The sequence below is a fragment of the Leptospira saintgironsiae genome (assembly GCF_002811765.1).
Taxonomy (GTDB): domain Bacteria; phylum Spirochaetota; class Leptospiria; order Leptospirales; family Leptospiraceae; genus Leptospira_B; species Leptospira_B saintgironsiae.
The window spans coordinates 1-115343 of record NZ_NPDR01000004.1 but is presented as its reverse complement, the minus strand read 5'-3'; the positions used below and the strand labels follow the sequence as shown (position 1 = coordinate 115343).

The window sequence follows — 115343 nt, the reverse complement described above, 5'->3', positions numbered from 1 at the left end:
CACTTGAGATCTCTTTTCCGATCTCAGGACTTTGCATTTTGATATATTTGCCCGTATCAAATTTCTGTTTGAATTCAGAAGGGATCGGAACCACTTTTCTAAGTTTATAATCAAAGAATAAAACTCTGATCTTTACGACGGAGACCTTCTCCGCTCGATTCCTTTTAGAGAGTCTAAAGTATAGATCGAAAGACTTCTCCCCGATATTATTCAAGGAAACGTCTATAATCACTTTATCTTTATATAATAATTCTCCCTGATATTGTATGGAAGCATTTGCAAATATAATGCTGTTCCCATGTATATCAGTTACTGAATAACCTAAGTATTGGAAAAATTGAAGGTGAGCTTCCATCACAAGGTCCAGAACGCTTGCGAAAGAAACATGTATGTCCAAACTTAGATCGATCTTACGGATCGGTATCTCCGTCGAAAAATAATATTCCGCAGGAAATTCAGCTTCCGTTTGAGTAGTTTGGACCTTGGAATTCATACTTCGAATTTCGCCCTGAATGCGGACGGGATCTCCAAAGTTTTTTTAGAAACATAGTCAAAGAATACTAGAGAAATTTTGGCAAGTCCCACTTCTTCTTTAGAAACTTTTTGAGAAGCCGAAATATGTAACTCGCAGGACTTCTTCCCTAAATTAAAAACTCCAGCGGAAAATTCTAAAACATCTCCTGCTTTTGCTTCTGACTTATATTCCACATCCATTTTAGGAATGATGATGTTTGCTCCTGCAATATTTGCCTTGGACCAAGAGTTGGATTCTAAGAATGCATCGAATACTTCGTTTACGAGAGGGATAAATGTTTCGTATGTTAGGTGAGAAACAAAAAGTCCACCTACTACAGTGGCGCTTCTAGTATCCGATCTACGGACAACTAGGTCTGTCTTGAAGTTAAAAGACTCTTTGGGGGCTTCTGACATTTCAGCTTCTCTTTCTCGAAGGGTTCCATCTTAGTATCGGAGCCTGGAAATCCGATCTTAAAGCCCTGAGTCCCTTGTATAAGTTAGAATGGAGGGAAGATCTGGATTTTTATACCTGAGTCTGGTAAAAAAGAGAGGCCTAATCCCTCTTATTTAGTAAACATTCGCATTATACGATGTTAGTCTTTAAATGCGAAATGTCACTGGATTTAAACTCACGATTTGGCGGTATTTTCACATTGATTTCGTATGAATTCGGGCTTTTTTCCGTCAAAAATTTAACCTTTGGTAAAAACGCCTTTTGTCCGGGCTTTTTTGCAAAATAAACGAATGCCACAAGAATCGAATCATAAAACTACTAAGATTCTTTCTGATCCTGATTCCCTTGTACGGGAATTCGTTAATCCCGGCATGTACTTACACTTGGCCACTACCATGTCTAGGCCAAATGCACTTATCTATTCTCTCTCCAGAGTTTTTGAAGGAACAAATCCTGAGTTCACAATTAGCGTTGCAGGAATTCACTCTAGCGCTCACTGTCTTGCTCTTTCTGGCATAGTGAAAAAGATGATCACTGGTTTTGCTGGTGATAATTATCCTAAACCAAGTCCAAACGGTTTGTATAAAGACTTGATGAAAGGAAAACCTTTTGAGTTGGAACTTTGGTCTCTTCTCTCCTTGGTGCAAAGATTGATGGCGGGCGCCATGAAACTTCCAGGATTTGTTTCAAATTCTTTGGTTGGGTCTGATCTGATTACGGACAAATTAGGAAAGACTGCTTTCTTATATCATAAACCTACTGAAGGAAATCCTTACGGAGAAGCAGCAAGCCCACATCTAGTTTCTGAAAGTAGAGGAACAAAAGAGAAGGACATGGTAGTTCTGCTTCCACTCTGTCCTGAGATCACATTGGTTCACGGAGTAGTAGCGGACGAAGATGGGAACATCGTACTTTCTCAACCAGGTGGAGAAGGAGCCTGGGGTGCACTTGCCGCGACTAAAGGTGTGATCGCTACTGTGGAGAAGATTGTACCAAGAGGAACAGTTCCTCCTGAACTAGTACATATACCTAGCACAAAAGTTTTAGGAATAGCTCCAGCAAGATACGGAGCACATCCTCAATCTTTAAGAGTACAAGGTTTTCCTGAAATCCCAGCATTCGAAGGTGTAGAATCTTATCTGGATGATTACGAATTCCAAATGGAAGCCAATAAGGCGGCAGGAATTCCCGCTAAGGCTGAAAAATGGTATAAAGAAAATGTAATATTATCTGGTGGCCACGAAGAATATTTGGATCTGATCGGAGAAGTTAGGCTCAGACGTTTGAAGATGACTCCTCCGGAACATTCTCTTTCTTCTCCTGAAAATCCTAAAACTGTAAATGATTCAGAACAGATGATCATTCTTGCCGCAAGAGCGATCATAGAGAAGGTTAAGACAAAAGGATACAAAACAATTCTAGCAGGAATTGGAGCCGCGCATATGGCTGCCTGGACAGCGGCCAAACTTCTGGAAAAAGAAGGGATCCATATCAAGATCGTTGCAGAACTTGGATTTTACGGAATGAAACCTTTTGTAGGAGATGTTTTTCTTTTCAGCCAACTTCACACTCAACAATGTTCCATGTTATCTGATATAGTGAGTATATTAGGAACAGTTGTACCGGATGATTGTTTAGGAGTGATCGGCGCTGCAGAAGTGGACTGGTTTGGAAATATCAACTCAGTATTAGATGGAAAAGGAAACTTCTTAGTTGGATCAGGAGGAGCAAATGATATCGTCTCCACTGCCGACACAATCGTAGTAGCAAAAGCAAACCGTTTTAGATTCGTAAGAAAAGTAAAACATATCACTTCACCTGGAGACAGGGTGGTAGAAGCAGTATGCCAGTTCGGAAGATTCCAAAGATCTTCTTTTTCTGATCATCCTTTCGAATTGAGTTCCTGGCTTGCACCTGCATCCGACGACGAAATGGAATCGGAAGAAGCAGTCCTCAGATATACACTTTGGCTTCCTCCTGATGAGGACCTTCCAATCGCACAAGAGCCGGAAATCAATTCGGACGAATTGACCGCACTCAGAGAATTAGATCCGGAAAGAATTTACACCGAACAATTTATGGTGTATACCCGTTTGCCTTAAGTATGATAAAGATGCAGCAAAAGATTGGAATTATGACTGGAAATTTATTATGGACCAAAGGAGTATTGATCCATGGCGAATTCTAAAAACCTAGTTTCGAACGGGGTTCGAATTACCGGGATTGGACATTATCTCCCGGAAAGGATCGTCACTAACGACGAAATTCGCCCTAGATTAAAATATCCTGAAATGCATCCTGCCGAAAAAGCAGTTATCGGCAATATAGGCGTAACTGAAAGAAGAAGGGCAAACGAAAAGGAAACCGCTCAATTCATGGCTGCGGAAACCTCTAAAATGATCCTGAAAGATGCAGGAAAAAAAGCTGAGGATATAGACTTATTTATTCTGGCTAACTGGACAGATCGCCTTTATCTTCCCGATTTGGCGCCTCAGGCTTCTAAACTTGCGGGAACTTCTAACTCATTAGCATTCGATATTTGTACTGCTTGCACCGGATTTGTTCACGGAGTCCAAATGGCATCAGCATTCTTAAGTAGCGGTAAATTTAAGAACGCACTTGTGATCGGTAGCGAAAGATTTTCTGTCAGAACAAGAATGAACGGTTACGGAGAATTCACAGCAGGTGATGCAGCAGCCGGTGTTCTATTAGAGCAGACCGAAAATAAAGAATTCGGAATCATAGATTCCTTTTTGAGGGATGACGGAGATCTTGCGAATATCATAGAATTAGGACCAGGACCGAATTTTTATATAAAAAGTTATCCAGAACTTGTAACTAATGCTGCGGATCTCACACTTTCTGCAATGGATGATCTATTAAAAAAGAATAATGTCTCATTAGAAGATATCGATTGGGTCATTCCTCATCCAGGCACTGATGTGGTAGTACAAGATGTTCTAAAAAGAACAAAATTCCCGAAAGAAAAAATACTTTTGAATTTTGAAAGAGTAGGAAATACTTCCGCTGCATCCATTCCAATCGCATTATCCGAATATTATTATAAAGGGATCGTTAAAAAAGGCGACCTAATCCTTTCTCCTGCGGTTGGAGCCGGATTTTATTGGGGCGGACTTTTGTATCGCCTCTGAGAATTCGATATTTAGAATAAAAAAAATAAAGGTGAAGTAGAAGGATGATCGTAACAGGGTTCGAACTAAAAGAAAGGCTGAATGCCGAATCTGCGTCCGAAGTTTATAAAGCTGTTCGTAAAGAAGATAATAGATCCGTCATCATCAAATTTCTTCCCGTTTTGGACGAATTACATCCTTCAGTGGTCAATCTTAGGAACGAATTCGAGATCCTAAATTTACTTTCTTCCGGTTATTTTGTTAAACCTATCAAGTTCGAAAAGTTGCAGGATGGATTCGCACTTTTTATGGACTTCGTGCCCGGAGGTTCCTTAAAGGACTTTATCTCCAAAAAGCCGATGACTCTTTCGGACTTCTTTCCTATTTCTATTCAACTTGCAGAAAGATTAGCTGAGATCCATTCCAAAAAGATCATACACAAAGACTTAAAACCAGAAAACATAATATTTAATAGGGACGAAAAACAGATCCGGATCATAGACTTCGGAATTTCGACTAAACTGAATAAAGAAGAAACTTCTTGGTCAGCTCCCAATATTTTAGAAGGTTCCATCCATTATGTTTCTCCAGAACAAACCGGGAGAATGAATCGTTCGGTAGATTATAGAAGTGATTTTTATTCTTTGGGAATCACTTACTACGAGATGTTACTCGGAAAACTTCCATTCGATGGTGAGGATCTTTTACAATTAGTACATGCTCATTTAGCAAAAATACCGGCTTCTCCGAAAGAAGCAAGATCAGAGATCCCTACAGTACTTTCTGAAATCGTAATGAAACTTCTGGCAAAAAATGCAGAAGACAGATACCAAACTGCAAGAGGACTCCAAGGAGATTTGGAGAAGGCTTACGCTCTCTGGAAAGAAAAAACTGACTTCCCTTCTTTCCCTCTGGCCCAAACTGACTTTTCTACTGAATTCAAGATCCCTCAGAAACTTTATGGAAGGGACGAGTATATCAAAACACTTTTGGAAGAATTCAAATCCGTTGCTACAAACGGAAGATCCAGAATGGTTTTGATTGGCGGATATTCCGGTGTGGGAAAATCCTCACTTGTAAAAGAAATCAATAAACCTCTCACCGAATCCAAAGGTTATTTCATTTCTGGAAAGTTTGACCAGTACAATCGAAACCTTCCGTTCTCCGCTATCATCCAAGTATTTTCTAGCTTAGTGGAATTGATCTTAACAGAATCTCCAGAAAGGATCGAAGCTTGGAAAAGTAAGATCAAAAAAGCAGTTGGTGCCAACGGGAAAGTGGTTACGGATGTAATCCCTGAACTTGAGATCATCATAGGAAAACAAGATCCTGTTCCAGAACTTGGTCCGCAAGAGAACGCCAACCGTTTTTATATAGTATTCCAAAACTTCATTAAGGTTTTCGCAAGTCCCGAACATCCACTTGCGATCTTCCTAGATGATATGCAATGGGCGGATACCGCTTCCTTAGAACTTCTCAAAAATTTGATGGAAGACGTAACCGTAAATTACCTTTTCATCATATTAGCATATAGAGATAACGAAGTAGATTCTTCCCACCCTTTTCAAGTATTGCTGGATACTCTGGAAAAAGAAGGATTGGATCCGTACAAGATCGTTCTCCAACCTCTCGCTTTAAAAGATGTAAGACAATTACTCTCAGACAGCCTTTATATTTCGGAAGATAAAACCACTGAGCTGGCGGAAATCATCCATTCTAAAACCGGAGGAAACCCATTCTTTATCGGGGAACTTCTGAAACAACTCGCCAAAGAAGATTCGGTCTATTTCGATCAAGGTTCCGGGAAACCGGGAGAAGGTGTCTGGAAATGGGATATCGCCAAGATCCGTAACACTAAAATTTCGGATAACGTAGTTGAACTTTTAGTAAACAGGATCCGTAAACTTTCTCCTAAGATCCAAGAAACACTTGAAATGGCCGCATGTATCGGAAGTAGTTTCGATCTGGCACTTCTAACAAGAATTTTAGAAACAGATTATAAAACAGCTCTCAGTTCTTTGCAGGAAACAATCGCAGAAGAATTGATCGTTCCGATTGGAGAGAATTATCGTCTTGCTGAATCTTTCGAAGATACAGCTGCGAATAAGGATAAAAATTACCAGACTGCAAAAACAGTTACCTTCCGATTCCAACACGATAGAGTCCAACAAGCCGCTTACGAAATTATAGAAGAAGAAAAGAAAAAGAAGATCCGCCTACAATTAGGAAGATTCCTGATCGAAGGAGCTGATCCTAAACAGATCGAAGACAATATCTTTGATATCGCAAATCATATGAATATCGGCTCTGGGCTGATTACAGAGCCTGCTGAGAAATTAAAACTGGCTCAGTTGGATCTTATCGCAGGAAAAAAGGCCAAAAATTCTACAGCTTACAAGCCTGCTCTTTCTTATATCGCGAAAGCGAGAGAATTACTTTTCCTTCTGCCTGAAGCGTCTCAAGGAGATGATGTTCTTTGGAATGCTAAGTATGAACTTTGTTATTCTATCTTTAGAGAGTTAGGAGAGACCCAGTATCTCACGGGAAACTTTGATGATTCTCAAAAAACAATAGATACACTTTTAAAATACGCAAGATCTCCGATCGAAAAAGCAGATGCTTGTAACCTTCTAATTATCCAATATTCTGCTCTTGGAAAATTTGATTTAGCTCTTCCAATGATCATAAAGGCACTCCAACCTTTAGGTGTGGATATTCCTGAAACAGATCATGAAAAAGTAACAGGAGAAGAGATAGAGATCGTAAACAAGGCTCTGGAAGAAAAAACAGTAGACTCCTTGTTGGACCTCCCACTGATCCAAAAACAAGAACAGATCATGGCAGTGAATCTTTTGATCAGCGCCATTCCTACTGTTTATAATTTTGCATTATCACTTTTCCCAATCGTTTCCTTGAAGATGGTAAACCTATTCTTGAAGTATGGAAACCTTTCCGATCCATACGGATATTCTATGTATGCAATCCTTCTCACTTCAGGATTCCAACAATATAGAAAAGGTTATGAATTCGCTGAACTTGCGATCAAGGTGAGTGAAAAGTACAAGAACCCGAGCGGGATCACCAAAGCTGCGAACATTCTTGCAAACTATACTACTCCTTTCGTAAGACATTTAAAATATTCGGAAGAGATCAACCATAGAGGGATCCAGGCAAGTTTAGAATCTGGGGAATTCCTACATGGTGGTTACTGCGCAATGAACGACGCAGTGAATGTGGTCCTTCAATCTAAAAATCTAGAATTAGTAAAACCTAAAATAGATGGTCTTCTCAAATTCACTCGTAAGGTAAAAAACAATTTAGCAATCGATACTGTTCTCGCATCAGCGCTGGTAGTTTCTAACCTAAGAGGAAAAACTTCTTCTCATTTAGAATTCTCCATCGATGATATGAGTGAAGAGAATTATATTGAATTATGTAATTCTCACCAAAGTCCTTTCCCCGTTTGTCTTTTCAAGATCATGAAAGCAAGAACACTTCTCAGTTATGGAGAAGCAGAAAGTGCATTAAAAGAATTAGAAGAATCCGAAAGTATGCTTGGATTCATCTCCGGCCAGATCGCCGTAGAAGAACATGCTTATCTATATTCTTTAGCGATGGCTGCGAATTACAAACTTTCTACCCAAGAACAAAAGGCTAAGTTCTTAGAAAGGATCAAAAAAAACCAAGAGAAGCTTAAACTTCTTTCCACAAATGCTCCAGAAAACTTTGAGCATAAATTCCTTTTGGTAGAAGCTGAACTTGCAAGATTAGAATACAAAAACTGGAAAGCTGCTAAAACATATGAACAAGCGGTTCAACTTGCTGGTAAAAACGAATATTATAATGACGAGGCTTTAGCTGCCGAACTTGCATCCAAATTCTGGTTCTCCAAAGGAAGTATCAAGATAGGATCCCAATATATCGCAGAAGCTTACCAAAAATATGGAAGATGGGGAGCTATTAAAAAGCAGGAACTTCTCAAAGCCAAATTCCCAGAATTCATCCGAGAAAAAGGAGGAAGGGATACCTTCCGCACTACCCGCACAATCGGGACTTTAAGCACAAGAACCGCTTCTGCAACAGAAGTATATTCTGGGCAGACTCTGGACTTCCAATCCATTCTGAAAAGTTCTACCGCAATCTCTGGAGAGATCAAACTAGAATCCTTATTGGATACCTTAATGCAAATCTCTATCGAGAACGTAGGTGCTGAAAAAGGAGTCATGATCTTAAGAAGGGACGGAAAACTTTTCGTAGAAGCGGAAGGTAGCACAACCGACGATGAGATCAGAGTTCTCCAAGGGATTCCGATCCAAGAGAGTAAAAATATACCGATCAGCGTTATCTACTATGTAGAGAGAACCAAAGAAGACCTGGTACTTCGTAACGCGTTCGCAGATGAGAAGTTCAACAAAGATCCGTATATTCGAGAAAGGAAAACAAAATCCGTTCTATGTTCTCCGATCATCAAGCAGGGAGAACTGATTGGTATATTATATTTAGAGAATAATCTTTCCGAGGCGGCATTCACTTCGGATAGACTACAGACTATCTCTATTCTGTCCTCTCAGGCTGCCATCTCCATCGATAACGCATTACTTTATGCGAATTTGGAAAGCAAAGTCACAGAGAGAACAAAAGAATTGGCGCAAGCTAACGACGATCTGGCATTAAAAAACCAGCATATTACGGACAGTATTACATATTCATTGAATATCCAGCAGGCCATTTTACCTTCTTCTGAAGTATTAGGAAGCGCACTTTCTGATTATTTTGTGGTATTCCGTCCGAAAGATATAGTATCGGGAGATTTTTACTGGTTTTCAAAACAGGAAGATACAATATATATCGCATCCGTCGATTGTACAGGCCACGGAGTTCCGGGAGCTCTTATGTCCATGATTGGAAATACTTTGCTCAATCAGATTGTGAATGAAATTGGTATCACCGATCCGGGTTCTATTTTAGAACAACTGCATAAAAAAGTAAGACAAGCCCTTAAACAGGACATGGACCAAACAAATTCCAGAGATGGAATGGATCTTTGTCTATTAAAGATTGAGGGAAATAATTTATACTTTGCGGGAGCAAAACGGCCTATTTTTATAGGAAAAGGCGGAGTCTTGACCGAAATTAAAGGTGATAGATTCTCGATCGGCGGCAGGCAAAAAGAAGAAACGCGAAAATTTACAACACACTCCATTCCCTTGGAAAAAGGAATTCGTACGAGTGTTTACTTAACCACGGACGGCTTTATGGACCAGCCGAATCCGGACCGACAAAAAATTGGTACTAAAGGGTTGTTAAACTTCTTAAGCGGGATAGAACATCTTTCCTGCGAAGAACAAAAAGAACGTTTAGAATCCTTTCTGTTAGCCCACCAAAATGGAGAGGCTCAACGGGACGACATAACACTAGTCGGTGTGATACTGGGGGGAAGATAAGGAGATGTTTCTGAAAAAGGAAGATGCTGAAGATGGAAAATGAAGTCATAAATCTATTTAAGACTTATCAGGAAACCAGCGAATACAATCTGCTCGTATCCTTTAAGGGCAGACTGTCCCAGGAAGTTCTAACTGAGTTAGGATCTATGATCCGGACTTCTTTGAGCACGGAATCGAAAATAAAGAAAATTTTCGCGGTATTTATTGAACTAGCGCAAAATATGCTGCACTACTCCGCTGAACGAAAAATTAACGAAGAGCAGAAAGAAGCAGGCGTAGGGATCCTCATAGTTAGGGAAAATTCGGTTGGCTACCATGTTGCTTCGGGAAATTTGGTACTAAACGAGAAGATCGAATTTTTGACCGAAAGGATCCAAAAAATCAACTCCATGAGTAAGGACGAATTAAAGTCCTTCTACCAACAGCAACTTAGATCGGAGAGGCCGGAAGATAGCAAAGGAGCAGGTGTGGGATTAATCGATATCGCCAGGAAGTCAGACGGACCTCTGGTGTTTCGTTTCGACAAATTGGATAACAAACTGTCCTTTTTTACAATCTCCGCATTCTTTACGAAGGAAAACTAATCATGGAATCCTTACATATACAACAGACTAAAACTTCACCGGAAATCATCTTAGAATCAGATAAGGGGCTCGCAGAAATTATCGGAGAATCTTATCCGGAAAACGCAATGGCGTTTTATAAACCAGTCTTTGATTGGTTGTCTGCAATCCAAACTGCAAACAAACAGATCCAGTTCCGTTTTCAAATGGATTATTTTAATACCAGTTCTTCCAAAGTGATCATGGATATTTTGGACAACCTCCAGAAATATCATGACAAAGGTGGAAAGGTAGAAGTCGAGTGGCTTTATAAAGAAGACGACGAAGACATGCAGGAAACCGGAGAAGAATTCTCTTCCGATTTGTCCCTGCCTTTCAAAATGAAATCTTATAAATAAGATTTCTTTCGTGCGGAACAAGTGGAAAAGAACGAAACTTCGAAAGAACAAAATACTTTTTTCGAGCAGGAATTTAAACTTCTCTCGGACGCTCAGTCTTTTTTAGAAGATTCGAATACCAAAGAGGATCCTAAACTAAAATTAAAAACCATAGTAGGATCCTACGAGTCCCTTCTTAAACAATCTTCAAAGATTATGAAGATCGGGGACTCCACCCAGCATAGACTTCTCAAAACCCAAGAAGCATTAACTGATTCTAATATAATGTTAGAGGCCGCTTATATGGACCTCAAACTTGTAACAGAGATCGGAAAGATCATCACTTCTTCCCTTGAACCCAAAGTTATTATACAATCAGTTTATGAAAATACTAAGTCTATCGTTCCTATGGATGTTCTAGCATTCGGAACTTACGACGAAGAAAAGAAAGAGATCAAATATAAGTTTTGCGTAATAGACGGAAGATACGTCCCGGCTCCTTCCGTAGATTCTTTAGAAGAAGATAACCCTTCTTCTTATTGTGTAAAACAACAAAAAGAACTGATCACTCTGGATATCGAAAAGGATTATCCGAATTATTTATCTGATATCAGAAAACATTTCGGCGAAAATTCCCAATCAGCATTATACTTTCCTCTTAAAGTAGAAGAACGTCTGATCGGAATTCTTACAGTTCACAGTTATTCTAAAAATGCATTCCAGCCTAATCAGCTGAATATTCTTAGGACTTTGGCTAACTATGTGGCAATCGGTGTGGATAACGCGGATGCCTATAGAACTCTTTCCAAAAGGAACAAAGAATTAAAAGACTCTTTGGAAAAGATCGAAGTCTTGAACAAGAGTATAGAAGAAGAAAGACAGAAGTCCGAAAATTTACTCTTAAACATTCTACCTAGAAGTATTGCGGATCGTTTAAAAGGAGGAGAAGGTGTTATCGCAGATTATTTTCCTTCTTCCACCGTACTCTTTGCTGATATAGTTGGATTTTCAAAACTCACCACTAAGATCCAAACTCCCACAAGACTAGTGGAGATCTTAAATCGTATTTTTACAGAATTCGATGTGATCGCCGATAAATATAAATTAGAAAAAATTAAAACAATAGGCGATTGTTATATGTTGGCAGGCGGGATTCCAGTCCCAACAGAAGATCATGCACATAAAGCGGCCCAGGCAGCCCTCGACATGATACATCGTTTGGATGAATTAAAACCTGAGTTAGAATTCGAATTTAATGTTCGTATCGGTCTTCATACTGGAGAGGTTGTTGCCGGAGTGATCGGAAAAAACAAATTCGTATACGATCTCTGGGGTGATTCAGTAAACACTGCTTCTCGTATGGAATCTCATGGAGCCACAGGAAGGATCCATGTTTCTGAATCAGTTTATCTTTCCTTAAAAGATAAATATAATTTCGAAGATAGGAATGTGATCGAGGTAAAAGGAAAAGGCCCGATGCACACTTACTTCCTACAAGGTGTTAAATAATTATAATATAAAAAAGGATCTCCGAAGAGATCCTTTTTTTGATCTTTAGCCTAATGCTTCGATCACTTCTTTAGGAGCTTGCACGAGTTCTACAAGAACCCCCTCTCCACTAAGTGGAAATTCTTCATTTCCTTTTGGATGGATAAAAGTCACATCGTGACCACCAGCACCTTTGCGGATCCCACCAGGAGTAAAACGAACTCCTTGAGCGCTTAACCATTCGACTGCTTTGCGAATATCATCTACCCAAAGTCCGATATGATTCAATTTAGGATCATTCACTTTCGGACTTTTACTTGGATCCACAGGCTCCATGATATCTACTTCTACAGCGTAAGGACCCTTGCCCATCTGTAGGATATCCTCATCTACGTTCTCTTTTTCACTTCTAAAAGAACCAATGTTTTGCAATCCGAGAGTATCTACCCAAAACTTTTTAAGTTTATCCTTACTATCTCCGCCGACTGCGATTTGCTGCACTCCCAGAATTTTAAACGGTCTCATAATGCCCTATCTTCGTTTTTTTCCAAATTCTTGCCCTCTAAGAAAAGAGCAAGGATTTGTCCGGCCGGATTAACGAGATTCCAAGGAGAAGGTTCCTTCTAAAGGAAGATGGTCACTGGATTCCAAGGCCTCCCCTTCTTTTAATACTTTATATTCTTTCTTAGTTAAACCTTTAGAATAGAACATATAATCTATGGTTCTATCCGGTTTTGCAATTTGAGGATCGTTAGGCACATGAGTATAAAATTTTTCCTGGTTTGGTCCGTTCAATTCTTCCAAACTTACAGTTGAATTCCATTTTTTGAACAAGGGAGAAATTTCCTCATCGTCGCTATAATAATAAGCTCCGTTAGGATGTAAGTGTTTTCTGGAAAAACCTGGAGGAAGAAGATTAAAATCTCCTGCTAAAACCCATTCCGATTTTTCAGAATCTAATTTTTCCAATAAGTTCTCTATAAATGCAACCTGTCTTTGCATTGTATCAGTTCCCATGGAGAATGCATCCAAATGTGTATTTAAAAGAACCAAAGGTTGTTTATCTTTTACATCTATAGAAGCTTCTAAGATCGCACGTTTTAATTGTAATTGTTTAGTGATAGGATCTGCAGGAGGAGTAGGAAGCTGATGGCGAGAAGCAGAAAGAATTTTATATTTACTGAATATAGTCAGCTTCATTCCAACAGGGCCCATGATCTTCGGATGAGGAACAAAACCTGCCTTCCAATAAAACGCTTCTGTCTGGCATGGGTATTTATCAGAGAGCAAAGGGAGAATTCTTTCTGATTGATTTTCGGAGTAAGTTTTTTTAGCTCCATCATCCACTTCTTGGAATAAAACAAAATCAGGATCTCTTTCTAAGATGACATTCGCTACTTTTTTGAGAGTAGATTCGATCTCTTCTCTGGATGGACCGGTATCTGGTCCAGTTTCGTTAGGAACATCATACCAAAATACACGATTTCTTCCTGCGAAATATTGTACGTTCCAAGAGAATACTTTGATCTGTTCTGAGGACTCCAGGCTTGGAGCACCTTCTTCACATTTTACTTGTACTGATTCCAAGTCTGATGGATGGAATGTGGAAAAATAAACTAACAGAAGTAATAACGCGAAAACACTTAGCAAAACCAGAAGGATTCTTTTGAATAATTTCAAGGCGGCCTCTTTCTATTTATATCACTCTTGGCCTTCCTTTCTAACGAAATTCCTCACATTCGTCCACAATTTTAGAGTTTTCGGATACAAGAATCAGAACGGAAAGACTTTCCCTTTTTCAGGGGATAAGAAACATTGGAATCGTCCATGAAGAAGAAATTTCTAATCCTATTCTTTTCTCTTTTTATATGTTTTAGCCTATCTCCCTTGTTTGGGGAGGAATTAGAACTACAGATTGTCCTTAAAAATGGAAGTACAGGCGGACCAGGGTCCGCAGAAGGTATCCGCCTCTTCGCTTTAGAAAGACAGATGATGCCTTTGCCTCTTCCTGACCAAGGTCCAGTAAGAGGAAGTTTCAAACTTCCTAAGATCGATGCTCCTGATGGACTTCCAATTCTGCTTCAAGTGACTTACAACGGAGTAAATTATAATAAGATGATCCCTCCGGTACCAATGATGAGGTCCCGACCACAAGAGGTCACAGTTTATGATAAAACTCTGGATCGTTCCGTAGTTAAAACAAAATCACTTCTCCAAGTAGTAAGAGAAAAAGAAGCATTAGTAATTTCTAAAGTATCTATTCTAACAAATAATACGATCCCACCTAAAAGTTTCCAAAATCCTAATGATCCACTAGAAGTTTATGTGCCTGAAGGAGCTTTAGAGGTAAGCGCTCAACTAACCCAGAGCACAAATAAAATGGCGATCCCAATCCAATTGACTAAAGGTAAAAATGGTTGGGTAATTGATAGAGCGATCCTTCCTGGAACTTCTCAGCTATTTGTGAGTTACGTGATCCCTTCTACCAATCTGTCCCCTACTCAATTCAAAGATAGATTACTATTTGAGAACCAAGAAGGAGAGAAGGTGATTTTCTCTAAGCCTAAGGATATGCAGGTTTCTTTTATTGGGCAGAAGGGCACACGTCCCGTTTCTGTGGACGCTCCTCCCGATGTGAATTCGAATATAGTTAGTTATGCGGGGCCTCAGTATGAGATTACTCTTTCTGTAATAGGTGGAGAACCGATCAACGAGACTGCGAACCAGGAAAGAGAAATTAATAATGGAAGTATATTCGTCTCCACCGAGAAAACGATCTATGGTGTAATTGGAATTCTTTCTTTCTTATTTTTCCTATCTTTTACGATCACTTATAGATTGAGAAAGGAATAAAAAAAGCCCGACCTTTGCGGGTCAGGCTTTTTGTGGTATGGCTTTTATTTCCAGCCAGTGTTACTTCTTCTTTGCTACTGCTTTCTTTTTAGGAGAAGGTTTCGATTTTGAGGACTTCTTCGCACTCGGCTTCGCAGAAGAAGACTTTGCTCTTTCTGGAACCAATGAATCCATAAATTCTTTGATATCCTTTAGAACCTTTTCTCTTTCTCCGGCAGGTTCGTTCATAAGTTCATGATAGAAACCCTTATAGGTTTTCATTCTTTTATTCTTATAAACCAAATGATTATAAAATTCCAAACTTCCGGCCGGATCAGCGATCCCATCCGCCAAACCGTGCAGAATTAGGATAGGGCTCCTTAAGATCCCAGCCTTTCTATTCGCAATTGCACCTTGTTGGAACAATTCATAACCCATAGAGAATGAAATTTTACCGTGAACCATAGGATCATCGATATAAGCTTGGACCACTTCTGGATCTCTACTCACCAAATTTGTATCCAGGTTTGCATCCAAGGTAGTAGAAGGTGCGATCTTACGTAAGAAACCAGCCACGGAGATCTGGAATCTTTGGAAAGGAGTAGTAGGGATTTTTAATGCAGAAGAACAGGCCACAACTCCATAGATATAATCCTGGTTGATACCTTCCAAGGCATAGCGGATGACCACCACTCCCCCCATAGAATGTCCTAAAAGTAGTATCTTGTCCTTATGTTCTCTTTTGCGAACCTCATGCACAAAGTCAGCAAGATCATCTACAAATGCTTCGAAACCGGAAGCATGACCTCTTTTACCTTCCGATTTACCATGACCTCTTAGGTCCAAACCGTAAAAGTTAACATCACTATCCTTAAAATATTGGATGAGGTTGGAATACCGACCGCTATGTTCTCCGAATCCATGACAAAAAACAATTACACGATTAGCTCCGGATTTGGTCCATGCTTGACCGTATAATTTGGTATTGTCTCTGGAAGATTGAAAGAAGAACTCTTTATGTTGGTAGGCCATGCTGTTTGGCTCCAGTTAGGTTAGGGCGGTATCCCTTGTAGTCGGACCGAAGCTATAGACAAGTAAACGTCGGGTCAAGTATTTATTCCAAAACAGAAGAAAGAGGATGTTCTAGGACTAAAATCTGACCTTTCTTTCAAAGCTCTCACAGTAAAATCACATTTTCGTTGCCGATTCCTTTTCCCCTCACCAATCTGTCGCTTTACGTGCTTCTTACAGAAGCTGACATCAAACAGAAACACAGTGGAGAGAATTGGATGTCTCAACCGACCTCGGAAAAAAGCCTGCTTCGATATTTCGGATTAGGCGAACTTGCCGCCCATGGAGGAAACGCGATCCTCGCCTTTTGGATGATTATGGGAATGGCCTTCTTTTTATTCGCGGACCAAAACCTGATCGCACCAAACCTCAGAAACATCGCAGGTTCATTCGGGATCACTGATCAAAATGAGATCGATTGGAAATTGGGCGGACTGATCCCAATTTGTTTCTTCGTTTTAGGCGGATTTGTTTCGGTCTATATGGGTTATCTTACTCAAAGATTTCCTAGAAAACCTTTGGTCATCGGAACAGTATTATTGGGAGAGATCCCTTGTCTTCTTTCCGGATTCGCAAGAAATTACGATGAATTTTTAATCCTCAGAACTCTAACAGGTTTCGGCTTGGGAGGAAGTTTCCCTCTTCTATTCTCTCTTGTCGGAGATTATTTTTCTGATAAGTCTCGCTCTACTGCAGCAGGTTATCTTTCTCTTTCTATGGGACTAGGAGTTGGACTCGGACAATTGGTAGGAGGAACCTTAGGAACTGAAGATCCAATCAATGGATGGAGACAAAGTTTTATCTATATGGCTGCTCCTTCTTTCCTATTCATGCTTGTTTACGGATTATTCTGTAAAGAACCAGCTAGAGGCGGAAAGGAAAAGGAACTGGCAAATGTTTCAGCGGACATTAATTCAGAATCCGTTCGTTTAACATGGAAAGATATCCGTACGATTTTCGCTACCAAGAGTAATATCGGTATTTTCATGCAAGGGATCCCAGGATGTGTGCCTTGGGGAGTATTTTTCGTATTCTTAAACGATTATTACGAATTCCAATACGGAATGCCGAAAGATTCGGCCTCAGCCATGGTAATCTTTGCCGCAGTTGGGATCTTTATCGGAACCTTTTTCGGTGGGATTGTAGGCCAAAAAATATACGATACAAATAAGACATTATTGCCTATCTTTTGTGGGAGTATGATCTTGATCGGGATCCTTCCTACAGTCTATTTATTGCATGCAGGTAGTGTAGCAGGAAGCCCTGCATTCATTTTTATTAATATTCTTACAGGTATTATTATTTCTGTAACAGGACCAAATGTAAGAGCATTGATCATGAATGTGAATCCTCCAAAAAGCAGATCTTCTATGTTCGCTCTTTATAATCTTACAGATAATCTTGGAAATGGACTCGGACCTGCAATGGCAGCATTGATCCTTACAGTGTTACCGGACAGAACACAAGCATTTACGATCGCGATCCTTTTCTGGATACCTTGCGGACTCGCATGGCTTTATATCCTGAAAAATTTCAAACATGACGAACAAAAGATGCACGAAGAATTGGCAGCAGAAGCTAGCAGGATCAAAAGGACAGCCTAATTGGAAGAACAAAACACCGAGTTATATTTATTTGATATAGAAGGTACAACCACGCCGATAGAATTCGTGCACAAGGTTTTATTCCCCTACTCGGTCCGAAACTTTAAACCATTCTTCTCTGAAACCTCGGCGGAAACAGGCTTCGCCGAGGAACTCATCCTCGCTTCCAAAAACGAACAAGAATATACTGATCAAGTTTCCAATTCTCCGGAATCTCTTACCAAATTCTGCGAATACCTAGTATCCAAAGATCGTAAATTAGGAATTTTGAAAGAGATCCAAGGAAGGATCTGGAAGAAGGGATATGAATCTGGTGAACTTAAAAGTACGATTTTCTCAGACGTTCCTCTCTTTTTAGAAAGGATCAAAAAATCAGGAAAACGTGCAGCTGTATATTCTTCAGGAAGTGTAGAAGCTCAAGTTCTCATCTATAAATATTGCGAAGCTGGAGACCTTACAGTATATTTCGAAAATTATTTCGATACAGCAGTAGGTGGAAAAAAGGAAGCTTCAAGTTACACTAAAATTGCTGAAAAACTTTCTTTATCTCCAAGCTCTATCGTGTTCTTCACGGACATAAAAGAAGAAGCGGACGCTGCTGTCCAAGCTGGAGTCAGGCCTATCATAGTTTCTCGCCCTGGGAACCATCCTCAGGCGGAACATAAATACCAGGTCATAGAGAACTTTAGTAAGATATTGGTCTAGCGAACCGCGACAGCGATGCGCAGACCTTTAGTCCTGGCTTTGCCGGGATGAGCGCGCATGCGCGAAGTCGTAGCAGCGCGGTCCGAAGGAGTCGCCCAAACCTTAAAATTTCTATTGGCAAAGCGCCAATTCGGCCGAAAATAAAAGTATGGCCCTAACCCGACCTGTAATCATATTATTACTCTGCGCTTTTTCCTCTTCTATCTTCTCCAAAGAATTCGTGTATGCTTTCCGAGACGTGGGGATGCCTAAAAACACAGGCAAAGATGGAATGCCCAGAAAAGAAAAAATGGTCTTAGTCGGGGAGACCATTATGTTCGACAAGGTCAAACCAATCGAATACGAAGGGAAATACAAAAGTTTCGAATTAGGATACGATACAAGACCTGATATAGTCACAGTAAAAGTGCATTATGATCCAGGGATCCGCCCAGGGCAGATACTCTACTTGATCGAAAAAGATTTTGATCATGAAACATTCAAAGACGGAAGTATCGTAGGACAAATAGAAGTTAAATCCATCTTCCAAACTGCATTCACAGGAAAACAATTAAGAGGTGTTGGATATTTAGGAATGGCTAAGGAGAAGGTTCTAACCGTTGCCTATCCAGTCTCCTCCGAACTCAGCGGACCTGCATTAGTAGAACGTAAAACTGGAGATTATCATTTCACAAGAGATGAGATCCCAGAAGCAATCCAATCCTTTCGCAAAGCAATTCGTTTAGATCCAATGTCTCCTGTGCCACATTACAGATTGGGAATGTTGTATTTGAACGAGGCCGGTGTGGATTCCAAAGAGCCAGTATGTTCCGGGATCTTGCCTATGAGCGCAGGTGCAGAATTTTCTTCTGCATGGAAAAAAAGATCCAGATTTGATTCAGACCAAGACTTGATCCGATTTTCCAGAGAGTATGTTTCCTTTTTAAATTGTAAAGCTGATCAGGCCCCAAGCTTTTCTAAAAACAGTTTTGTTCCGGAAGAATTAGAAAGAGCGCAAGAAGTAGCAAGAGAAGGATTCAGACTTTCTAAAACAGATTACGAACTTCTGATCAGAAGCGCTGAGACCTATTATAAATTATACACTTCTTATTCATCGAGCAAAAGACCTAAGGGAAGTATCTCTCCTGAAGAAGAGCCTAAGCTTAGAAATCGCCAAGAAAAGTCCTGGGAAATAGCCCAAAAACTTTTAAAAGAAGCAGGCCTGGATAATATTACTGACTATAGACTTCATAGATTGACTTCACTTTTATACGGAAAGAGATATATGGAACTTTCAGGTGGAGCAAAGTCTACTACGATCAGTGAAGAAGCAAATTTCTTAAGAACAAAGACTGTAGAATCGATTCAATCTTATAAGCTGCATAGACCTAAGAATGTACCTGGAGATAAAGATCTTCTAATATTAGAGAAGGACTTAGGACTTTAATTATAATACGCGTGATGGAACTCCAACACGCGTGATCAAAACAATTTCAATCTTCTATCTTTAATTTGCCGCTCTGGATACTTTCTTCAATCGCTCTAAAAGTATCTCCGTATTTTCCGACGATATTCCAAACGACGAAACCATCGCTATCACTATCCACGCTTGCTTCGATCTGGGCCTTGATATAATCTTTTAAAGATTTACCGGAAGGACCAAGGCTCATTCCAAAACCTTGGATCCATCCGACCACCTTTGTAGTTGATAAAGATCTTTTTCTAGTATTTTTCAAACCATCATAAACAGTTTGGTAAGGATTTGCGATACGACCAGGTTGGCCATAAAAATGAGAAGGATATAACATAGGATAGATCACATCTACAAGTTGAGCAAAGTTTTCCACCTTCTGCCCGATCTGATCGTCTCTATTAAAAGGAATTCTACCAAAAATGTCCGCGCCTAAGTATGGAAGTTTTTCACACTGATTTGCTTCTCCGCGAATACGAGTCACAATCTCGTTGATATTACTGTATTTTTCCTTCAAAGTAAGGTCTATATCGGTAACATCTGCATAACGAATATAATCCAATTGCACTTCTGGAAATCCGGAAAGACATGCTTTTCTCACATAACCCAAAATGGAATTTAATCTTTCGGGACTAGGATATTTAGTTTTGAGACCACCATCGAAATTCACAAGTCTTCCTACAGGATAAAAACCCAAACCCTTGATACGAGAGATCTCTTCTGGAGAAGGAGTTTTAGGTTGAAGATCGATCACTAAAACATTCACACCGTAATCGGAAGCATCTTTTAATAAGGACTCCAATTCATTCTTACGGGACTTATCCGAAACCAAAGAATTATTCACATAAAGACCACGATAGAATTTCGGGCGATCCCCATAAGTCCCCTTGTTAGCTGGCCTTGTAAAAAACTTTTTAAGTTTCTCTTTCGGAGCTTCCTTTTCGCTTTCCTCCTGAGTGTTTCTGGAAGAAAGTCGTATCTCACCTTTCTTCTCCTTTTCTTTGGAAACAGATTGGGGTTTGGTCTTGGTATTTTGAGAAGATTCTAATACAGGAATTTCTTTCTTATTAGAATTCTCAGGGTAAGGAATAGTGAACTCTGCACAGACCGGAAAAGCGGTAAGAACTAAGATAGGAAAAAGTGAAAACGGTTTGCGCACAAATTTACTCCTGGTCTATATTATAATATCGAACCGTAGACCTCGGTACTTGTCCTCTTTGTAGGACTTCCAACAAAAAACGGGAGAAGAAAATGAAACTCGGCTACGCCTATGACGATACATTTTTATTGCATGATACCGGGACATTTCATCCCGAATCCCCTCAAAGATTGGAATCTATACTCAATCGACTACATAAGACATCCTATTTTAAGGACATGCATTGGGTTAAACCAAACAAGCTGCCATTCGAACTGATCGAATCCGTACATAATCATAGTCATAGAGAAAGGTTTTCAGTCATCCAAGGCAAAAGAGGAAGTTTCGACGGGGACACACCCTATTCTGAATCCAGTTTTGATGCTGCACTCTTAGCAGCAGGCAGCGGAGTAGACTTAGTAAATAAGATCAGAGCCAACGAAATAGAATCAGGGATCGCACTCGTAAGACCTCCAGGGCATCATGCAGAAACAGGAAGATCCATGGGTTTTTGTTTACTAAATAATATTGCGATTACCGCAGGTTATCTACTTACACAAGGAATTGAAAAAGTTTATATACTGGATTGGGATGTGCACCACGGAAACGGAACCCAAGAAATATTCTACCACTCAGACAAAGTATTTTTCACATCACTTCACCAATATCCATATTATCCCGGAACAGGTTCAGTCCATGAAAGAGGAGAAGGAAAAGGAGAAAACTTTACATTAAACATTCCATTACCAATGGGTTCGGGAGATAAAGAATACTTCCATTATTTCCAAGAAACAGTAATACCTTCTATGTTGGACTTCCAACCAGAGTATGTATTAATCTCCGCAGGTTTCGACGGACATAGAAGAGATCCGTTAGCAGGCATGAACCTAAGCACGAATGCATTTGCAGAATTCACACGATTAATATTATCCGCAACAAAACAGATCGGCGCCAAAACAGTATCCTTCTTAGAAGGAGGTTACGACCTGGATGCCTTGGCCGAAAGTGTAGAAGCCCATATAGCAGTCCTCGCTGGCTAACGAACCGATTTCTTTATTTCCGGCCGAAAATTCCCAGAAAAAATGCCTATTCCCACCTGCTCAGGCCGATATGAAAATCATGCAGGAACTTTCCTCAAACACCGACCTGGCCCTGCGATTCAGAAACTATGTGATCCTATTGGACCGATTAATGAGAGAGGTCGAAGAGGAACTCCAACAAAACCAATCCGTGCGCAACGAATGGTCCGAATGGCATTCCAACTGGAAAAACGCCTGGCTCTCCCCAACAGGGAGCTCCCCTTCTTCCAATCTAAAAGAAAGATTCTCGGTTAAAAGAAGACTCGGATAATTTAAGGCCTTAAAAATAGGTTGAAATTATGTCTCTTAAGCTATTCTATCGACTAAGAGGATTAGAATGGGGAGACGTACGCAGACAAAACTTCTAGTTTTAGTTCTACTCTTAGGAATTCTCACGCAATCCGGATGGTCCGAACCCCTACCCAATTTCGGACTGAAAGAAAAAGAAGCCAGGACACTTTTCAAAAGAGGTCTGTCCTATTATAACAAGGGAGAATTCGCCGCTGCAAGAGAGAATTTCATCCGCTCCCTTTCCATCAAACCAGATTTCGTTCATCCCAAGTTCTTTCTCTCTGAAGCTTATTATCTAAGTGGAGATTGGCAAGAAAGTCTTTCCGAATTAGAACAATTAGAATCTTCTAATAAACTCAATTTAATAAGTAAAAATCGTTTAGACGCGCTTAGATACAGACTCGGCGGCGGAAATAGAAAAGATAATTTAGAATATTATAAATCAATTTTCGGAGATGACCTAAGAAGATTCCGTTTCAGAAATCCTGCGGATCTAGCAGTAGATGAAGAAGGATATCTTTACGTAGTAAGTTTCGATACAGCTAACGTGGTCAAATTCGATGCGAACGGTTTTCCTGTCGAAAACTTCAAAGGTTCTTTTGGTAGAAATTTAGAAGGACCCGTCGGGATCAGTATACGGGGCAAATCAATCTTCATAGCTGATTATGCTGGAGATAAAATTTATGAATTCGATACCAGAGGCACTTACGTAAACCGTTTTGGTTCTACTGGAAAAGATCCCGGAAATTTTCACGGGCCAGCGGGACTTTATTTTACAAAAGAAGGATTTTTGTATGTTTCCGATATGGGGAATAATCGGATCCAAAAACTTTCCAGAACAGGAGAACCTCTCCAAGAGATAGGTGTTGGAATTTTAAAACAACCTGCAGGGATCAAAGTCAATAATCGCGGAGAAATTTTCGTAGCGGATCGTGGAAACAAAAGACTAGTCGTATTCGATCATGAAGGAAATTTTCTGAAAGAGATCAACAATCCTTCTTTCAAAAGGCCAAGAAATCTTTCTATCAAAGACAATAAGGTAGTAGTCGCGGACGAAACCGCAGGGCTTTTTATCTATGATTCCGTTTCTAAAACTTGGTCAGGTTTTGATAACTTTAAGGACTCTAAAAATACAGTTCGAAATTTCGACCAAGCATTCTCTGTTACTTTTGATTATACAGGTTCTATGTTTGTTGCTGATTTTAATAGACATCGGATCGAATCCTTTTCTCCGAAAGGACAACTTTCTTCCAACTTGGATCTGATTGTGGAAAGAACGATTAGTTCTGATTATCCCGATGTCTCTTTAGTTCTTCATGCAAAAGATAGACATGGAGTTCCTGTGAAAGCAATTCCTCGGGATTCTTTCCGGATCTATGAGATGGATAATCTTTCTCCTTTGATCGGTTTAACCGATATGAAAAAGTATAATAATAGAATAAGCGTTTCTATAGTTGCAGAAAATTCTCAGATTGTATCTGAATCTTATGCAACAATTGAGAAGGCGATTCGTCCGTTCTTGTCGGAGATCAGAGTAGACGATAAAATTCAACTTCTCCGCTCGGGAAGAGATACACAAACCGCCTACCCTTTCGGGAAAAGTATGTATGATATTCTGAAAGCATTACGCTCTTTTGTCCCAGAAGAAGAATCGCAAATTGGAAAATCTCTCCAAAGAGGGATTACGGATCTATTGGATAGTTTAGGTCCAAGAGCGATCGTAGCAATAGTTTCCGGAAAAGATTCCAAGGCAGCATTTACACAATTTTCTCCAACAAAGATCATTCGTTTCGCAGTGGCTCATGATATTCCTATCTACTTCCTATGTTTAGGAGAAAACGGAGAATCGGTTTCCGTGTATAAAGAGATCGCAGAAAAAACCGGAGGAAAGTTTTTAACAATTCCTTCTGGCGGAACAGAGAAAAATCTAAGAAGCTGGATAGATTCCAAAAAAGATAGAAGGTACCTTCTTTCATTCAAAAGTAGAATCAATCCGGCGGGAATGGACGTATACGTTCCAGTGGTAGTAGAAGCAATATTCAGAAACTCTAATGGAAAAGCGGAGACCGGGTTTTTTACACCATGATATTCGGATCCAAAATCTCAAATAGATATCCGAACTTAAAATTTCTTTTCAGGAATTTTACGGTTCTTTTTATTTTATCTTTTTCTTTTTCACTTTCTGCCAAACAAACCATAGATTGGATCAAAGAAGGAGAAGGCGCATTAGCTTCCAGAAATTATCCGGCTGCTTATGATTCTTTCAGAGAAGCGGTAAACTTAAACCCTCTTTCTGTTCGTTCTAGATTGGGACTTGCAGATGCGGCATTAAAGCTTCATAAAGAAAAAGAAGCGTTACAATCTTTAGATAAGGTCTTAGAGTTAGAACCTAAAAATAAAAAAGCAGTCCGCGAAAAAGCGATCACTCTCGCAAAATTAGGACGTTATGAAGAAGCATTTTTAATCCTAAAACCATTCTTGGAAGAAGACAGATATGATTCTGATCTATTTCCGATCTATATAGAAGTTCAACTTGCCTCCGGGAAAACCCAAAAAGCAAGTTTCGAATTTCATTCTGCTTATTCTAGGATCCCCAAAAATAAAGAAGTAAAAACCTTAGAAGCAAAGGTAGAAGCATTTGATGGCAATTTTACGAAAGCTGCCTCTCTCAGAAATCAATTAGAAGCAGAAGTTTCTGATGATCCCGGGATCTTTTTAGAATCTGGGAAATTTTTATTAATTTGGGCAGAAAAATCACAAGGAAGTAAACGAGATTCTAAAATTGCAGAAGCAGCTGAAAAATTCGAAAGATCAGTTTCCTTACACCCAAATGAAGAAGAAGCTCTCAAACTTTTAGCAAAAACTAGGATCTATTTTGGAAGATACCAAGAGGCTGAAGAATATCTAAATCGTTTATTGGGCCTATTTCCAAACTCCACAGAATATTTATACTTACGTTCTTACGCAAGATTGAAAAAAGATCCGGCCTCTAAAGAAGCAAGAACCGATTTGGAAAAATTGATCTCATTGGACGACTTAGATCCAATTGCTAGAAATCGTTCTGAATTATATGCGCTGGAAAATCTACCAGAAGGAAATTCACTTAGAAGGACCTTAGGAGAATATAGACTCCAAAGATACAGAGCGAATAAAAATGCTTTTTTATATGATTTGGCTTGGTATCATTTGATCAGAGCAAAGGAACTTCTTCCTAACCGCCCCGAAATCCTTGTATTAACATTAGAAGAATATAAAAGAAGAGGCCTTTTTCCAAGCTACTTCAACTTACTTCTACTTTTAAGAGATAAATTCCCTGATAATAAAAAGTACGGTTATTCTGTGGAGAATAACTTAGAAGGTTTTAAAACTTCCTTAAGTTATAGGGAAGGTTTGGTAAAAATCGGAGAATTTGGTATCCAAGAAGATTATGGCAGAACTCCTCCTGAAGTTCTTGTATTCGATCCAGATGGAGAAGACTTTTTAGCAAAACATACTGACCTTCCCGCTTTAGCAGGAAAAGTTCTTCGTCATTTCTTAAATTCTGATCCAAGAATCCGCAATATCGATTTAGATAATATTAGAAAATCTGAAAGTTTAGAGTCGGAACCTTATTCCGGGGCCATTCATAAAACGGAACGAAACTATTCTTCTATCAAAAACTCCAGAGGTGAAAATATTCGCTTTGTTGTAAGTGGAAAAATTTCCTTACAGGATGGAAACTTACGCATAGAATGGACCCTCAGGGATCATAAAGAAGAGAAAATTTTAGGAAAATTCAAGATTTACGCGAAAGGTAGAGATGCTCTCGCAGAAGCTACCTTAAGAGCAAGGGATAAGATCTTAGCATTAATCCCTGCAAGTGGGAAAGTACATAGAGTAAAAGAAGATTCATTGATCGTAAATGCAGGGGTAATAGACGGTCTTAAAAAGGGAACTACTGTTTACTTCTTCAATTCAGCTACCCTACTCGGAGAAGGAACCGTAACTGAAGCAGACCTTTATACTGCTAAAGTGGTTCCAAAAAACCAAGATGCTGTTTTAAGAAATATAGCGGTAGGAAATAAAGCTTACTGGAAAAAAACAGAAAGTCCTGCTGCCAATTAAGTATATTCTGATTTTTTAATGCTTTTGGGATTCTTATGATATTCATTTGTCGTTCTGAATTTGATTGCAAGGCTTCCGAATTATTCGAATTTCACGCCGGCCCAGATGGATTTTCTTCTCTCGTCGGTTCTTCTAAAAAAGCCCATGTTATATCTCCTCCTCCTTCCTTGGAGCCTGGAGCAAAAGCAATTGTTCGGGTAAGTATTTTTCCAGGAATTTCTTTCCATTGGATAGCTCTACATACTGAGTTAGATCCAGGCAAACGTTTTGTTGATGTCCAAGAATCAGGACCGTTTGCGAAATTTAAACACGAACATATTTTTATCCAGACCGACAAAAACACTTCAATCTTGGAGGATCGGATTACGTGCGTCCCTCCTTGGTATGCGAATCATTTTTTGTTTGAACTCCTACTCGAGAAAACAATGAAAAGTGAATTCCATGCTCGGCATAAGATCACCGCGAGGCAGATCGGTTGCAATTACAGGACTGAATTCTGTGGGAAAGTAAAAGGGTCCAGGTAGCAGCTCAACCCTTGCTTTGCAAGTAGGCGGCCAAAAAATTACTTGCTTATTAATAACGATTTATCATTATTGAAAAAATGAGATCTTTGGTGGGAAGTCGAGGAAACGGGCTTAGGTCCTTCTTTGCGTTGTTCGCGTTTTGTGGCGGACTTTTACTTACAAGCACCCACTCACATTTGGATATATCCGAAAAGGGAATATTCTCCAAACATTCTTCCAAAATATCCCAAGAAGCTTGTTTTGTTTGTATTCATACCCAGGCTAATTCTAAGGCCGAATTCGCTCAAGGTCCGAGATCAGAACAACCTGTTCTAGAATATAATGAATTTATAATTTTTGATTTTATTCCTGTTCAAATTTCCCAATCGGGAATCTTGAGAGGACGAGCCCCTCCTTATTTTTCCTAATCTATCTGCATCTACTGTTTTCAGCGGCTTTGCCATTTGTAAGCCGCTTTGAATTTTATTTTGTATATGAAGAACCCGACCCCGAGAAACCCGAGGGGTCTGGAGTTTAGGAAGAATGAAAAGTATTTTATATAAATTTAATTTATTACCTGTGTTTATTGGCATATTTTTGCCATTTTCAGAAGTTTTTTCCCTGGATGTGAACGTCAGAGGGATTCTTAAGGATTCGGAAGGACATCCTATTTCGGGAGCTAAATTATTCCTTACTGAAAACAAATACGTAGCAAGATCCGGCAAAGACGGTAGTTTCGAATTTCAGCACGTCTCCCCAGGAAATTACACGTTAGTTGCTTCTGCTCCTAATTATGAATTGAAAACTGAAAGATTCGAAGTGAAGGATCTAGACAAGGTTTTGGATATCGTTTTAAAACCTTCTCTATTAGAAGGTGTGGCGATCAATGTTACTGCCAAAACTTTGGCTTCAGATTTTTTATCCACTCCACAACCTACTACTGTCTTAGAAGGTAGACAATTACAAAGGTTAAGGGGTCAGAACGTTATGTCTGCCCTTGAAAACACTCCAGGAACTGCAACTTTAACCACTGGTGCAGGAACATCTAAACCGGTGATCCGGGGTTTGACAGGCCAAAGAGTATTGGTGATGACTGATGGAGTGAGGCAAGAAGAGCAGCAGTTTGGAGATGACCATACTGTCGACTTAGACGCATTTAACATCGATAAGATGGAAATTGTTAGGGGCCCTGGATCTGTTCTTTATGGTTCAGATGCTTTAGGTGGTGTTATTAATGTGATTCGCTCCAAGGCACCGACTGCAAAAGACGGTGCTCCTCTTTTAGGTGGAACGATTTCTACAAATAGTTTTTCAAATAATAAACAAGATGCAGGTGCTATATCTCTCTTTGGTTATCATAAAGATACTAATTTCGGCTATAGAGTGCAAACGGATACTCGAAAAGCAGGAAGGATCACTACTCCGAAAGGAACACTTCCTAACACTGGCTTTCATGAAAGAAACGTGAATGCTTCTATAGGGACCGATGGGTCTTGGGGGAACTTCTATGTGGATTCTTTTCAGAGATACCAAGAGCAGGATCTATATGATAATCCGAATGAATCTCCTGGTGCCAGCGCTTATCAAACTGTTCTTCATCAAAAAACTCATGTGCATGCTTTTTTCATTCTTCCTTACGTGAATGTAGAATTGGATGCAGCTTACCAAAGAAACAATCGTAGAGAAATTGAAGATAAGAATAGGTATATGCCAATCAAGGATACATTGCTGGATCCTTCTATCGATTCTTTCACCAAGGTAGCTTCTGCTTATCAAGTGAATAAATATGATTATAAACAGGGATTAAATCTCTCCTTAGATACTACTACTGCAGATGCAAAAATCCATCACAAAGAATGGAAAGGCCTGAAAGGTACTGTTGGCATATCAGGTATGCAACAAAGAAGTAATACGATCGGAACTGAACCTTTGATACCAGGTTATGGTTTAAGCAATATTGGATTTTTCTTATTCGAAGAATGGAAACTGGGAGACTTTAGTTTTTCTGCAGGTGCTCGAACTGATAAAAGAAGTATGGACATTAGAGCTAACGCAGACCTGGGTAATTTGGAACAGACCAGAAATTATTCTGCAAGCACTGGAAGTTTAGGGACCGTCTGGAAATTTGCTAAAGATTTTTCTTTGGCATTAAATGCAGGTAGAGGTTTTAGAGCTCCGACCCCTTTTGAATTATTCGCCAATGGAGTTCACGAAGGAAGCGGCCGATTCGAGATCGGTAAAGATAGTTTAAGACCAGAAACTTCTTTGAACTATGATGCTTCTGTCCGTTTTGCAAATGATAAGTTCCAAGCAGAGTTTAGTGTTTTTAGAAATAAAATAGATAATTACATTTATTCTGTAAGCGCTGGTGCTATTGATTCAGATTCTGGGCTCCCTATGTATAGATACAGGCAAGATGCAGCGAAGTTAGAAGGTGGAGAATTTAGCTTCCAAGCTCAGGCTACTTCTTGGCTCGTGCTCACAGGTGGTATTGATATTCTAAGAGCTACCATTCAAAAAAATATTCCTCCGGAAATTGCCCTGAATCCTGGAGGCACAGATCCTAATTCAGTATATTCTGATATTAGAAATAAATATCTTCCTAGGATGACTCCGAATCGAGCTCGCTTAGGCCTTAGATTCACAACAAATAAACTTTTCGGAATTTCCAAACCATATATATCCGTGAACGGCACGTTTGTTCAGTCCCAGTATAAGGTGGATAAATTAGAAACTCCGACACAAGGTTATAATTTATACGATATTGGTTTCGGTGGAGAAATTCCAGGTTTAACAAACGGAACTGAATCCGCGACCTTCGATGTGGCGGTATTGAATATCTTCGACAAAGAATATGTTAATCATCTAAGCCGTTATAAGGAATATGCTTTGAATCCTGGAACAAATGTCACTTTCAAAACGACAATCCCATTTACTCTGATCTCAGAATGAGGAATTTTATGAACCTTAGATACATTTTACTTTATATATTTATAATATTTTTATATTCTTCCTGTTCTTCTGATCCACAAACCAAAAAGGAGAAGGAGGATTATCAAAATCAATCTTTGATTTCCACGGCATTAAACGGAAATCAAAGATCTGACTGTGTTTACTGCTCAGATACTCGGGCTTTCGAAGGAAATTGCTCCTGCTTTAAACAGATCCCTGTTTTTTCCTGTGCAGGTATTCCTTCCGGCAAGGGCAAATCGAACTCTTATAAGGTTTCTTGCGATGAGTTGGTAGAATTAGGGACTTGGAGCCAAGCTTCTTCTGATTCCTATTCCTGTAGTTATCTTACCTGCCCTCCGGAAGCGTATAGGGCAGCGTTTACAGAAGAAGGTAAATAGCTCAGTAAATCGGAAGCCCTGTATTGTAATCGATTGTAGTTTTTTTATAGGATGTGGCAAGAAGGTCAGAAGAGATCAAATAATCAGCTGACCTTCTATTATTAGCAATTGGAATATTATAAAGTACTGCAATTCTCAAAAGAGCCTTAACGTCCGGATCATGAGGTTGAGCTGTGAGCGGATCCCAGAAGAAGATGACAACGTCGATCTCTCCGTCTACGATCTTTGCTCCAATCTGCTGATCTCCGCCGAGTGGTCCGGATAAAAATCTATGAACAGGCAAATCTGTTTTCTCATGGACGATCTTTCCCGTAGTCCCCGTCGCATAAAGGTGATGTTTAGAAAGTATATCCTTGTGAAGTTGCACCCATTCTACTAGATCTTCTTTTTTATTATCATGTGCAATGAGTACGATACGTTTTGTTTTTGGGACTTCGGGGCTTTGCATATTCTGCTCCTAAATCAAAATCATCGGAAGGCTTTCCGAATGAAACCATTTTTATAGTTTATCTCTCGGAGCGGTTTCCCGATCCTAGTGCTAATGAAACTCGTTAAGCTTTCATGCTTAAGATCTTTGCTCTTATTTGTAATGATCATCTCTTCTTCTGATCTATTTACCCAAGAAGACCCACATGATCACCCCAAAAAACTGGAAATCTTGATCCCTGAATCTGCAAAAGATGGCCCCTGGAGTGATGATCCCAACGAATTCAAGGACATTGATTTCTTAGGAGATTTTTCAGAAGGAAATTCCAAACAAGCTTTAGAAAGGACGGAGGGATATTTCTCCGCCGCCTTGGATGGTTTCAGAAAAGTTTCGGATAGTATAAAATCCAAAAGGGAAAAAGAAGAAGGTAAGGTTCTTGATTCCGAAAGATTCCCTTGGCAAAGAAAGACAAGGTTAGAAAACGCTGAAAGAGTTTGGAACAGAGAGCTCACCAGAGCAAGGCTGGATTCAGTTAAAAATCTTTCCCTCGCAATGAAAAATCTGGATAAGATTGCAAATCCGAACATTAGAAAATCTGAATCTTTCTTGGAATTACAAGCAGGAGTTTATAGAGAATTTATCAAACATCAGTATGCTCTTAAAAACTTCAACCAGTCTGCGGAGTTTTTGGAGAAGTATATTTCTCTGGATCCTAAGTTTAACGACGAAGCAGAGCCTCATCGAATTTTATCTCATTGTTATGAAAGACTTTATCTCTCTGCTAAGAAATCTGGCCATCCAGAAGGGATGGATTATTATAAGGATAGAAGAAAGAAACACGGGATCTTATACGCAGAAAAAGCCTACGGTAGGAATTCCTACGAATTCAAAAAAGTTTTAGAATTGTTTGCGAGAGAATAAGTAGCAACTGGCTTGTTGGAATTCCAACAAGAGTTAGTGGTAGAAAATTCTGTTGTAAGTTTTGAGGAAATGTGGTAGGCCGAAAAGGCGCTCCCACGGGCCACTCCCCCCTCCCAAAGCAGGGTGGGGGCGAACTCCTAAACCACGTAGGAGTTCCAACACCTAATTCTAATTAGTCTCAGGAAGTCCTAGTTCTTTCCTAAGGCGTTTATTTTCCTCAACTAGATCTTTGATCTCTTGTTCCGTATATTCGAATAGTTTCGTATGAGCTTCGAGGATATTTTTCATTTCGATCTCTTCTATGCTAGAATATTCCAAGGCTCTTTCAGTAGCTTTTTTAAGCTCGAGCGCATGTTTTAGTTCCATAGTTTTAAGATTGTCTATGATTTCAGAAACTTTCAATCTTTCATGAAGAGTCAAAAGTTCTTGGTTCTTGAGTTCGTTCACTCTTTCGATTGCTTTATTGATATCTTCGTTATTCTTCTTGATCTTTACTTCGAATTCAAGGATCGCATGAAGAGCAGCATTTGCCTTGTGAGTATCTTTATATTCTTTATTAGCGAGTTCAAAAACTCCCTCAAAAAATCCTACGTTAGCTAGGCAGCTATTCCCGATCTCGTTAGCCACCATTTTGAAAAATTCAGTCTGGATCACTCGGTCCAAAATAATCCTTAAAGATCTGGGTTGAACTGGATATTCTAAAACTTCGGTTTTACCTTTAGGAGAAAGTTTATTATAAATTTCTTCCGCTTCAGGAGAAGCTATAATGGTAAGCGCAACAAATGGATGAAGTTCAAAACGTTTTAGGAAATCGTCCTTAATGTCTGTCCATTCTTTCAGGTTGGTATTCACATAGAATACATTGATATCCTGAGCATCCAACTCTATCGATCTATAGTCCTTTAACTGGACCTTGCGAAGTTCGATATTAATTCTCGGATGTTTCCATATATGTACGGGGAATTCAGCTCCGGAAGTTATGTGCCAAATATTCGCGGTTTTCAAAGCCGACTCTCCCCCTTACTCGACATCATAAATAAGACGCCGAAAGCCGATCCCGTCCTTCTAAAAAACGGGAATCAGTATCGATTTTATCGATTTCTCCATAAGGATAATTTTTTGAGTCCCTCTGTCAATTTTGTTTTTAGGGAAGAAAGTGGTCCTTCTATCCGGGCAAAAACGCGGGCAACGGGGGAAAAGAACTTAGCAAGAATCTGAAAGAAATTTACTACAGCCGGCGGAAAACGCATATCGGTTCGTTTTAACATAACAACGGAACCAATGATCGCTATCGCAATGTTTCCACTCCAAGGTCCAAGCCAAACCGGAAACTTGGAATTTTCCGAAACATTTGACCCGAATGTGAAAAGAGCCCAATACACTATGATCAAAACAACTGCCATCGTAAAACTCATCCCTTTTCCGGAACGTTTTACTACGAGACCTAAAGGCAAGGATACTAAGGAAAAAATAATACAGGATACAGGGATCGCGTATCTTCTCTGGATCTCTACATCGAATTGAGAGACTCTTTTTTTAGCCTCTTTTAATAAAGTAGTCAGCTGAAGAACGATAGTAACACTCTGAGATTTCTGAGTATCCGAAATTGTAGGGTCGTTCATGATATTCGGCAATTCAAGTTGAAGCCGCAGAACTCTGTCTTTTAAATTTTCAGATCCGTCTGAAGGAATTCCCATCTCTTGCAAAATTTCAAGGCCAGGGATCTTTTCCAATCTTCCTGCTTTAATATTATTTCTGATATCGATCAGGGTCAAAAGAGTAAAAGAGCCGGGATCCACATTGATAACTAGACTTTTTTTCTCTTCGGTTTTTGGAATATTATAGTCCATCTCCCCTTTTCGAAGATCTCCGACTGAAAATTGCTGTTTGGCTCTGTCCCATTCTAAGATCCAAGCATCTTTCAATCGAATGGATTTTTCGAATTCGCCGTCAGGCCCCTTCTTCTCCACTAACGTTCCTTTTTTAGCGGATATGATTTGTGTAATATAAGATTCTCCTAATTGAACAGGACGGCTCGCAGCTCCCATGGATAGAAGAAATGGATCTTGGTTTTGTGGAATAAATACTGTCCATTCACGGATCTGAACTCCGGAAAGTTCTCCCGTTTTTGCGTTCACACCTTCCGTATACATTGCTATCGCTTTTTCAGAGCCTGCATTCTGCACTTGGTCTCCAGCAAACTGTCCAGGAGTTAACGCAAGAAGAGGATTATAAGCCAAAACCCATTTATTGAACTCAGTCATTTTGCGGGTATTGATTGGAGAAAGATAGAAGCACAAATACGCAACGAGAACAGCTAAGAATATACCGAACCCTACGAACACTACGTAAATCCGTGAGAATCCTATACCTGCAGAACGTATTGCGGTGATCTCCGAATCACCAGAAAGTCTTCCAGCTGCCATAACACCACTCATCAAACAAGCAAGAGGTGCAGTTGTAGGAAGAATATTCCCCAATAGATATCCGAAATAATCCAGGAGCCGGAAAGGATCCACACCCTTCCCCACAAAAAGCCCGATCATACTTTTTAGTGCGATCGCCATATAGATACTTGTGAAAAACAGAAGTGCGACAAAGAAAGAAGGTACAATTTCAGAGAGAATGTACCGGTCCAAAATAGGAAGCCATCTCCAGAACTTTTCTCTATCTGTATGAACAAAAAATCCTGGAGGAAGATCCGAAACGTTATGCACCCTTACAGAACGTAAATCTTTTCCTTCTGCTACTTTTCCGGCGGCTTCCGTTCCAAAACCTGTAGTATCAGTCCGATGTACTGCTTCGGACTTTTTTTTAGGAGAGGAATCGCCTCCCGAAGCACGGGAGTTCTTCTTCACTCTATCACCTCTCCTTTGAGAGTAGCGCTAGTAGCAAAATTGATCTTAACAGAAACAGTTTTTCCGATCAGAGAATCTACATTAACATTCTCCGGTAATTTAAAAACTGTCATTCTTCCGCAAGGAGTACGGCCGCAAGCTTCCTTGGAAGATTTTTTAGAAGCACCTTCTACCAAAATCGGAAATGTTTTACCAATTCTAGCTTTGTTTTGCTCCGCAGAAATAGAAGTTTGAAGATCCACGAGCTTAGTAAGACGTTCTCCCTTTACTTCTTCAGGTACATCGTCCGGATATCTTTTTTGGGCGATAGTACCTTCTCTCTCAGAATACTTAAACATAAATGCCATGTCGAAGCCAACTTTGCGAACCATGTCTAAAGTATCTTCGAATTGTTCTTCTGTTTCCCCAGGAAAACCTACTATAATGTCCGTTGTAATTCCGACATTTGGAACAATCGTTTTGATCTGATCCACTACTTCCAAAAATTCCTCTTTGGAATAAGTTCTTTTCATATTCTCTAACACATCTGTATTTCCAGACTGTAATGGAAGATGAATATTAGGACAAAATCTAGGATTTTCAGCCATAAGTTCCAAAAGATGCATTGGAAAATCTTTAGGGTGAGGAGAAGTAAAACGAATTCTTTCTATATCAGTTTCTTCTAATAGAAGTCGGACAAGCCCTGCAAAGTCGATACCTTCTGACTTATAAGAATTCACATTCTGTCCGAGCAAAGTAAGTTGTTTTACACCTTGAGCCACAAGATCACGAGTTTCTCTTACGATAGAATGAGGATCTCTACTTCTCTCTCTTCCTCTTGTATATGGAACCACGCAGAATGTGCAGAAATTATTACAACCTCTCATGATTGTAACAAATGCCTGGATACCATTTACGACTCTAGGTTCTATCTCATCATAAGTTTCAATTTTAGAAAGACGTGTTAAAGAAACAGGTTGTTTATCAGAACGAATCGTTTGGATCAGTTCAGGAAGAGTTCTATAATTATCAGGGCCAACAACCAAGTCCAAAGGAAGTTCCTGATGAAAAAGATCATCACCCAGATTCTGAGCCATACATCCGAGAACTCCAATTACTAGGTCTGGATTTCTTTTTTTCAGATATCCAAGACCTTGAAGCCTCGCATAAATTTTTGCGTGAGCATTCTCACGGATCGCACATGTATTTAAGAAGATAACGTCAGAAAGTTCCGGATCTGAAACTGTCTCAAACTGAGCGCCTTGCATCAAACTGGACACGATACCGGAATCGTATTCATTCATCTGGCAGCCATAGGTCTCTATATAAACCTTACCGGCCTTTTTTTCTACTTCAAGCACGCTCATAGGTCCAGTTTTGGAGAAGTAAAGGCCCTGTCAACCCGCTCGAAACCTTAAAAAAAAGTTTCCTTTCCTGCAGGGATAGGATCATAATCAGAATTCTTCTAAAGACGAATAACATGAATCGATCCGGAGCAGGACTCAGTCGTAAAACAGACTATTATGTATTATTGGATCTCTCCAGAGATGCCTCTCCCCGAGCCGTGGAAGAGGCTTTTCATCGATATGTACAAAACCTTCATGAACATTCCTGGATACCTTGGAAGGACGCAGAATTGAGAGAAGGCGCAGAAGCATACTATCATCTATCTGATCCCGCTAGACGAAAACGTTATGATTCTTCCTTAGATTATGAATTGGTGCTTCCAGATCCGGAAGGTGTGCCAGAAGAATTCGAACAATATTTTGAAGTCCAAAAAATTTCCACACCTACCGAATACGAGAGGCTATACAAACAATTCCTAATGCTAAAATATGAGAGAGAAGATAAACTTTGGATCTTCAGAGCTACAGTATATTTTATACTGGCTTGCTTCTCCGCATTGGTACTTTCTTCTCTCGTTTTTGTAGTATTCCAGAAAAACGGCTGGCTCTCTACAAGCGCAGACCTTTTCTATCGTAGATGGGGACTCTTGTTTTCCTGCACGTTTATGGGAACAGCATATACTCTGTTCCGAGTATTCTATCTGGAAAGAGTGATCTCAATTAGAGAGAAAAAAAGAGAAATAGAACAGAATGAAGAAGTCTCGGACATCGGACCCTAAAGCCTTAACAGAGGACGAAATACAATATTATTATACACTTCTTCAAGAAGAAGTTACAGAATATAACTGTGGAAGTTTATGTGCTCCTTCCAACGGTGGAATTCCAGTATGCTGCCAAGCAGATAATGCACTCCCAGCATTATACAAAGCAGAATATGAAATGTTATCCAAAAGAACTGACTTATGGAAAGCATATGTCCCGATGACCAGGGAAGAGAAAAAAGAATTCGCGGTATACGATCATAGGAAAATTACATTTTGTGAATGTAAGGGAGTGGCTCATTGCGAAAGAGAGAACCGTTCCATCAGTTGCAGGACTTTTCCGTTAGAACCTTATTTAGACACAAGAGGAGTTTTGGTTGGACTTGTATTCATGCAAGAATTCCAAACCAAATGTCCTCTAACTTCCAGAGCGAAAGATGTGCGGCAAGAATTCATAGATAACCATTTCTTGTTTTGGGAAAAACTTCTGTTCAGGGTTGAATCAGAATATGAAGTTTATACTGACTCGAGTAAAGCATATCGTAGAAAAAGAAAACGTACTGGAGTTGAATTCCCTATCCTATATCCAAGCCATCTAAAAGGGAAAGAATATCTGAAACAGTATATTTGATTCTGCAAACGATGCTGGAATTCCAACGTACGAATCTAATACTCAAACAGAAACCTAAAAGTAAAAAGTTCAAAACTTAGAATCTGGACTTCCAATTGATTCGGGCCTTTTTGAAAACAGGATTCAGGAAACGCTGCTAAAACTTTTTTGGTTTCTTCTTCATATGAATTCTTAGGATTCAATTTTGTTGGAGAAGAAGCCGGTTTAGAATTTTCGAATTTGTGTTTTGTGATCTGGTTCTTACCGTCTCTTCCACCACCCTTCTCCACCGGGAAAAAATAATAAGTATAAGGAAATTCTATCTTATCCTTTCCTTCACATTCTCCTAAACGGATACCAATCTCTCCCAAAATCTCCACAGGACGATATATAGTATTAGGACGAATATCCACTAAAAACACCCGTTTCCCTTTCGGGTCCCATCCCAGATTTGACTCCAATAGGCTTTCTTTAGATTTAGATATAGTCGTATTATTATTAGGATCTTCTAATATATTCTTTAAAATTTCGCCCCTGACTTCCCAAACTCGAATATCATAGGCAACCCTTTCTCTTTCAGAACGCTCAGGTCTTCCTTCTTTTTTATCCCAGGAACTCTCAGGCAAATATTTGCGTTCTAAAGTGGTTTTGCAGGAAGAAGTAAATAATATCAAAATAAGAAGGAAAACTCGCATTTCACTTTGATACTTTAATAGAAATGATCTCTCTGACTGCTTTTTCCATTTCGGATTTTACTTCGGGAGTTTTTTCGATTACATAAGCATCGAATAATGCAGGCAAACATTCCGGATCACCAATAATCCGAACAGTATCTACTGCCTGTAAACGAAGAGGGAGATATTCTTTTTTATTATTAGAAGCAAAAGAGATCAAAGCCGGAACAGAAGTTTTATCTTTCAATTCTGCTAATGCTTTTAAGAGAGAAAGTTTAACTTCATTTACTTTTTCTTTTTCAAAAATACGTTTGAGTTCATTGGTTCCAGGATTAAACCCTAATTTTCCCATCACTTCTGCAGCGCGAGAACGTAAACCTGGATCCTTGTCTCCGTCCAAAACAGTAAGTAATCCCTGCCCACCACCATGAGCTCCAAGATCCAAAAGTAGATCGATCAATCTTGCTTTGAGCCCAGGCACGGTTTCTTTTACTAATTGTTCAGAAACCGATTTAGCTCCTTGTTTATCATTCAGATAAAATAAAGCCTCAGTACAGATCTTTCGGAGATCCGCATTCGGCTCAGTGATCCCCTTATAGAAAAGAGAAATATACTGCCTACTTTTTCTATTTTTCAGGATCTCCAAACCATGAAGACGAACATCTTCGTCCGGGTCTGCGGCTGCCATTCTGGGAATATTTCCACGGTTATCAGGAATATTATTCTTATTTAATACTGTAAAAAATCTTCTGCGAAGAGCAGGGATATCATCTGTAGCGAATTTATTGATTAGATTCTGAACTCTTTCGTCTTTGATCCATATAGCAGATTCTAAAAAATATTCTCGATAGACCGGATTATTGGAAACTGCAAGATCCAAAACATGAGGCATCGCTCTGTCGTCCTTAATCCCTTGCACATATCTATAGGAAGATTGTCTCACTTCAAAATCAGTATGAGTGAGTCCTGCAATCACTGCATAGATGAGTCTTTTTTCCTTTTTACGATCCGCAAGCTCTAAGATCCTAGTTTGAATCTCAGTGTTCCGAGTAGTTTTAAAAACAGTATCAAGTTCGTTTGCCCAATATGGAGCGAGAGAGTCCAAATCCTCTAACTCTGAAAATAATGCTAAGGAAGCGAAGATACTATCTTCTCTCGCATCAGGCTCTGAAATAATTTTAGGAAGTTCTTTCACCAAATCCATACGATTCTTGGATTTGATTTCGGAGATAGCTCTGGCTTGGGATCTTCCTTTGGAAAGAACGGATTCCTTAAATGGATCCTTTTGTTCTTCGGCGAAAATACTTCTGCCGAAAGATAAAGTGAAGAATAGAACCAGACAAAAGAATGGAATTCTTTTCAGAAAAGACCGTCCCTCTTGGAGGAATCCTCCAATGCGGCCGTCGCGGCACGCTTATTATCGTAAGCTTCCGTATTAGACGGATCTAAGTCTATTGCATTTTGGAAGGAACGAACCGCCTTTTTATATTCTCCATTCTTATAAAATGCAACGCCTAGATAATTATAAGCGGTGGATGCTGTCTTGGGTTTTACTTCTGATCTTACGATCGCAGTCAATTCTTCGATCGCCTTTTCTCTATCTAAAACCGAATTGGAATCCAATAGAATTTTTGAAAGAACCAAACGTCCTTCATAATCTTCTGGATCCATATGAGCAGACCGATATGCCTCGTCTTTAGCTCTATTTTTCATATCAGGATCTTTGGATTTATTGTATAGAAGTGCGAGCTTCTTATGAGCCTGTTTGATCTCATTCGAATTTCTGGATCTGTTCAATACTTGTAATAAGATCTTTTCAGCACTAGAAGATTCTCCTGTGCCCATATATGCTTCCGCAAGTTTCAAGGCGACTTTGTAGTAATCTTCTTTTTGTTTAAAGAGCGCAGAGTATTCTTCTATCGCTTCTCTATAAAATTTATTTTCGAGATAATAATCGCCTAAGGCTTCCTTAGGTTTGATATCATCCGGATCCAAATAAGAAGCCTTACGGAAATTCTCAATTGCCTGGGTACCGTTGCCAGTATGTTTATAAACAAGGCCTAAATTATAATATGCCTTTGCATTTTTTGGATTCAGATCTAAGACTCGGTTCAGATAGGTGATCGCTTCTCCATATCTTTCCATTTGGTCCAAGACTACGCCTAAGTTTAATAATGCAGTCTCAGTAAAACTATCACCAGGAGTTGAGTCTACGATCCTTCTGTAAGTTTCTTCAGCAGCGAGAAGGTCACCTTTATTATAATATGTTTCTGCGAGTTGGAATAATAGATCCAAATTATTTGGATTATATTTTAAACCTTTTTGGAGTGCATTGATAGACTGCTCTCCTTGATTTAACTGTTCGAAACCTTCTGCAATAGACCTAAATAATTCCGGATCATTTGAACCTGCTTGGTTAGCAAGTTCCAGATATTTTACGGACTCTTCTAACTTACCATTCTTCTTCAAAACGATAGAAAGATTATACAATGCTTTTGCATCGTTAGGAGTTATAGTTGCCGTTTCTCTAAAATAATGTTCCGCAGAAACGTAATCTCCTCTATTATAGGAGATATTACCCAAATAAGAATTGGAGAGTGCAGCAAGTTTTCCACCTCTCGCTCTCATTACCACAAGTTTGAAATGTTCTTCTGCTTGTGGGATCTCTCCTTTTTTAAAATAACTTAACGCAAGGTTATAAGTCAGATAAGGATCATCTGGAGAAGTAGAAAGTCCCTGCTTATACGCATCTATAGCAGCGTCCGGATCATTGATCTCATTAAAAAGATTTCCCGCCATAAGAGCAATACGCGGATCATTGGGCGCGATCTCTCTTGCTTTTAGAGCAGTGCTTCTTGCTGCAGAATTTTGGCCGCTATGAGCATAAGCTAAAGTTAAATTATAATATGCGTATACGTTATTTCCATCCAGAGTGATTGCCTTCTGCAATGAATCTATTGCCTGAGGAAATCTTCCGTCCTCATCGTAGATCACTCCAAGAACAGTCAAAGCCAAAGACTTTTCCTGACTAGTTGCAGGGCCTGTCAAAAACTCTGTACAATAATCGAATGACTGCTTTCTATAATTCTGTTTATATAAAGTAACACATTTTGTCAGAAGTGGATTATTCGTACCATCTGGAAGATAAGGTCTTTGTAATTCTTGTGCAAGACTACCCTTAGGCATCAAAGGAGATTTGCCATCAGCAACTCCGTTTGCACCAAAGCCAGGTCTACCTTCTCTGAAAAAAGAATACCAAATCGCAAGACCGATCAAAAGAAGAAGGGACGCAGCTAAGGCTCCCCAAGCAAATGTAGTCGGATTATAATGGCGTCTGGGACGAAACTCTTCTGGCTCGTCTCCGTAATAGTAAGACGGCTTAGGTTCTTCCGTCTCCAGGAAGATTCGGTTCTTGCGGATCGGGTTTTCCATATCGGTTCGTCTCATACTGAAGGATGGAATCCAAGATCCCATTAATAAAAGGGACCGAATTCTCGCTTTCAAATTCCTTAGTCAACTCGACTGCTTCATCGATGGTGACCCTTGGCGGAATTTCCTTGGAATGCAATATCCCATAAATGGACAAACGTAGAATACATTTGTTCACCGGGGAAATTCTAGCAAAATCCCAATTCCTCGAGTATTTCTTGATGAGAGTATCGATTGTTTCCGCGTTTTTCACAACACCATTTATAATAGAAACGGCAAAATCCCTTTCTTCCGTTTCTATCTTTTTGTCGTACCAGCGGAACTTTAGGACCTCCGACAATGCGGAATTCACCAGTTCCAACTGGTATAATGCCATTACTGCGATTTCGCGGGACTTCCTTCTGGAAGAAGACATAGATTAGAGAAGCTTGAGCAGATTTGTCATTTCCACAGCAGTCAAAGCAGCCTCGTAGCCCTTATTACCTGCTTTGGTACCTGCTCTTTCGATGGCTTGCTCAATAGTATCTGTGGTCAAAACTCCAAAAATCACAGGCACAGAATGTTGCACTCCGATAGAACCTACTTTTGCAGATTCTCCGGCAACAAAATCAAAATGAGCAGTAGCTCCTCGGATCACCGCGCCTAAACAAATGATGGAATCGTATTTTTTACTTTGTGCAGCTTTAGAGACCACGATCGGAAGTTCGTATGCTCCCGGGATCCTAACCACAGTAATATCTTTATCTTCGACTCCTGTCATGCGGAGCCCTTCGAGTGAACCTTTTAAAAGGCTTTCGACTATGAATTCGTTAAAACGGGAGACAACAATACAATGTTTTTGTCCCTTTCCGTCCAGCTTGGCTTTCAATTCTTGAGGCATCTGTTTCCTGGTTGCTTCTTATATCGAGAAAACACAAGTTACCCTGAGTGGCAACCGGAAAAGAAGCTTCCAAATCCAAATTCTGCATATTCCTGATCCTATTAGGAATCCAGATTTTTACCCTTTCTTCCTGTGAGACCATCCGATCTTTTTGGAAACCTAAAGACGCATTTATAAAAAGTTTAGATCTGCCTGATTGGGTCCTAGATTCCTCAATCAAGTTAAGAATATTCAACGATTCTCCCAATGTAATCAATCCAGAAGACGCAATGCCAGAAGATGATATCGCTTCTTATGGGAACCAACTCAGAGTATTACTCGCAGTTTCGCCTGCAGCTATGAGAGACATATATGAGATGGCAGGATGTTTAGATGGAAGTGATCTAGTCAAAGTCCGCGGAAACAAAATGACGGATAGCGGAGAAGATATCTGGTTCGGAGTATGCAAGAGCGGAGCCCAAGATGCAATCGTGTTCAGAGTATTAGAGATGGGAAACAACCAACTCTATTATTTATATGAAGAAGAGCTGATCAAAACCTGGGACGAATCCAAAAAAAATGCAAAAACAAATCCTGATAAGTCAATGAGGCTCGCTACAAAGATCATAGAGCATGAACCTGCTCATCCAGGTGCCAGAAGATTACTCGGAAGTTTATATTTAAAGACCGGATATTGTGCAGGAGCGGTTCGTAATTATAGGATCTATCTACGGATACTTCCCCACTCTGCTGAAAAATCTAAAATAGATTCTCTACTTAAAAAAAGCTGCGGAGAAACTTTGGTCCCTAAAAAACCAGAACCAAAAGAATTTTCGGATGAACTTCCTACGATTGAGGAATCGGCGCCTTAGTCTTTCACTCTCAAAACGAGAGTGATCTTGCCGTCTGCTTTTTCTACCACTTCGAAACCTTCTTCCCTTAGAGTTTTTTTGATCCGATAAAATCCAAGGTTCACGACTTTAGGTGGGCCTGATTTGCGGGAAGAAGAAGGTAAATGTTTCGCAGAAGCATCCATCACTATTTAGTTTCGGCTTCGAGAAGCTCCGTCTTGACCTTGACAGAAAGAAAACCTTTTCCTAAATGAGAAAGAGATGAGGCGATTTCTTGCTCTCGTATTATTTTTCATCCTGTTGGCCCTAGGGGGCTCAGCCTTTTATTTCCAAGAATGGTTTGATTCTCCCGGATTTCGTTGGGTTATCTCCAAGTTTTCCTTTTGGGTTTTTCTATCCGTTCTGATACTTTCTGGCTTGGCAATGCTCCGGATTTTCAGCCGAGCGAAGAAGGCAATCCACACACAAAGACAGGCTATCGAAAAACACTTAAGTGGAATTTTAGAAGAATTAGTCCAGGATTCCCAAGCCTTAAGCGAATTCCTAAAGATAGACCTTCCGCAAATGGAAGAACGTATCAAAGTTTCCAGGGACAAACTCCCTAAAGAGATTTATTCTTCTTATACTGCAAACTGGACTAAGATCAGAACAGATGCAGAAGCTTCTCTCAGAGATTTGGAAACACTTCCCTTAGAGCCGGATTTCGGAGAAGAAAAAAACCGAGCGGTCCCTGAATACAAAGATCTTCTAAACAAACATACCAAAGCGAAATCAATTTTAGAAAGAGTCAGATCAGACCTTTCTCTATTAAAAGAAAGACTAACGGAGAGAGGATGTTGAGAACTGTCCTTTTATTACTCACTGCGTGTATTATATCGAGTTGTTCTTCCCTTCCGGAGACAAACTTTTCAATCGCTGAATTAGCTTCTCCTATTTATCCGATCTCTCAATTATTACCGAAGGATAAAAATACAATATCCCTTTCTGTTCTTCGCAAAAAAACAAAAGTGAGCGGGATATTACTCCATCATACCAAGGGACTTTCCGCAGAAGACTATATTACAAAAAGTGCAAATTCTGGATGGTTAGTCCATTATATCGTAGATAAAAAAGGCAAAATTTACGGAGTAGAAGATCCCGGGACTTCTCTCATCAAGGCTGCGCCAAAAACTGATACAAGTATGATCCATATCTCTTGGGAAGGAGATAAGGAAGATATACTCAAACGTCCTCTTCAAAAAAAATCCTTACTTTATACAATCGCAAAGACTTCTCAAGAATTTGGGATCCCAGTTACAAACTTCGATGTAGGCTCTCGTTCCGGGATATTTACACATAGTCAGGCCAAGAAAAAATTCGGCGGCTTCTTAAATGGAAGCGATTGTGGAAATGAGAATGTTCTAAAAGCACTTCTGGAAGAATTAAAAGGTTCCTACTTCTCCGAAATGGAATGGAAGGATAGATATGGAGAATGGGTTCTCAGGAAAGAAAAACCATTTGTAGGACAAAACGGCGAAGTTAAAGAGCCAAGCTACGATAAAGGTAGATCTATCACTCCTACTCCCAAGGCAGAACTAGAGAGTATCGAAAAAACCGCAGATGGACTTCTTCCGGAAGAAAAAAGACTTAAATACAATTATAGAGGTGCGATCACAGCTGATTGTGTTGTATTACATTTCACTGCTATCAATGATTATGATGGAACTCTAAGAGTATTAGAAAAACGGAATTTAGCTGCGACCTTCCTTGCAGATAAGGATGGTAAGATCTACCAATTACTGGATTCTCCACTTCATATGGCCGCGGCCGCTACAGGCACAAACCGAAATTGTTTCCAAATTGAGATCGTGGGCAAGGATACTGAGATGTTACTTGCAAATCCAGCACAGACTACCGCGGTTTCAAAACTTGTATATGAGCTTTGCCAAAAATACCAGATCCCTTTGAATAACGAAAGGATAGAATCTTTGAAAGGTGTGTTCTCCCATACTCAGGCAAAGAAAAAATGGGGAGGTTCTATCTTTTTAGATGCACAGGACTTTGATCCAGGCGAACCATATATGAAAAAAGTAATAGAGACTCTAGGCGGGACTTATTATTCGGAAAAAGATTGGTACGATAGAAATGGAGAAGAATGGATCCTACTCTTTACCGATTTTCAGCCTTGATCGGGCGATTTTTCACAGAAATTCGATCTGAATCACCGAGTTCCACCATACCACCCAGCCCTTTTCCTAAAGGGGGAACTCCTGTGCGTGCAGTATGCAGTTTTTGTTTTTCAGGAACATCTGACTTCTTCTGACGAAGTTGTGTAGGAGTTTTTCCTGTTACCTTTCGAAATGCATCATTAAAAGAAGATTTAGAATTAAATCCTACAAAATAACAGATAGAAAGAATGTCCTGATCCAGCTTTTCTTCCAGAAGTTTGACTGCTTCTTCTATCCTAAATCCGTTGATATAATTATGAAATCCGGTTTGTAGATGTTCATTTAAAAATTCAGTCAACTGATATGGTTTGATCCCCAAGTCTTCCGACAAAGAATGAAGAGTCAGCTCAGGATCTCGATATAGTTTATCTTCTCTCATTAATTCTTGGATCCTAAGTTCTAATAAGTTCAGATCCAAACCGATCAGTAGAGATTTTTCATACTTCTTCTTTCTCACTTCTCTAGTTAAAGGAGCAAAAAAATCCGGATATCTAGAAGGAGCCAAGAATAGAAGAGTCACTATCCCAGTTACAAGAAGTCCACCCACTCTAAATATTAGATCCAACCCGAACATGAATCCGAAAACCAAAGAGTACATTGCAAATACTGTAATGGTCGCCAGAATAAAAATGAATCTGATCTGTGACTTTAACTCAGGGATTGAGATCACAGTTATTAACATTCTATATCTAAATCCAAAATAAGCAGTAGTAAGCGCTGTTGTTAGAAAAAATCCCCAAGAAAGATAATGCTTATATCTGATATTTCTAAAGTCGCCCAAGTCCGAGATAATAGAATCCCAAGGCCTTCCAAAAAAAAGTAACTCACCTAAGAAAAAAAGACCAGGCACAAGAAAGTGAAGCCGTATATCCCTATATAAAGTTTGGTTTGGGTATATCAAAGAATGTGTATATAGTAAAGATAAGGGCCCTATAGCAGAAAAAGAAGTGAGTAATAAGAAGATTGCATGCGGATAAGTTCTGTCTATTTCCAAGACAACATTCGCAACTGTAAATAGTATGATCCCCAACGAAAGAAACAGAAGGGCTCCAATCCTGTCTTCTCTGCGTTTTATAGGTGGAATTAACTTTTGGACCACCAATAAAAAGGAAAGGCCACTTCCGAAGTAGAATATAGGAGTTACCACTTCGGGATTTAACATAGGCGGTATATTAAGAAAATCCCTAGGCTTGTCAAGTGTTCTCATTCGAAACAAGCGTTAGAACGATTTGAGATCCAATAAAATAAGTGAAAAATTTTTATTTCGAACACTTGCATTTTTCTTAATTCTCAAGAATCAATTCACCTTCTCCCTTATATCTTACTTATTTTCTAAATTATGATTTTTACACAACTGTTCGAATAATGAAACTCGAACGTTCGAATTCCGTGGTTCGGACGACCTAATTTTTATTATGGAGTATTCTTCTCCGCCAGAACTGATCCGGGATTTTTCTTTCCGGACTAGGGAGCGGAAAAATGGAAATGCAAAGATTACGTGCCGCAAAACGTTATTTGCGGTACGCCTTGTTAGGGATGGCTGTATTAGCTGCGGGTTGCCCCGTAGGAATTTTTACAGAATTCCCAAACCAGGAAGAAGTATGTAAATTTGATCCGATCCGAGAAGGAATTCGCGCAGTGTCCGCATCTTCTTTCCCGGAGCCGGTACTACAATCGGTGTTGGTAAATGGAAATCTTGTGTGGCAAACTGTAACGGATGGACCGGCATACCCGACTCCTTCTTTCAGTCCTGGCCAAACCATCACACTTAAAGGAACAGGTTTCGGAGCCGGACCTGAAATCGACTTTTCTAAGATCATGATCGGGAACACTAGGATTCTGGAAACTGATCTGGTCATGTTCGAACAGAGGTTGGACATCACGAAACAAGTGAACTTCGAAGTGAACGAACAAATGGATAGTTGGAGCAAATATATTCTTGCTTGGACCGATACTCAGATACAATTTAAAGTACCGGAACACGCCACCTCCGGCCCGTTAGTCGTCCAAATCCAGAAAAGGGTCGGATATAATGATTCTTTACTTCATCCGGGACAACCGCATAATGTAATTGATGCCCAAACTCGAAGAGTTACCGACGAAGATTATAAACATAAATGCGACGTGGTTTCTATCTTAAGCGATGCGAAAGGGACTGCTCCTTTACAAGTAAATGTGAACAATCCTGGATTCTCTTCCATCATCGCACTTGGTGAGAAAATTTTCTGGTCTTATGATTTCAATATCGGTGTAGCTCACGCGATCCGAAATTTAGATTGGAAGAAAATTTTCGCATACCAAGCCACGGACCCAGTTACCGGTTATACTGCAGATCCACTTCTTTTGTTCGGTGCTTACCAAACAGTTTCAGGTCAAGTCCCATCTGCAGCGATCGATAACGTATACTTTGATCGTTATCCGCAACCTACTCCGATCCCAGGATTTTTAGGTGGAGATCAAAAATTTAAAGGGAATACCAAGAATAGCGGTTGGGCAGGTTATAGATATGCGGAAGCTTCTCATCCATACACCGGTAACGGAGAATGGATCGGATTCAACTGTGCTTCTTGTCACGGTTACAAGATCACTTACGAGGCTTCTCCTGGAAACAGTGTGACTAAAGTAATCCCTGGACTTCCTAACCCTAAATGGTCCATGAAATGGTCTTTATTAGGAGATTTTAAAGGAATTAAGGAAAGCGAACCTGGACCAAGTTTTGATTCTTCTTCCAAAGATGTGGATAAAACGATGTTGATCTACGCTATGCCTCAGGGAGCGGGAGAACATGCGCTTATCCGGATCAAAGGAGAAGGAAGCGAGACAGATAACGATTATGAGTTCTCTCCAATCGCGATCCCGAACGTAACCAACTATATGGGAGTTAGAAGATCTCTTTCCCATTCCGAATCTTACGTAGGATTCGAAGGTTCTTATATTCATTCTGAAGAACCCGACGGTGCTACAGGTTCGATGTATGCAAAAGAACTACAAGCTCTTACAGCTTATATGACTAAGCTGGACGGGAACGATAAGGCTCTCAGACAAGTGGGAATGTATCGTTGGCTAAAATCCAAAGGTAAACTAATCGCTCAAGCAGGCGCAGATTCAGGAGAAGGTGCTTTTGTCCAGGCAGGATGGGAAAACCAACCGGGAATTGCGGCAGCAGTTGCAAGAGGAAAGACTACTTTCCAAAGAGATTGCGGATCTTGTCATAATGATAAAGTGGGCTTAAACTCTAATGAGAAGATGTTTAAGATAAACGAAGTGGGAAGATTTTTTGCTCCGACTATCTATCAAAAAGCACTGCAGTCCATTCGTGCCACTTTCTTAAGAGACATGTACTGGGTTCAACATAGAGGTCTACTAAGCGACGGACACGTCAGAAATTTGGAAGATTTAGTGAATCCTGCTCGTTGCACGGAAGGATCCCCTCTGTACAACCAGTATTATACTTTGCATGCGCCTGCATCCCCTGCTTTAGGTGGACCTGATTTCCCGGAACCGTATCCGGCTCAAAACAGGAAATCGGATGTATTCAGAGTAGTCAAATCTGCAGCTAACGACACCGGAACCAAGAGAAACAGATTCATCGAAAGACATAAATATTTCGTAACTGTTGCTTGGGATACGAACTATTATTACTGGGACTACCAAAAGATGAGAAGAGAATACGGCCCGCAAGAGTTGGGAACTTCTCAACCAATCGGAATGCCTGCCGCTCCTCACCCATGGTGTTCTGCCTCAGCGGCTGAGGTAGATGATCTAGTGGAGTATATCCTCACTCTCTAAACTCTTTACGGCCCGGGGAGAAAGATCGAATACCAGATCGATCTCTCCGGGTTCTTATTTCGGGGAATTCTCCCCGAAATATTTGTTTTTCAGAATATTCTAATTCTACTCCAACATACTTCTAAGCATCCAAGCAGTTTTTTCATGGATCTCTAATCTTTGGGTAAGAAGGTCTGTAGTTACCTCATCCCCTCCCGAATCCGCAGAAGGAAGGATCGCTCTTGCAGTTCGGATCACTGCTTCATGTCCTTCTACAAGATTTTTAAGCATATCTTCTGCTTTTGGAACTCCATCTTCTTCTTTTAAAGAAGTTAAAGAAGAGAATGCCTTATAGGTTCCTGGTGCCGGATAACCAAGAGAACGAATTCTTTCTGCAACCAGATCCAATGCATTCCAAAGTTCAGTGTACTGAGTCATGAACATCAGATGTAATGTATTAAATAAGGGTCCAGTAACGTTCCAATGGTAATTGTGAGTTTTTAAATATAAAAAGTACGTATCTGCTAAAAGCTTTTGCAGGCCTTGATTAATGGCCTCTCTATCCTTCTCCGGAATTCCTATATTCGGCTTCATAATTTTCTCCTGTTTTACCTATTTAGAATCATTCTAAATATATTGTTTAGACGGCGGCAAACGATTTCTAAACGATTTTTTTAAATTTATCAGGATCTAAATCAACTCGGAAATCCTTAATTTTTTTCGGAAAAACGAAGGAGCGGAATGGCATTCACAAGCAGACGGATTAATTAAAGTTTCTATTATAAATAATTCAAAGAAGGATCCGTATGAAATGCGGAAACACAGGTTGGAAATACGGGAATCTTCATACTTGCATAGACTCCGTTTCTAAAAGCGTTACAAGGAAGTGTATATACTTCTTCGATACAATTGTCCAAGTTCTTTTTATCCACAAACTTATATGCGGATTCACAAGTTCTCATCTCTTTCTTTTCGTTGAATTCATTTCCGACAGAATAACAAGCGTTACCGGTTAGAGTTTTAGTATAAGCAAGATTAAAATCAGGCTGAAAATACGAATTGCAAGTAGAAGATTTCATATTAACTGCATTCAAAAGTTGTGATTTAGCTTCATCCTTATCGACTTTTCCTTTTAATTTGTCGATTTCTTCCCAAGCAGCGTTAAACGTGCATTGAATCATAACAAATATTACTAATGGGATAAATCCAAACCGATTCACAAAGCGCATATAAAATAGTATCCGATCCTGAAACCAATCCAGACAACTATGTAAAAAAGAACATAAAAAAACTGCCCCGAGGCGGCTTTTCTTTTTAGCTGATATTTTTTGTGACTTCTACTTATTTTGGAAGTAGTCCAATTTCTTCAAAGTTACGACAATTCTCGCTTAAAGTGAAGATTCTGAAAGCTTGATAGTGACCTATATTAGAAAACTGTTCCATATCAGAAACACAATCATTTACTTTATCCTTTTTATAATATTTAGAGTCATCCAAATCCAGTGACAAAGAGATTAGTAATGCAGCGTCGAAAGCCTTAGTAGTGACCAAACCATTATAACCACCGAATTCCTTTTCGTAAAAAATTCCTTCTGCATTAAATGCGGCGTTTCGAATTTTCTCCCTCGCCTCCCCACCAGTATATGAATTCTTTGTCAAACTGGTTGACTCTATAAGATTACAATTTGCAACCAATGCAGTAAGAATAAATAATATAGCAACAACCTTGTTCATAAACTGATGTTCTCTGCTCCTCATTCTTTGTCTTAATTTTCTATTATATAGGCCGCATCAAGAGCCGTCCTTAGGACAGGCTCTTGTATTCCTTGATCGCGGCAAAAACTTCTTCCAGTTCGGAATCAGTCATGTAAGGAAATAAAGGAAAATTTAATATTGAATCACAGATCTTTCCGGTTCTATGTTCCTTTCCGAATTTACCTACAATATACGGTTTTGCCCCAGGTTGATCACTCATAGCTCCAGGATAAATGACCGCAGAACCGATCCCTTTCGTTTTTAAAACTTCTTGGATTTTTGGTCTTTCTACAGGATCAAAAAGAGTTACATTACAATATCCGTTTTCTTGAAAGTCTTTTGGAGGATGAATTACATTCACTCCTAAACCTGGAAGAACTTGATAATATTTTTCAGCAGCCTTTCTGCGAGATGCTATTCTTGCTTCTAAGAAAGGAATATTCAAATTTAAGAATGCAGCTTGTAAGGTATCCATTCTGGAATTCCAACCCACATCTCCGTAACCGTAATGAGAAGTTCTTCCGTGGTTTCCAAGCATTCTGACTTTATTTGCAAGCTCTTCGTCGTTTGTGAAGACTGCTCCACCATCTCCTGCTCCGCCCAAAACTTTTGCAGGATAGAAAGAAGTAGTGGTGATCAATGCGTCTTGGTAAATAGGTTTTCCCTTATACAAAACTCCGAAGGATTGAGCTCCGTCTTCTAATAAGAAAACTCCTTTTTCCTTACAAAGTTTGCGGTAATCTTCTAATTTTGCACTTCCCCAACCATAAAGGTGAACAATGATTGCAGCCTTCGGTTTTACTTCTTCGAGGGCTCTTTTGAATTCTTCGAAATCCATTTGTAGATCATCTGGATTTGTATCTACCGTCGCAGGGTCAGCGCCTACGTTTACTACTGATTCAAATGTTGCCCAAAAGGTAGAATCAGGAACTAAAACCTTATCTCCCTTTCCTACTCCCAAGGCTCTTAGAGCCAATTGAAGCGCGTCTGTTCCGTTAGCGCATGCAATTGAATATTTGGTTCCAGCGGTTGCCGCCAGATTTTTTTCTAATAATGCGACTTCTTCTCCTCCGATAAAGGAGGCGTTCTTGCTGAGAGTTTTTACTTTATCTTCCCAAGCTTCTAGTAATCCCGGCTCGAATCTTTTAATATCTATGAAAGGTACGCCCATTATGGTCTCCTCCGAACAGGGTCGGAAACGGGTCCTAAAAAGCAAATTATTTTGATCCGCTTAAGGACCCGTCATAAATGGGGCACATAGAAGATTTACTTCTTCTTTCGAGTGGCTGCCTTCTTTTTAGGAGAAGGTTTTGTCTTCTTAGCGACTGCAACCTGTTCTGTTTTAGGTTTTAAAATTCCATCAATCGTTTTCGGTTCGAATAAAATTTTGGCGACTTCTTCAAATCTAGAAACCGGAAAGAATTCCATTCCCTTCTTCACATAATCAGGTATTTCGTCTAACTGAGGTCTATTATCAGAAGGAAAAATGATCTTATGAACTCCAACTCTTTTTGCAGCTACGATCTTTTCTCTTAAACCGCCGATTGCTAAAACCTCGCCAGTAAGAGTCAATTCTCCAGTCATACCAAATCCAAGTCTGATCCTTTTATTCAGCACCAAAGAAAGAATGGTAGTTGCCATTGTGATCCCAGCACTTGGCCCATCTTTCGGAGTAGCACCATCAGGAACATGAAGGTGGATCGTCTTTTCGGTGAATAATTCTTCGCTACCTAATAAATTCTTAATGTAGCTAAGAGCAATGCTGGAAGACTCTTCCATTGACTTTCCAATCATTCCAGTAAGAAGGATCCCGCCTTTTCCTTTTACGAAAACAGCTTCGATGAGTAATGTTGCACCTCCTACAGAAGTCCAAGCAAGCCCCAAAGCAGTTCCTGGAACTGTAGGTTTAGTCATCCTATCATCTGTATATTTAGGAACTCCTAGGAATTTTTCCACATCGGAAGGTTCGATATGTTTCGGATAAGACTCCCCTTTTACAATTTGAAGAGCAAGTTTTCTGGCAAGTTTATCAGATTGTTTTTCAAGTCCTCTTACTCCGGACTCTCTAGAATAATGATCTATTAAAGAGATCACAGCTTTTTTATCTATTTGGATCCCGTATGGTTCTATCCCGTTTTTCTCCAGGACCTTCTTCCATAAATGTTTATTAAAGATCTGGACCTTTTCATCTGTGATATAACCAGAAAGATTAATCACTTCCATACGATCCAAAAGTATTCTACTAATAGAATCTAATGTATTTGCGGTAGCGATAAAAAATACGGAAGAAAGATCAAACGGAAGATCTAAATAATGATCTCTAAAAGTTTTATTCTGCTCTGGATCTAAAACTTCCAAAAGAGCGGCTGCGGGATCTCCTTGCATTCCAAGACCAAGTTTATCTATTTCATCTAAAAGAATTACGGAATCTTTTTCTTTAGTAATTCTTAATGCAGTTATGATCTTACCCGGCATTGCACCAATATAAGTCCTACGATGCCCTTTGATCTCTGCCTCATCTCTCATTCCACCCACAGAAAATCTAAAAAACTTCCTGCCCATTGCTTCTGCGATAGATTTAGCGATAGAAGTTTTCCCAACTCCAGGGGGTCCAACCAATAGAAGAATAGAACCTTTCTCAGTCGGCTTCAACTTCTTCACTGCTAAAAATTCTAAAATTCGTTCCTTTACATCATCCAGTTTATAATGATCCCTATCTAAAGTTTTTCTGGCTTTTTCTAGATCTATTTCGCGAGAAGGAGCGGCTTCCCAAGGAAGACTTTCCATAATATCTAAATAATTTCGGATCACATTATAATCTGCAGTATTCTGATCTGTGTAAAAGAACTTATCCATTTCTCGTTCCACTTCTTCTATCACTTCTGGATCTGCAGGAATAGCTTTCAGTCTTTCTAAGAATTTTTCATACTTCTTCTCGTATTTACCTTCTTTCTGACCAAGTTCTGCCTGGATGGCTTTTAACTGTTCTCTTAAGAAGAACTGTCTTTGCTGTTTATCAATTTTATCCTGGATATTTTCCTGAATTTCTCTTTGAAGGGAAACTAGATCGATTTCCTTTTTAAGATAGAGTAATACTTTTTCGATCCTGTCTTTTAGATTTACAGATTCAATTACGGACTGATAATCTTCTTTTTCTATATTCAAAATACTGCATACAAAGTCCGCCATCTTACCTGGCTCATTTACATTTAGCATTGTAAGCTTCATCTCTTCTGTAAAAAGAGGATTATTCTGAGCGAGTTCCCTTGTCATAATAAGCAAGGTTCTCATCATAGCTTTGATTGTATTTTTAGAAGCCCCAGGTTCTTCTTCCGGATAATTCACCTTTGCAATCAACAAAGGTTCCACAGAAGAAAATGATTCTACCTTAAATCTGCGAACCGTATTAATTAGAATATTTACTGCACCATCAGGAAGATTCACCTTCTTCAAGATCTTGGCAACTACGCCGTAATCATAAATATTCTCTTCTGTTTTCTTTTCGTTCTCTTCATCTTTAAGAAGCACTAGTCCGATGAAAGAATTTCCTTTTAAGGCCTCGTCTACAGCCTTTGCAAATTTCCCCCCTGGAACGATCAGAGGAGTGATGATCCCCGGAAATACCGGTCTTGTTTTGATAGGCACCAAGAATAATTCAGGGGGAAGAATGGAATCTACCGGTATGATACTTCCTTCAACTTCACCTATATCATCAAAAAGATCCACGTTTCACCTTCGATTCAAAAAATAATCGGACTGATTCCAGTTTCTGGGTTCGCCCCTAGTACTCAAATCTTTCTTTTTCTTGGACAATGAAAAGGGCTTGAATCTTTGAAGAATTGCGTCAGTCTAAATGGAAATATAAAACAATTCGACTGTTTTCTAGAGTGGAGATGAAACGAATGCAGGCCAAAAACCTATCGCTTCTATTTATAGTTCCGATGCTACTTCTTATCGGATGTAAAAAAGACGAACCAGACAATACAAAAGCTCTTACAGGAGCAGTTTTAGGCGAAGTTCTTTATAATCCTTACGAAAGGATCACCCCTCCCACAGATGATACAATAACTATCCCTAACACGAATACCAGCTACCAAAACGGTAGACAATATTTCCCGAAATGTTTCGGAAATGCAGGAAATACTAAGTTTTATTTCTTCAGAAAAGCTGTTTCTGCGAATAACAAAAAGTTACTCATCAACTTTATGGGGGGAGGAGCTTGCTGGAGTAATAATAATTGTTTTGGAAAGAATACCACAACATTCTTCAATTTCCTAAACGATGTGCCTGATCTTTTTATCAAGGTCGCATTCCAAGGGATTTTAGATGCAGGAAATTCTTCTAATCCATTAAAAGATTATGATGTTCTTTTTATTCCGTATTGCACTGGAGATCTTCATGTAGGTTCCAACGACGTTGCTACTTATGATGACCCTTATAATTCATCTGATCCTAGTACTTATAGCCATAGAGGACATGATAATGTTCTCTCGGTTTTAAAATATATCCAAACTAATTATACTCAAGTAACCAATGTAGTAGTTGCGGGACAAAGCGCCGGAGGTTATGGGGCAGTATTAAATTATCCTCATATTCGTGCTGTATTTTCAGATAGCACTAAATTCCCAAGTTTCAGCAAGATGAGTTTAGTAGCAGATGCTTCTAACGGAGCAGTAATCAACGGGTTTTTCTCTAACATAGTAAAAACTAAATGGGGAAGCGCACCGAATATGCCGGACTGGGTAGTAGGTTCTAACTATCTAGATGGAAGTCCTTCTATCCAAGATTATATCGGTAAGATCACCACCGCGTATCCGAGCGATGTTGTGGGACAATACACTGCTGCGTTCGATTCTACGCAAAGATGGTTTTTCAATGTGATGGGGATTATTAACTCGGGCTCTTCTTATTCAGATTCCAGTTCTTATTTCGGACCTGGAGACGCTCGAGATGTGCCAGATCTTCCGAAAGATGTCTCCACACCTTCCAATTGCAACTGGGCGATCAACGCAAATACTGCGATGAATAATACTACAGGTTCTAAGTACTATTTCTATAGAGCCCCAGGAGATATTCATACAATCACTACAAGTGATACAATGTATGGACTTACGAGTAACGGAGTGAACTTTAATACCTGGCTAAAATCAATCGTATCAAATGTAGGAACTCCTACAGACGTGGATTGCTCCGCAGGTTCCGGCTCTCATCCTTGCACCGATAAAAATTTCGGGTCAAATTCTTTGAATGATGCCCTAGGAAGAGCGACATCACAGGACTCTTTCGATAATAATAAAGATCTCTACGAGACCTGTTTCGGTCCTTGACATTCTATAAACTGGGAATAAACTATTGCGGATATCGCCTGTCTGAAGGCGGTATCAGGCCTTTATGAAAACCCAATTTCTTGTAATTTTAGTTCTATTCTCTCAAATATTCTGTACCAAAGATAAAGATAATTCCCAGGAACTTCTCGCTACCGGATTGATCGTAGATCTGGTTACAAGCCCGTTTACTAGGATTACTCCAGAACCAGGAACATTCACCACTCAGGTGGATCATGGAGCCACACCTTACACTTATACTGCGACTTTTGATCCGAAATGTAGCGGAACAGAAGGAAATGTGAACTTCTATTTTTTCAGAAAGACTGTGGCAGCGAATAACAAAAAACTTCTGATCAATTTTATGGGAGGAGGAGCTTGTTGGGATAATGCAAACTGTTTCGGAAGTAACACTGTAACTTATTTCAATCAGTTAAATGTGGTTCCTGATTTTGCTTTGGATCTTTTATTCAAAGGTGTTATAGATCAATCTGTAGCCGCAAATCCATTCAAAGATTATGATATCATTTTTGTCCCTTATTGCACTGGAGATCTTCATGTAGGAAGTAAGGACAAAACGTATACGAGTGGGACCATCAAACACCATGGTTATGATAATGTAATCTCTGTTCTGAAATTTGTCCAAAATTCTTATCCGCAACTGGACCGAGTTTTTGTAACCGGACAAAGTGCGGGAGGTTATGGAGCTATATTAAATTATCCGATTATTAGAGAAACAGTAACCACAATCGATTCAGGTGCTACGGTAAGAATGTTATCTGATGCTTCTAACGCAGTTGTACCTACTGGAGCCTACACAATTGGTCCTGCATTCTTTCCATTACTCGAAAGTTCTTGGGGAGTAGAAACAAATGGGATCGGAAGTGGAACTGGATTCTCTTCTTCTAATCTTCCGATTTGGGTAAACGGGATCGGTGTAAATTATACAACCACAGGTTCACCTTCTATTAATGATTACTTTAAGAAAGTAGCTACTGAATATCCGGGAGATGTTTTAGGACAATACACAGCTCTGTTTGATGGAAACCAGAGATTCTTCTATCATACGATGGGACAGATCAATAAGATCAATAATTCAACTTTGACTTATTCGACTGCTACAACTGCAGATCCTTACCAAGCTGGAAAATCATATTCTGCTATTTACGGAGATAGCGACGGAAGTTCCGTACCAGATGGAAGTTCTTCTAGTTCTAATGATTATACTACTTGCGATTGGTCCAAGCAGGCAGTTTCTAAAATGAAAGATGCAGCATCCAAAACCAATTACAGATATTATATAGGCCCTGGAGATATTCATACTATCACAACTTATAATGATATGTATTCTCTAAACAGTGGAGGAGTTAATTTTGCTACTTGGCTGAATACTTTGGCAAATGGCGCAAGTCCGCCCGCAAATGTTCAATGTAATGATTCTTCGGGATCTTGTGTGAATACAAATCTGTTTGATAGTACGATTAACAATAATTTCGGGGCAGCTACATCCGATGAATCCTATGCTATAAACCCAAAACAAGATATGTATACTACCTGCGGACAAGCAGCAGGGATAGGTCTATAGAATATTAGAAGGAAGAAATTCCTTCTTTAAAATTAACCCCAGATTGGTTTAGAATTTGCTCATATAGGTCTTTTGTTTCCTGATCGAAACAAACAAAGATCAGCTTTCTGGGGAATTGGTCTTTATGCTCCAAAACAGTCCGGATTGCAATCGGAGCAGCCAATTCTTTTGGATAAGCATAAATCCCTGTGCTAATACTCGGAACTGCAACCGATTCAAATGCTCGATCCGAAGACAATTGTAGAACATTCCTATAACAGGTTTCTAAGAGAGAAGCTTCTTGATAATCCCCACCTTTCCAAACAGGACCCACTGCATGGATCACATATCTGGCAGGAAGTTGTCCTCCAGAAGTAAGAACACATTGACCAGTAGGAAGACCATTCGGATATTTTTTGATCTTTAATATCCTAGATTCTTCCATGATCTTTGGTCCGCCCACCCTATGAATGGCACCGTCTACTCCGCCTCCTCCAGACAAGGAAGAATTGGCAGCATTTACCACTGCATCCGTTTGAATGGACGTGATATCACCTTTCCAAACAAAAATTTCCATCGCTATTTAAAGAGACTAAAAACGGAACCCTTGCAAGTAGAATTTACATTTTATTTTTATAATTCGTTTAATAATGAGAGAATGTATTGATGGTTTGGCGGCGAAGTATAGGACAAATACAGTAGTTCAGTAGAATTTTAGAATAAAATAATGGTTATTTTATAATAGATCGGATGAGTTAGTGCGTATGCACATAAATTGTTGCAAAACGTTCTAAAATCAATACCATGGTTGGAGCTCCTACAAATGAATAGAGCTCAAATTCGAGGGATTAGAAATGGAAAGAGATTTTTGGTTAAGTAGATGGGAAGCAAACAATATTCCTTTTCATGAGAGTGAAACAAACCCTCTCTTATTCAAATATTTCAAAGAACTTTCTCTGCCAAAGAATAGCCGTATTTTCATTCCATTATGCGGAAAGACATTGGATATAGCATGGCTTCTTTCGAATGGATACCGAGTCGCTGGTGCAGAACTTGTCGAGATGGCAATCCAGCAATTATTCCAAGAATTAGGAGTAGAACCTAAAATTTCGAAATTAGGCAAACTGGTCCTATACAGCGCGCCAGGTATCGATATTTTTGTTGGGGATATATTCGATTTATCTAAAGAAGTTTTGGGTCCTGTGAATGCGGTTTATGATAGAGCTGCATTAGTTGCTCTGCCCCAAGAAGCCCGGATCCGTTATTCTGCACATTTAACTCAAATCACAAATAAGGCGCCTCAACTTCTGATTACATTCGAGTATGACCAGACTAAAATGGCTGGCCCTCCTTTCTCCATTTCAACCGAAGAAGTGAATATACATTATAAAAATACGTATACTCTAACGAATCTTTTAAGTCAGGAAATGTCGGGTGGGCTAAAGGGACATTCTGCGAAAGAGAATGTTTGGAAATTAGATTAAGTTAAGAAGACTAATGCTCGTATATAACATACGAGCATTTCTAAAAGTTTATTTTATTGGATTTCTTTTCGTCTAGATTGTGCGATCGCTAGAATGATAGGAAGTAGTATCTCAGGAGTCAAATAACCGATCCAAAGTTCTGGAGGTTCAGGTAATCCAACGATAGAAATGGAAAGTATCCTTCCAAGAGCTGCAATAAAAATTCCCAAAGCAATCAGATAAACTAAAGTCCTTTGGATACGAACAGTATAAGCCGCCCAAAAACAAATCAATCCCATAGATAAATAGATCCCCGCCATAAATCTATGTACATTATCCAGCCTTGGGCTAACAGTAGGTTCCCCTAAATACATCTGCAAGCTTCCGCCAAAAATTGCAATAGCTGCAGCTAAGAACAAACAGACTTGGACTACACGAGTACTAAAAGAAACGGATTGATTTGTTTGCATAATTCTCACAATCGGATCGAATCAATCTCGATCCGTAAAGTGTTAAATTCCCTTCAATAATAGATCGATCGTTTTAGAAAGAACCGCTCTAATATCGTCCTTAGCATCTTCATCAGGAAGAACCTTATGGTTCCAGATCTTCAAACCAAATCTGATGAAAAAATTATCCAAAAATTCTGTTTCGATATGGGTCTTCATAGTTGTTCTAGCAGAATCTCTATCCCATCTTAGTACGATGCTTGTTCCTTTTCCATTATTCGCTTTTACTAAAGTTTCAGTGAACTCATAGATAATGGACTGAAGATTTCCAGGAATGAATATATTAATCGCCCAAGAAGGTGCAAAATACCCGAAAGCACCACTTACATCAAACTCTTCTATCTTGGTTAATTTTAAATTCAAAATACCGGAAGTAGCGGTATTAGAGAATCTACCAAGTAGCTGAACGTCGTTGTTTTCGAGCATCAAGCCGTAAAGGTTCGCTTCTAAACTTGCTTTCACTACGAAAGGAAATTCTGATAGAGAACTAAGCGTAAATGATTCCTGAGGATAAAAATTTCCCTTTGTATCATAAGGAACAACTTTGCCATTCAATGTGAAAAACTTGAAGCGGATCTCTCTTGTTTTGGATTCGATCGCAAATTCCGCTAATGATCTTCCGGAAACATTCGTAATTCTTAACTTAATAAAACCTAAATATTTGATATCATCCAGATAATCGCCTAGATCCGGATAATCTCTCATCAAAGTTTGTTCAATATTACCTTCGAACGTAAAAGCTGTGACTCCAGGAAGTTTTCCGTCTTGTTGGACCTTCAACAAAGAATCCAAGCCAAAATAATAACTCATGAATTTTGCTAGAGCAGGGAATGATTCTGTAAAATCGTTTATTGCCTTTCTTGCTTCCGGGTCCTTAATTTTTTTGAAAGAAGTAGTTTCAGGAGCATTGATAGATTTTAGATTATTCGCATCTAAGAAATGTAAGCCAGAATCCATAGCACTCAATCCATGTTTATGAGTGAATGGTCCTAGATGAGTCAGAACATCCAGGTTTCCTGAGTAGGAATTCCCGCCATAAGTAGGATTCGGATTATGTTTTAATGCAAACTCGGCTGTAAAATCTCCGAAGTTAGGAATCGGAACATCCTTCATACGAATCGTTTCGAGACTTACCTTGTATCCATCGTTAGCAAATCTTCCCCGATAGGTAACATAATGTTGCCCATTTTCATCCTTATTCATGTATTCAGAATTAAATAAATTTTTTAATTCGAATCTTTCTAAGGAACGATCCAGATATTTATGAAAACCTTCTGCTCTTCCATCATACTTGTTTTTGATGATTGCCGTTTTCAGAAATTGGAAGAATTGTCTGGAGATATTTCTTCCATCCGGGCCAATAGAGTCCGGGATTTGTTTTAAAGAAAACGATGCGGATAAGGACAGTGCGGATCCGCCGATCACAAATGCGAGGATCAGTGAACGGAGTAGCAGTTTCCCGGATTTTTTTTCTCTTTCTATTCTTTGTTTCAAAAGGCTCATTACCGCCTCTCCCTATTTATAACGTTCGTATTATATAAAGCCAGGAGGCTTGATCTCCGACATTAGTCGTTAATCCGGTCCTGTCAAGTCTATAGCAATCGCTACAATAACCCAAACCTGGGTAAATCAGATAACTAACAATTATCTGATCGTAGTAAATTCTAATTCGTATACTGAGAGCGATTTTCTATTCTCATGAAGAAGAGACCATCCCCAAGGAAATAAATTCTTCAGTCCCAAAATCATTCTTCTCATTTACTTGGTGGAAGCGTTCTAATGTGCTCGATTTAAATTGCGTTCTATGTTATACTCCCCGGCCGGAGTGTTTCCATGAAATGGTATTTACGACTAAGCTTAAAATCTAAACTTGCGATCTTGTTCTCATCTGTATTAATTCCTTTTTTAATCATACTGGCTCTTTCTCTCATCAATTCAGCTTCTAGGATCAAGGATATAGAAAGTATCCGGAACGACAGATTAATCCCCCTAAAACAGTTAAAAACAATCTCGGACCATTATGCAATTTCTATAGTGGACTGCGTTCATAAGACAAGAAGTGGAGCATTCACATACGAAGAAGGGATCCAAAACCTAGACAAGGCAATGAAAGATATTAAGTCGGAATGGAATACATATCTCCAGACCTACTTGGTACAGGAAGAAATTGTACTGATCGAAAAACTAAAACCGCTCTTTGAGGAGGCGGACAAAAGTGTAGAAGAAGCAAGAGCTCTTATGGTTGCAAAAGATAAAGAAGGTTTAGGAGATTTTGCTGACAATAAGATGTATTCTAAGATAGATCCGGTAGCGGGAAATATAGAAAAGTTGATCTCAGTTCAACTTTTGATCTCTGAAAGGATCTATCAAAGAGCCGAGACAGAATATGCATTTAGTCTCGCACTTTTTCTTTTTATTTCAGCAATCACTCTGGCCTATATACTATACGCTTCTATTAAATTTTCTATCCGACTTGTGAAGGGTTTAAATCGAGTTAAGAATTCCATTCGAGACGCTGACTTTAGCAATCCTATAGAAGTGGATGAAGATATTTTAAATTTAGACGAACTGTATCTTCTATCCTTAATATTTCGGAACTTCCAAATCAAGGTAAAGGAGATGCTTTCTTCTATCCTTACTTTTTCAGAATCTATCTTGGTAGCAGCGGAACAATTATCCAAATCAAGTGAATATCTTTCTGAGAATGCTCAGACTGAATCTGCTTCCGTGGAACAAATTTCTGCATCAGTCGAAGAGATCAGTGCAGGTATGGAACAAGTAACCTCGAACGCAGAAGGTCAGTATAAGCTGATACTTTCTTTTTCAGGAGAAATGAAAGAGTTAGATGGTTTGATCACTCAGGTAGGAGATTCAGTTTCTGATTCTTTAGGAAAAATCTCGGATATGTATTCCAAAACGGAAGCTGGTAAAAAAACAATGGGAAGTCTCTCAGAGAGCATGATAAAAATTGAATCAAGCTCTGGAGAAATGAGATCCATCACTGCAATCATCCAGGAAATTTCCGAAAAAGTAAACCTTCTCGCATTAAACGCAGCTATAGAAGCTGCAAGAGCAGGAGAACATGGAAAAGGATTCGCAGTGGTTGCAACTGAGATCACAAGACTCGCAGAACAAACGGACCAAAGTACCAAAACTATCGAAAGCCTGATCCGCACTAGTAATCAAGAAATTGAATCTGGTAAAAACTTCGTGGATAGTTGTGTGAAAGTTTATGCAGAAATTCTGGAAGGTCTTTCCTTTATCAAACTTTCTTCAGACAATATTGTATCAACTATGAAAGTTCAACAAGAGAAGAAGGCGACGATCATCACTGCCGTAAATGATGTAGACTCCAAATCGGAAGAGATCAGAACTTCTGTCAAAGAACAGAAAGTGGCTATCTCTGAGACTGCAAATGCAGTTTCTAATATTTCTGTTACAGTCCAGAATAGTGCCGCGAACTCGGAAGAGATCGCGGGAAGTGCAACTGGGCTTTTGAATATTGCAAAAAGTTTAAGAGATACTATGAGCTTTCTAAAAGGTTAAGTTCTATTTAGAACCTTCTGTGGTCTTCTTCTCATTGCGAACCAAATAGTAAGTAGGATATTGCAAAAAGATGTCCGAGGTAAGCATAAAGAAGAAGATCACAATCAATAAAACTTGTCCGAATATCGAAACCATCATTTCTTCTGAATTAGAAATGAGAGAAATCAAAAGATCTGGAACAAACATGATCACGAAAGGTGTCCAAGCAGCGACTATATAGTCGGAACGTTTGATACAATTCGGCAATTCTTTCAATCCCTGGATCAAGCTGAGTTTGGAAAAAAGCACAGGCAGGATCAAATGTAGGATCAATCCTAATACAAATGCAAATATCAAATAGAATCGAACGAATTCAGCAGGAAGAGGAGTGCTTGGTTCAGTACTTTGTTTTTTTAAGAACTCTTGTAATTGTGTTCCTAAAAAAGGTTCTATCAATCGAGCAACGATCAAAAAGAAAAATATCAAGAACAAAGCCAAGGTGAGCAAGAATATAAAGTATTTGGAAAATTCTACAGGCTTTTCAGGGTCCATTCCGGATCGGATCACAAATCCATTCACCACATAAGTTCCGAGTAATCCTAAAATGATGAGGACTCCGCCGAGCGCGACAACTCCCCCAGCTTGCATTGCAGGAATTGCACTAAATACTAATAAAAATAAAACGGATCGGACAAGTACGATAAATCGGATCTGTCCTCTGGAAAGTACGTACTGTAAGTATTCTTTAAACATCAGCTATCTATCTGTTAGGATTTAAGAAGCGGATACGATAGCAAGCAAAGTTCGTTTTTAAAATAATTAAGGAGAAATCACAAATCGAATCGGATTTCCTTTTCTCTCTTCCAGGTCCTGAAGACTTTCGTTGATGTCGTCTAATTTTCTTACATCCGTAATTGATCTGCTAAGATTCAATTTTCCCTGCACATAAAGATCTATCAATTCAGGGATGGCCCTTCTGTCCGAACCATAAGAACCTGCAACTGTGATCTGTTTTTCGATAATGGAGAATGGGATGGAAAATTTTAAAGGTTCTCTTCCGATTCCTACGAGGACCATTCTTCCTCCGGGATTCATTGCACGAAGTGACTCTTCTATATTTGTCATTCTTCCTGAAAAGTCTGCAAGAAGGTCCACTCCACCTTTACAAATTTCCTTTAAGGTTTTACCTGGATTCTTTATATCTCTTAAATTTATTACTTCGTCCGCACCGTAAGCTGTAGCGTTTTCCAAGGCTCCCCTATCCACATCCAAAGCGATCACTTTACCTTTTGTCAAAGCTCTTGCGATCACCACTCCATGGATCCCAAGTCCACCACATCCGAAAATAGCAACATTATCTCCGTCTTGGATCTTTCCTCTGAACTTGATCGCATTATAAGGAGTAGAAACTGCATCTGCTAAAATTGCACCTTGTTCAAAAGGAACTGAATCAGGTAGAGGATACAGATAACGTTCCTCGACTATATTATATTCTGCGAAACTACCTTCTCTATCGAAACCGAATACTCCGATCTCTTTGCAAAGATTTTCTCTTCCCGCAAGACAATGAGAACATACACCACAACTTGTTCCTGCAGCGATCACCACTCTATCTCCTTTTTTGATACGAGTGACTTTTTCTCCCACTTCTTCCACTACACCGGAAGCTTCATGTCCAGGAATTTGAGGATAATGTTTACACTTTAAGGTTCCATGTAATACTAGATGTATATCTGAACCGCAGATACCACAGGCTTTGATCCTTACCTTAGCTTGTTCTGGTCCAAGTTGAGGGATCGGAACCTCTTTGATAATTAAATTTCTTTTTCCGGATTCTAATACTGCGGCCTTCATCGTTCACACCTCGACGGAAATGAGATTATAAACTGCCAGGAATCGGTCAAGGGATTTGAAGAAGAGTTTGGGCCTTCTTCTTTTAAGTTCGGGAACAAAACAAATACACTGTTCGTTACAGTCTTATCTCGAATTTCGTTCTTGTTAGGTACCTTTAGGATTTTTCCATGGTATCAGAAACAGATGACTGCGGAAGACATTTATAAACATATCAAGGCCAGCCAAAATGGACAAGACTGGCATCATAAGAATTGTTTCGGTTGTGGACCGGAAAATAAAAGAGGCTTACACGCAAGCTTTCCTTTTCATGAACCAAGCGGAGAAGTTCGTTTTGCTTGGACCATAGAAAAGGATTTTGAAGGAGCACCTGGTTATGCTCATGGAGGAGCACTCGCGACTCTATTGGATGAGGCGCAAGGTGTTTTATGTTTTCATTTAGGTCATTTTGTGATGACCGATCAATTGTATATGCGTTATTATAAGGCCTGTCCTCTAGGGGAAGAGTTAGAAGTCCGTTGCTGGGTTACAATGGTCAGACGTAGAAGACTTTATACAAAAGGAACTGTACATCTGAAAAAAACAGGGGAACTTCTTCTTTCTTCCAAGGCTCGCTGGTATGATATGCCTGATCGAGTTTTTTCAAGAATGTTCCAAGGTACCGCATTTCCTGTGGATATTATTCTGAAAGTTCTGGAAGAGAACCAAAAACGAGGAAAAGAAATCAGGAAACGACTCAAAAAAGAGAAACTCAAATCCGAGTAAGTTTATTTTTTGCTCGATTAATCCGATTCAAGTTCAATCCTATGCTCCGTCAATCTTTGCATTTAGGAGTGTAGAATGGAATCTTCTTGGCAGGTCTTTGCGATCGTCTCAGTACTTCTGTTTTTAAAATTACTTTCCACTTCCATCGTTCAAGGTTTGGTCCGGATCAAAACCAAAACATTTCGCTGGAAAGAAGATGCAGAATTTTTTACCAATTCATTTCCGGCCACTGACGATCATACGATAGTCGCTACTGCAAACGGAGTATTCAGGAATGATTTGGAGAATATTCCAATTTTCTTATTCTTACTAATAGGATATATCCATACTTATAGTTGGCATGAGGGAATTATCATATATTCCGGAATATTTATAGCATCCAGAATACTTCATGCGATTTTCTATTTTCTTCATAAACAACCTTGGAGAAATATCGCGTATAATCTGGGAATTTTGAGTATGCTCCTACTATCTGGTCATATTATTCATTCCGTATTTTTTGCCTGATCTATCGGATTCTTTGTAAAAATAAAAAGGATTTACTCTAAAAGAATGCTGCCGAGAGTCTAAAAACCATAGTCCAAATCATATCCGGATTTTCCGGCCGAATCAAAGGAGAATCGTTTGATCGAATTATATACCGCAGGGACGCCTAACGGAAAAAAAGCTTCCATCATGCTGGAAGAATTAGGGATCCCTTATACAGTACATCCAATCGACTTTAGTAAATTAGAACAAAAAGAAGAATGGTATCTAAAAATTAATCCGAACGGCAGGATCCCTGCTATCGTAGACAAAGACAATGGAGACTTTCCTGTTTTTGAATCTGGAGCTATTCTGATATATCTCGCAGAAAAATACGGAAAATTTTTACCTAAGGATCCAAAAGAAAGATCTATCGCAATTCAATGGCTCATGTTCCAGATGGGTGGAGTCGGTCCAATGCAAGGACAGGCAAATCATTTCGTTAAGTTTGCTCCAGAAAAAATTCCATACGCAATGAACCGTTATGTAGATGAAACAAAACGTTTATATTCCGTTCTAGAAAGACGACTAAAAGAATCAGATTACCTTGCAGGAAGTGAATTAAGTATTGCGGATATCGCCACTTGGCCTTGGGTGAAAGCAAGATCTTATATTGACCTTTCACTCGATGATTATCCAAAACTCAAAGCATGGGAAGAAAAATTAGGAGCAAGACCCGCTTTCATCAAGGGAAGTGAAGTCCCTAAAAAATCCTAAATTAAAAAGCCGCTTCTTGTAAAAGAGCGGCTTTTTTAAATCAGAGTTTTTTCTGCTAAGGGTAGATACACTCTGAAAGTCGTCTTCCCTGGAGAAGATTCAAAATCTATTTTTCCTTGGTGTCTTTCTACAATCTTTCTGCAGATATCTAGACCTAATCCGCTTCCTTCTCCTTTTTCTTTTGTGGTAAAGAACGGTTCGAAAATTCGATCTTGGATTTCTTTAGGGACCCCGGGACCATTATCAGTGACTGAAACGATCAGATACGTATCTTTAATATAAGATTCCAAATCCAATCTACCTTGGTAAGAAATCGCCTGGAATGCATTATTGATCAGGTTAGCCCAAACCTGGGTCAATTGGTCAGCTTGGCCTCTTACAAGTGAGTTATCCGCAAAATTTCTGCGGATCTCAACTCCTTGTTTTACCTTATTATAATATAGCGTAAGAACAAGATCCATCTGTTCTCTAATATCGATCAGACTAATGCCTGCGTGATCCTGATATACATACGTTTTCAAGGTTCTAATCACCCTCGCCGCTTTAGAAGCGGCTTCTCTGACCACATTACTATATCTTAAAATTCCAGAGAGATTGTATGCATTCGAAACTAAGGTAGGAAATTTTTCCTTATGAATCCCTTTGACTAAATCTGGAATGTCCTCTACTCTTATTCCTAATTCAGCTAAGTTCTCGGACAAAAACTCGGAAGATGGGAATCCAAGATTTTGTAATGTTTCTCGGATAATCTTTCTGTTTTTTCTTTCTTCAGAAGAATCATAGAAGTCAGGGAAAATACTTCCTTTTGTGAAAATTTTCTTCCAAGTTTCTCTTTCTTGAGTATCCAAGTCTGCAAATTCGCAGAGTAACTTCTCCCAATCTTGACGGAACACACTTTGAATTCCTTCATTGGAAGAAATGATCGCACCTAAAGGAGTATTCACCTCATGAGCGATACCTGCGATCAATTGTCCTAAAACAGCCATCTTTTCGGATTGAACTAACTGTGCTTGAGTAGATTTCAATTCTTCTAATGCTAAGAGCAGATCTCTATTCGTATTTTCTAAATAAGTATTTGTTGCCTTTAACTCTTCCGTTCTAAGAACTACTTTTTGTTCCAGGTCTTCGTTTAGTTTTCGGATCTCTTCTTCTGCTCTTTTTCTTCCTGAAATATCTCTTACAATTGCCTGCAATAAAGCTTTTCCATTCAGAGTGACAGAAGTTAAGGTCACTTCCGCATCAAAATTAGTCCTGTCTTTTCTACAATGTAACCAATCGAAAGTTTGGGGCTTACCTGCAAAGGCCGCCTGTATTTTTTGGAATGCTCTTTGGGAAGATTGAACTCCATCAGGTTGTATCTCCGGAGAAAAATCCACAGGAGAAGCGCCTATAATATCTGCTCTTTTACAACCGAACATCTCTTCCGTTTTAGGATTACATTCTAAAAAGATCCGATCATCCATGAGAAAGATTGCCTCTCCCGCAGATTCGAATAATGTTTTAAATTTAACCTCGTGTTCTTCTAATGCTTCTTGAGCGACACGAATGTCAGAGAGTGTTACTGCTAATTTCTCTTCTGTCTTTTTTCTTTCTGTCAGGTCTTCAAAGATCAAAGTTACACCGAACACACCTGAAATATCAAAAAGTGGATTCACTCTGATGCGAACTTGTAATAAGAGCCCGCTGACGGTAGTATTATAAGGTCCCTCGTAATCGGAAGCTTCTCCCTTTAAACCTTTGCCGATCAATGAAGAGACTGTTGTATCTTTTAAGCTGGAGTAAGAAAGCCCGATGATCTTCTCTCTTGATGCTCTCAAGAAACGCAGAGAAGAATCGTTTGCCTCTATAATTTTGCCCTGCCTATCGAAGATCATAAGTCCGATAGGAGATTGTTCGAATATATCGCGATATACGTTTTCGTTCTTAGGTCCGTTCATAAGGATCTGAAAAAAATTCGAAAGCTCGCACAACTCTGTACGGGTAATTTTTCACATCAACCTAATAATTAAGGTGAGGCAGGGAGGGTAACGTAGAATGTTGTGCCTTCTTCCGAACTGGTAAATCGGATGGCTCCTCCATGTTCTTCTGCCACATTTTTGCAAATGTCTAAACCGAGCCCCGTCCCTTCTCCAGGAGACTTGGTGGTGAAAAATGGATCAAAAATCCTATCCTTGATCTCTGAAGGAACTCCACTCCCGGTATCTTGGACTGAAATTTCCCAGTATTCGCCTTTTCGTTCCGCATCTACGAATATTCTGCCTGAGTAATTCATGGCATGTAATGCGTTTGTGATCAAATTGGTCCAGATCAGGTATAATCTTTCCGGATCTCCCAGTACTCTCGCAGTTTCAGGAATATTTATATCCACAATGACTTTGTTTTTCATTTTAGAATAATATAATGTGATAATATTCTCTATCTGTTCTTTAGGAGAAACAGACTCGGAGTGAGGTTTCCAATCCCCTTCTCCGGATGCATAACTTTTTAATGCCTGGATCACTCTAGAGGCTTTGATAGAAGCATCCAAGATCAGTTGGCTGGATCTCGAAATACTGGAAAGAGCAGATGCATTGCTTACTATTATCCATCCTCTTTCTCCTTTTGGGATCTTATCCACCAATTCGGAAACTTGATCTGGAGAAATTCCCAGGTCAGTCAATGCGTCTGCCATTACTAGAGAGTTTTCTATACCTGATTCCTTCAGAATGACTTCTGATTTTTTTCTTTTGGATCTTTCTTCCTTGGAATCGAAATCAGAATTAACTCTGCCTCCATTCTTAAATAAGATCCCCCAAAATTCTCTTTCTTCTTTGTTAAAACTGGAATAATCTTTTAAAAGTTTTTCCCAGGGTTCGTTTAGAATAGAACGTATACCTTCGGTAGAAGAGCGAATTGCACCTAACGGTGTATTTAATTCATGTGCAATCCCTGCCATCAATCTTCCTAATACCGCCATTTTTTCGGATCGAACTAAATTCTCTTGGGTTTTTTTGAGTTCATCCATGGCTGATCTAAGTTTATCGTTAGCAGTCACCAAATATGTATTAGTTGATCTTAATTCTTCAGTTCTTTCCGCAACAGTGGTTTCTAATTCTTTATTTGCATTTCGGATCACAAACTCTGCCGTTGCCAAATCAGCCACGAGTAAACTTTGCCTAAGGCTTGCGATCACCACCATTACTCCTGCTGAAAACCAAATCACTAATCGAATGATCTCAGGAAGACCTGGTAGAGTTAAGGATAGAATAATCGCAGCAGAACAAACAATTACTTCTAATAAGGGTAGAATTCTTAAAAGCCCACTTTCAGTTCCTGATTCTCTTTCTATTTCTCCTGAAGGATCAGGCGCCCAAGTTAATGTGCCATATCCGAGAAGTAAGATACTGGCTGAAAATCCTGCATTAGTTAATGTTCCATCTTCTGGAACTGCTATCAAAAATATGGAATTCCATTGCAACCAACTGATCCCCATTCCAGCAAGTCCGGTCACTAAACATAAAAAGGAAAAGTCCGCCTTTAAACGTAAGGAAGGTTTCATCAAGACACCAATACAAGCCGCGGAAAGTGTGAAAACTGGGTAAACGGATAAGGTCAATAACTGAAACCAAGGCCTATCTGCTTTTTTAGAAAGATATAATACTAGGGTGACTGCAAGGACTGCAATCGCTAGTCCTAATGCGTCCATTACTGCCACCTTCATTCTATTAGTTGGAACTCTGTCTTTTAAGAATCTAGCAAATCCTATCGCAAAGAATGGCCCTAACCATGGATAGAATAGATCGCTGGGTGCAGGAAAACTATAGAATTTGGAAATGGCTTGGATATCCCAAACCACTTGGCCAATAAAATAAGAGAGAAGCCCTAGGAAAAACCAGAATCGGAATCTTTTAGTTTCGCCCTCTGAGGATTTATAACCGAACCAAGCAGTGGTCGTAGCGATCGCGATAGACGAAGTCCAATGTATATTATCGTAAATCCGTAATAATTCCGTTTCATCCGTGAAATATGTGAGCAGAAACAGTATAAGAACGAATGCTGATCCTATATAGATAGATAGAAATCCTAAACTTCTATCCTTTGAGGAACGAATTTCTATTGAGGATACCAAGGAATTCATGCGGATCAGCGGGGCAAAATCTTACACCTTCGAACATCGAAGTCCACACTTTTTTATTTCCAAAAGTCTTTGCTTAGTATAACGTCCTATCACTCTTAGCCGGAATATGTGGAAGAAAGTTTAAACTCACCGGTATATGTCTTCCTCTTACCCAACGGAACATACTTACGGAACTATTCCAGATCCAAGGCATCCAAGTAAAAACATCTTCGTCTTGTCTAAGCATCTTTTTCAGAGTTAAGGAAATAGGCGTGCCTGAAGTAAAAATAAAGGTCCTTTCCGAATTAGAAGGCTGAAAGTAAGTTTCACAGGCAAGATCTACTCTGGATTGAAAATTTGCAAAAGTTTCTATCCCGGGTGGAGTGAAATCTCCTTTTCTCCAAACAGATAGGATCTCCTCAGTAAGTTTAAAAAATAAGGCAGCAGATCGAACTCCACCTTTTAATCTGACTTTAGAAAATTGTAATAAGGATCTTTGGAATTCGGATCTTGTTCCTGAAAGATATTCTGCATATTTCTTCCATAACTCAGAGGGAAATTCATTCCAGTTTGCATCAAATGAATGAAAATCAGATCCAACTTTTAGATCTGATTTCACAGAATTGATCCCTTTCATAAAAAATTCTGCAGTTTCTTTATGCCTTCTCATTGTCCCGGAGATAATTTTATCCGGAAAATCTCCATTAGAAGCCATATATTTTCCAAGGGCAAAGGCTTGTTCCTTTCCTCTATCAGTCAATAGATCGTAATCTTCTCCAGTGGAGTTCGCCTGTCCGTGGCGAACCAGATATATTACGGACATGTTTAGGATTCCGTAGTGAATCTAGGATTTACGATCTCTACCTTTTCGATAACGGATTCTTTTATATGTTTCCAGTATTCCGTATCTTCCAAAGATTTTTTTTCCTTTCGGATAATATCCCTCAGTTCTTCATTCCAAAAAGAAGTTAGGTTCTTCTTTTCATTCCAAGTTTTAGGAAACTCAGTTTTCTTTTTGAGTAAAGAAGAAAGTCTCGTAAGCTCTTTGTCTAAAGATTCTTCGCCCGATCGTATTTCCCTAGAGATCACTCCGAGCATATTCCAACTTACTAACGTTTTATATGCCAGAAGATCCTTATCTCTAAACTCAGGTAGGACTTCCTTCATTAGAAAATCCTGGATCGCTTCCAATAATTCCGTGGCGCTTGGTTTATCCTGCATTATGATTTCCTTATTTTATGGACTCTTCTATGAGTCTCATGGCCTCGTATTCCATCTCACAGGCCCTTCTTCCTATAGATGCGAGCTCTATTCCTTTATCCTTTCCGGAAAGATGGCGTTCTGCTTGGCCGATACAACCGATTGCCCAACGAAGATTTCCCATCACTTCCCAATATCTGATCTTAATAGGATCTAATTTTACACCGGAGGCTTTTTCGTAAATTTCGTAGAACTCAGAACGATCTGCAAATCCACCTGCTTCTTTATTCAGCTTTCCGAATCTCCAATCTCTCATGCATAACCAAGTCAGATCTTCGTGACGATCTCCCCAATGAGCAAATTCCCAATCCACAATTCCTTGCAGACCTTCCGAATTTACCATGAAGTTTCCTGTTCTGAAATCTCCATGGATAAGTACAACGGAATCACTTTCAGGAGCATTCTTCTCTAACCAATTCAAAATGATTTCCATGGCAGGATAAGCTCCGTCCATAGATTCCAATTGAGAACGTAAAGCTTGGACAGAACCTTGGGCCACTGTTTTGCCGCTCACATGTTGTCCAAGATTCAAAACTTCTTTTAGTTTTTCATCCTTACATTTTTCAGGTGTCACTGAATGGATACTTGCAAGATTTTCTGCAAGTTCTTGGGTGATCTGTTTGCGAACCTTATTTAAACTTGGATCTTTTACTACGAATCTTCCGGTAGCCTTACCTTGGATCCTTCTCATAAAGTAGAATGGATTACCAGTAACAGAGTTATCAGACTCCAACCAAAATGGTTCAGGAGTTTTAACTCCTGCTTCAAAGGCCATTCTACAAACTTTAAACTCATCTATTCTAGATAAAGAAGCGAGTAAGGCTGCTCCTTTATCTGTTCGATATACAGTTTGGTATTGGCCGGATTCAGGGCCGCCGTTCACTTTGATATCAGCGGAAAAATTTTCCTGGCAGGCTCCTCCCGAAAGAGAAACCATATTAGCGATTTCTACTGTTCCTTGGAGCCTTTTTCCTAAATATGATTCCAGCTTTTCCTTCAATTCGGAATCTTTCACGATTAGAAGCTCTCCTTTCCGGATATTAAATTCCTGCCTATTACCATCTTATGGGTTTCGGTAGGACCGTCTGCGATCCTTGCGGCTCTCGCATCTCTATAAAATAATTCTAATTTAAGGTAACGGCTGAAACCGTGAGACCCACAAATCTGAATAGCTCTGTCTATACATTTGTTCAATGTTTCACTGACTTGCCATTTAGCTAAAGAAACAGCTTGTCTCGCGTCTCCACCTTTACGTAGAATGTCTGCAGCCTTTAATGTAAGTAAAAAACCTGATTCTATCTCCAATGAAGATTCTGCAAACATCCATTGGATACCTTGGTGATCTGATAATTTCCCGCCGAATAATTCTCTTTTAATAGCGTATTCTCTTGCGATCTCCATGGATCTTCTGGCAAGTCCGATCCATCTCATACAATGTGTAAGCCTTGCGGGCCCTAATCTTTCTTGGGAAAGCCTAAAACCTTCTCCAATTTTTCCAAGAACTTGTGACTCATGCACTTTTACATTTTCGAATTTTAACTCACAATGTCCACCTGGACCATGTGAACCTAACACTCCGATTTCCTGCACCATTGTATATCCAGGAGCATCCGTTGGCACAAGGAACATAGAAGTTCTTCTGAAACTATCATTTACCTTGGACATTACTATCAAGAAAGAAGCCCCGTTTGCACCAGTGCAGTACCATTTATGACCATTCAGAATATAATGATCTCCATCCTTCTCCGCGTTAGTCGCAAGAGCAGTGGGATCCGAACCAGCGCCTGGAGGAGGTTCAGTCATTGCAAACCCAGAGCGGATCTTTCCTTCCACTAGGGGATGATAGAACTTCTTCTTTTGCTCTTCGTTCGCAGCTAAATGAAGAAGATGCATATTTCCTTCGTCTGGAGCATCACAATTACAAAGATATGGAGCGATAGGCGAACGTCCCAGCTCACTAAATACGAGTGCTGTGCCAACTAGATCCAGACCTAGACCACCTTCTGACTTGGGAAGGTGAGCTGTCCATAATCCTCTTTTTTTGGCTTCTTCTCTTAATTTTTGAACGATTGGATCCGGCATTCTACCGTGATCATAATCGTAATGATCTTCTGCAGGGATGGCGATCTCATCCACGAATGCCTTTGCTTTTGCCCTAATTTCGTCTAACTCTTTCGGTATGGATAAATCCATGATATATTCAATTTTCCTTATTTATTCTTTTATTAATTCAGGAGGAAGTTTGAACTTTCCGATCCTGTCGTTATGAAGACTTCCTAAATAGATATACTCCCCTTTTCTTTTTACGGAAGTAATCTCTTTTAGGTGTTTTCCTTTTGGCTCCTGGAAACTTGCTTCTACTATTCCGTTTTCATCCAGAATGACTGCGAAACCGTAAGGTTGAGGTTTAGGCCAAAGGAATTTAGGTAATTTTGCTACGATTGCTTTTGTCCAAGGACGAGGATGTAAGATCTTATCCACCATATTATTTCGAACAGTGAATAACGCTAGATAGAAATGACCTTTACGATCTGAGGAAATATTATCAGGAAATCCAGGAAGATTCTCCGCCCAGATCTCGCTTGTTCCGGCCTTAGGCCCTTTGATCCAATATCTATGGATCCTATATTTATATGTTTCATTTAATACTAGAAAATCTTCGTTCTTAGCAAGAGCCACTCCATTCGGGAAGAAAAGATCTTTCATAAGAGTAGTGGTCTTTTTTGTATGAGGATCGTATTTTAATAAACGACCATGAGGAACCGACTCCATTAGATCATACAGATATTCTGCAGAGCCATATTTATCACTCGCATCTGAAAAATAGATAGTTCCATCTTTAGCAACATCCAGGTCGTCAGTGAATTTAAAAGGAACACCTTCAGATTCCGTGCTAAGAACTTCTACTTTTCCATCTTTACTGATCTTTAATAAGCCTTTGATCGCATCCGCAACTATGATGGAGCCGTCTCCTAATAGTTTCATTCCAAGAGGTCGCCCTCCTGTGAATGCGTGTGCTTTCATTTCTCCGTCTTTAGAAATGAGATACACTTTGCCATCTTCACTAGCAGAATAGATATTACCTTCGTCATCCGGTTCGATATCTTCTGGGCCATGTATCTTTCCAAGTGCGATTAGTTCTGCGGACTCCAAAGCTTTGTTTTCTTGGAAACCGCCGATCAAACCGGTATCGATAGGAGGTTGATAGGCGATAGGTTTAATAGGAGAAGGTTTGAGTGCAAAACCTATTATAAAAATGATAATAAACGCTGCAGAGAGCAGGAGGATTTTTTTCGTGTTCACGATTCCCTCCTTAGGGAAAACGAATGAGACGCTACTTACGAAGGTCGGGCAGTCAACGTAAAATTCTGAGGTTCCCGCCTTCTCACCAGAATAATTGATTGCGGCTCCCAACCAATCGCCGATATCGTACATGAGGACAGAAAACTTTTCCAGTCCGTTTTAGCATGAAGATCTCTGAAGATATGGTAAACAAACACGGTCTCCGCTTTAAGGAATCCGATGTTATTTTTGATGAGAACGAACCTGCTGATCAAATGTATCTAATCCTCACCGGAAAAGTTGGGATACATAAAAAAGTAAAAGAAGCATTCAAACTTCTAATAGAACTGAAAGAAGGGGATATGTTCGGTGAGATGGCGCTGGTGGATCGCAAACCCAGAAGTGCAAGAGCCATTGCAAAAACCGACGTATTATTATTTGCGATCACCGAGAGCGTGTTCTATAACCTAGTCCAGACCAACCCTTCTTTCTCTTTAAAGATGGTAAAAATGCTTTCTTCTAGACTAAGAGAGACAAACCAAACTATAGCTAGTCTTTTAAAAGGAGACAGAAAGAATATTGTAACTTCTGCACTCATCACTTTCGCACAGACGAGAGGAGAACAAGAAGACGGACAATACAAAGTTCATTTGGCCGCGTTTGTGAAATGGGCCATCTTAAGAGTTGGATTAGAACATACGGATCTAGTATCCGCGATCAATCTTTTGGTAAAAGATAAGATGGTCGAACAACCTAAAAACGATCCCAGCCATATATTGATACGGGACACGTTTTTTAAATATACATTGGACCAGTAATTCTTGGCCGAACAAAGCTCTCCAGCCAAACAAAGCAGGCTGGATTATTTAGACAATCTCAGATCTTTTGCGCTATTATTAGGACTCGCATTTCATGTTGCGATCGTATATGCTGCAATCATTATATATCCATTAAGAAATGACGATAGATCCATTGCTTTCGATGTTTTCGGAGAATGGGTGCATCTTTTCAGAATGCCAATGTTCTTTGTTCTTTCAGGTTATTTTACTGAAAGGATCTATCTTTCCAAAACATTAAAAGAATTTTTGAAACTAAGAGCATTAAGGATCATCCTTCCTTTGATACCAGGGATCATATTATTTGCCCCAATGCAATATTATGTAAACGCATTACAAGAAGGTTATCAAGGAAACTATTTCAAGTTTTTATGGGAAGAATTCTTACTTAAGAATCCCGCTCCTTCTCATCTTTGGTTCATTCTATATTTAGCATTATATACATTTTTATATTTGGGAGTTCGTCCAGTAGCCTCAAGGATCGGAACATTCATACTTCCTTCTTCCAGATACGGAGAAGAAGGATCTACAACAAGATCCAGCGTAAAATGGGAAACATTACTCATCGCAGGGATCTGGTGTACAATTTGGACCTGTTGCATTAATTACTTTTTCCTAAAGGACGAAAAATACCTGAACATAGAACCAGTCCAGTTCATATATGATTTTAGTTTTTTCCTATTCGGAAGTTTTTTGATCGGAAAAGAAAATACGATCTTAAAAGGAAAAATAGATCGTTTTGAGATCATTCTTCTCGGATTTTTATCTTTTTTATTTTTCGGATTATTTTATTGGGTCAGCACAATAGACCCATACTGGTCTTATTTCGGATACACTGGATTCGGGATGAGAATACTTCATATTTTTCTAAAATGTTTGGGCGGATGGATCTGGATCGCATTTTTTATCCGACTTTTCCAAGTTTTCTTTAATAAAACGAGCAAACTCAGTTCTTATTTAAGAGAGTCTAGTTTGCCAGTGTATTTGATCCATCATCCAATTTCTCTCGGGGTTGGATTTTTAGTGGTGAGCACAGGTCTTTCTATCTGGATCAAATTTTCACTCCATATCTTCTTGGTATACGCTGTAACTTTTTTAGTGTATCATTATATTATTCGGGATTCCAATTTCTGGCTAACTGTGCTTGGAAATAAGGGAATCAGTTTCAAACGAAATAAGTAACTCTTGCCTGTCGCCTAACAAGATATCCCTTCGGCTTCTACCTATATGTTAGTGCAAATCTAGTAGTCTTACGAATAGAAATTTATTCATTTAGGGGTCATAATTTTCCCGCAAAAAGGCAAGGGAATCATGAACCTCAATCGAAAAACTTGGATCTATATTTTATTATTCTACATAACAGGACTAATAGGTTGCGCAAAAGACAATAGCAGCACCGATCCTTTAATGTATTTGGTCGTATTTAATAACGTTCCTGTTGCAGATATAGTATTCGAAAAAGGTTTTCCAGGTTCAGACAATACTCTTACTACAAACAATTTTACAGGAGTTGTCGGAGATTATACTATTACAATCGGTGGAGAATCTGCTACCGGGATCAATCTTCCTGGAGATGGAAGTTTAGAATTTACAATGCCTACTATTTCAGGGATCACCGAAAACACCACTCTCCCACTCGTAATTACCAAGAACGGAAATCCATTCCTTTCAAAAACGATAAGGTATAGACCAATTATAGATATTACTTTAGGGGCACCTAACAGTTATAGCAGACTGGTAAGCGCGGCAGATCAAAATAGCTATCTAAGTATCACGTTAGGAAGTACAGGAGATGTTCTTTTCAATATATTCGGATATTTCGGAGCCAATCTGAATTTGTATTATTATACAACCGCAACAGGTTCCAAAACTACAATTGTAGAAAATGAAAAAGCTGGTGCTCAGTTCAAAAAGGTAAATCTAGCAAGCGGAACCTATATTATAGAAGTTCGATATACCAGCGGTGCGTTTCCCGCAAGTTATAGAACCAATATCGCAAACGGTCAAATTCAAGCGACTGCTGTTTCCAATCAAATGGACTATGCCAGATGTTACGATACTTTGGCAGGAGGAACCACATACGTAGGAGCTTCACACGATTGTAATGGCTTAAATGGAGGCTCATTTACTCGCAGTGGAAGATGTACTTATCCTAGTGACGGTGGAATTACGACCAGAAGTTATTATACCAGCGGAACTGGGTTTGGCGGATTTGACCCTTGGTATGCACAGACCACTTGCACTCAACCTGGCTATGGGTCCTATAATGAATCCGAGGCAATTTACGAGTTCAACTAAAAAGAAGTCCTTCATAATTTTATAATATTTTCCACGGGTTCAGAAATTTTTTAGGATTGCCATTGTTGTTACATTCTCTAAAATCCGAGAAAATGTCCGTCCGAACCTGTCCTAAAATATTTTTAATAGACGATCATCCTATCGTTCGCTCCGGATTGGAATCTGAGATCAAAGCTTCTGGAGATTACGAATATTGTGGTTCAGCCTCCTCAATAAGAGAAGGCACCAAGATGATGGGTTTCGCGAGGCCAGACCTACTGATCTGTGATGTTTCCCTCCAGGATGAGAATGGTATTAAAGAATTAGATTCTATCCGTAGAAAATTCCCGGATATGAAGATCGTATTTTTAACAATGCATAGAGATTGGTCTTATCTACAAGATGCAATCTCGGCTGGTGCAGATGGTTATATTCTAAAAAGTGATCCTATGGAATCCATTATGGCTTCCATTAAAAAAGTATTAAATAGAGGCAAAGTATTCCCTGGGGAGATCGCAAACTTCAGCTATGACGAAAAACATATTAGAGAAGTTGCTGAGATCGTAAAAAAGCTTACCAAAAGAGAAAGCCAGATCCTGAACTTTTTATCCAAAGGAAAACTAAATAGAGAGATCGCAGAAGAATTAAAACTGAGCGTCAGGACTGTAGAGGCCCACAGAGCATCCATATTCAAAAAGTTAGAAGTGGATAATATGGTAGAATTAACCAGAATTTTAGTCCAACTCAAATCCTTAGATCCAAATTAAGAACGAAGAAGTATCGTAAACCTCGTGCCCTTCCCTTCTTCAGAAGAAACTAGAATCTCACCACCATGAGCAGATACAATTTTACGAATGATAGAAAGTCCAAGTCCAGTTCCATAAGGCTTTTTACTTCCGAACCCTGAATCAAAAATATATTTTTCCATATCCTTGCTAAAACCTTCTCCATTGTCTTCGAAGATCAAATAAACAACATTCTCCTCTTTTTCGATCCAGATAGAAAAGGTACCTCTTTCATCAGTGGCTTCTGCAGCATTTTTTGCCAGATTAAAGATCAACCTGCGAATACGAAGCGGGTCCAAACGAATACTTCCCTTCGCATTTATCTTAGAGACAAGTTTCATCTTAGTTGATTGAAAGAAGGTTCCCAGGTCCTCAAAAATTTCCTTAAAGTATTTTTTTATATCCACATTTTGCAGATCCAGGATGATCCTATTTTTAGAAAAATCTAATATATCTAGGGTAAGATTTGTAAGTGCGTCAACTTCCTTCTCCGCCTGAAAAAGAAGGTTAGTTTTAGATTTACCTTTTTGAGATCCTATATTTTTCAGATTTTGACGGATCATCGCAATTGGATGTCCTAAATCATGAACAATCTCTGCAGAAAGTTCCCCTATGATCGCAAGTTTCTCTCGATCCTGTCTTGCAATATTACGTACTGAAAACGCAAGTGCATCTGCAATTCCTCTCACCCAATCCACTTGAGAATCATCTGAATATCCTTCAAAAGGAAGATCGAATATCAATTTATAAGGTTGATCATCCTGAATAGAAACAATCAGTCTATTATTTTGGATCATTGGTTCAGTAAGAGAAGAAGGATCCAAGCCCAAAAGATCCTGCACATCATATTTATAAACTTCTACAATTTCTAAATCCCCTAAAGAAGAAATAGAATATCTTTTCCATACTGAAGAATTTGGTTCTTCTAAATATACATAAACTGTTTGTTCTTTTCCTTTTTCATGAAGCATCTTTAATGCTGTGTCTGCAGCCTTATCATAAGAAGAAGATTGCATAATCTCTCTAGTAGAAAATACCAAAGATTTCATTTTAGTTCCAAGCGTATCCGAACGTCGGAATGCTTCTGAGAAAATTTTAGAGATTAAGACGGAATATCCAAGTATCAGTGCAACTTCTCCATATTGGATGAGGTAAATGCCTTTCCAGAGCCCAAGGAAGAGCATAATATCATTCAAAGTGCATAGGCTAATCACTACATAGCCCGCAAATAGAATGAGTCCACCCTCTATCTTTCTTTTCAAACCTGTTGCAAGTAAGATGAACCATATGGGCATTGTGACCAAAGGCATATATAATGCGATTGGAAGAAGTGTAAGTGTATAATATGCATTCGGAAAAAATAATACGACAAAGACTGCTAAATAGTATGGAATACAGATATATTGGCCAAATCTTCTCCAAAAATCGGTCTTACAGTACCTATACAAGAACGCATATAGTGTAGGACCGGAAGCATATACACTAATATACTCCAAACGATTCGGAAGTTCCCAAGAAATTCCCTGTAAAAATTCGTAAGCAAGCCTGGAATCTCCGTTTGTTAAAGAACGAATCATGATCAGAAAACAATGAAATGCGAATAATATATGAGCCGATTCGTTCCTTCTGAAAAAATAAAAGAATATATTATAAAAAGACATTGTGGCCGCGATGAGTACCAAGGCCCACTCTAAGTCCCTTTGTTTTTGAACATTCTTTAAAACATTTTCCAATTCCCCTAACTGAATAGAATTCCAAACTCCTCCCCATCTGTTTTGAAAATTGGAAACATGAAATACTAACTCCAGATTTTCTGAATCAGGAATTAAAGAAATTTTTAACTCATACTTTGCTCTGGTTTCCAATTCGGATTTTCCTAGAGTTCCAACATTTGCGACCTTCTTACCGTTTGCATAAAGTATATAAGAAGTTCCGAGATCTGGAATTCTGAGAGCCAAAGACTGTTTTCTTTCTCTTAATTTTAACTTAAGTCGATAGGTAGCGTAACCATGACCTGCAGATTTAAGATCTTTAGAAAAACTATCAGTCCAAACGGAAGGAACGGTTATGAATTTTTTTTTGGATTTGAATTTTGGATCGGAGAAATCGCCTGGAGAAATAAATTCTTCCCAATAAAATTCCCATTCTCCATCTAAAGGAATGATCTTACCGTCTTCGAAAGAATGTTTGCTTAAATCCAGAGTTCCATTCTTAGCAGAAGAATGTTCAGAACCCGATCCGATAAGACCGCAGTGAAAAAGAAAAGAAGAGATTAGGAGGGCAAAGAAGGTTGTTTTTCCGAATCTCACGCGGCAAATCTACGGTGAATCTTGAAATCCGCAAATGCAAAACCTGTCTGTTATTCTAAAAATCCCTTGCCAGAGAATCTCGAATAAAAATCATGTCTCTTACCGGGCCTGTAGCTCAGCTGGTTAGAGCACACGCTTGATAAGCGTGGGGTCATAAGTTCAAATCTTATCAGGCCCAGGTAAAACGGTTTAGATCGAGTGGATAGTCGGACTTCCGATAAATTTCTAAACCGTCAAAGCTTCCACTCATCCCTTGACACAAGGGGCGTTAGCTCAGCTGGGAGAGCATCTGATTTGCATTCAGAAGGTCATCGGTTCGATCCCGATACGCTCCAATGTTCTTTATTTCCTTCCTGTAAATTTCTTCCAAACATTGATCTCTGCTTTTTTCAGTAGGATAAAGTCTTTGATCTCTTTCTCATTCTTCGTGGAGAATACATAAATTTTTGCTCCGGGACATTCTTCTTCATGCGCACCTGGACCAAAAGTTTTTGATAAAACCTCTTTATCTAATTCATTTAAGATCGCAAAAGAGTAATTCCTATCAAGCTGATACCATCTAAACGTATTCTGCCAAGCCCGGATGCTTAGATCCGGTTGGTAATAATCCGAGACTAATCCTATTTTAGAAAAATTTCGAACAGGAGCGGAAGTCCAAAAACCTCCCATACCTCTTTGCCAATGGTTCTTTCTACCTAAATCATCTAAACAAGATATCCAATCCGGATAGTATTCAATCTTTAGAGGTTTATTTTTAATAATATAAAAAGCTAAATACCCCTCAGCATATACAAGAATGGAAAAGGTAATTATCTTTAAGGCTCTACCTCTAATCAGAATACAAAAAGATCCAAATAAACTTGGTATCAAAATTCCTAAATAACGAAATGGAATTTTTTCAGGTAGAGTATCTTCTGAAACATAAGCTATTAAAATAAGAAAGAAGGGTAAGATAACTCCGGAAAATAAGTAAAATAAATTCAAGTTTAAGTATTGGTTATCATCTTTTCTGAACTTTCTTAAACTAAAGAACAAGATACCACATCCTAAGGCAAAGATCCAAAGTATTCCAGTCATTGAACCCCAAAAAATAGGCAAACTATTCCAAAAAGACGTATCGAAGATCAATTTAAAATTTTCGAATATACTTTTTTCAAAATATCGATACGAAAAGAATACTATATTATTTTTAACGAGTAGAGAATAAGTTTTAACCCCTATAAATAGACCTAAAACAATCGGAATCCATTTCACTGAATAGGAAACCAAAAGTTTTGGATCCTTAAGGAGCTTACTCAGATTCGTAAATAATTCATATAAAAGAATAGGGATCAAAAAAGAAGGTAGAAATAACGGGTCCGAAAGAACTGCTATAAAGATAAGGAAAAACTCTAGTATATAATAGGCCTTGTTCTTTTTAGCAGTGAAAAATAAAGCCCAGGAAATCGGAAGCAAACACCAGGTTCCCGTATGAAATCCGGGAAGAAATAACGATAGAAAGCGATTCTGGAAAATAAAAAGTCCACCCAAAACAAACCATATAGAGATCCGATAAAGAAAACTAATATTAGATTCGTCCGGCAGAAATCTTTTTAATAAAATATTCCAAGAAAGAAACAAAAATGTCCATTGTAAGATAGTATATCCAAGATGAACGACTTCAATGGAAGCGTTGATCGGAATTGCAAGTAGTCTAAGCAAAAAATATAAAATTAGATCCGGAAATAAATAGAACGCAGGAGTCCAAGTCCAATCCATCAATCCAGCAAATACGTTACCTTCTTCGTATCCTTTAATAAGTTCCGAGAATACATTTGCAAAAAATAAAGAATCAGTGGAATAAAATGTTTTGGCCGTCGATTCGGAGCCCGAGATAGTCCCAAGACTGATCAGAAAAATTGAAAAGGAGATAAGAAGGAAGGATAGTTTTATTTCCTTACGATCCAATAACTGATCCATTAAATTCACTTCAGAAAGACTTCTAATCTAAATTGGACCGGTCAAGCGGATTCCGCTCAGAAAAAGACTGGATATAATCTTGCTTAAAGGAAGAATTCGGATCATGAAACTTTTCTTCTATAGATCCTTTCTAATTCCGACAATTTCCTTACTATTCTTCACTATATCCTGCGACGATATACGACGTTTGTTGGTGGCCAATGTAGACGACATGGCAAAATACAAAGCAGAAGGAAAAGAATCCGGCTTAGTTGCAGTCTTCAATCAAAACGATGAAAAAAGAAAGAAGATCAAGATCAGCCTTACGACGATCGGAAAAGGATTCGAACAACCTGTAGACTTATTAATGATCCCTGGACCGGATATATTCCTGGTGGCAGAAAAGACCGGAGCACTAAAATGGTTGGATCCAAAAGACGGAACTTCTGGTATATTACTAAAACTTGATGGAATTTCTACAGACTCGGAACAAGGACTTTTAGGAGTAGTTCTCCATCCTGAATTCCCTGAAAAACCTCTTTTGTATTTGAACTATGTAGCAAAGAAAAATGGAGAAACTAGTAGAGTTTCAGAATGGACCATAGATCTCCCTAAAGATCCTAAAAAAGCGAAACTTTCTAAAGAAAGGATCCTGATGGAAGTCAAACAACCCTACGGAAATCATAACGCAGGCCAATTGGCATTTGGAAAAGACGGTATGTTATATATCGCTTGGGGAGACGGAGGATGGATGGGAGATCCTAAAGGTAACGGACAAAATCCTTCTACCTTTTTAGGTTCCGTTCTGAGAGTGGATGTGAACTCAAAAGATCCAGGCAAAGAATATTCAGTTCCAAAAGATAATCCTTTCTTAAAGGACCCATCATTCAAACCGGAAACATTCGCTTACGGTTTCAGAAACCCTTGGAGATATTCATTCGATCCTTCTGGAAGATTGATCATCGCAGATGTGGGACAAGATCTATTCGAAGAAGTTGATATAGTAGAAGCAGGAAAAAATTACGGTTGGAACAAAATGGAAGCAACTCATTGTTTCGAACCTAAAACAGACTGTGACAAAAAAGGATTAACAGATCCAGTTTTTGAATACGGAAGAGAAGACGGAAGTTCTATCACAGGCGGTTACGTTGTTACTAATGACCGGATCTCAGATCTACATGGCAAATATGTTTTTGGAGATTTTGTATCAGGAAGGATTTGGGCAATAGATCTTCCTAAAGACGGAAGCGCTGTAAAAGAAGCCTATTCTTTAGGGAAATGGCCCGTTTTAATTTCAAGTTTCGGAAAAGACGCAAGAGGCTCCGTTTATATAGCAGACTTTGGAGCAGGACAGATCCTAAGGATAGATCCGGGAAAATAATATACACACCTGAACATTTTAAATTAGAAAATCTTAATATCTGGAAGTGGAAAACTTCCAGATATCTATCTTGCCTCGATTTTCTTTCACAAACTCAAAACTTTTATCAGAATTTGCAAATGTATAAATGGGTATCTTATCACAATAAGAAATAGAAATTGGTTCTCCTAATTTCTGCCTCACAATCTTTTCGTCGACACCATCTATAATCGCAAAAGTATAAGGTGGATTTTCTCTTTCAAACCAGTTTAAATTATTCTGCCAATAGAATAACATTAGATCGTAAAGATAATCGTCAGGCTCTAAACCTTTTTTAGAAAAGATCCTCATGGGCCTTACATACCAAAAGCTTGCAATTCCTCTTTTCCAATGCTGCTTGTCTGCAAGCTCATCCAAACATGCAACCTTTGTAGGATGATGTATTAACCCTAAACCTTTAGAATAAGAAGAATAAATCCCAAAAAGAACCCCGAGAAAAAATAAAACTCCCAACACGAATTTCGCAATTGAAATATCCGAAACTCTTAAAATACAAATGGTTCCAATTCCTAAAAACCCAAGAAGAATTTCTCCAAAATATCTATCTATTCCCTGGATACCTAACCTTCCAGTTAATCCAAATATAAATCCATATACCAAAAAAACAAAAGGAACAACGATCCCAAGAATTAAGAAAAGATAAACTGGCTTATTTGACACTCCTTCTTCTTTTTTGGGTAAGAACTTTAAAACACTAAAAAACAAAATGATCAGAATAAGATAGATCCAATTTTCTTTAAACAAATAAGAGAAAGAATGAAAGAAACTTTCCCATTTCCAAGAAGATATCGCCTCCCCTATCTTTTGGGGTGTAGCAGTCCCCGGAAAAAATACAAAATGGTTTTTGCGTAAAATTTGAAAAACAATCCGAGAAGTTACAATGCCTAAAAACACTGGAAAATATATGTATGCGATTTTCTGGATCTTGTGAACGGATCTTTCCCTAAGCAACCAATCTAAAACATGCAAACCCAGAGAAGGGATCAGGAAGTAAGGAATAAAAAGTAGATCGCTTAAAGAGAATAAAAACACGGCGACAGCGACCAGAATAAAACTTTTCTTAGAGTTACTCCCTTCCCATTGATAGAAAAATCCCCATGCCCAACATAGAACCGCCAAATTTCCCCCATGAAACCCTGGCAAAAATACAAATAGATCTTGTTTAGATAATATTAATATGATTCCGATCAAAAATCCAAAACTTAAAACTAAACTCAATTTTTCATAAGAAATTTTTTCTTTCGTCAATATCTGCAAAAGAAATATAATTCCGAACAAAAGTAAGATCCATTGGAATGCGGAATAAGATAAATGGGTCAGTTCCCAGCCACCATTCTCCATTGATAACAAAATGGTCCTAAGTGCAAAATACTGCACTAAATCAGGGAAAAAATATAAGGCAGGAGTCCAACCAAAACCATTCAAAGAATTTAAAAAGTTTGCTCCGGGTTTTAGAAAAAGTTCCTGGTAAATTACAGAGAAAAAAAGAGAATCAGAGTTATAAAAGAAATCAGCAAGTTTCGGGTCTACTGCCACCCTTCCTAAGGAAATGCAAAATCCAACGAAGCCTAGCAATGCGATGATAAAAAAGAAAAGCCGGTTTTTTGTATTGAGTCCTTGCAAAAAATCCATCCAACAGGAGTTTTCTTTTTAGATCAGAGCGGGCAAGCCGATTTCTAATATCTGTAATAGTTATGAGCCTATTATCATTCGTTCCTAAATATTTTGATTGGTTGAATAATAACGCCCCGCAAGGCGATGCCGAAAAATATCCTGAAACAAATTCAGAATTCGAGAGTTCAATCCCAGGAATTTATATCTCAGGAGATCTGACTGGTGTTCCTCTTTTAAAATATTCTGTGCAAAGCGGTGTTTCAGCGATCCGTAATATTCTTCAAAAACCTAAAAAGAGAACAAAAGGAATCTTAGATGTTTTGATCGTTGGTGCTGGGCCTTCGGGCATTGCAGCGGGTATTGAAGCAAAGAAGAACGGACTCGACTTTCTTATCCTAGAGGCAAACCAACCATTTCATACGGTCACAAGTTATCCCAAAGGAAAACCTATCTTTGCAGAACCTTCCGAACTGGAAGTGGATTCCCCCATTCAGATCAAAGATACAACCAAGGAAGATCTTTTAGATTCCTTGGAATCAGTATTAAAAAAGCATAAACTTCCAATTTTAAATGGGGAGAAGGTAGAGTCCATTCTTCCTTCCAAAGATTCCGAGTCTGGATTTGAGATCCAAACAGAGTCTGGGAAAAAATTCAATTCTTCTTATGTCCTACTCGCAATCGGAAAATCAGGAGATAGCAGACGCCTAGGAATTACTGGAGAAGACCAAGAAAATGTTTTCCATAGACTGATTGATCCTCAAGACTTTCAGGGACAAAATACATTGGTCATAGGAGGAGGAGACAGCGCAATAGAAGCTGCATTATCCTTGGTTGATATTTCTTCTTCCGTCACTTTATCTTATAGAGAATCTGAAATTTCTAGACCAAAAGAAGAGAATAAACTTAAATTCCAAAAAGCAATCCAAGAAAATAAGATCCAATTTTTACCAAATTCTAATCCAGAAAAATTCGAATCTAAACAAGTTCTACTGAAACAAGGAAACAAAACAAGAAAGGAAAAAATAGATTCTTCCTTAGTATTGATCGGCTCAGAGGCGCCGCTCTCCTTTCTCAAAAAATTAGGAATAAAGATTAAAAACTCATTCAATTCCAAAGAAGTACTTGGATTTGTTTCCTTATTTTCCTTTGCATTATTTTTATATTTTGGAAAAGCATCTTTTTATGCTGCCTTTTGGTATTCCTGGGCAGCATTAGCTTCTGGGATAGTATTTGCTCTCTCTTCCAGCAGATTTTTACTTTCCAAAGAGACATTCTTTTCTTGGAGATGGAGAACATTCAAAAATCTTTATCTACTTTCTGCAGCACTTTATTTCTCCTTCGTATATTTAAGTGCAAAATATATAGGATTTTATTTATTCGGGAAATATCCTAGTTTTCATTATACAGTTTTATATTCCACAACCATACTATTCTTCGGGATCAGAAGAATCCAGGTAAGACCAACACAATATATAAAATTACAAACAATTACTCTAATCTTAATTCAGATCTTTCCTCTATTCCTATTGCCAGAGATCATTCTTCCTTTCTTGGGAGACAAAGGATTATTAGGACCTTCTAATGGGTTTTTACTTACTCAGGTGTTTCCTGATGGTGCCTATTGGAAAGCTTATGGATTCATCTTGGCCTGGCCATTGAATATGGGAGTATTATACGACGGAGGGATCACTACCTTCTGGTTAATTTATGGATTTCTAATGAGTTTCGGACTAATCCCATTTATTGTATATAAGTATGGGAAAGGTGCATATTGTGGATGGATCTGTTCCTGCGGTGGTTTGGCAGAAACCCTAGGTGATGAATATAGAAACAGAATGCCTCATGGAAAATTGGCATATAAACTAGAACATTCGGGCCAATGGATCTTACTCATTGCCGCGATTCTCACTATTGCAAAATTAGTAGGAAGTTCAGGACAATTTTTCTGGCCCTTAGAATTTGGCGCCGACTCAGTCAAAGTATATTATGATTTGATTGTGGACCTAGGCCTAGGTGGAGTTGTAGGAGTCGGAGCATATTTTATGTTCTCCGGCAGGATATGGTGCAGAATGTTCTGTCCACTTTCTGCACTTATGCATATCTACGCTAAGTTCAGTAAGTTCCGGATCTTCTCCGAGAAAAAAAAATGTATCTCTTGTAATATTTGCACATCAGTTTGTCACCAAGGAATTGATGTAATGAATTACGCCAATAAGGGAAGACCAATGGACAGTGTTCAATGTGTCAGATGTTCAGCCTGCGTGGTAAATTGTCCTACTCAAGTCCTTTCTTTCGGAACATTAGAGAAGAATGGACAAGTATTGGATAAATTAAAAGCAGTCCTCTAAAAGTTACGAATTTTTTTCTTGTCAATTTATTGTATTTAGAGACAATCTCTGGCCTATGAGTTCTTTTCTTACACATGTCCAAGACAGATTAAAAGCCTGCGGTCCATTATCTTATAAAAATATGTTCGGAGGTTTCGGAGTCTATTCCGGATCTCAAATCTTTGCAATGGTCATCAAAGACCGTTTATATTTCAGAGTAGGACAATCCAACCAAGCAGAATATGAAACCGCAGGAATGGCTCCCTTTACTTATGCGGGAAAGGACGGCAAACTTGTCAGAGTTTCTTATTGGGAAGTCCCAGAAGAAATTTTAGAAGATGATGAAGACCTTGTATTCTGGTTCAGAAAATCTTTAGCAGAAGCAAACAAAGCCGCTTCTTTAAAAAAGAAAACCGTTCCAAAGAAGAAGGTCACAAAATCAAAAGTCTCTTCCTCCACTAAGAAGGCAGTTGCGAAGAAAAAAGCTGCCCGCAAAAAATCAGTCAAACGTGCAGTTAAGAAAACTACGACAAAACGCAAGGTCGGCCGGTAGTTTTTTCAATTTACTTTATTGAGCCGACTGTTACTCTGGAAGAATGAAATCGAGATCATTGAAAGTTCTGGTGGCTTGCGCCTTACTTTCTATTCTCGTACCTGCATTTAATTGCGGTCCTTTTTGCGAAATTGAAGCAAGTGTCTCGGAATCTTCTCCCTGCCACCAAGATCAAAACAGAGATAGCGGACCTGTATGCGATTGGGATCTTGTTTCTATTAAAAAAGAAATAGAAGATTCCCGCTCCATTCTATCCTTTCCTGTTCAAGTTATTGAACATTTTAGAATAGGTTTAGAAGATTTAGCCCATATCTCATCCTTCTATCCTTTCCAGATAGAATTCCAAAAACTTTCCAGCTCGGAAACTATTACTCACCTTTCTTTTATCAGAATTTTGATTTAGATCTCACATTATAATTTTCTGTTTTTATAATGTGAGGTTATTGTGCGTTTTTATTATATACTCGTATTTTTATCTTTTTTTTGGATGTCGCTTCTCCCTGCCCAAGCGTCGGAGAATGATACAGCAAAAGAATTAGACTTAAATTCCATCATGTCAATCGCGGAGAAAAATTCTCCATTACTCACCGCGATCCATTCCGACTTAGAAAGCCTTTTTTATAAAAGAAGGCAGGAAGGTAGGACCCAGAACCCTTCTGTTTATATTGATTACGGTCAAAGAAAGGCGGCCGACGAATCAGGAGCTGAATATGCCCTCCAAATAGAGCAGCCAGTTTATTTTCCGGGAAGGAAGGAACTCAAACAACTTTTGGTAGATAATGATTCCAAGATCAAGGAAGTCCAACAAATTGAAGCCTTCAATTCGATCCGACTGAGCTCGATCAAATTTGCATATCGTTACTTGGTAGCGGCAGATAAGAAGAACCATGTAAAAGAAAGACTTAAAAGACTTTCCTTGATCGAAAGTTATATCAAGGCAAGACCGTTCTTTACTCCTCAGGCAAAAACAGATTTGTTCATCATAGAAACCAAAATTTTGGCCCTAAGAAAACATTTTAATGATCTCGAACTAGGAGCTGCAAAGGATTACGAATCCTTAAACTTGTATTTAAGGCAAGAATTCGTTCCAAATCTAAAAATCCCTTATTTTAGATCCGGAGTAAAATTCGATCGCAAAGATTTGGAAAAAAGAGCGGTTTCCCAAAACCCCACAATCCTTGCCGCAAAAGGAGAATTGGATAAGGCTCGAACAGAACTCAGATTGGCAAACTTAGAGAAATATCCTGATTATTCTATCACTAGTCAGATCGGAGAAGATAAATCCGGGGTCGCCAACAGGTTTTACGATTTTGGATTGAAGTTCAGGATTCCAGTTTGGGACCAATTCCAAAACAAAGTAGCCTCAGCAGAGACCAATATGAAGTCCAAGCAAGATAGGCTAATATATCAAGAAAATTTAATACATACTTCCTTCAACCAGGCATTTCTGGAATACGAACAATCCAAAATGAATCTGAAACTATATGATCTTACCCAACTGGATCGGATCGATAGGGATCTGAACTTCGCAGACATGGAGTTCAAACGAGGAAGGATTCAACTTATAAGTTACCTGGAGTTGGAAAACCAGCTACACGAAACACATCATGCGGTTTTGGACGCCCAAATTTCACATTTGGAAAGTCTTCTGAACCTACTTTATATTACGAACGAAAAAGATATTTTAGGAGTAATGGGCAATGCTAGCCAGACTTTTGAATACCAGCCTAAATAACCCATTCCTATCTGTAGGACTGGTTTCATTTTTATTAATATTTTCATTTTATACTTTAAACGAAGTCCCTATAGATGCCGTACCGGACATCACAAACGTGCAGGTGATTGTCACAACTGACACTGGCTCCTTGGATCCAGAACAAGTGGAGAAGGTGATAACCTTTCCTTTAGAAACTGAACTTTTGGGGCTCCCGAATCTAATAGATGTACGTTCCGTATCTAAATTTGGTTTATCTAATATTTCTCTGATCTTTAAGGAAACTACGGACATCTATCAGGCAAGAGCTATGGTAGCCGAAAGGATTGCAAGTGCTAAGGAAAAACTTCCTCCAGGTGCGACCCCGACGATCGTTCCAAACACTACAGGTCTTGGAGAGATCTTTTTTTACTCAGTAGAAGCAATTCCAGATTCAGAATTGGATAAACTTCCTGAAGAGAAAAAACTTTTATTCTTAAGAACGGTCCAGGATTACGTAGTTCGTCCTCAAATCAAAGCGATGGTCCCTGGAATTGTAGAAGTGGATTCCAACGGAGGTTACGAAAAAGAGATCCATATAGATGTGGATCCTAACCGAATGAAACGTTGGGGACTTTCTATAGATCAAATTGTCCGAGATATTTCAACGATTGGAGAAAGTTTCGGCGGCGGGTTCATAGAAAACTCAGGAAAAATTTCCATCGTAAGAGCCTATGGACTTAAAAAAAATCTAAAGGAGATCGCTGCAATTTCAGTCAGAAGAACTCTTACAGGTGCATCAGTAAAGGTTTCGGATATAGCGGATGTGAATGAGCATGGAACTCCAAGATTAGGAGGAGCAAGCTCTAACGGAAAAGAAATTGTATTAGGCACAGCATTAATGTTAAAAGGAGAAAATAGTTACAGAGTAAACGAAGATCTCCATAAAGCAGTTTCTAATCTAAGCTTACCTGAAAATGTAAGAGTGAGGATTTTATTAGAAAGATCCTTCTTAATTCAGTCCACAATCAAAACGGTCTTAAAAAATCTGGGAGAAGGTGCGATCTTAGTAATACTTACACTTTTTCTAATATTATTCAATCTAAGGGCCTCTTTGATAGTTGCGCTGATCATTCCCGGTTCCATGCTACTTGCTTCTATTTGTATGAGATTTTTCGGGATCTCTGCCAACTTAATGAGCTTAGGTGCAATAGACTTTGGATTATTAGTAGATGCTTCTATCGTAATTACTGAGAACGTTCTCTCTAAATTCGAAACTGGTAAATTCACAAACAAAGAAGAAAAACGAAAAGTCATTTTGGATTCTTCCTTGGAAGTTTTAAAACCAGTATCTTTCGGGATCTTAGTGATTATGTTGGTCTATGTCCCGATCCTCACTCTGGATGGGATCCCAGGAAGAATGTTCCGACCTATGGCAGAGACAGTACTTCTCGCATTGGGATTCAGTTTATTCTTAGCGGTTTTCCTTCTTCCTCCCCTTTTATATTTTTTCTTAGCGCCTAAAAACCTAGGAGCACATAGCAAGAAAAAAGATAGCAAGATCGTAAATTGGTACGCAGAAAAATTACCAAAGATCTTAGAGCAACCTCGCAAGATCATTATATATTCTTTAATATTCTTCGCAGTAACACTTCTTATCTATTTCAGAATGGGAACAGTATTCCTTCCTAAATTAACGGAAGGAGATTTGATGTTAGTAATTGTTAGAAATGGAAACACAGGATTAGAAGAAAGTTTAAAAGAGCAAAAAGAATTAGAACTTTTCCTTGGGCAAATGCCTGAAGTAGAAAGTGTATTTTCCAGGATAGGCACAAGTTCAGTTGCAAATGATCCGATGGGTCCATTCAATGCGGATACATTCATCATTCTTAAAAAAGATATTCTTCCTGACCTTTTGGAAAAGAATACATGGGAAAAATTCTTAGATAAGATTGAAACATCCGTAAAGGAAAAATTCCCAGAATCAGAATTGACCTTAAGCCAACCTTTAGAGGCCAGATTTAACGAACTATTAGAAGGAAGTAGAGCTGATATTAGCGTAAGAATTTTAGGAAAAGATCTAAACGTTTTACTACAACTACAGGAAGAATTAAAAAACACATTAGAAAAGATCCATGGAGCCGCAGAAGTTGAATTGGATCCTATCATGGCATTAAGAAAATCGAATGTAATCGATGTAATCCCTGATAGCAACAAGCTCAAATATTATAATATCTCCCTGCCTCTATTTAACTCAGTTCTGGAAAGTTCCATGAGCGGATTCGAACTAGGAGGATTTTATGAAGAAGAAGTTAGATTCCCTATCAAGATCAGACTATCAGAAGAATTCCGAAATAGAGAATCCGAAATTGGAGATATCAACGTAGGAACCGAAGACGGAGGAACTGTGCCTATCCGACTTTTAGCTTCCATCCAAAAAGGAGAGAAGGTAATGACCATCTCCAGAAATAAATCCAGAAGATTCGTAGCAGTCTCGGTGAATTTAAGAGGAAGAGATTTAGAGGGATTTTATAAGGAAGCAATCACCGAGGTTTCTAAATTACAGATTCCTAATGGATATTCTATTTTCTGGGGAGGACAGATCGAAAATCTATCCCAGGCAAAACAAAAATTATCTGTGATCGTTCCTGTTACATTGTTTATGATATTTACTGTTCTATACTTAGGACTCAGATCTATCAAACAGGCGCTATTAGTATTCTTCTGTGTTCCTTTCGCCTTAACTGGAGGGATATGGTTCCTATTCTTAAGAGGGATGGATCTAAGCGTATCCGCGTTCGTAGGATGTATCGCACTCTCTGGGATTGCAGTCTTGAATGGGCTCGTAAAATTATACACGATCGATCGGATCCGAGCAGAAAGCAAACTTAGCGTAAGAGATGCAGTATTGGAAGGTGCGGTCAGTCGTATTCGCCCTGTGGTTATGACCGCACTCGTCGCTTCTTTTGGATTTATTCCTATGGCATTCGGAACAGGATTAGGTGCAGAGGTCCAAAAACCGTTGGCCACAGTAGTGATCGGAGGAATTTTTTCTTCCACGATCCTAACCTTGGTATTGCTGCCAGCATTCTATTATTGGTTAGAAAAAGAATAAACCAAGTTTATCATTCGGTTGTGATTAACATCCGCAGCCGGATGATTTTTGGGATTCTTTATTCTTTTTAAAAGAAAACCAAAACCATATACCTGAAACTGCAACCCCAATCACTGGGACCATATATCTTTCTAGATCCAAAAGATTTCCTAAAAATTCTGCGGAGAACCAGCCAAAAAGTAAAGGTGCTAAACAAGATAAACATAAGATCCCAGCAAGCAATACGGAAAGTTTAGCGAATGATTTGTGCTTGGTCGGAGTTATAATATTCTTCTGTTTACGATTTAGAAAGGCGGATCTAAAAAAATCGATCCCATCTTTACTGGAAGAAATTTTGATCGTATGCCCATTCTGATTTTTTTCCAATTTAAATTCCAGAAAAGGACAACATTGCTGTTCTTTGGAAAACCATTCCCTTAGTTCTTCTGCAAATAAAGAATGATCAAAGTAAAGCTCCAATCCTTCTTCCGATTCCAAAAATCCTTTAGCACGATCCAATACTTTTTCGGAACGCAATATATGGGACCTTCTCTCCTCACTTGTAAATACTGTTAAATTACAGGCGATAGGCATTTCTTTTTTTGTTAACATAGTCAACCTCCTGACTGAAAACAGGTCCAATATACAGGTTGGAGTTAGGTCCAAGGTCAATAGCAGGGACAAAAATTTTATGCAAGAAAACAGAAATTTTTTAATAGGCCAATTGGCGGAGAAGGTAGGAGTTTCAACGGATACTATCCGCTATTATGAAAAAGAAGGGTTGATCCGTTCTCATAGACATACAAATAATTATAGGATCTATTCCGAATCGGATCTAAAAAAATTGGGTTTTATCTCGAAGGCCCAAGGTTCAGGATTTACTCTCCGAGAAATAAAAGAACTTCTATCTTTGATAGATGAAGGAAGAAGGGACTGTGCCGATTATGAAAACGTTGCCAAACAAAAGGTCAATGAGATAGAATCCAAGATAAAAGTTCTGGAAGAATATAAAAATTCCCTAATATACTCTCTGGAATGTTGCAGCCCGGAAACAAAAGAATGCAAAAGCCTGCCATCTTTTAGCTGCTCCTAATCGATTTAGAATGATTCTGGAGGAGAAAAATAAATTACTGACCGTGGATTTTTTAATTTTATAGAAACTAATTTCCATCTTGTTTGTTATAATTAAGCAACGGAGAAAGAAGATGGTCCCTCGGTTTTACATTTCTTTTGTCATCTTTTCCATAATTATTGCATGTGATAAAGCAAATCCAATCGCGTTCGACGCTTCTAAATCACTACCAGGCGCAGCAGTAGATCTTAGTTTTTCACAGATCATTTTCAGTACACCTCAATCGAACCAAGCAAGCTCCGATTATTGGCACTGCTCACTTTCTATCAACTGCCAAAACGTATATAGTCTAAACCTAAACCAAGCGGACACTGTAACTATCGCAGTGAATTCGGTTACTGGTGACTCGGTTGTAAGACTAGCTTTATTTTCTGGCTCCGCCTTAAATGGAACAAATTTGATCAACGGAGCTACAACCGACAGAGAATGTGGAGGACAGAATATAAGCGACACTATTGCAGTTTCTATCCCGAGTGCTGGGCCTTATTCTTTAGCAGTCGGAAGGGATTGGGGAAATAGTGCAGACGCTAGCGGAACATATATGCTCACACTTTCCTCCACCTTGGTCAGTATGTCCGAATTTGCAAAAATATATTCGAATACTGCAACCCAATCTAGCGGCTATAGCTGCCCTTAGATTATGCTGCTACAGCCTGCAGTTTTTTCTTGAGAACTGTTGCGGCCAAAGCATAACCACCGCCTGCCCCATCTATAAAATGAACTTCTCTTTCTGTTCCTGCATGCAATAGACAAGTCATCAATGCTCTATCAGAAATATGGATCCCAAAATGTAATTTGCCGGACTTCTCCGCTTCTGCCAAACTGGATTCCAATTTTTTTCTATCTATAGTATCCGTTGCAAATACCATCTTAAAAGTTCCGTCAAACTTCCTAAAATCGGAAGAGATGATCTGATAGTTCTTTAACTTATTTAGTTTATAATGAAACGCTTTTAGAGGAAGATTCCATCGGATCGCAAGTTCTGCACCAAAAGTCTCGAATTTAATCTTCCATAGATATAGTTTTCTTAATATACTATTTCCTTTAGAAGATGCTATCGCTTCATTATTCAAAACGGAAGAAGAATGTTCTATGATCAGATTTTCCTCTCTTAGTGGATGATATTCCCTTTCAGAACCGTATAAGGAATCGATCATGGATAATAGACCAGAAAGAGTTTTTGCAGCTTCTGAATCGGAATCAGAATTGATCTTAACGATAAGCGAGACCATTTCTCCCTTAGGACTTTGGATATCTTTCCATCTACAAGTAAAACCTGAAAAATCAGCTCGGATATTTGGAATATAAGAATTATCTGTTAGATATTTAGAGTTTGGTTCTTTTATCTTAATCTCTGCATAAGCTACACCGGTCCCACCCAAAACAGCCTGAGTATAATGTTTGGAGATCCTAAGTTTAGCCATGGTAAGACTGTAACCCGCTTCATAAATATCAGAGACGGGTACAAATCCTATCCGAAGATCCATCTTAAAGTAATCTCTTACAAATTCTCTTGTATCCGCAAGAATGTCCCGGACCTCATTTAATCTAGAGCCGGGAAGCAAGATGGTAACTCCATCCCCCCCAAAGAAAAAAGGAAACTCCATATCCTTGAGAAGATTTGTGATCCCCATCAAGGTCAGCCCCCCGGCCATATTCACATCCTTATATCTACCTTCTAAAATCGCTTCCGTAGATTTTACTATGTCTGTAACGATCACAATCCAATCATCTGGAACCTTTCTATAATGTTTACTGTTCGTAACTTCAGAAAATTGGGAAATCTCAGGAAGCTCCTTATAAAAATTTATGGTAGAATGTGTTAGGATATTCATTAGCTGGCCTACCGAACTTTGACTGTCTATTTGCCCAAAAGGCAAAGCTTTTTTCCAACTCGTAATATTTGGTTTGGGAATAGTGGATGCAAAAGCTTTTCAGAAAGGTTCGCATGGCAAAACCGCTTGGATCAGAACAAAATAGAATGAAGGCTACAGAAGAAAACGAACCTAAAATAATTACTTCTTCACCGGATCTTCAAGATAAGATCCTGGAAAAAGGAAAGGAATTATTTCGTTTAAGTGATTCTTTCGAAGACAGTTTTTTTAGTACATATAGATTGTTTTCTAAAAGTCTTTTATTTTTGGAAAACCGTCCTCTTCTAAAGCTGCAAGCATTTAGATTTGCAGATCTATTCCCGAGCCTTAGTTCTCTTTCTTCTATCTCTCGTTATATCCGGATCTATTTTGTTGAAACTCCTACAGAACTTCCTAAATGGATCCTGTTATTTCTTTCCTTACTTTTATCAAATCCACTCAGCTCGGTATTCGTCGCAGTAGGCGCTAAGATCGGGATCAGACTTACAGCAAAATTTTTTATCTTAGGAAGGACTTACGGTTCTGATCGTAAAAAGATCATAGATAGATACAAAAATGGGATCTGCTCTACAATAGATATATTAGGAGAAGCTGTACTTTCTGAAAAAGAAGCAGAACGTTATATCTCTGAGTATTTACTTTTATTGGAAGAAGTTTCCAAGGATAAAGAAATTTCAGAAATACGCGACTCTCAATTTCCAGGAGAACCAACAGGGAACGTTTCGGTAAAATGTTCCTCTTTATATTCTCAATTGGATCCGCTTGCACATGAATCTTCTGTAACTCATTTAATGAAGAAGTTAAGGCCAATCCTTAGCTCTGCAGTTTCCAAAAATATTTTTATCAATTTGGATATGGAGCAGTATGAGACCAAAGATATTATAATGGACACTGCATTTCGTATCTTTGCAGAGCCAGAGTTCCAAGACTATCCACATTTCGGGATAGTGGTCCAAGCATATCTAAAAGTTTCTCAGAAAGATCTGCAAAGAGTAATAGAATATTCTAAAAAACGAAAATATCCGCTAACTGTTCGTTTGGTAAAAGGAGCTTATTGGGAATATGAAATGACCCAATCTGCCCAAAAAGGATGGGAACCTCCTGTTTTTCTTATAAAGTCTGAAACAGATAGAAATTACGAAGAATGTTCAGCGCTCTTATTAAAATCCTATCCTCATATTAGACCTGCATTCGGTTCCCATAATATAAGGAGTCTTTCCTCCGCATTTGTTAAAGCAGCAGAATATTCAGTCCCAGAAAACTTTTTTGAAGTACAGATGTTATACGGAATGGGGAACTCCTACAAGCAAGCAATTCGTAGTTTAGGAATTTCTGTCAGAGAATATTCTCCTATTGGAGAAGTGATCCCCGGTATGGCTTATCTGGTAAGAAGATTACTCGAAAATTCTACCAACGAAGGTTTCTTAAAAAACATCAATGCGAATAGTAAAGATAGAGAAAGACTATTGTATTTGGAGAATTCAAAATCAAAATGAACTTTCATAATAATCCTGATTTTCAAAATGAAACCTTAAGAGACTTTTCAAAAGAAGAAGAAAGATCCATTTTAAATAAAGGATTCGTTTCTATCCGAAAAGAATTCCCAATTCAAGTTTTCCCCATCATCTCAGGAAAAACAAAAAAATCTTCCTTAATAGTCCCTGCTTTAAATCCAGCAAATACATCAGAAAAAATCGCAGATATACATTACGCTTCCATAACAGACGCAGAAGAAGCAACCAAAGACTCGGTGCAATTTTTTGAAACATGGAAAAATACAAAACCTGATATACGAATCGGATTTTTAAAAAAGGCAGCAAACCTTCTACGCTCCCAAAAAGCAGAACTTACCGCTTTGATGTCTTTAGAAGTAGGAAAAGGAATCAAAGACATAGACGCAGAAATCGCAGAAGCAATCGACTTTTGCGATTTTTATGCAAAAGAAGCAGAATATATTTTCCAACCCAGAAAAAGAGACCTATTGGGAGAAGAAAATATTTATACATATATACCGAGAGGTGTCACCTTAGTAGTCGCTCCATGGAATTTCCCTTTGGCGATATTATGTGGAATGACAGTAGCACCGTTGGTCGCTGGAAATCCGGTCATCATGAAACCGGCAGAACAATCTTCCGCAATTGCATTCAAACTTTTTAATATATTAATAGAAGCAGGTATTCCATCTTCTGCGCTTCATTTTTTACCAGGAAAAGGAGAAGAGATTGGAGCTTATTTAGTAAAACATCCAGAAATACATACGATCAATTTTACAGGTTCCAGAGCAGTAGGATTAGGAATGATCCGAGAAGCAGCCTCCCAAAATCTAAAATTCGTAAAGAAGGTAGTTGCCGAAATGGGAGGCAAAAACGCCCTAATCGTGGATGAAGACGCGGATCTGGACGAAGCAGTGATCGCATCTATACAATCTGCATTCGGATTCCAGGGACAGAAGTGTAGTGCACTTTCAAGAATTATACTTTTGGAATCTAAATACGATATATTCAAAAACAGATTTATAGATGCACTACAATCCTTAAAACCTGGATTACCAGAAGATCCTTCTGTAAAAGTTGGACCGGTTATAGATTCAGAATCCAAAACAAGATTAGATACAATTGCCTCTCAATTCTCTTCTAAAATTTTAAGCAAATTGAAAATAGAAGAAGATCAAAAACACACAGGCCATTTTGTGGAACCTATTGTTTTCGAAAGCGACGATCCAACATCTCCCTTAGGACAAACAGAATTTTTCGGACCTTATGTTACCTTATTCAAAGCCAAAAATTTTGAAGATGCAATTAAAATAGCGAATAACGTGGATTATGCTCTCACAGGCGGGATTTTTTCGAGAAACCCGAAGAATATACAATATGCAAAGGAAAAATTTGAAGTTGGCAACTTGTATATCAATAGAGGGATCACTGGAGCAGTAGTAGATAGACAACCATTCGGAGGTTATAAACTTTCAGGTGTAGGAGCAAAAGCAGGCGGCCCAGATTATATAAAACAATTTTTAGAACCGATCAGCATCACTGAGAATACAATGCGCAGAGGGTTTATTCCGGAAACTTAGGACCTTCTTCTTTTTTTCTTGATTCTATGCCGAATACGCTCAAAAAAGAGAAGTGTCATCCGTTATTAATAAGAAATACATTTCCGGAGAAATATTAATGAAAGAAGAGATCGGAACATTCGTAAAAACTGCAGTCAAAAGTTCTGCAAAGATATTTTTACTTTCTTCCATAGCGCTCTTTCTTGGATTCATTTTTAATCTATTCCTATTAGCATTCTGTTTTCCTGAAATGAAAAGTGTCACGTCCGACTTAGGACCGATGCCTATCGCGAGAGCTGGGGGAATAGGAGCAATACTTGCATTAATCGTAATAGTCTTAGAACTCTGGCCTATCGTTCTTCTGGTAATCGGATTTGCATTCGTATTCCCTTTTCTCTATTTCCTCGGGATCAAAAAATATCTTTTAGGAAGAGAATTAGGCAATTTGGTCTCTGAAAACAAAACCTGGTTCACAGACAATGTTTCCGAAACTCTTTCCGAAATGATCAAAAAGAGAGTTGGATCTGAAAAGATTGATAACTGGGGTAAGTTTATCTCTTCTAAACTTAAAGACCTGCCTACGTTCTTACAGGAGAAGGAAAACTGGCCCAAGGTTCTACGTTTCATTTTACAAACCTTCTTGAAAAAGATCCGAATTGCTGAATTCGCAGAAGAAGTAGCTGCTGCTTATGAACAAAAAGGAACACAAGACATTTCCGTCTTAGAAGAAATTATCAAAACAAGTCTGAACAAGGCAATAGACAAACAAATGGAACCTTCTCCTCCACTATTTTTCTATATTGTATTCGGAGCAAACTTTGGGATCTTTTTACTAGTCAAAATCTTCGTATAAAAAATCCAGTTCGTCGTAACAATTCCAAGATAGGACGAACTAATATGTAGTCCTTGTCGAATTTAGTTTATGAAAACGTCGATACTTCTTCTTCTATCCTTAGTTCTTTCTTGCAGCAGCTACGAAGAAATGAGTATGGAAGAAGATAAAGCCTTCCAGAAACTCAAAGAATCCGATACATTCTACCAAGAACACTTCATCCAAAACAAAAAGGAAGAAACTCCGGTTCATTGGGTTAGCACAGGATGTAAACCAGAGAAGACAAAAGTCCTCATATTCATTCATGGATCTCCTGGGACTTGGTCAAATTATCTCAAATACTTAAAAGATCCTGAATTATTAAAAATCTATTGTATGCTTGCCCTAGACCGTCCAGGTTTTGGAAAATCTCCTGAGACAATTGCAAATGTTAATGATCAAGCAGAGAAAATTTTAGGAACTTTATCAAAACTTCCTGAAACACAAAAAGGGAAAAAATCAATTTCTATATTAGGACATTCTTATGGAGGTCCAGTCGCGGCAAGAATGGCTGCAATTTCTCCCGAAAAGTTTCAATATCTATTTTTGTTAGCGGCCGCCATGGACCCAGAAACAGAGGAAATAAAATGGTATAACAGGATCGCTGATACCTGGATTGCAGGCTGGATCTTACCTGAAGAATGGACTCATAGTAATTCTGAAATGTTGCCCTTAAAGGAACAGTTGAAAAATTTAATCCCAGAATGGAAAAAGATTAAAGCCAAAACAATTGTAATCCAAGGAGAAGAAGACGGACTTGTGGATCCAAAAAATCTGGAATTTATTCAGAAAAATTTTTTCACAGAAACAAAAACTTATCTCCTACGAAAAGAGGGACATTTTCTGCCTTGGAAAAACTATGATCTAATTCATAAATTATTAATAGAGTTCTCAGATTAAACTAAACTTCTAAGATTAGATTTTTCCCAAGAAAAGAAGCATATTCTTCCGCTGCCTTTTTCAATTTCTTTTTAAAATTTGTATTTAGGGGTTTGTAAGGATTTACTTTTAGTATAACATCTTCCTTTTTAAATTCTCTTTGCCAAATCCCGCTTACCCAACCATTTATAACCAATGTAGGTCTAAAAAGATCATCTGCAGGAGTTAAAAGCCTTTTAGGAGGTGGATCCATACAATCTCTGCGATCCGTATAGGCTAATAAGAACTCATCGAACGCAGGAAGAAGAAATAATGTATCAGAATTATTCTCTACTATATCCATCTTTTTAGAAGCGTAATAAGTCTGATCGTCCTTTTGAAAACTAATCAATTTTGAACCAAGACTTTCTATACCAGTCTTCGCATCTTTTAAATTCAATCCAGACCACCAAACAAAATCTGCCAAGGTCGCCGGAGCCCTAGTATCAAAATACTTTTTAGTGATATCGTAGAGAGATTCTTCTTTTTGCTTTTTAACTCTTTTGATTTTTGGGATCCACTCTTCGATCAATGTATAAGTAAAATCTTTATCCCTTCTTGGGCCAAAGCAGACCAAACCTTCCAAACCTGCTCTTTGTAAAATATGAGATAATCTGGTTGTATTTGTGGTAATCCCAGACTTTTCTAAAATAGAAGATATTTCTTTTCTGGTAAGAAAGTTTTGGTTCGAAAGATTTTTGGAAAGAATAGAATAACATTTTTTTAATACCTTAGTATCCAATTCTATCTTTTTGTAATGAGCCGAGTATTTAGAGATTGTAGGAGGACCTAATAAATCTAATAACCAATAAATATCTTTGGCAGAAACCACATGTAATGTTCCTCTCAGGGGCCAAGATCGGATGATCTTTTTATCCAAGAATGCAGACTCAATATCTTCTTCTTTTAAACTAGGAGCCCTAAGTCCTATTGCCCATTTAGATGCAGCATAATCCTGGCCTTGGATAGCGCCCAAAGCTTCTAACACCTTTTCGGCAGAAGAATATTGAGAACTCGAAACATGTAGATGTTTCAATCTTGTTAATGAAATATTCACGTAAGTTAATCTAATCTATAAAATGTGAATTTTCGGAAATCATTTTACTATCTATAAAAATAAACCGACGCAAGTATCGATAGTAAATATTTTTACAAGCATCAAGACTTTTACAGATTGAATGATGAAAAATACTACCTATCTGAACTAAGAAATGAATCATAACAAAGTTTATGGCGGAAGCTCTTAAGAACTTTTATGATGACAAGGCCCTCTTAGAGATAGGGACCCAATTCTCCTCAGTATTATCTCATAAACGACCTGAAGATTGGGTCCAAGAGATCAAACTTAAAGATTGGAAAATATTAGAACTCAAACAAAGGATCAAAAGAATTGCAGAAGTCCTATCGAATTCTCTTCCCAAACCATTCCCAAAAGCAGTCTCTCCTTTATTAAAAATTTCGAATGCTCTTGAGAAAAAATTCCCAGGAACCCAAAGATTTTATATTATCTTTTTAGGAGAAGTAGTAGAAATTTCAGGCATCGATTATCCTGAAAAATCCTTACATTGTATGGAGAAGATCACACAGATCATCTCTTGTGAATTTTCTATACGAGAGTTTTTGATCCGACACCCAGATATCACTTGGAAAAAAATGTTAGAATGGTCCAAACATTCTCACCCAGGAACAAGAAGATTAGCAAGTGAAGGTTCACGTCCAAGATTACCTTGGGGAAAAGGAATCCCCGGATTAAAAAAAGATCCTAAAAAAACTCTGCAGATTTTAGAAAATTTAAAAAACGATCCAGATGAAGTGGTCCGTAGAAGTGTGGCCAACCATTTAAATGATATTTCTAAAGATCATCCTGACTTAGTGATTTCAATCGCAAAAAAATGGATGGGTAAATCCAAAAACACAGATTTTTTATTAAAACATGCGCTTAGAGGTTTATTAAAACAAGGTAACTCTGATACACTTTCTATATTCGGATTCCCAAAAAGTAAATCTGCAAAAATTTCAAAGTTGGAACTCCAACCTAAAACTGTAGAAATCGGGAAATATCTAATTTATAAATTTCAAATGTTGTCAGAAGCAAAAGAACCTACACTTTACAGATTGGAGTCCAAAATACATTATCTAAAACCTTCCGGAAAATTTTCCGTAAAAGTATTTCAAATAGAAGAAAGAGAATTTTCTCCCAAAGAAACAAAAGTTTATGAAAGAAAACAATCATTCCAACAAATGACTACCAGAATACATTCTCCAGGAATTCATAAATTGGAAATCATTGTGAATGGCGAAACAAAAGCAAAGGTAGAATTTAAAGTTACTCATCCTCAAACGGCTCGCAAAAAAACACGGGCAATCTAATATCAACGTATGAATCTATTATTACCGGTAATCTTCGCTCTTCTTTCCGGGCTCGCCATGTCCATACAACCAGGCATCAATTCCATACTTGGAAAAAATATAGAAAGTCCATGGCTTGCTTCCACGATTTCATTTTTCGTAGGAACCATCGCATTAGGGATCATAACTTTCGCCTTGGGAGAAATGAAATCTACCGCATTCATCGTACAAACAATCAAAGACCAACCATGGTGGATCTGGATCGGAGGATTTTTAGGAGCTATCGTAGTTACTTCTTCTTTAGTTTTTGCGCCTAAGATAGGAGCTACGAGTTGGATCGCTTTATTTTTATTAGGCCAAGTAGTAACTTCTATCTTATTAGAAAAATGGGGAGTATTAGGATTTCCTGAAAAACCGATCTCAGTTCAAAAGATGATCGGCTTAGGATTATTGGTCGTGAGCGCCTGGTTAGTTAGAAAAGGGTGATTTGGAAATTAACTTTTATTCAAGATTTTGTAGGAGCTCCTACAAAGTTCGGAAAGAAATAGTAATTGAGGGAAATGTGAAATTGTGATAAAGGGGAACTGCTTCTCCCACGGGCCCTCCTCCACCACCCGGACTAGGGTGGGGGCCCCTTCTATTTCCTGTAGGAACTCCAACAAAATACCAATTTCACTTGGAATCCATATTCAGCAATGCTGCGGTAGTGATGCGAAGGACTTTAGTCCGGGCGAAAGCCCGGATGAGCGATAGCGAATCCGAAGCAGCACGACTCCCGTAAAGCGGGAGGACCGCCCAAATAAATCATAAAAAATATTAAATTTTCTTAATAGTCTTCGTCGGACCAACCAACATCCTTGAGGAAGTCTTCGTAAGAACCGTCAAAAATCCGAATCGTATCATTATCAAAAACAATCAACTTGGTCGCAACAGCTCTAAGATGCATCTCGTTGTGAGTTACCATAATAAGAGAGCCTTCGAACTCATCGATGGCCTCGATCAAGGCGTCGCAAGATTGCATATCCAAGTGGTTGGTGGGCTCATCCAAAAACAGAAGATGACAAGGAGTCACCAAAATTTTTCCGAGCATCACCCTACTCTTCTCACCACCAGAAAGAACTTTGATCTTTTTCAAAGACATATCATCGGAGAACATAAGTCCGCCTGCGATAGTTCTCGCGAGCCATTCAGTGCAAGACTTATCCGCACTCATAATTTCTTCAGTGACAGTCGCGTTCTCATTCAGATTTAGTTTATTCGTCTGGCCGAAATAACCTTCCTTCAAAGCAGGATGTTTCTGTATCTTTCCGGAACTTGTTTGAAGTTCCCCTGCAAGAAGTTTAAGAAGAGTAGACTTACCCTTTCCGTTTTTACCGATAATGCAAATCCTATCCCTCTTACCGACACTCAGAGAAAAATCAGAAATTAAAAAAGGTTCCTGCCCAGAATAAGAGAAAGAAATATTTTCTGCAGACAACATTTGGCTCGCAGCGAAAGGTGCAGAGTTAAAATATAATTCCAAACTTTCAATCTCTTCTAAGGCCTTCATCTCACCTTGTTTCTCCAGTTTTTTCACTCTGGATTGAGCACGACTTGCAAAACTCGCCTTCGCTTTAAATCGAGCGATAAAGACCTCTTCCTGTTTTCTTTTTTTCGCCTCGTTCAAACGAGTCCTTTCGTAAATTTCTTCTGCCTGATTGATCTGATTATAAAGTTTATCCGTATCACCCTGGACCTTGATCGCTTTCGTACGATGTATCGCCGCAGTATGAGTCACCACACTATCCATAAAACTTCTATCGTGAGTAACCAGAATGATCTCACCTTCCCACTCGCGTAAGAATTCTTCAAGCCAACGAATAGTAACGATATCTAAATAGTTGTTCGGCTCATCTAACATAAGTAAATCGGGACCGGACACTAAAAGTTTCGCCAAATTCATTCGGATTTGATAACCACCCGAAAATTCTTCCGGACTTCTTTCCAGATCAGCTTCCGAAAAACCCAAACCTGACAAAATTTTTTCAACTTGCCAAGTCTCGTATTCTTCACCCTCAGGAAGACCAAGCGCACATTCTTCCAAAACAGTGGGTTTAGTAAATTTCAAGTGCTGCTGCAAATGTCCGATCTTATAACCCTTCGGAAAAGTAATAGTACCAGAATCCGGTTCCACATTCCCCAAAATCATCTGAAACAAAGTGGACTTACCGTGACCGTTTCTCCCTACAAGACCCAACTTTTCGCCCCGATTCAAACTCAGGTTCAGATCATCGAACAACAAGTTAGAAGTATAAGATTTATGAAGATTAGAAATTTTGATCATCTTTAAGTGCGCTCTTTAAGGACCAAAGTTTTTCAAGGGTCCAAGATTTCACCTAAAATTGACTGTAGGAATTCCAACAAACATAAGGATCGGGGGTGCTCCTATGGGGCTATAGGACTTATAAATGCCTGATCTCAGCAGGTTGGTTATGCCAATTATTATTCAACCCATCCGCATACCATACAGGAGCTTCGATTAGCTCGCTTAAATCTACATTATCTAAAGTGGAGATAGCAACACTTATGAAAGCACCGCCAATTTCTTCGATATATCCTTTTGAAAAAGTTCTCACTCCACAATTTTTGCAAAAATGATGTTTGCTACTTTTAGTGTTAAATTCGTAAAAACTAAGATTATCTTCTCCGCTCAATAAACGAAAAGATTCAGGCTTAACTATGATAGACCAGTTTCGGACCTTTCTGCAGAAGGAGCAGTTACATCTGCCTGTGCCTGCACTCAGATCTAAATCTGCTTCGTAACGAACCGCACCACAATGACAGCTTCCAGAATATTTTTTAAGGCTCATATATATCTCCTTTTCGGATCCTAAAAGTGGATCAAAAATTTCAGACCCGTATATGAATAATATTACAAGTTAAATATGACAAATTCTGTCATATTTAGAAATCGAATTTGAAAAAAATGAAAAGTTTCTTAGATATAAATCTATCAGTTCTTATTCATTTTGGATGAATGCTCAAAAGTTAGATTGGCCTCTTGCGGACCTTCTTCTTTTTAAGTCTACCTGCTCCCTTTATAAACAAAGTCCAAGCCTTCTCGAAATATTTGGAGCGTTTAGAATAAGAACTGAATCCTTTACTTCCTAAAAGAACTTCGTTTAAAGGATAACCGGTCATAACTTGAAGTAGTTGGGCAGTCAAAAATTTTGGATCTATTTCATTTAAGTCCTTTGAGCTTTGTGCAAAAATTACAAGATCCAAAACTTTAAGAAAAGCAGGACTTTCTTCACATTGTAAGTTAGATGCGATTTCGGGGACATGTTCGGCTTCTGAAATTGTAATCCTATAAAAATCTACAATCTCATCCGAAACAATTAGTTCTAATAATCTTCTGCAAGATTCCTTTAAAGTTTCCAAAGGATTTTCTTTCTTACATTGTATCCGAACAAGTAAGTTAAAAAATTTTCGTTTTTGGAATTCCATTACGGCTAAGAATAGATCTGCCTTAGATTTAAAGCGCCTGTAAATTGTGTGTTTGCCCGAACCGCAAGCTAAAGCTACCTGCTCGATAGAAGTGGCAGTGAATCCTTGGGTCGTAAAAAGTTCTAAGGCAGTATCCAATATCTTATCGGATATGCCATCTGATACTTCCTTGGGCGGGCGCCCCGTTCTGATCTGCCGGACCTTCTTCGCCATAAACCTTTTCCGAAATTTCCGTCCGGATATGGCCATAAGATCTTGTTTCATCTTACTGGGTCAAGAAATCTTCGGGAAACTTATCAAAAGACTTATTTATAAATAATTTGACACAGAAAAATCAATTCCGGATTAATGGAACGATACCGTGCCGTTCTATATTGGAGAACATACAAATGAGTCAAAAAGATAAAATCATATTAGTGTTCGGAGCAACCGGACAACAAGGGGGAGAAACTGCAAAGTATCTTCTTAAAAACCATTGGAAGGTTAGAGCTTTTACTAGAAGTCCTTCTTCCGAAAACTCTTTAATGCTTAAGAAGTTTGGAGCAGAAATTTTCCAAGGCGATATGGAAGACTCTACTTCCTTAGATTCTGCAATGTCTGGAGTATATGGAGTATTCAGTGTTCAACCACCGGAATGGGAACCAAATGAATCTACAGATACAAACGAAATTAAAGTGGGGATATCGGTCGCTGATTCAGCCAAGAAAGCAAAAGTTTCGCATTTAGTTTATTCTTCAGTAATTGGAGCAGAGAGACAGTCTAGCTTTCGAACTCATAAATGGGAGGTTGAAAAATACATACATAACCTGGGGATACCCTTCACGATCCTGAGGCCGACTGGATTTATGGAAAACTTGATCCATCCACGTTCCGGCATACCCGGTGGACTTTTATACGAAACAGTTTCTCCTGATAGTCGTATTCATATGATTTCTGTAGAAGATATTGGGGCATTTGCAGGTTTAGCTTTTGAAAACCCAGAAAAATATTTAGGAAGGACAATTGATCTTGTAGGAGATAGTTTAACTCCATTACAAATTGTAGATATACTTTCCATGTTTTTGGACAGAAGAATAGAATACATGAGGATCCCTCTTGAAACGGTTTATTCCCATAACAAAATTTTGGGCCAATTGACCGAGTGGATCAATCGAGAAGGTTATCCGAAAGTGGATCTGGATTCTCTTAGAAATGTATATCCTGGTCTTCTCAGCTTCTCTCAGTGGTTGGAAAAAACCGGGAAGGTCAAAATAGAAGAAGCTTCCATCAGACCTTAATATCAGTTTCTGAGCAGTGTTTGCTACTTTTCGGGCCTTAATTTCAATTTAGCCCAGTTATTTTTCAGGATTGGGATTGACCTAATTTTGTAGCAAACGTTACAATGATTCAAAAGATAACTATTCCTATGAGGCCGGGCAAAACTCAAGGAATAGATAAAAAGTCCGGATCAATATATAATATCTTTTTTATATTCTCTAATGAGCAGTGAAAATCCAAAGGATGGAGAAAGAAAGATCGAAAATCCAAATCGATTTTATATCAGGAGAATATTATGGGCCAAGCGACATCTACAAGAGTCCAGCCAAAAATACGTAAACCGAAATTCCCTTTGGAAGACATCGCCAAGGAAAGAGGTTTCGGCAAAAATATCCCATTCTTTACAGCATTTCTTTCCAGCTTAAGCGTGCTATTTCCGGAAGGAGAACGTTTTTTTATTCGCTCAGTCAAAGCGTTCAGCGAAGTTGTTGATCCTGCTTTAAGAAACGAGATCAAAGCATTCGCAGGACAAGAAGCAGTCCACGGAAATGTTCATGATAAAATGAATGAAAGATTTGTGGAGATCGGTTTAGATTTCCGCAGTCATGAAAAAATGTTCTGCTGGTTATTCTTTGATATATTAGAAAAAAATATTCTAAAACTATTTCCTATTTGGGGTAAAAGGCTCGCTCTTTCGATCACTGCAGCCGCAGAACATTTTACTGCAACACTCGGAAGATTTTTACTTTCTCTTCCCGAAAAACGTGTAGCTTGGATCGATCCTATCAGTTGGAAAGTGATCGAATGGCATGCACTGGAAGAATTAGAACATAAGTCTGTGGCGTATGATGTGTACCGCGCTTCCGGTGGTGGGTATTTTACTCGGGTACTTGGAATGACTATTGCAGTTCAGCTACTCGGTATTTTAGCGATCGTTGGTACAATCAGAGCTCTATTTTATTTTGGTATTCCAAATCCGGCTCAGATTGTTAGAGATATTCGTTTCTTCTTCGGTATTCCTGGTTTCACTTGGGCTGTGATCTACTATATTTTAGAATATTATATTCCAGGTTTCCATCCAAACGATCAAGACGATCACAAACTTCTGGAGAAGTTTGAGAAAGTGATGACCGCGCACGGATATTAAGAATAGGCTAAAGGCATTCTTGTTTGTTGGAATTCCCACAATAAAAATCTAAACTTTAGATCTCGCGGGTTAGGTTAATCTTGGCTACGCGAGTTCTCCGGAGAAAGAGTTCCGAAGATCCGGTCCCAAATCGAAGTATAAAATCCGAAATTATAATCTTCGTTTTGATGATGCCTTGCATGAAAACTGCTAGTAGTAAGCGTATTGAACAAATTAGAACGAAGCCATCTCTCAGATAAAGGCTCCACTCCCAGATGGCCGATTGAGCCGAATACAACATTCAGTCCGAGATAAATACCCATCCCCACCCAAGAGAAATCATAAACCGAAAGCACAAATAACCAGAGGCTTCCAAATCCAAGAGCTTCTACAGGATTCAGAACGAATAATGTCAAAGGGCGAGGTTTATCGTATCTATGATGAGTTTTATGAGCGAATTGATAAACAAATGGAATATGAGCTATCCTATGCAGCAAATACATACCGGCATCCATAACCAGAAGAAGGATCAAAATATCGAGTAACGCGAAAACTCCTATATCGCTACGAAATTGAATAGAACCCGTTCTCCAAAACCAAAGGCCGAGTAATGTAACAATAGTGTTAAGGAGTATAGTAGAGATCGCGAATAGGATCTCTTTTGCCTCGATTTTCGGTGGGATAGGAACGATGCGGCGATGGGCATAACGTATAGACAATAGATTGCCAATATACACAGAACAGGCGAAGATCAGAAGATTTTCGATCAAGAACAATAAAGCAGCATAAGCATATGAAATTTCTTGCAGAAATTGAACTACCTCGTTTCCAAAATTATACATAAGTTTTATTGAATCTAAAAATCCACCTTGCATCAAATAGTCGAAAATGTTAAACTAAGCGCTATTCTGGAAATTAAAAGTGAAACGCGCATCTATCTTCTTCTATATTTTACTTATATTCTTACAAGTCCAATGTGGGACTTATTTCCTATATGACTCATTACAAAAAGATGCAAATAGTAAATCCGATCTTAGTCCGCTTCTACTTTTATTAACCTCGGGATCATCAACCCCATTAGTAGTGGAGCCCGTTAGTTGGTTAGATTTTCCAAGTACCTCTGTAATTTTCAAAGCAGGGGCTACCGGAAATTACTCGATCGATATCCAATATCCATATTCCGGCTGCCCCACTACAACTTTCAGTCTTGATGCAACTACTAGTGGAGTCTCCTTAAGCAACGTGTCTTGTACCAACATTTATCTAGACGGTTGCCCTTTTTCCAATCCAATGAGTTGTAATGTTTCAGGATCCACAGTCGGCAATGCGAGTGTAATCTTTCGGATACCTGCATACCAAAGCATGACCGCATTTCCTGGATTACATGTGAACCAAATTGTCGGAGTTGTACAAGTCCAAGTGATTCCGTAAAATGCAGGCGAGGTGTCTCCCACCCCTCCCGTATCCATAACGCCAAGCTAAGTGCGAATCAAACCTTAGAAGTCTTCCATCCACCTTTTCTGAATAACCAAAGAGTGAATAATCCCACAGAAGTTTCCGTGATCATACTTGCCCAGAATACTCCTGAGTATCCGTATGAAAGGACTTTCGCCAAAACATAAGCAAACGGAATTTGCAACACCCAAAAGAAGACCAGATTGATTAACGTAGGAGTCATAGTATCTCCCGCTCCGTTAAATGCCTGAACACTGACCATCCACCAAGCATATACAAAGTAAGAATAGGATACGATACCCAACCATTCAGAACCAATAGAGATCACCTTTGGATCATCAGTAAAGATCGATACAAGAGATTCTCTGAAAATGAAATAGCAGATGGAAACTCCGATCAGAAAGACCATATTCCATACTCCAACAATCCAAACGGATCGTTCTGCACGATCTGCTCTCCCAGCTCCTAAATTTTGACCCACTAGAGTCGCTACTGCGTTCGACATCCCCCAAGAAGGCATTAGAGTAAACATCATGATCCTAAGAGCAATCGTTGCCCCGGCTACTGCCTCACTTCCAAATTCTGAAATAATTCTTACAAGAAAGATCCAAGAAGTCATTCCTATTATAGTTTGCCCTATTCCACCAATGGAAGTACGAACTATATCAGAAATAATTTCCCAGTGAATGCTGATTTGAGAGCGAAGAACTCGAATATGATTTCCACCTTTAAGAAGCAGATAGATTTGGAAAAGAACTCCGATCCCTCTTCCGATATTTGTGGCGATCGCAGCACCTTCTATACCCATGGCTGGGACTGGACCAAAGCCGAAGATAAAAATTGGATCCAGGATCATATTAAGACCATTAGAAATCCATAATACTCTCATCGCGATTGCAGCATCACCAGCGCCTCTAAAAACCGCATTGAGTCCGAACAAAAGCATGATCACAATATTTCCGCCAAAGATCCATTGTGTGTAACGGGATCCATGCTCCACAACCCAAGGATCTCCACCCATGAGTATAAGAAGATCTTTCGCGAACCAAACTCCGAAGATAGCAAATGGTAACGAAACAAGTATGGAAAGGAAAACGGATTGGACCGCAGCAATCCCAGCTTGTTCCTTATCTCCTTCTCCGATCCTTCTTGCAATGATCGCGGTCACCGCAGTAGACATTCCTATAGCGAGAGAATAAAGAAGAAACAAATACGTTTCCGTAAGCCCAACAGCAGCAACTGCAGAAGGACCTAAAGCTCCCACAAAATAAATGTCAACGACTGCGAATGCAGACTCCATGACCAATTCCAAAACCATTGGAACAGAAAGTAAAAAGACTGCCTTACTCAGCGAAATTTTTGTATAATCCGCTTCCGATCCAGTAAGTGCATTTTTCAATTCTTTCCAAAGTGAAGTTTTTGCCGATTCTAACTTAGTATTTTTTTGTATAGCTTCCATCCGCACACCTTTTGTGATCAAGTTCTGATCGATTAGCTAAGAAAAGCAAGGCAGTTTATATAATAAAAATTCGATTCACCCTTAGTCTATTAGGTCTCTTTATCCGGATTCTTGAACAAAAATACAGGGCGTTCCCACACACTTTCCAGATTTATACAGAAATTTTTTCCAATTCAGTGTGGTCGGACTACTACGGACTACGCTTCGCTTCGGCCTCCTCGCCTTCGGCTGCGGGGTCCGCTACGCGTCCTACGTATCCCTAACGCGATTACAATTTTTAAAATAATCACCTTCTAATATCCATTTCTCCTCCTCCTTCATTTATTTCTTCCTTAAAGTAGTCCTCTAGTTTCAAGGTCCCGTATTTAGGCCCAATGATGTCTAACGTATGAACGAGGTTCCCAAACTGCATAAATTGAAAAATTCTCGGATTGATAGGCCTGATCAATTGAACAAAGATCCGATTGAAAAATATTGGTATATGGAACGGCTTTTTATTTATTCCGGAAATTCTTAATGCAAGTTCGGTAATCTCATCTCGAGTAAAAATATCCGGGCCGCCAATATTGATCTCTTTCAAATCACTAGTAAGCGCTTCGACCACTGCATTGGCCACGTCCTTCTCATGAATCGGATTGATCTTCGGCTTTCCGCTTCCGATAACGAATCCTATCCCTTTTTTCGCTAAATGCAAAAATTCGAGAAGAATTGAAAAAAAGGCTGTGGGTCTTACTATAGTATAATCTATCCCAGACTCTATAACGGCTTGAGAAAAGCGATCATGGCTTTTAATATACTCTGTTTCTTGTATTCCTTCCACACGTAGGAAAGAAATGTATACGAATTTAGAAATCTTAGCTCTAACAGCAGCCTCAAGTATGTTCAGGTTTCCTCGAAGATTAATTTCTTCGAACGTCCTTTTGTCTCGAAAATCTTTTAAATTCAAACTTGCGCCTGCGCAAGAAATTACCGCATCGATCCCATTAACTGCAGGCTCGATACTTTTTCGATCTAAAATATCGCCTATTACTGATTCATCAAATAATCCGGATATTGCTTTAAGTTTAACATTTGAACGAGAAACAACCCGGATCCAATAACCTTTCTTCTTTAACTCTTGGACAACAAATCGACCGAGTCCCCCTGTAGCTCCTAAAACTAGTATGCGCTTCATATGACATTCAACTCCAAAAATAGACTCTCAAGTCTATTTTTGGATTACCAGCCTCTGAGCCCAAAGTCAACGGAAAAATAGACGCAAACGTCTACTTTTTTATCTTTTTCTTTCCTAAAATCGATGAGACTATTTATAGTAAAAAAGGGATCAACTGCCGTGAAAGTCAGGGAGAGAATCGTTCAAGCCGCCGACCAATTGTTTTACGAACGTGGTTTTGCCAATATTGGAGTGAATGATATACTGAAAGAATCCGGAGTACATAAAGCCAGTTTTTACAAATATTTCCGGGAAAAAGGCGATCTAGGATTGGAATATATTCGACTAAGGCGAGAAAGGAATGCCCTAGTATTCAAGGATCTGACCTCCCGTTTTTCTGAATTCGAAAGAGTTGTATCCGCTTGGGTAATCGCGCTTAAAAGAGAAGCGAAAATGTATCGTTTAAAAGGTTGCCCATTTGCTGTATTTTCGAATCAGATCCGCTCTTCTCATTTATTTTCAAACAATGAACAACTAAATTCGGCAGAAAACGAAATCGGCAATGTTATTCAAGATTGGGAGGAAATTTTTTCCGCATACCTGAGAACCAATCCGATCCAAAGAAACTCCGGTTTATCTGAGAAACAAATTCGATCCTTTGCAAGAAAAATGATCATCGCTTACGAAGGCTCTGTCCAGGTATATTTTATGACCGGAAAAGAGGAATATCTTGAAGAATTCGAATCAAGCCTTCTTCTGCTGGGAGAATTTTATAAGAAGACTCAATAGAGAAATGGAATTCAAACGCCTGGTGGGGTTCGGTCTTTTATTTCTTCATTTTTCTTATAATAGCAAGAAGTAAGCATAAAAAAGCCAGAGGATTAACTCTGGCCTTTTCATAAACTTCAACATAGAATATAACTGCGAATATCTCACACT

The 115343-nt window shown here is 38.9% G+C and carries 99 protein-coding genes and 2 tRNA genes (1 of these 101 running past the window's edge); 54 read left to right on the top strand and 47 right to left on the bottom strand.

Annotated elements, in window-relative coordinates:
- Together CH362_RS10675 and CH362_RS10670 are read right to left on the bottom strand one after the other, a co-directional pair.
- A protein-coding gene (locus tag CH362_RS10675) for a four helix bundle protein (RefSeq protein WP_100710342.1) crosses the window boundary here: on the bottom strand, window positions 1-493 show its 5' portion. The gene continues 386 nt to the left of window position 1, outside the view; 493 of the gene's 879 nt are visible here — the first part of the coding sequence; its start codon is at window positions 491-493; its stop codon lies beyond the left edge, outside the window.
- Window positions 490-930, bottom strand: coding sequence for an acyl-CoA thioesterase (locus tag CH362_RS10670; RefSeq protein WP_100710341.1), 441 nt, complete (start codon window positions 928-930; stop codon window positions 490-492). The genes CH362_RS10675 and CH362_RS10670 overlap by 4 nt, the downstream gene beginning before the upstream one ends.
- Before the next feature lie 330 nt (window positions 931-1260).
- Here CH362_RS10670 and CH362_RS10665 point away from each other — a divergent pair, with 330 nt between their 5' ends.
- The 6 genes from CH362_RS10665 (at window position 1261) to CH362_RS10640 (ending at window position 11994) form a co-directional block, all read left to right on the top strand.
- Window positions 1261-3072 (top strand): CoA-transferase, encoded by a 1812-nt coding sequence (locus tag CH362_RS10665; RefSeq protein ID WP_100710340.1) that lies wholly within the window; start codon window positions 1261-1263, stop codon window positions 3070-3072.
- Window positions 3073-3144: 72 nt separating this feature from the next.
- Window positions 3145-4122 carry a ketoacyl-ACP synthase III gene (locus CH362_RS10660; protein ID WP_100710339.1) on the top strand — a complete coding sequence of 326 codons (978 nt, stop codon included), beginning with the start codon at window positions 3145-3147 and terminating at the stop codon, window positions 4120-4122.
- Between the two features lie 44 nt (window positions 4123-4166).
- Window positions 4167-9545, top strand: a complete 5379-nt coding sequence (locus tag CH362_RS10655) for an AAA family ATPase (protein ID WP_100710338.1) — start codon at window positions 4167-4169, stop codon at window positions 9543-9545.
- 32 nt (window positions 9546-9577) lie between these two features.
- Entirely contained in the window at window positions 9578-10129 is a 552-nt protein-coding gene (locus CH362_RS10650) for a SiaB family protein kinase (RefSeq protein WP_100710606.1), read from the top strand.
- A gap of 2 nt (window positions 10130-10131) precedes the next feature.
- The gene (locus CH362_RS10645) at window positions 10132-10506 is read left to right on the top strand and encodes a DUF1987 domain-containing protein (RefSeq protein ID WP_086446050.1); all 375 of its coding nucleotides are present in this window, start codon (window positions 10132-10134) and stop codon (window positions 10504-10506) included.
- Window positions 10507-10527: 21 nt separating this feature from the next.
- Window positions 10528-11994 carry an adenylate/guanylate cyclase domain-containing protein gene (locus CH362_RS10640; protein ID WP_100710337.1) on the top strand — a complete coding sequence of 489 codons (1467 nt, stop codon included), beginning with the start codon at window positions 10528-10530 and terminating at the stop codon, window positions 11992-11994.
- 45 nt (window positions 11995-12039) lie between these two features.
- Here the strand turns inward: CH362_RS10640 and CH362_RS10635 are convergent, their stop codons facing one another.
- A complete protein-coding gene (locus CH362_RS10635) occupies window positions 12040-12498 on the bottom strand; it encodes a VOC family protein (protein WP_100710336.1) in 459 nt (152 codons plus the stop codon).
- Between the two features lie 69 nt (window positions 12499-12567).
- The gene (locus CH362_RS10630; RefSeq protein ID WP_100710335.1) at window positions 12568-13653 is read right to left on the bottom strand and encodes an endonuclease/exonuclease/phosphatase family protein; all 1086 of its coding nucleotides are present in this window, start codon (window positions 13651-13653) and stop codon (window positions 12568-12570) included.
- Window positions 13654-13800: 147 nt separating this feature from the next.
- Between CH362_RS10630 and CH362_RS10620 the strand changes: the two genes are divergently transcribed.
- Entirely contained in the window at window positions 13801-14826 is a 1026-nt protein-coding gene (locus CH362_RS10620) for a hypothetical protein (RefSeq protein WP_208859571.1), read from the top strand.
- Between the two features lie 60 nt (window positions 14827-14886).
- On the opposite strand, the gene CH362_RS10615 is transcribed toward CH362_RS10620, so the two are convergent.
- Window positions 14887-15837: an alpha/beta hydrolase gene (locus tag CH362_RS10615; protein ID WP_100710334.1), complete on the bottom strand. Its 951-nt coding sequence runs from the start codon at window positions 15835-15837 to the stop codon at window positions 14887-14889.
- A gap of 257 nt (window positions 15838-16094) precedes the next feature.
- Between CH362_RS10615 and CH362_RS10610 the strand changes: the two genes are divergently transcribed.
- The 3 genes from CH362_RS10610 (at window position 16095) to CH362_RS10600 (ending at window position 19611) form a co-directional block, all read left to right on the top strand.
- Window positions 16095-17480 carry an MFS transporter gene (locus tag CH362_RS10610; protein ID WP_100710333.1) on the top strand — a complete coding sequence of 462 codons (1386 nt, stop codon included), beginning with the start codon at window positions 16095-16097 and terminating at the stop codon, window positions 17478-17480.
- A complete protein-coding gene (gene mtnC, locus CH362_RS10605; protein ID WP_100710332.1) occupies window positions 17481-18185 on the top strand; it encodes an acireductone synthase in 705 nt (234 codons plus the stop codon). It abuts the gene before it with no gap.
- A gap of 148 nt (window positions 18186-18333) precedes the next feature.
- Window positions 18334-19611, top strand: a complete 1278-nt coding sequence (locus tag CH362_RS10600; protein WP_100710331.1) for a tetratricopeptide repeat protein — start codon at window positions 18334-18336, stop codon at window positions 19609-19611.
- Window positions 19612-19657: 46 nt separating this feature from the next.
- On the opposite strand, the gene CH362_RS10595 is transcribed toward CH362_RS10600, so the two are convergent.
- Window positions 19658-20794, bottom strand: coding sequence for a putative glycoside hydrolase (locus tag CH362_RS10595; protein ID WP_100710330.1), 1137 nt, complete (start codon window positions 20792-20794; stop codon window positions 19658-19660).
- Window positions 20795-20886: 92 nt separating this feature from the next.
- On the opposite strand from CH362_RS10595, the gene CH362_RS10590 reads away from it, so the two are divergent.
- The 7 genes from CH362_RS10590 (at window position 20887) to CH362_RS10555 (ending at window position 30100) form a co-directional block, all read left to right on the top strand.
- Window positions 20887-21813: a histone deacetylase family protein gene (locus CH362_RS10590; RefSeq protein ID WP_100710329.1), complete on the top strand. Its 927-nt coding sequence runs from the start codon at window positions 20887-20889 to the stop codon at window positions 21811-21813.
- A gap of 376 nt (window positions 21814-22189) precedes the next feature.
- Entirely contained in the window at window positions 22190-24229 is a 2040-nt protein-coding gene (locus CH362_RS10580) for a 6-bladed beta-propeller (protein WP_100710327.1), read from the top strand.
- Complete coding sequence (locus tag CH362_RS10575) at window positions 24226-26247, top strand: tetratricopeptide repeat protein (RefSeq protein ID WP_100710326.1); 2022 nt, start codon at window positions 24226-24228, stop codon at window positions 26245-26247. The genes CH362_RS10580 and CH362_RS10575 overlap by 4 nt, the downstream gene beginning before the upstream one ends.
- A 35-nt stretch (window positions 26248-26282) precedes the next feature.
- A complete protein-coding gene (locus tag CH362_RS10570; RefSeq protein WP_100710325.1) occupies window positions 26283-26771 on the top strand; it encodes an SRPBCC family protein in 489 nt (162 codons plus the stop codon).
- 77 nt (window positions 26772-26848) lie between these two features.
- Window positions 26849-27178, top strand: a complete 330-nt coding sequence (locus CH362_RS19305; protein WP_100710324.1) for a hypothetical protein — start codon at window positions 26849-26851, stop codon at window positions 27176-27178.
- 115 nt (window positions 27179-27293) lie between these two features.
- On the top strand, window positions 27294-29702 hold the full coding sequence (locus CH362_RS10560; protein WP_100710323.1) for a TonB-dependent receptor: 2409 nt from the start codon (window positions 27294-27296) through the stop codon (window positions 29700-29702).
- Between the two features lie 8 nt (window positions 29703-29710).
- Window positions 29711-30100, top strand: a complete 390-nt coding sequence (locus CH362_RS10555) for a hypothetical protein (protein ID WP_100710322.1) — start codon at window positions 29711-29713, stop codon at window positions 30098-30100.
- Between the two features lies 1 nt (window position 30101).
- Here the strand turns inward: CH362_RS10555 and CH362_RS10550 are convergent, their stop codons facing one another.
- A complete protein-coding gene (locus tag CH362_RS10550) occupies window positions 30102-30548 on the bottom strand; it encodes a methylglyoxal synthase (RefSeq protein WP_100710321.1) in 447 nt (148 codons plus the stop codon).
- A 93-nt stretch (window positions 30549-30641) separates the two neighbouring features.
- Here CH362_RS10550 and CH362_RS10545 point away from each other — a divergent pair, with 93 nt between their 5' ends.
- Window positions 30642-31448 (top strand): FcpA-related putative periplasmic flagellar protein, encoded by an 807-nt coding sequence (locus tag CH362_RS10545; RefSeq protein WP_100710320.1) that lies wholly within the window; start codon window positions 30642-30644, stop codon window positions 31446-31448.
- 168 nt (window positions 31449-31616) lie between these two features.
- Here CH362_RS10545 and CH362_RS10540 read toward each other — a convergent pair whose 3' ends face one another.
- From CH362_RS10540 to miaB, 3 genes are all read right to left on the bottom strand, one after another.
- Window positions 31617-32453 (bottom strand): hypothetical protein, encoded by an 837-nt coding sequence (locus CH362_RS10540; RefSeq protein ID WP_100710319.1) that lies wholly within the window; start codon window positions 32451-32453, stop codon window positions 31617-31619.
- An 86-nt stretch (window positions 32454-32539) separates the two neighbouring features.
- Entirely contained in the window at window positions 32540-34306 is a 1767-nt protein-coding gene (locus tag CH362_RS10535) for an LptF/LptG family permease (RefSeq protein ID WP_100710318.1), read from the bottom strand.
- Window positions 34303-35652 (bottom strand): tRNA (N6-isopentenyl adenosine(37)-C2)-methylthiotransferase MiaB, encoded by a 1350-nt coding sequence (gene miaB, locus CH362_RS10530; protein WP_100710317.1) that lies wholly within the window; start codon window positions 35650-35652, stop codon window positions 34303-34305. The genes CH362_RS10535 and miaB overlap by 4 nt, the downstream gene beginning before the upstream one ends.
- Before the next feature lie 113 nt (window positions 35653-35765).
- Between miaB and CH362_RS10525 the strand changes: the two genes are divergently transcribed.
- Both CH362_RS10525 and CH362_RS10520 read left to right on the top strand, forming a co-directional pair.
- The gene (locus tag CH362_RS10525) at window positions 35766-36410 is read left to right on the top strand and encodes a J domain-containing protein (protein ID WP_100710316.1); all 645 of its coding nucleotides are present in this window, start codon (window positions 35766-35768) and stop codon (window positions 36408-36410) included.
- Entirely contained in the window at window positions 36382-37023 is a 642-nt protein-coding gene (locus CH362_RS10520; protein ID WP_086446026.1) for a hypothetical protein, read from the top strand. The genes CH362_RS10525 and CH362_RS10520 overlap by 29 nt, the downstream gene beginning before the upstream one ends.
- Before the next feature lie 35 nt (window positions 37024-37058).
- Here the strand turns inward: CH362_RS10520 and CH362_RS10515 are convergent, their stop codons facing one another.
- From CH362_RS10515 to ribH, 5 genes are all read right to left on the bottom strand, one after another.
- On the bottom strand, window positions 37059-37697 hold the full coding sequence (locus tag CH362_RS10515; protein ID WP_100710315.1) for a hypothetical protein: 639 nt from the start codon (window positions 37695-37697) through the stop codon (window positions 37059-37061).
- 1 nt (window position 37698) lies between these two features.
- Window positions 37699-38880 carry a HEAT repeat domain-containing protein gene (locus tag CH362_RS10510; protein ID WP_100710314.1) on the bottom strand — a complete coding sequence of 394 codons (1182 nt, stop codon included), beginning with the start codon at window positions 38878-38880 and terminating at the stop codon, window positions 37699-37701.
- A gap of 155 nt (window positions 38881-39035) precedes the next feature.
- A complete protein-coding gene (locus CH362_RS10505; protein ID WP_165780262.1) occupies window positions 39036-41108 on the bottom strand; it encodes a tetratricopeptide repeat protein in 2073 nt (690 codons plus the stop codon).
- Window positions 41056-41520, bottom strand: coding sequence for a transcription antitermination factor NusB (nusB, locus tag CH362_RS10500; protein ID WP_100710313.1), 465 nt, complete (start codon window positions 41518-41520; stop codon window positions 41056-41058). Before nusB ends, CH362_RS10505 begins: the two co-directional genes overlap by 53 nt.
- A 3-nt stretch (window positions 41521-41523) precedes the next feature.
- The gene (ribH, locus tag CH362_RS10495) at window positions 41524-41985 is read right to left on the bottom strand and encodes a 6,7-dimethyl-8-ribityllumazine synthase (protein ID WP_100710312.1); all 462 of its coding nucleotides are present in this window, start codon (window positions 41983-41985) and stop codon (window positions 41524-41526) included.
- Between the two features lie 47 nt (window positions 41986-42032).
- Here ribH and CH362_RS10490 point away from each other — a divergent pair, with 47 nt between their 5' ends.
- Window positions 42033-42836 carry a tetratricopeptide repeat protein gene (locus CH362_RS10490; protein ID WP_100710311.1) on the top strand — a complete coding sequence of 268 codons (804 nt, stop codon included), beginning with the start codon at window positions 42033-42035 and terminating at the stop codon, window positions 42834-42836.
- Here CH362_RS10490 and CH362_RS19260 read toward each other — a convergent pair.
- Window positions 42833-43000 (bottom strand): hypothetical protein, encoded by a 168-nt coding sequence (locus tag CH362_RS19260; protein ID WP_165780256.1) that lies wholly within the window; start codon window positions 42998-43000, stop codon window positions 42833-42835. The two genes, CH362_RS10490 and CH362_RS19260, sit on opposite strands and share 4 nt — an antisense overlap.
- A gap of 76 nt (window positions 43001-43076) precedes the next feature.
- Here CH362_RS19260 and CH362_RS10485 point away from each other — a divergent pair, with 76 nt between their 5' ends.
- Both CH362_RS10485 and CH362_RS10480 read left to right on the top strand, forming a co-directional pair.
- The gene (locus tag CH362_RS10485) at window positions 43077-43655 is read left to right on the top strand and encodes a hypothetical protein (protein WP_100710310.1); all 579 of its coding nucleotides are present in this window, start codon (window positions 43077-43079) and stop codon (window positions 43653-43655) included.
- A complete protein-coding gene (locus CH362_RS10480; protein WP_100710309.1) occupies window positions 43649-44983 on the top strand; it encodes a peptidoglycan recognition protein family protein in 1335 nt (444 codons plus the stop codon). The genes CH362_RS10485 and CH362_RS10480 overlap by 7 nt, the downstream gene beginning before the upstream one ends.
- On the opposite strand, the gene CH362_RS10475 is transcribed toward CH362_RS10480, so the two are convergent.
- Complete coding sequence (locus CH362_RS10475; protein WP_100710308.1) at window positions 44964-46184, bottom strand: helix-turn-helix domain-containing protein; 1221 nt, start codon at window positions 46182-46184, stop codon at window positions 44964-44966. The genes CH362_RS10480 and CH362_RS10475 overlap by 20 nt on opposite strands.
- Before the next feature lie 323 nt (window positions 46185-46507).
- On the opposite strand from CH362_RS10475, the gene CH362_RS10470 reads away from it, so the two are divergent.
- A complete protein-coding gene (locus CH362_RS10470; RefSeq protein WP_100710603.1) occupies window positions 46508-48811 on the top strand; it encodes a hypothetical protein in 2304 nt (767 codons plus the stop codon).
- Window positions 48812-48916: 105 nt separating this feature from the next.
- Here CH362_RS10470 and CH362_RS10465 read toward each other — a convergent pair whose 3' ends face one another.
- The 5 genes from CH362_RS10465 to lon form a co-directional block, all read right to left on the bottom strand.
- On the bottom strand, window positions 48917-49384 hold the full coding sequence (locus CH362_RS10465; protein WP_016543993.1) for a Dps family protein: 468 nt from the start codon (window positions 49382-49384) through the stop codon (window positions 48917-48919).
- Window positions 49385-49569: 185 nt separating this feature from the next.
- Complete coding sequence (locus CH362_RS10460; RefSeq protein WP_125169718.1) at window positions 49570-49971, bottom strand: hypothetical protein; 402 nt, start codon at window positions 49969-49971, stop codon at window positions 49570-49572.
- A gap of 160 nt (window positions 49972-50131) precedes the next feature.
- Entirely contained in the window at window positions 50132-50548 is a 417-nt protein-coding gene (locus CH362_RS10455; protein ID WP_100710306.1) for a TIGR04452 family lipoprotein, read from the bottom strand.
- 46 nt (window positions 50549-50594) lie between these two features.
- Entirely contained in the window at window positions 50595-51716 is a 1122-nt protein-coding gene (locus CH362_RS10450; protein ID WP_100710305.1) for a DegT/DnrJ/EryC1/StrS family aminotransferase, read from the bottom strand.
- A gap of 95 nt (window positions 51717-51811) precedes the next feature.
- Window positions 51812-54271, bottom strand: a complete 2460-nt coding sequence (lon, locus tag CH362_RS10445; RefSeq protein ID WP_100710304.1) for an endopeptidase La — start codon at window positions 54269-54271, stop codon at window positions 51812-51814.
- Between the two features lie 176 nt (window positions 54272-54447).
- Here lon and CH362_RS10440 point away from each other — a divergent pair, with 176 nt between their 5' ends.
- Entirely contained in the window at window positions 54448-55872 is a 1425-nt protein-coding gene (locus CH362_RS10440; RefSeq protein ID WP_100710303.1) for a pectin acetylesterase-family hydrolase, read from the top strand.
- Between the two features lie 64 nt (window positions 55873-55936).
- A complete protein-coding gene (locus CH362_RS10435) occupies window positions 55937-57454 on the top strand; it encodes a pectin acetylesterase-family hydrolase (RefSeq protein ID WP_100710302.1) in 1518 nt (505 codons plus the stop codon).
- A gap of 4 nt (window positions 57455-57458) precedes the next feature.
- Here CH362_RS10435 and CH362_RS10430 read toward each other — a convergent pair whose 3' ends face one another.
- Window positions 57459-58010, bottom strand: coding sequence for an O-acetyl-ADP-ribose deacetylase (locus CH362_RS10430; protein WP_244280552.1), 552 nt, complete (start codon window positions 58008-58010; stop codon window positions 57459-57461).
- 277 nt (window positions 58011-58287) lie between these two features.
- On the opposite strand from CH362_RS10430, the gene tmpT reads away from it, so the two are divergent.
- On the top strand, window positions 58288-58917 hold the full coding sequence (gene tmpT, locus CH362_RS10425) for a thiopurine S-methyltransferase (protein WP_100710300.1): 630 nt from the start codon (window positions 58288-58290) through the stop codon (window positions 58915-58917).
- A 53-nt stretch (window positions 58918-58970) separates the two neighbouring features.
- On the opposite strand, the gene CH362_RS10420 is transcribed toward tmpT, so the two are convergent.
- A complete protein-coding gene (locus CH362_RS10420; protein WP_100710299.1) occupies window positions 58971-59366 on the bottom strand; it encodes a DUF4345 domain-containing protein in 396 nt (131 codons plus the stop codon).
- 42 nt (window positions 59367-59408) lie between these two features.
- Entirely contained in the window at window positions 59409-60908 is a 1500-nt protein-coding gene (locus CH362_RS10415; protein WP_100710298.1) for a hypothetical protein, read from the bottom strand.
- A 330-nt stretch (window positions 60909-61238) separates the two neighbouring features.
- Between CH362_RS10415 and CH362_RS10410 the strand changes: the two genes are divergently transcribed.
- Entirely contained in the window at window positions 61239-62951 is a 1713-nt protein-coding gene (locus CH362_RS10410) for a methyl-accepting chemotaxis protein (protein WP_100710297.1), read from the top strand.
- 3 nt (window positions 62952-62954) lie between these two features.
- On the opposite strand, the gene CH362_RS10405 is transcribed toward CH362_RS10410, so the two are convergent.
- On the bottom strand, window positions 62955-63683 hold the full coding sequence (locus tag CH362_RS10405) for a hypothetical protein (RefSeq protein WP_100710296.1): 729 nt from the start codon (window positions 63681-63683) through the stop codon (window positions 62955-62957).
- Window positions 63684-63749: 66 nt separating this feature from the next.
- A complete protein-coding gene (locus tag CH362_RS10400; protein WP_100710295.1) occupies window positions 63750-64784 on the bottom strand; it encodes a zinc-binding dehydrogenase in 1035 nt (344 codons plus the stop codon).
- 183 nt (window positions 64785-64967) lie between these two features.
- On the opposite strand from CH362_RS10400, the gene CH362_RS10395 reads away from it, so the two are divergent.
- From CH362_RS10395 to CH362_RS10385, 3 genes are all read left to right on the top strand, one after another.
- Window positions 64968-65546: a PaaI family thioesterase gene (locus tag CH362_RS10395; protein WP_100710294.1), complete on the top strand. Its 579-nt coding sequence runs from the start codon at window positions 64968-64970 to the stop codon at window positions 65544-65546.
- A 75-nt stretch (window positions 65547-65621) separates the two neighbouring features.
- Window positions 65622-66053 (top strand): MAPEG family protein, encoded by a 432-nt coding sequence (locus tag CH362_RS10390; RefSeq protein ID WP_100710293.1) that lies wholly within the window; start codon window positions 65622-65624, stop codon window positions 66051-66053.
- A gap of 117 nt (window positions 66054-66170) precedes the next feature.
- On the top strand, window positions 66171-66788 hold the full coding sequence (locus CH362_RS10385) for a glutathione S-transferase family protein (RefSeq protein WP_100710292.1): 618 nt from the start codon (window positions 66171-66173) through the stop codon (window positions 66786-66788).
- A 35-nt stretch (window positions 66789-66823) separates the two neighbouring features.
- Here CH362_RS10385 and CH362_RS10380 read toward each other — a convergent pair whose 3' ends face one another.
- From CH362_RS10380 to CH362_RS10350, 7 genes are all read right to left on the bottom strand, one after another.
- The gene (locus CH362_RS10380; protein ID WP_100710291.1) at window positions 66824-68725 is read right to left on the bottom strand and encodes a sensor histidine kinase; all 1902 of its coding nucleotides are present in this window, start codon (window positions 68723-68725) and stop codon (window positions 66824-66826) included.
- Window positions 68726-68793: 68 nt separating this feature from the next.
- Window positions 68794-70905: a sensor histidine kinase gene (locus tag CH362_RS10375; RefSeq protein ID WP_100710290.1), complete on the bottom strand. Its 2112-nt coding sequence runs from the start codon at window positions 70903-70905 to the stop codon at window positions 68794-68796.
- Between the two features lie 73 nt (window positions 70906-70978).
- The gene (locus CH362_RS10370) at window positions 70979-71707 is read right to left on the bottom strand and encodes a histidine phosphatase family protein (RefSeq protein WP_100710289.1); all 729 of its coding nucleotides are present in this window, start codon (window positions 71705-71707) and stop codon (window positions 70979-70981) included.
- Between the two features lie 2 nt (window positions 71708-71709).
- Window positions 71710-72105, bottom strand: coding sequence for a DUF6285 domain-containing protein (locus tag CH362_RS10365; protein WP_100710288.1), 396 nt, complete (start codon window positions 72103-72105; stop codon window positions 71710-71712).
- A gap of 10 nt (window positions 72106-72115) precedes the next feature.
- Entirely contained in the window at window positions 72116-73159 is a 1044-nt protein-coding gene (locus tag CH362_RS10360; protein ID WP_100710287.1) for a phosphotransferase family protein, read from the bottom strand.
- A 2-nt stretch (window positions 73160-73161) separates the two neighbouring features.
- A complete protein-coding gene (locus CH362_RS10355; RefSeq protein ID WP_100710286.1) occupies window positions 73162-74337 on the bottom strand; it encodes an acyl-CoA dehydrogenase family protein in 1176 nt (391 codons plus the stop codon).
- A 21-nt stretch (window positions 74338-74358) separates the two neighbouring features.
- The gene (locus CH362_RS10350; protein ID WP_100710285.1) at window positions 74359-75579 is read right to left on the bottom strand and encodes an SMP-30/gluconolactonase/LRE family protein; all 1221 of its coding nucleotides are present in this window, start codon (window positions 75577-75579) and stop codon (window positions 74359-74361) included.
- 32 nt (window positions 75580-75611) lie between these two features.
- Here CH362_RS10350 and CH362_RS10345 point away from each other — a divergent pair, with 32 nt between their 5' ends.
- The 4 genes from CH362_RS10345 (at window position 75612) to CH362_RS10330 (ending at window position 79306) form a co-directional block, all read left to right on the top strand.
- Window positions 75612-76244 carry a Crp/Fnr family transcriptional regulator gene (locus CH362_RS10345; protein WP_100710284.1) on the top strand — a complete coding sequence of 211 codons (633 nt, stop codon included), beginning with the start codon at window positions 75612-75614 and terminating at the stop codon, window positions 76242-76244.
- Between the two features lie 3 nt (window positions 76245-76247).
- Entirely contained in the window at window positions 76248-77444 is a 1197-nt protein-coding gene (locus tag CH362_RS10340; protein WP_100710283.1) for an acyltransferase family protein, read from the top strand.
- Window positions 77445-77573: 129 nt separating this feature from the next.
- Window positions 77574-78560: a hypothetical protein gene (locus CH362_RS10335; protein WP_100710282.1), complete on the top strand. Its 987-nt coding sequence runs from the start codon at window positions 77574-77576 to the stop codon at window positions 78558-78560.
- A gap of 92 nt (window positions 78561-78652) precedes the next feature.
- A complete protein-coding gene (locus CH362_RS10330) occupies window positions 78653-79306 on the top strand; it encodes a response regulator (protein ID WP_244280551.1) in 654 nt (217 codons plus the stop codon).
- Here CH362_RS10330 and CH362_RS10325 read toward each other — a convergent pair.
- A complete protein-coding gene (locus CH362_RS10325; protein WP_100710280.1) occupies window positions 79303-81633 on the bottom strand; it encodes a sensor histidine kinase in 2331 nt (776 codons plus the stop codon). The genes CH362_RS10330 and CH362_RS10325 overlap by 4 nt on opposite strands.
- A 104-nt stretch (window positions 81634-81737) precedes the next feature.
- Between CH362_RS10325 and CH362_RS10320 the strand changes: the two genes are divergently transcribed.
- Window positions 81738-81811: transfer RNA gene (locus CH362_RS10320), tRNA-Ile, on the top strand.
- 84 nt (window positions 81812-81895) lie between these two features.
- Window positions 81896-81968: transfer RNA gene (locus CH362_RS10315), tRNA-Ala, on the top strand.
- Window positions 81969-81975: 7 nt separating this feature from the next.
- Here CH362_RS10315 and CH362_RS10310 read toward each other — a convergent pair.
- Window positions 81976-83592, bottom strand: a complete 1617-nt coding sequence (locus CH362_RS10310) for a hypothetical protein (protein ID WP_244280550.1) — start codon at window positions 83590-83592, stop codon at window positions 81976-81978.
- Between the two features lie 103 nt (window positions 83593-83695).
- On the opposite strand from CH362_RS10310, the gene CH362_RS10305 reads away from it, so the two are divergent.
- Entirely contained in the window at window positions 83696-84952 is a 1257-nt protein-coding gene (locus tag CH362_RS10305) for a PQQ-dependent sugar dehydrogenase (protein ID WP_208859570.1), read from the top strand.
- Window positions 84953-84985: 33 nt separating this feature from the next.
- Here CH362_RS10305 and CH362_RS10300 read toward each other — a convergent pair whose 3' ends face one another.
- Entirely contained in the window at window positions 84986-86527 is a 1542-nt protein-coding gene (locus CH362_RS10300) for a hypothetical protein (RefSeq protein WP_244280549.1), read from the bottom strand.
- A gap of 158 nt (window positions 86528-86685) precedes the next feature.
- Here CH362_RS10300 and CH362_RS10295 point away from each other — a divergent pair, with 158 nt between their 5' ends.
- The 5 genes from CH362_RS10295 (at window position 86686) to CH362_RS10275 (ending at window position 94293) form a co-directional block, all read left to right on the top strand.
- Entirely contained in the window at window positions 86686-88953 is a 2268-nt protein-coding gene (locus CH362_RS10295; protein ID WP_100710276.1) for an NAD(P)-binding domain-containing protein, read from the top strand.
- A 55-nt stretch (window positions 88954-89008) separates the two neighbouring features.
- The gene (locus CH362_RS10290; RefSeq protein WP_100710275.1) at window positions 89009-89485 is read left to right on the top strand and encodes a TfoX/Sxy family protein; all 477 of its coding nucleotides are present in this window, start codon (window positions 89009-89011) and stop codon (window positions 89483-89485) included.
- Between the two features lie 43 nt (window positions 89486-89528).
- Window positions 89529-89888 (top strand): hypothetical protein, encoded by a 360-nt coding sequence (locus CH362_RS10285; protein ID WP_244280548.1) that lies wholly within the window; start codon window positions 89529-89531, stop codon window positions 89886-89888.
- Window positions 89889-89972: 84 nt separating this feature from the next.
- Window positions 89973-91220: a TolC family protein gene (locus CH362_RS10280; protein WP_100710601.1), complete on the top strand. Its 1248-nt coding sequence runs from the start codon at window positions 89973-89975 to the stop codon at window positions 91218-91220.
- The gene (locus tag CH362_RS10275) at window positions 91186-94293 is read left to right on the top strand and encodes an efflux RND transporter permease subunit (protein ID WP_100710274.1); all 3108 of its coding nucleotides are present in this window, start codon (window positions 91186-91188) and stop codon (window positions 94291-94293) included. The genes CH362_RS10280 and CH362_RS10275 overlap by 35 nt, the downstream gene beginning before the upstream one ends.
- Before the next feature lie 24 nt (window positions 94294-94317).
- Here CH362_RS10275 and CH362_RS10270 read toward each other — a convergent pair whose 3' ends face one another.
- On the bottom strand, window positions 94318-94884 hold the full coding sequence (locus CH362_RS10270) for a hypothetical protein (protein ID WP_100710273.1): 567 nt from the start codon (window positions 94882-94884) through the stop codon (window positions 94318-94320).
- Between the two features lie 79 nt (window positions 94885-94963).
- Here CH362_RS10270 and CH362_RS10265 point away from each other — a divergent pair, with 79 nt between their 5' ends.
- Both CH362_RS10265 and CH362_RS10260 read left to right on the top strand, forming a co-directional pair.
- Window positions 94964-95365 carry a MerR family transcriptional regulator gene (locus CH362_RS10265; RefSeq protein ID WP_100710272.1) on the top strand — a complete coding sequence of 134 codons (402 nt, stop codon included), beginning with the start codon at window positions 94964-94966 and terminating at the stop codon, window positions 95363-95365.
- A gap of 112 nt (window positions 95366-95477) precedes the next feature.
- On the top strand, window positions 95478-96041 hold the full coding sequence (locus CH362_RS10260) for a hypothetical protein (RefSeq protein WP_244280547.1): 564 nt from the start codon (window positions 95478-95480) through the stop codon (window positions 96039-96041).
- 1 nt (window position 96042) lies between these two features.
- Here the strand turns inward: CH362_RS10260 and CH362_RS10255 are convergent, their stop codons facing one another.
- A complete protein-coding gene (locus CH362_RS10255) occupies window positions 96043-97239 on the bottom strand; it encodes a DUF3095 domain-containing protein (RefSeq protein WP_100710271.1) in 1197 nt (398 codons plus the stop codon).
- A 113-nt stretch (window positions 97240-97352) separates the two neighbouring features.
- Here CH362_RS10255 and CH362_RS10250 point away from each other — a divergent pair, with 113 nt between their 5' ends.
- The 4 genes from CH362_RS10250 (at window position 97353) to CH362_RS10235 (ending at window position 102101) form a co-directional block, all read left to right on the top strand.
- Window positions 97353-98774 carry a proline dehydrogenase family protein gene (locus CH362_RS10250; protein ID WP_244280546.1) on the top strand — a complete coding sequence of 474 codons (1422 nt, stop codon included), beginning with the start codon at window positions 97353-97355 and terminating at the stop codon, window positions 98772-98774.
- Window positions 98771-100351, top strand: coding sequence for an aldehyde dehydrogenase family protein (locus CH362_RS10245; RefSeq protein ID WP_100710270.1), 1581 nt, complete (start codon window positions 98771-98773; stop codon window positions 100349-100351). The genes CH362_RS10250 and CH362_RS10245 overlap by 4 nt, the downstream gene beginning before the upstream one ends.
- 97 nt (window positions 100352-100448) lie before the next feature.
- The gene (locus CH362_RS10240; RefSeq protein ID WP_100710269.1) at window positions 100449-101183 is read left to right on the top strand and encodes a hypothetical protein; all 735 of its coding nucleotides are present in this window, start codon (window positions 100449-100451) and stop codon (window positions 101181-101183) included.
- A 69-nt stretch (window positions 101184-101252) separates the two neighbouring features.
- The gene (locus CH362_RS10235; RefSeq protein WP_100710268.1) at window positions 101253-102101 is read left to right on the top strand and encodes an alpha/beta fold hydrolase; all 849 of its coding nucleotides are present in this window, start codon (window positions 101253-101255) and stop codon (window positions 102099-102101) included.
- A gap of 1 nt (window position 102102) precedes the next feature.
- Here the strand turns inward: CH362_RS10235 and CH362_RS10230 are convergent, their stop codons facing one another.
- Window positions 102103-103176: a winged helix DNA-binding domain-containing protein gene (locus CH362_RS10230; RefSeq protein WP_100710267.1), complete on the bottom strand. Its 1074-nt coding sequence runs from the start codon at window positions 103174-103176 to the stop codon at window positions 102103-102105.
- 173 nt (window positions 103177-103349) lie between these two features.
- On the opposite strand from CH362_RS10230, the gene CH362_RS10225 reads away from it, so the two are divergent.
- On the top strand, window positions 103350-104489 hold the full coding sequence (locus CH362_RS10225; protein ID WP_100710266.1) for a DNA alkylation repair protein: 1140 nt from the start codon (window positions 103350-103352) through the stop codon (window positions 104487-104489).
- Between the two features lie 9 nt (window positions 104490-104498).
- The gene (locus tag CH362_RS10220; RefSeq protein ID WP_100710265.1) at window positions 104499-104954 is read left to right on the top strand and encodes a DMT family transporter; all 456 of its coding nucleotides are present in this window, start codon (window positions 104499-104501) and stop codon (window positions 104952-104954) included.
- A 340-nt stretch (window positions 104955-105294) separates the two neighbouring features.
- On the opposite strand, the gene CH362_RS10215 is transcribed toward CH362_RS10220, so the two are convergent.
- The 3 genes from CH362_RS10215 to CH362_RS10205 form a co-directional block, all read right to left on the bottom strand.
- Complete coding sequence (locus CH362_RS10215; RefSeq protein ID WP_100710264.1) at window positions 105295-106791, bottom strand: ABC-F family ATP-binding cassette domain-containing protein; 1497 nt, start codon at window positions 106789-106791, stop codon at window positions 105295-105297.
- A gap of 118 nt (window positions 106792-106909) precedes the next feature.
- Complete coding sequence (locus CH362_RS10210; RefSeq protein WP_100710263.1) at window positions 106910-107317, bottom strand: GFA family protein; 408 nt, start codon at window positions 107315-107317, stop codon at window positions 106910-106912.
- Between the two features lie 178 nt (window positions 107318-107495).
- Window positions 107496-108092, bottom strand: a complete 597-nt coding sequence (locus CH362_RS10205) for a TetR/AcrR family transcriptional regulator (protein WP_208859569.1) — start codon at window positions 108090-108092, stop codon at window positions 107496-107498.
- A 251-nt stretch (window positions 108093-108343) separates the two neighbouring features.
- Here CH362_RS10205 and CH362_RS10200 point away from each other — a divergent pair, with 251 nt between their 5' ends.
- Window positions 108344-109231, top strand: a complete 888-nt coding sequence (locus CH362_RS10200) for an NmrA/HSCARG family protein (protein ID WP_100710261.1) — start codon at window positions 108344-108346, stop codon at window positions 109229-109231.
- Between the two features lie 275 nt (window positions 109232-109506).
- Window positions 109507-110358, top strand: coding sequence for a metal-dependent hydrolase (locus CH362_RS10195; protein ID WP_100710260.1), 852 nt, complete (start codon window positions 109507-109509; stop codon window positions 110356-110358).
- A 74-nt stretch (window positions 110359-110432) separates the two neighbouring features.
- Here the strand turns inward: CH362_RS10195 and CH362_RS10190 are convergent, their stop codons facing one another.
- From CH362_RS10190 to CH362_RS10175, 4 genes are all read right to left on the bottom strand, one after another.
- Window positions 110433-111179 carry a sterol desaturase family protein gene (locus CH362_RS10190; protein WP_100710598.1) on the bottom strand — a complete coding sequence of 249 codons (747 nt, stop codon included), beginning with the start codon at window positions 111177-111179 and terminating at the stop codon, window positions 110433-110435.
- 417 nt (window positions 111180-111596) lie between these two features.
- Window positions 111597-111806 (bottom strand): hypothetical protein, encoded by a 210-nt coding sequence (locus CH362_RS19255; protein ID WP_165780254.1) that lies wholly within the window; start codon window positions 111804-111806, stop codon window positions 111597-111599.
- A gap of 20 nt (window positions 111807-111826) precedes the next feature.
- Window positions 111827-113251, bottom strand: a complete 1425-nt coding sequence (locus CH362_RS10180) for an MATE family efflux transporter (RefSeq protein WP_100710259.1) — start codon at window positions 113249-113251, stop codon at window positions 111827-111829.
- A gap of 286 nt (window positions 113252-113537) precedes the next feature.
- Window positions 113538-114425, bottom strand: a complete 888-nt coding sequence (locus tag CH362_RS10175) for an SDR family oxidoreductase (RefSeq protein ID WP_100710258.1) — start codon at window positions 114423-114425, stop codon at window positions 113538-113540.
- A gap of 159 nt (window positions 114426-114584) precedes the next feature.
- Here CH362_RS10175 and CH362_RS10170 point away from each other — a divergent pair, with 159 nt between their 5' ends.
- The gene (locus CH362_RS10170; protein WP_165780253.1) at window positions 114585-115193 is read left to right on the top strand and encodes a TetR/AcrR family transcriptional regulator; all 609 of its coding nucleotides are present in this window, start codon (window positions 114585-114587) and stop codon (window positions 115191-115193) included.
- Window positions 115194-115343 lie beyond the last annotated feature (150 nt).

What these genes read in the sequence shown, in the direction of transcription:
- CH362_RS10670 (WP_100710341.1), bottom strand. Translation starts at nt 930, where the DNA reads ATGTCAGAAGCCCCCAAAGAGTCTTTTAACTTCAAGACAGACCTAGTT.
- CH362_RS10665 (WP_100710340.1), top strand. Translation starts at nt 1,261, where the DNA reads ATGCCACAAGAATCGAATCATAAAACTACTAAGATTCTTTCTGATCCT.
- CH362_RS10660 (WP_100710339.1), top strand. Translation starts at nt 3,145, where the DNA reads ATGGCGAATTCTAAAAACCTAGTTTCGAACGGGGTTCGAATTACCGGG.
- CH362_RS10655 (WP_100710338.1), top strand. Translation starts at nt 4,167, where the DNA reads ATGATCGTAACAGGGTTCGAACTAAAAGAAAGGCTGAATGCCGAATCT.
- CH362_RS10650 (WP_100710606.1), top strand. Translation starts at nt 9,578, where the DNA reads ATGGAAAATGAAGTCATAAATCTATTTAAGACTTATCAGGAAACCAGC.
- CH362_RS10645 (WP_086446050.1), top strand. Translation starts at nt 10,132, where the DNA reads ATGGAATCCTTACATATACAACAGACTAAAACTTCACCGGAAATCATC.
- CH362_RS10635 (WP_100710336.1), bottom strand. Translation starts at nt 12,498, where the DNA reads ATGAGACCGTTTAAAATTCTGGGAGTGCAGCAAATCGCAGTCGGCGGA.
- CH362_RS10620 (WP_208859571.1), top strand. Translation starts at nt 13,801, where the DNA reads ATGAAGAAGAAATTTCTAATCCTATTCTTTTCTCTTTTTATATGTTTT.
- CH362_RS10615 (WP_100710334.1), bottom strand. Translation starts at nt 15,837, where the DNA reads ATGGCCTACCAACATAAAGAGTTCTTCTTTCAATCTTCCAGAGACAAT.
- CH362_RS10610 (WP_100710333.1), top strand. Translation starts at nt 16,095, where the DNA reads ATGTCTCAACCGACCTCGGAAAAAAGCCTGCTTCGATATTTCGGATTA.
- CH362_RS10600 (WP_100710331.1), top strand. Translation starts at nt 18,334, where the DNA reads ATGGCCCTAACCCGACCTGTAATCATATTATTACTCTGCGCTTTTTCC.
- CH362_RS10590 (WP_100710329.1), top strand. Translation starts at nt 20,887, where the DNA reads ATGAAACTCGGCTACGCCTATGACGATACATTTTTATTGCATGATACC.
- CH362_RS10580 (WP_100710327.1), top strand. Translation starts at nt 22,190, where the DNA reads ATGGGGAGACGTACGCAGACAAAACTTCTAGTTTTAGTTCTACTCTTA.
- CH362_RS10575 (WP_100710326.1), top strand. Translation starts at nt 24,226, where the DNA reads ATGATATTCGGATCCAAAATCTCAAATAGATATCCGAACTTAAAATTT.
- CH362_RS10570 (WP_100710325.1), top strand. Translation starts at nt 26,283, where the DNA reads ATGATATTCATTTGTCGTTCTGAATTTGATTGCAAGGCTTCCGAATTA.
- CH362_RS19305 (WP_100710324.1), top strand. Translation starts at nt 26,849, where the DNA reads ATGAGATCTTTGGTGGGAAGTCGAGGAAACGGGCTTAGGTCCTTCTTT.
- CH362_RS10560 (WP_100710323.1), top strand. Translation starts at nt 27,294, where the DNA reads ATGAAAAGTATTTTATATAAATTTAATTTATTACCTGTGTTTATTGGC.
- CH362_RS10555 (WP_100710322.1), top strand. Translation starts at nt 29,711, where the DNA reads ATGAACCTTAGATACATTTTACTTTATATATTTATAATATTTTTATAT.
- CH362_RS10550 (WP_100710321.1), bottom strand. Translation starts at nt 30,548, where the DNA reads ATGCAAAGCCCCGAAGTCCCAAAAACAAAACGTATCGTACTCATTGCA.
- CH362_RS10545 (WP_100710320.1), top strand. Translation starts at nt 30,642, where the DNA reads ATGAAACTCGTTAAGCTTTCATGCTTAAGATCTTTGCTCTTATTTGTA.
- miaB (WP_100710317.1), bottom strand. Translation starts at nt 35,652, where the DNA reads ATGAGCGTGCTTGAAGTAGAAAAAAAGGCCGGTAAGGTTTATATAGAG.
- CH362_RS10525 (WP_100710316.1), top strand. Translation starts at nt 35,766, where the DNA reads ATGAATCGATCCGGAGCAGGACTCAGTCGTAAAACAGACTATTATGTA.
- CH362_RS10520 (WP_086446026.1), top strand. Translation starts at nt 36,382, where the DNA reads ATGAAGAAGTCTCGGACATCGGACCCTAAAGCCTTAACAGAGGACGAA.
- CH362_RS10515 (WP_100710315.1), bottom strand. Translation starts at nt 37,697, where the DNA reads ATGCGAGTTTTCCTTCTTATTTTGATATTATTTACTTCTTCCTGCAAA.
- CH362_RS10510 (WP_100710314.1), bottom strand. Translation starts at nt 38,880, where the DNA reads ATGGATTTGGTGAAAGAACTTCCTAAAATTATTTCAGAGCCTGATGCG.
- CH362_RS10505 (WP_165780262.1), bottom strand. Translation starts at nt 41,108, where the DNA reads ATGGAAAACCCGATCCGCAAGAACCGAATCTTCCTGGAGACGGAAGAA.
- nusB (WP_100710313.1), bottom strand. Translation starts at nt 41,520, where the DNA reads ATGTCTTCTTCCAGAAGGAAGTCCCGCGAAATCGCAGTAATGGCATTA.
- ribH (WP_100710312.1), bottom strand. Translation starts at nt 41,985, where the DNA reads ATGCCTCAAGAATTGAAAGCCAAGCTGGACGGAAAGGGACAAAAACAT.
- CH362_RS19260 (WP_165780256.1), bottom strand. Translation starts at nt 43,000, where the DNA reads ATGGATGCTTCTGCGAAACATTTACCTTCTTCTTCCCGCAAATCAGGC.
- CH362_RS10485 (WP_100710310.1), top strand. Translation starts at nt 43,077, where the DNA reads ATGAGGCGATTTCTTGCTCTCGTATTATTTTTCATCCTGTTGGCCCTA.
- CH362_RS10480 (WP_100710309.1), top strand. Translation starts at nt 43,649, where the DNA reads ATGTTGAGAACTGTCCTTTTATTACTCACTGCGTGTATTATATCGAGT.
- CH362_RS10475 (WP_100710308.1), bottom strand. Translation starts at nt 46,184, where the DNA reads ATGTTAAATCCCGAAGTGGTAACTCCTATATTCTACTTCGGAAGTGGC.
- CH362_RS10470 (WP_100710603.1), top strand. Translation starts at nt 46,508, where the DNA reads ATGCAAAGATTACGTGCCGCAAAACGTTATTTGCGGTACGCCTTGTTA.
- CH362_RS10465 (WP_016543993.1), bottom strand. Translation starts at nt 49,384, where the DNA reads ATGAAGCCGAATATAGGAATTCCGGAGAAGGATAGAGAGGCCATTAAT.
- CH362_RS10460 (WP_125169718.1), bottom strand. Translation starts at nt 49,971, where the DNA reads ATGATTCAATGCACGTTTAACGCTGCTTGGGAAGAAATCGACAAATTA.
- CH362_RS10455 (WP_100710306.1), bottom strand. Translation starts at nt 50,548, where the DNA reads ATGAGGAGCAGAGAACATCAGTTTATGAACAAGGTTGTTGCTATATTA.
- CH362_RS10450 (WP_100710305.1), bottom strand. Translation starts at nt 51,716, where the DNA reads ATGGGCGTACCTTTCATAGATATTAAAAGATTCGAGCCGGGATTACTA.
- CH362_RS10440 (WP_100710303.1), top strand. Translation starts at nt 54,448, where the DNA reads ATGCAGGCCAAAAACCTATCGCTTCTATTTATAGTTCCGATGCTACTT.
- CH362_RS10435 (WP_100710302.1), top strand. Translation starts at nt 55,937, where the DNA reads ATGAAAACCCAATTTCTTGTAATTTTAGTTCTATTCTCTCAAATATTC.
- CH362_RS10430 (WP_244280552.1), bottom strand. Translation starts at nt 58,010, where the DNA reads ATGGAAATTTTTGTTTGGAAAGGTGATATCACGTCCATTCAAACGGAT.
- tmpT (WP_100710300.1), top strand. Translation starts at nt 58,288, where the DNA reads ATGGAAAGAGATTTTTGGTTAAGTAGATGGGAAGCAAACAATATTCCT.
- CH362_RS10420 (WP_100710299.1), bottom strand. Translation starts at nt 59,366, where the DNA reads ATGCAAACAAATCAATCCGTTTCTTTTAGTACTCGTGTAGTCCAAGTC.
- CH362_RS10415 (WP_100710298.1), bottom strand. Translation starts at nt 60,908, where the DNA reads ATGAGCCTTTTGAAACAAAGAATAGAAAGAGAAAAAAAATCCGGGAAA.
- CH362_RS10410 (WP_100710297.1), top strand. Translation starts at nt 61,239, where the DNA reads ATGAAATGGTATTTACGACTAAGCTTAAAATCTAAACTTGCGATCTTG.
- CH362_RS10405 (WP_100710296.1), bottom strand. Translation starts at nt 63,683, where the DNA reads ATGTTTAAAGAATACTTACAGTACGTACTTTCCAGAGGACAGATCCGA.
- CH362_RS10400 (WP_100710295.1), bottom strand. Translation starts at nt 64,784, where the DNA reads ATGAAGGCCGCAGTATTAGAATCCGGAAAAAGAAATTTAATTATCAAA.
- CH362_RS10395 (WP_100710294.1), top strand. Translation starts at nt 64,968, where the DNA reads ATGACTGCGGAAGACATTTATAAACATATCAAGGCCAGCCAAAATGGA.
- CH362_RS10390 (WP_100710293.1), top strand. Translation starts at nt 65,622, where the DNA reads ATGGAATCTTCTTGGCAGGTCTTTGCGATCGTCTCAGTACTTCTGTTT.
- CH362_RS10380 (WP_100710291.1), bottom strand. Translation starts at nt 68,725, where the DNA reads ATGAACGGACCTAAGAACGAAAACGTATATCGCGATATATTCGAACAA.
- CH362_RS10375 (WP_100710290.1), bottom strand. Translation starts at nt 70,905, where the DNA reads ATGAATTCCTTGGTATCCTCAATAGAAATTCGTTCCTCAAAGGATAGA.
- CH362_RS10370 (WP_100710289.1), bottom strand. Translation starts at nt 71,707, where the DNA reads ATGTCCGTAATATATCTGGTTCGCCACGGACAGGCGAACTCCACTGGA.
- CH362_RS10365 (WP_100710288.1), bottom strand. Translation starts at nt 72,105, where the DNA reads ATGCAGGATAAACCAAGCGCCACGGAATTATTGGAAGCGATCCAGGAT.
- CH362_RS10355 (WP_100710286.1), bottom strand. Translation starts at nt 74,337, where the DNA reads ATGGATTTATCCATACCGAAAGAGTTAGACGAAATTAGGGCAAAAGCA.
- CH362_RS10350 (WP_100710285.1), bottom strand. Translation starts at nt 75,579, where the DNA reads ATGTACGATATCGGCGATTGGTTGGGAGCCGCAATCAATTATTCTGGT.
- CH362_RS10345 (WP_100710284.1), top strand. Translation starts at nt 75,612, where the DNA reads ATGAAGATCTCTGAAGATATGGTAAACAAACACGGTCTCCGCTTTAAG.
- CH362_RS10335 (WP_100710282.1), top strand. Translation starts at nt 77,574, where the DNA reads ATGAACCTCAATCGAAAAACTTGGATCTATATTTTATTATTCTACATA.
- CH362_RS10330 (WP_244280551.1), top strand. Translation starts at nt 78,653, where the DNA reads ATGTCCGTCCGAACCTGTCCTAAAATATTTTTAATAGACGATCATCCT.
- CH362_RS10310 (WP_244280550.1), bottom strand. Translation starts at nt 83,592, where the DNA reads ATGGATCAGTTATTGGATCGTAAGGAAATAAAACTATCCTTCCTTCTT.
- CH362_RS10305 (WP_208859570.1), top strand. Translation starts at nt 83,696, where the DNA reads ATGAAACTTTTCTTCTATAGATCCTTTCTAATTCCGACAATTTCCTTA.
- CH362_RS10295 (WP_100710276.1), top strand. Translation starts at nt 86,686, where the DNA reads ATGAGCCTATTATCATTCGTTCCTAAATATTTTGATTGGTTGAATAAT.
- CH362_RS10290 (WP_100710275.1), top strand. Translation starts at nt 89,009, where the DNA reads ATGAGTTCTTTTCTTACACATGTCCAAGACAGATTAAAAGCCTGCGGT.
- CH362_RS10285 (WP_244280548.1), top strand. Translation starts at nt 89,529, where the DNA reads ATGAAATCGAGATCATTGAAAGTTCTGGTGGCTTGCGCCTTACTTTCT.
- CH362_RS10280 (WP_100710601.1), top strand. Translation starts at nt 89,973, where the DNA reads ATGTCGCTTCTCCCTGCCCAAGCGTCGGAGAATGATACAGCAAAAGAA.
- CH362_RS10275 (WP_100710274.1), top strand. Translation starts at nt 91,186, where the DNA reads ATGCTAGCCAGACTTTTGAATACCAGCCTAAATAACCCATTCCTATCT.
- CH362_RS10270 (WP_100710273.1), bottom strand. Translation starts at nt 94,884, where the DNA reads ATGTTAACAAAAAAAGAAATGCCTATCGCCTGTAATTTAACAGTATTT.
- CH362_RS10265 (WP_100710272.1), top strand. Translation starts at nt 94,964, where the DNA reads ATGCAAGAAAACAGAAATTTTTTAATAGGCCAATTGGCGGAGAAGGTA.
- CH362_RS10260 (WP_244280547.1), top strand. Translation starts at nt 95,478, where the DNA reads ATGGTCCCTCGGTTTTACATTTCTTTTGTCATCTTTTCCATAATTATT.
- CH362_RS10255 (WP_100710271.1), bottom strand. Translation starts at nt 97,239, where the DNA reads ATGAATATCCTAACACATTCTACCATAAATTTTTATAAGGAGCTTCCT.
- CH362_RS10250 (WP_244280546.1), top strand. Translation starts at nt 97,353, where the DNA reads ATGGCAAAACCGCTTGGATCAGAACAAAATAGAATGAAGGCTACAGAA.
- CH362_RS10245 (WP_100710270.1), top strand. Translation starts at nt 98,771, where the DNA reads ATGAACTTTCATAATAATCCTGATTTTCAAAATGAAACCTTAAGAGAC.
- CH362_RS10240 (WP_100710269.1), top strand. Translation starts at nt 100,449, where the DNA reads ATGAAAGAAGAGATCGGAACATTCGTAAAAACTGCAGTCAAAAGTTCT.
- CH362_RS10235 (WP_100710268.1), top strand. Translation starts at nt 101,253, where the DNA reads ATGAAAACGTCGATACTTCTTCTTCTATCCTTAGTTCTTTCTTGCAGC.
- CH362_RS10225 (WP_100710266.1), top strand. Translation starts at nt 103,350, where the DNA reads ATGGCGGAAGCTCTTAAGAACTTTTATGATGACAAGGCCCTCTTAGAG.
- CH362_RS10220 (WP_100710265.1), top strand. Translation starts at nt 104,499, where the DNA reads ATGAATCTATTATTACCGGTAATCTTCGCTCTTCTTTCCGGGCTCGCC.
- CH362_RS10215 (WP_100710264.1), bottom strand. Translation starts at nt 106,791, where the DNA reads ATGATCAAAATTTCTAATCTTCATAAATCTTATACTTCTAACTTGTTG.
- CH362_RS10210 (WP_100710263.1), bottom strand. Translation starts at nt 107,317, where the DNA reads ATGAGCCTTAAAAAATATTCTGGAAGCTGTCATTGTGGTGCGGTTCGT.
- CH362_RS10200 (WP_100710261.1), top strand. Translation starts at nt 108,344, where the DNA reads ATGAGTCAAAAAGATAAAATCATATTAGTGTTCGGAGCAACCGGACAA.
- CH362_RS10195 (WP_100710260.1), top strand. Translation starts at nt 109,507, where the DNA reads ATGGGCCAAGCGACATCTACAAGAGTCCAGCCAAAAATACGTAAACCG.
- CH362_RS10190 (WP_100710598.1), bottom strand. Translation starts at nt 111,179, where the DNA reads ATGTATAATTTTGGAAACGAGGTAGTTCAATTTCTGCAAGAAATTTCA.
- CH362_RS19255 (WP_165780254.1), bottom strand. Translation starts at nt 111,806, where the DNA reads ATGGATACGGGAGGGGTGGGAGACACCTCGCCTGCATTTTACGGAATC.
- CH362_RS10180 (WP_100710259.1), bottom strand. Translation starts at nt 113,251, where the DNA reads ATGGAAGCTATACAAAAAAATACTAAGTTAGAATCGGCAAAAACTTCA.
- CH362_RS10175 (WP_100710258.1), bottom strand. Translation starts at nt 114,425, where the DNA reads ATGAAGCGCATACTAGTTTTAGGAGCTACAGGGGGACTCGGTCGATTT.